Origin of the sequence: Aquihabitans sp. G128, from assembly GCF_019048865.1 — a bacterium.
In the GTDB taxonomy this organism is placed as follows: domain Bacteria; phylum Actinomycetota; class Acidimicrobiia; order Acidimicrobiales; family Iamiaceae; genus Aquihabitans.
In genome coordinates, this window is record NZ_CP077604.1 from 2,449,775 (window position 1) to 2,565,117 (window position 115,343).

The 115,343-nt window shown below is 73.9% G+C and carries 99 protein-coding genes, 5 pseudogenes and 1 riboswitch (1 of these 105 cut by a window edge); of the genes and pseudogenes, 56 read left to right on the forward strand and 48 right to left on the reverse strand.

From position 1 onward, the window contains the following. Positions 1-89: 89 nt before the first annotated feature. Positions 90-875 (forward strand): glycosyltransferase family 2 protein, encoded by a 786-nt coding sequence (locus KSP35_RS11665; RefSeq protein WP_217001991.1) that lies wholly within the window; start codon positions 90-92, stop codon positions 873-875. Between the two features lie 598 nt (positions 876-1,473). Here KSP35_RS11665 and KSP35_RS11670 read toward each other — a convergent pair. The 4 genes and pseudogenes from KSP35_RS11670 to KSP35_RS11685 all read right to left on the reverse strand — a co-directional run bounded on the left by KSP35_RS11670 (position 1,474) and on the right by KSP35_RS11685 (position 5,410). Then, positions 1,474-2,172, reverse strand: a complete 699-nt coding sequence (locus tag KSP35_RS11670; RefSeq protein WP_217001993.1) for an FAD-dependent oxidoreductase — start codon at positions 2,170-2,172, stop codon at positions 1,474-1,476. A gap of 103 nt (positions 2,173-2,275) precedes the next feature. After that, a pseudogene (locus KSP35_RS25870) lies at positions 2,276-2,935 on the reverse strand (FAD-dependent oxidoreductase); the annotation flags it as partial. Further along, positions 2,932-5,043, reverse strand: a complete 2,112-nt coding sequence (locus KSP35_RS11680; protein ID WP_217001995.1) for a UvrD-helicase domain-containing protein — start codon at positions 5,041-5,043, stop codon at positions 2,932-2,934. The pseudogene KSP35_RS25870 and the gene KSP35_RS11680, both read right to left, overlap by 4 nt. 106 nt (positions 5,044-5,149) lie before the next feature. Next, positions 5,150-5,410: a hypothetical protein gene (locus tag KSP35_RS11685; protein ID WP_217001997.1), complete on the reverse strand. Its 261-nt coding sequence runs from the start codon at positions 5,408-5,410 to the stop codon at positions 5,150-5,152. 76 nt (positions 5,411-5,486) lie between these two features. Between KSP35_RS11685 and hemE the strand changes: the two genes are divergently transcribed. From hemE to lnt, 4 genes are read left to right on the forward strand one after another with little or no spacing between them, the layout of a single operon-like run. Beyond that, positions 5,487-6,524 carry a uroporphyrinogen decarboxylase gene (hemE, locus tag KSP35_RS11690; RefSeq protein ID WP_217001999.1) on the forward strand — a complete coding sequence of 346 codons (1,038 nt, stop codon included), beginning with the start codon at positions 5,487-5,489 and terminating at the stop codon, positions 6,522-6,524. Then, on the forward strand, positions 6,521-7,453 hold the full coding sequence (gene hemH / locus KSP35_RS11695; protein WP_217002001.1) for a ferrochelatase: 933 nt from the start codon (positions 6,521-6,523) through the stop codon (positions 7,451-7,453). The genes hemE and hemH overlap by 4 nt, the downstream gene beginning before the upstream one ends. Then, on the forward strand, positions 7,450-8,961 hold the full coding sequence (gene hemG, locus KSP35_RS11700) for a protoporphyrinogen oxidase (protein ID WP_217002003.1): 1,512 nt from the start codon (positions 7,450-7,452) through the stop codon (positions 8,959-8,961). The genes hemH and hemG overlap by 4 nt, the downstream gene beginning before the upstream one ends. After that, positions 8,961-10,547: an apolipoprotein N-acyltransferase gene (gene lnt / locus KSP35_RS11705; protein ID WP_217002005.1), complete on the forward strand. Its 1,587-nt coding sequence runs from the start codon at positions 8,961-8,963 to the stop codon at positions 10,545-10,547. The genes hemG and lnt overlap by 1 nt, the downstream gene beginning before the upstream one ends. On the opposite strand, the gene dtd is transcribed toward lnt, so the two are convergent. After that, positions 10,548-11,000, reverse strand: coding sequence for a D-aminoacyl-tRNA deacylase (dtd, locus tag KSP35_RS11710; RefSeq protein ID WP_217002007.1), 453 nt, complete (start codon positions 10,998-11,000; stop codon positions 10,548-10,550). A gap of 124 nt (positions 11,001-11,124) precedes the next feature. Between dtd and efeO the strand changes: the two genes are divergently transcribed. The 5 genes from efeO (at position 11,125) to KSP35_RS11735 (ending at position 16,726) form a co-directional block, all read left to right on the forward strand. Beyond that, positions 11,125-12,093: an iron uptake system protein EfeO gene (gene efeO / locus KSP35_RS11715; protein WP_217002009.1), complete on the forward strand. Its 969-nt coding sequence runs from the start codon at positions 11,125-11,127 to the stop codon at positions 12,091-12,093. A gap of 128 nt (positions 12,094-12,221) precedes the next feature. Beyond that, positions 12,222-13,475 carry an iron uptake transporter deferrochelatase/peroxidase subunit gene (gene efeB / locus KSP35_RS11720; RefSeq protein WP_217002010.1) on the forward strand — a complete coding sequence of 418 codons (1,254 nt, stop codon included), beginning with the start codon at positions 12,222-12,224 and terminating at the stop codon, positions 13,473-13,475. 151 nt (positions 13,476-13,626) lie between these two features. Next, a complete protein-coding gene (locus KSP35_RS11725; protein ID WP_217002012.1) occupies positions 13,627-14,880 on the forward strand; it encodes a glycosyltransferase family 4 protein in 1,254 nt (417 codons plus the stop codon). Between the two features lie 9 nt (positions 14,881-14,889). Further along, the gene (locus tag KSP35_RS11730) at positions 14,890-15,654 is read left to right on the forward strand and encodes a class I SAM-dependent methyltransferase (protein ID WP_217002014.1); all 765 of its coding nucleotides are present in this window, start codon (positions 14,890-14,892) and stop codon (positions 15,652-15,654) included. Next, a complete protein-coding gene (locus KSP35_RS11735; RefSeq protein ID WP_217002016.1) occupies positions 15,647-16,726 on the forward strand; it encodes a prenyltransferase/squalene oxidase repeat-containing protein in 1,080 nt (359 codons plus the stop codon). The genes KSP35_RS11730 and KSP35_RS11735 overlap by 8 nt, the downstream gene beginning before the upstream one ends. A 557-nt stretch (positions 16,727-17,283) precedes the next feature. On the opposite strand, the pseudogene KSP35_RS11740 reads toward KSP35_RS11735, so the two are convergent. Both KSP35_RS11740 and KSP35_RS11745 read right to left on the reverse strand, forming a co-directional pair. Then, positions 17,284-17,685 (reverse strand): annotated as a pseudogene (locus KSP35_RS11740) (class I SAM-dependent methyltransferase); the annotation flags it as partial. Positions 17,686-17,814: 129 nt separating this feature from the next. Continuing rightward, positions 17,815-18,345, reverse strand: coding sequence for a GtrA family protein (locus KSP35_RS11745; RefSeq protein WP_217002018.1), 531 nt, complete (start codon positions 18,343-18,345; stop codon positions 17,815-17,817). Between the two features lie 95 nt (positions 18,346-18,440). Between KSP35_RS11745 and KSP35_RS11750 the strand changes: the two genes are divergently transcribed. From KSP35_RS11750 to KSP35_RS11760, 3 genes are all read left to right on the forward strand, one after another. Next, a complete protein-coding gene (locus KSP35_RS11750; RefSeq protein ID WP_217002020.1) occupies positions 18,441-19,316 on the forward strand; it encodes an acyl-CoA thioesterase II in 876 nt (291 codons plus the stop codon). Next, the gene (locus KSP35_RS11755; protein ID WP_217002022.1) at positions 19,313-20,521 is read left to right on the forward strand and encodes a sorbosone dehydrogenase family protein; all 1,209 of its coding nucleotides are present in this window, start codon (positions 19,313-19,315) and stop codon (positions 20,519-20,521) included. The genes KSP35_RS11750 and KSP35_RS11755 overlap by 4 nt, the downstream gene beginning before the upstream one ends. Before the next feature lie 76 nt (positions 20,522-20,597). Beyond that, complete coding sequence (locus KSP35_RS11760) at positions 20,598-21,731, forward strand: hypothetical protein (protein ID WP_216995576.1); 1,134 nt, start codon at positions 20,598-20,600, stop codon at positions 21,729-21,731. Between the two features lie 94 nt (positions 21,732-21,825). On the opposite strand, the gene KSP35_RS11765 is transcribed toward KSP35_RS11760, so the two are convergent. After that, the gene (locus KSP35_RS11765) at positions 21,826-22,026 is read right to left on the reverse strand and encodes a cold-shock protein (RefSeq protein ID WP_216995583.1); all 201 of its coding nucleotides are present in this window, start codon (positions 22,024-22,026) and stop codon (positions 21,826-21,828) included. Positions 22,027-22,155: 129 nt separating this feature from the next. Between KSP35_RS11765 and KSP35_RS11770 the strand changes: the two genes are divergently transcribed. Further along, a complete protein-coding gene (locus KSP35_RS11770) occupies positions 22,156-23,175 on the forward strand; it encodes a sigma-70 family RNA polymerase sigma factor (protein WP_254126733.1) in 1,020 nt (339 codons plus the stop codon). A gap of 93 nt (positions 23,176-23,268) precedes the next feature. After that, the gene (locus KSP35_RS11775) at positions 23,269-23,667 is read left to right on the forward strand and encodes a VOC family protein (protein WP_216995585.1); all 399 of its coding nucleotides are present in this window, start codon (positions 23,269-23,271) and stop codon (positions 23,665-23,667) included. Positions 23,668-23,671: 4 nt separating this feature from the next. On the opposite strand, the gene KSP35_RS11780 is transcribed toward KSP35_RS11775, so the two are convergent. Continuing rightward, complete coding sequence (locus tag KSP35_RS11780; protein WP_216995587.1) at positions 23,672-24,787, reverse strand: hypothetical protein; 1,116 nt, start codon at positions 24,785-24,787, stop codon at positions 23,672-23,674. Positions 24,788-25,068: 281 nt separating this feature from the next. On the opposite strand from KSP35_RS11780, the gene KSP35_RS11785 reads away from it, so the two are divergent. The 3 genes from KSP35_RS11785 to KSP35_RS11795 all read left to right on the forward strand — a co-directional run bounded on the left by KSP35_RS11785 (position 25,069) and on the right by KSP35_RS11795 (position 27,624). Further along, entirely contained in the window at positions 25,069-26,118 is a 1,050-nt protein-coding gene (locus KSP35_RS11785) for a metallophosphoesterase (protein ID WP_216995589.1), read from the forward strand. Between the two features lie 62 nt (positions 26,119-26,180). After that, the gene (locus tag KSP35_RS11790) at positions 26,181-26,627 is read left to right on the forward strand and encodes an ester cyclase (protein WP_216995591.1); all 447 of its coding nucleotides are present in this window, start codon (positions 26,181-26,183) and stop codon (positions 26,625-26,627) included. 106 nt (positions 26,628-26,733) lie between these two features. After that, positions 26,734-27,624: an intradiol ring-cleavage dioxygenase gene (locus tag KSP35_RS11795; RefSeq protein WP_216995593.1), complete on the forward strand. Its 891-nt coding sequence runs from the start codon at positions 26,734-26,736 to the stop codon at positions 27,622-27,624. A 25-nt stretch (positions 27,625-27,649) separates the two neighbouring features. On the opposite strand, the gene ilvD is transcribed toward KSP35_RS11795, so the two are convergent. Further along, on the reverse strand, positions 27,650-29,485 hold the full coding sequence (gene ilvD / locus KSP35_RS11800; RefSeq protein ID WP_216995595.1) for a dihydroxy-acid dehydratase: 1,836 nt from the start codon (positions 29,483-29,485) through the stop codon (positions 27,650-27,652). Positions 29,486-29,585: 100 nt separating this feature from the next. Here ilvD and KSP35_RS11805 point away from each other — a divergent pair, with 100 nt between their 5' ends. Next, complete coding sequence (locus KSP35_RS11805) at positions 29,586-30,392, forward strand: helix-turn-helix transcriptional regulator (RefSeq protein WP_216995597.1); 807 nt, start codon at positions 29,586-29,588, stop codon at positions 30,390-30,392. 13 nt (positions 30,393-30,405) lie between these two features. Here the strand turns inward: KSP35_RS11805 and KSP35_RS11810 are convergent, their stop codons facing one another. Next, complete coding sequence (locus KSP35_RS11810) at positions 30,406-30,690, reverse strand: putative quinol monooxygenase (RefSeq protein WP_216995599.1); 285 nt, start codon at positions 30,688-30,690, stop codon at positions 30,406-30,408. Positions 30,691-30,885: 195 nt separating this feature from the next. On the opposite strand from KSP35_RS11810, the gene KSP35_RS11815 reads away from it, so the two are divergent. The 5 genes from KSP35_RS11815 (at position 30,886) to KSP35_RS11835 (ending at position 35,860) form a co-directional block, all read left to right on the forward strand. Then, complete coding sequence (locus tag KSP35_RS11815; protein WP_216995601.1) at positions 30,886-32,670, forward strand: NAD(P)/FAD-dependent oxidoreductase; 1,785 nt, start codon at positions 30,886-30,888, stop codon at positions 32,668-32,670. 27 nt (positions 32,671-32,697) lie between these two features. Further along, on the forward strand, positions 32,698-33,360 hold the full coding sequence (locus KSP35_RS11820) for a histidine phosphatase family protein (RefSeq protein WP_216995603.1): 663 nt from the start codon (positions 32,698-32,700) through the stop codon (positions 33,358-33,360). A 29-nt stretch (positions 33,361-33,389) separates the two neighbouring features. Continuing rightward, a complete protein-coding gene (locus tag KSP35_RS11825; RefSeq protein ID WP_216995605.1) occupies positions 33,390-33,863 on the forward strand; it encodes a ParB/Srx family N-terminal domain-containing protein in 474 nt (157 codons plus the stop codon). Positions 33,864-33,956: 93 nt separating this feature from the next. After that, a complete protein-coding gene (locus KSP35_RS11830) occupies positions 33,957-34,547 on the forward strand; it encodes a helix-turn-helix domain-containing protein (RefSeq protein ID WP_216995607.1) in 591 nt (196 codons plus the stop codon). Then, a complete protein-coding gene (locus tag KSP35_RS11835; protein ID WP_216995609.1) occupies positions 34,544-35,860 on the forward strand; it encodes a hypothetical protein in 1,317 nt (438 codons plus the stop codon). Before KSP35_RS11830 ends, KSP35_RS11835 begins: the two co-directional genes overlap by 4 nt. Before the next feature lie 30 nt (positions 35,861-35,890). Here the strand turns inward: KSP35_RS11835 and KSP35_RS11840 are convergent, their stop codons facing one another. After that, complete coding sequence (locus KSP35_RS11840) at positions 35,891-36,928, reverse strand: hypothetical protein (RefSeq protein WP_216995611.1); 1,038 nt, start codon at positions 36,926-36,928, stop codon at positions 35,891-35,893. Between the two features lie 67 nt (positions 36,929-36,995). Further along, entirely contained in the window at positions 36,996-37,688 is a 693-nt protein-coding gene (locus KSP35_RS11845) for a hypothetical protein (protein ID WP_216995613.1), read from the reverse strand. 55 nt (positions 37,689-37,743) lie between these two features. Between KSP35_RS11845 and KSP35_RS11850 the strand changes: the two genes are divergently transcribed. Further along, a complete protein-coding gene (locus KSP35_RS11850) occupies positions 37,744-38,721 on the forward strand; it encodes a LuxR C-terminal-related transcriptional regulator (RefSeq protein ID WP_216995622.1) in 978 nt (325 codons plus the stop codon). Between the two features lie 28 nt (positions 38,722-38,749). Here KSP35_RS11850 and KSP35_RS11855 read toward each other — a convergent pair whose 3' ends face one another. Together KSP35_RS11855 and KSP35_RS11860 are read right to left on the reverse strand one after the other, a co-directional pair. After that, positions 38,750-39,115 carry a hypothetical protein gene (locus KSP35_RS11855; protein WP_216995624.1) on the reverse strand — a complete coding sequence of 122 codons (366 nt, stop codon included), beginning with the start codon at positions 39,113-39,115 and terminating at the stop codon, positions 38,750-38,752. 25 nt (positions 39,116-39,140) lie between these two features. Beyond that, positions 39,141-40,076, reverse strand: coding sequence for a hypothetical protein (locus KSP35_RS11860; protein ID WP_216995626.1), 936 nt, complete (start codon positions 40,074-40,076; stop codon positions 39,141-39,143). Positions 40,077-40,346: 270 nt separating this feature from the next. Between KSP35_RS11860 and KSP35_RS11865 the strand changes: the two genes are divergently transcribed. From KSP35_RS11865 to KSP35_RS11885, 5 genes are all read left to right on the forward strand, one after another. Beyond that, positions 40,347-41,429, forward strand: coding sequence for an HNH endonuclease signature motif containing protein (locus KSP35_RS11865; protein ID WP_216995633.1), 1,083 nt, complete (start codon positions 40,347-40,349; stop codon positions 41,427-41,429). 33 nt (positions 41,430-41,462) lie between these two features. After that, on the forward strand, positions 41,463-42,593 hold the full coding sequence (locus KSP35_RS11870) for a hypothetical protein (protein ID WP_216995635.1): 1,131 nt from the start codon (positions 41,463-41,465) through the stop codon (positions 42,591-42,593). 20 nt (positions 42,594-42,613) lie between these two features. After that, positions 42,614-43,252 carry a hypothetical protein gene (locus KSP35_RS11875; RefSeq protein ID WP_216995637.1) on the forward strand — a complete coding sequence of 213 codons (639 nt, stop codon included), beginning with the start codon at positions 42,614-42,616 and terminating at the stop codon, positions 43,250-43,252. A 174-nt stretch (positions 43,253-43,426) separates the two neighbouring features. Further along, the gene (locus KSP35_RS11880; RefSeq protein WP_216995639.1) at positions 43,427-43,708 is read left to right on the forward strand and encodes a hypothetical protein; all 282 of its coding nucleotides are present in this window, start codon (positions 43,427-43,429) and stop codon (positions 43,706-43,708) included. A 135-nt stretch (positions 43,709-43,843) separates the two neighbouring features. Beyond that, positions 43,844-44,491 carry a hypothetical protein gene (locus KSP35_RS11885; RefSeq protein WP_216995641.1) on the forward strand — a complete coding sequence of 216 codons (648 nt, stop codon included), beginning with the start codon at positions 43,844-43,846 and terminating at the stop codon, positions 44,489-44,491. A gap of 158 nt (positions 44,492-44,649) precedes the next feature. Here KSP35_RS11885 and KSP35_RS11890 read toward each other — a convergent pair whose 3' ends face one another. Continuing rightward, positions 44,650-46,041 carry a recombinase family protein gene (locus KSP35_RS11890; RefSeq protein ID WP_371748618.1) on the reverse strand — a complete coding sequence of 464 codons (1,392 nt, stop codon included), beginning with the start codon at positions 46,039-46,041 and terminating at the stop codon, positions 44,650-44,652. 19 nt (positions 46,042-46,060) lie between these two features. Between KSP35_RS11890 and KSP35_RS11895 the strand changes: the two genes are divergently transcribed. Continuing rightward, positions 46,061-46,537 (forward strand): hypothetical protein, encoded by a 477-nt coding sequence (locus tag KSP35_RS11895; protein WP_216995645.1) that lies wholly within the window; start codon positions 46,061-46,063, stop codon positions 46,535-46,537. A gap of 264 nt (positions 46,538-46,801) precedes the next feature. On the opposite strand, the gene KSP35_RS11900 is transcribed toward KSP35_RS11895, so the two are convergent. Further along, a complete protein-coding gene (locus tag KSP35_RS11900; RefSeq protein ID WP_216995647.1) occupies positions 46,802-47,236 on the reverse strand; it encodes a GNAT family N-acetyltransferase in 435 nt (144 codons plus the stop codon). A gap of 111 nt (positions 47,237-47,347) precedes the next feature. Here KSP35_RS11900 and KSP35_RS11905 point away from each other — a divergent pair, with 111 nt between their 5' ends. The 3 genes from KSP35_RS11905 to KSP35_RS11915 all read left to right on the forward strand — a co-directional run bounded on the left by KSP35_RS11905 (position 47,348) and on the right by KSP35_RS11915 (position 49,238). Beyond that, a complete protein-coding gene (locus tag KSP35_RS11905; protein ID WP_216995649.1) occupies positions 47,348-47,533 on the forward strand; it encodes a hypothetical protein in 186 nt (61 codons plus the stop codon). 88 nt (positions 47,534-47,621) lie between these two features. Then, positions 47,622-48,485 carry a PAC2 family protein gene (locus KSP35_RS11910; RefSeq protein WP_216995651.1) on the forward strand — a complete coding sequence of 288 codons (864 nt, stop codon included), beginning with the start codon at positions 47,622-47,624 and terminating at the stop codon, positions 48,483-48,485. Positions 48,486-48,518: 33 nt separating this feature from the next. Further along, on the forward strand, positions 48,519-49,238 hold the full coding sequence (locus tag KSP35_RS11915) for a methyltransferase domain-containing protein (protein WP_216995653.1): 720 nt from the start codon (positions 48,519-48,521) through the stop codon (positions 49,236-49,238). Positions 49,239-49,248: 10 nt separating this feature from the next. On the opposite strand, the gene KSP35_RS11920 is transcribed toward KSP35_RS11915, so the two are convergent. The 4 genes from KSP35_RS11920 to KSP35_RS11935 form a co-directional block, all read right to left on the reverse strand. Continuing rightward, positions 49,249-49,926: an NUDIX hydrolase N-terminal domain-containing protein gene (locus KSP35_RS11920; RefSeq protein ID WP_216995655.1), complete on the reverse strand. Its 678-nt coding sequence runs from the start codon at positions 49,924-49,926 to the stop codon at positions 49,249-49,251. Between the two features lie 23 nt (positions 49,927-49,949). Further along, a complete protein-coding gene (locus KSP35_RS11925) occupies positions 49,950-52,241 on the reverse strand; it encodes a [protein-PII] uridylyltransferase (protein WP_216995657.1) in 2,292 nt (763 codons plus the stop codon). Positions 52,242-52,251: 10 nt separating this feature from the next. Next, on the reverse strand, positions 52,252-52,590 hold the full coding sequence (locus tag KSP35_RS11930) for a P-II family nitrogen regulator (RefSeq protein ID WP_216995659.1): 339 nt from the start codon (positions 52,588-52,590) through the stop codon (positions 52,252-52,254). Between the two features lie 90 nt (positions 52,591-52,680). Beyond that, positions 52,681-54,036 carry an FAD-dependent oxidoreductase gene (locus KSP35_RS11935; RefSeq protein WP_216995660.1) on the reverse strand — a complete coding sequence of 452 codons (1,356 nt, stop codon included), beginning with the start codon at positions 54,034-54,036 and terminating at the stop codon, positions 52,681-52,683. A gap of 67 nt (positions 54,037-54,103) precedes the next feature. On the opposite strand from KSP35_RS11935, the gene KSP35_RS11940 reads away from it, so the two are divergent. Continuing rightward, positions 54,104-54,283, forward strand: coding sequence for a hypothetical protein (locus KSP35_RS11940; protein ID WP_216995662.1), 180 nt, complete (start codon positions 54,104-54,106; stop codon positions 54,281-54,283). 15 nt (positions 54,284-54,298) lie between these two features. Beyond that, positions 54,299-54,772 (forward strand): Rrf2 family transcriptional regulator, encoded by a 474-nt coding sequence (locus KSP35_RS11945; RefSeq protein ID WP_216995664.1) that lies wholly within the window; start codon positions 54,299-54,301, stop codon positions 54,770-54,772. Here KSP35_RS11945 and KSP35_RS11950 read toward each other — a convergent pair whose 3' ends face one another. Next, on the reverse strand, positions 54,773-55,093 hold the full coding sequence (locus KSP35_RS11950; RefSeq protein ID WP_216995665.1) for a hypothetical protein: 321 nt from the start codon (positions 55,091-55,093) through the stop codon (positions 54,773-54,775). Further along, the gene (locus tag KSP35_RS11955; RefSeq protein ID WP_216995667.1) at positions 55,090-55,590 is read right to left on the reverse strand and encodes a hypothetical protein; all 501 of its coding nucleotides are present in this window, start codon (positions 55,588-55,590) and stop codon (positions 55,090-55,092) included. Before KSP35_RS11955 ends, KSP35_RS11950 begins: the two co-directional genes overlap by 4 nt. A 19-nt stretch (positions 55,591-55,609) precedes the next feature. Here KSP35_RS11955 and KSP35_RS11960 point away from each other — a divergent pair, with 19 nt between their 5' ends. From KSP35_RS11960 to KSP35_RS11985, 6 genes are all read left to right on the forward strand, one after another. After that, positions 55,610-55,909, forward strand: a complete 300-nt coding sequence (locus KSP35_RS11960) for a hypothetical protein (protein ID WP_216995669.1) — start codon at positions 55,610-55,612, stop codon at positions 55,907-55,909. A gap of 237 nt (positions 55,910-56,146) precedes the next feature. Further along, entirely contained in the window at positions 56,147-57,484 is a 1,338-nt protein-coding gene (locus KSP35_RS11965; protein WP_254127216.1) for a trypsin-like serine protease, read from the forward strand. Positions 57,485-57,590: 106 nt separating this feature from the next. Continuing rightward, entirely contained in the window at positions 57,591-58,526 is a 936-nt protein-coding gene (locus KSP35_RS11970; protein WP_216995671.1) for a glycosyltransferase family 2 protein, read from the forward strand. A 2-nt stretch (positions 58,527-58,528) separates the two neighbouring features. Continuing rightward, positions 58,529-60,109: an oligosaccharide flippase family protein gene (locus KSP35_RS11975; protein WP_216995673.1), complete on the forward strand. Its 1,581-nt coding sequence runs from the start codon at positions 58,529-58,531 to the stop codon at positions 60,107-60,109. Then, positions 60,109-61,581, forward strand: a complete 1,473-nt coding sequence (locus KSP35_RS11980) for a hypothetical protein (protein ID WP_216995675.1) — start codon at positions 60,109-60,111, stop codon at positions 61,579-61,581. The genes KSP35_RS11975 and KSP35_RS11980 overlap by 1 nt, the downstream gene beginning before the upstream one ends. Further along, entirely contained in the window at positions 61,578-62,891 is a 1,314-nt protein-coding gene (locus KSP35_RS11985) for an O-antigen ligase (protein WP_216995677.1), read from the forward strand. Before KSP35_RS11980 ends, KSP35_RS11985 begins: the two co-directional genes overlap by 4 nt. On the opposite strand, the gene KSP35_RS11990 is transcribed toward KSP35_RS11985, so the two are convergent. After that, the gene (locus KSP35_RS11990; protein ID WP_216995679.1) at positions 62,888-63,337 is read right to left on the reverse strand and encodes an adenylyltransferase/cytidyltransferase family protein; all 450 of its coding nucleotides are present in this window, start codon (positions 63,335-63,337) and stop codon (positions 62,888-62,890) included. The two genes, KSP35_RS11985 and KSP35_RS11990, sit on opposite strands and share 4 nt — an antisense overlap. A 51-nt stretch (positions 63,338-63,388) precedes the next feature. On the opposite strand from KSP35_RS11990, the gene KSP35_RS11995 reads away from it, so the two are divergent. From KSP35_RS11995 to KSP35_RS12005, 3 genes are all read left to right on the forward strand, one after another. Continuing rightward, positions 63,389-64,144 carry a CDP-alcohol phosphatidyltransferase family protein gene (locus tag KSP35_RS11995; RefSeq protein WP_216995681.1) on the forward strand — a complete coding sequence of 252 codons (756 nt, stop codon included), beginning with the start codon at positions 63,389-63,391 and terminating at the stop codon, positions 64,142-64,144. Positions 64,145-64,394: 250 nt separating this feature from the next. Beyond that, a complete protein-coding gene (locus KSP35_RS25045; RefSeq protein WP_216995683.1) occupies positions 64,395-67,400 on the forward strand; it encodes a fibrinogen-like YCDxxxxGGGW domain-containing protein in 3,006 nt (1,001 codons plus the stop codon). 854 nt (positions 67,401-68,254) lie between these two features. After that, complete coding sequence (locus KSP35_RS12005; RefSeq protein WP_216995685.1) at positions 68,255-71,923, forward strand: fibrinogen-like YCDxxxxGGGW domain-containing protein; 3,669 nt, start codon at positions 68,255-68,257, stop codon at positions 71,921-71,923. Between the two features lie 16 nt (positions 71,924-71,939). Here the strand turns inward: KSP35_RS12005 and KSP35_RS12010 are convergent, their stop codons facing one another. The 4 genes from KSP35_RS12010 to KSP35_RS12025 form a co-directional block, all read right to left on the reverse strand. Then, entirely contained in the window at positions 71,940-73,046 is a 1,107-nt protein-coding gene (locus tag KSP35_RS12010) for a family 16 glycosylhydrolase (protein ID WP_216995687.1), read from the reverse strand. Between the two features lie 260 nt (positions 73,047-73,306). Then, on the reverse strand, positions 73,307-74,113 hold the full coding sequence (gene larE / locus KSP35_RS12015; protein WP_216995689.1) for an ATP-dependent sacrificial sulfur transferase LarE: 807 nt from the start codon (positions 74,111-74,113) through the stop codon (positions 73,307-73,309). Next, complete coding sequence (locus tag KSP35_RS12020) at positions 74,107-75,831, reverse strand: DUF2207 domain-containing protein (protein ID WP_216995691.1); 1,725 nt, start codon at positions 75,829-75,831, stop codon at positions 74,107-74,109. Before KSP35_RS12020 ends, larE begins: the two co-directional genes overlap by 7 nt. Then, the gene (locus KSP35_RS12025; protein WP_254126734.1) at positions 75,828-76,514 is read right to left on the reverse strand and encodes a chlorite dismutase family protein; all 687 of its coding nucleotides are present in this window, start codon (positions 76,512-76,514) and stop codon (positions 75,828-75,830) included. The genes KSP35_RS12020 and KSP35_RS12025 overlap by 4 nt, the downstream gene beginning before the upstream one ends. Positions 76,515-76,667: 153 nt before the next feature. Here KSP35_RS12025 and KSP35_RS12030 point away from each other — a divergent pair, with 153 nt between their 5' ends. From KSP35_RS12030 to KSP35_RS12040, 3 genes and pseudogenes are all read left to right on the forward strand, one after another. Then, positions 76,668-81,239: an FtsK/SpoIIIE domain-containing protein gene (locus tag KSP35_RS12030; RefSeq protein ID WP_216995694.1), complete on the forward strand. Its 4,572-nt coding sequence runs from the start codon at positions 76,668-76,670 to the stop codon at positions 81,237-81,239. A gap of 185 nt (positions 81,240-81,424) precedes the next feature. After that, a pseudogene (locus KSP35_RS25875) lies at positions 81,425-82,015 on the forward strand (acyltransferase family protein); the annotation flags it as partial. A gap of 106 nt (positions 82,016-82,121) precedes the next feature. Continuing rightward, positions 82,122-83,330, forward strand: coding sequence for an acyltransferase (locus tag KSP35_RS12040; RefSeq protein WP_216995696.1), 1,209 nt, complete (start codon positions 82,122-82,124; stop codon positions 83,328-83,330). Here the strand turns inward: KSP35_RS12040 and KSP35_RS12045 are convergent. Then, a complete protein-coding gene (locus KSP35_RS12045; protein WP_216995698.1) occupies positions 83,317-84,330 on the reverse strand; it encodes an alpha/beta fold hydrolase in 1,014 nt (337 codons plus the stop codon). The two genes, KSP35_RS12040 and KSP35_RS12045, sit on opposite strands and share 14 nt — an antisense overlap. 145 nt (positions 84,331-84,475) lie before the next feature. Here KSP35_RS12045 and KSP35_RS12050 point away from each other — a divergent pair, with 145 nt between their 5' ends. Then, positions 84,476-86,212, forward strand: coding sequence for an MFS transporter (locus KSP35_RS12050; protein ID WP_216995700.1), 1,737 nt, complete (start codon positions 84,476-84,478; stop codon positions 86,210-86,212). A gap of 347 nt (positions 86,213-86,559) precedes the next feature. On the opposite strand, the gene groL is transcribed toward KSP35_RS12050, so the two are convergent. The 9 genes and pseudogenes from groL to KSP35_RS12095 form a co-directional block, all read right to left on the reverse strand. Further along, positions 86,560-88,182: a chaperonin GroEL gene (gene groL, locus KSP35_RS12055; protein WP_216995702.1), complete on the reverse strand. Its 1,623-nt coding sequence runs from the start codon at positions 88,180-88,182 to the stop codon at positions 86,560-86,562. 347 nt (positions 88,183-88,529) lie between these two features. Beyond that, positions 88,530-88,811: a ubiquitin-like small modifier protein 1 gene (locus tag KSP35_RS12060; RefSeq protein ID WP_216995704.1), complete on the reverse strand. Its 282-nt coding sequence runs from the start codon at positions 88,809-88,811 to the stop codon at positions 88,530-88,532. Between the two features lie 123 nt (positions 88,812-88,934). Then, entirely contained in the window at positions 88,935-89,702 is a 768-nt protein-coding gene (locus KSP35_RS12065; RefSeq protein ID WP_216995706.1) for a hypothetical protein, read from the reverse strand. 52 nt (positions 89,703-89,754) lie between these two features. Continuing rightward, positions 89,755-90,162, reverse strand: a pseudogene (locus KSP35_RS25880) (glycosyltransferase); the annotation flags it as partial. Positions 90,163-90,265: 103 nt separating this feature from the next. Then, positions 90,266-90,550 (reverse strand): DUF427 domain-containing protein, encoded by a 285-nt coding sequence (locus KSP35_RS12075; protein ID WP_216995707.1) that lies wholly within the window; start codon positions 90,548-90,550, stop codon positions 90,266-90,268. 320 nt (positions 90,551-90,870) lie between these two features. After that, a complete protein-coding gene (locus KSP35_RS12080; protein WP_217002222.1) occupies positions 90,871-92,244 on the reverse strand; it encodes a glutamate decarboxylase in 1,374 nt (457 codons plus the stop codon). Positions 92,245-92,332: 88 nt separating this feature from the next. After that, positions 92,333-92,716 carry an SIP domain-containing protein gene (locus tag KSP35_RS12085; RefSeq protein ID WP_216995708.1) on the reverse strand — a complete coding sequence of 128 codons (384 nt, stop codon included), beginning with the start codon at positions 92,714-92,716 and terminating at the stop codon, positions 92,333-92,335. A gap of 8 nt (positions 92,717-92,724) precedes the next feature. After that, entirely contained in the window at positions 92,725-93,177 is a 453-nt protein-coding gene (locus tag KSP35_RS12090; RefSeq protein WP_216995709.1) for a GatB/YqeY domain-containing protein, read from the reverse strand. Between the two features lie 64 nt (positions 93,178-93,241). Continuing rightward, a complete protein-coding gene (locus KSP35_RS12095; RefSeq protein ID WP_216995710.1) occupies positions 93,242-94,219 on the reverse strand; it encodes a DUF2332 domain-containing protein in 978 nt (325 codons plus the stop codon). Between the two features lie 727 nt (positions 94,220-94,946). On the opposite strand from KSP35_RS12095, the gene KSP35_RS12100 reads away from it, so the two are divergent. The 3 genes from KSP35_RS12100 (at position 94,947) to KSP35_RS12110 (ending at position 101,605) form a co-directional block, all read left to right on the forward strand. Then, positions 94,947-97,382, forward strand: a complete 2,436-nt coding sequence (locus KSP35_RS12100) for a DEAD/DEAH box helicase (RefSeq protein WP_216995711.1) — start codon at positions 94,947-94,949, stop codon at positions 97,380-97,382. Continuing rightward, positions 97,382-98,611, forward strand: a complete 1,230-nt coding sequence (locus tag KSP35_RS12105) for an SWIM zinc finger family protein (RefSeq protein ID WP_216995712.1) — start codon at positions 97,382-97,384, stop codon at positions 98,609-98,611. The genes KSP35_RS12100 and KSP35_RS12105 overlap by 1 nt, the downstream gene beginning before the upstream one ends. A 2,070-nt stretch (positions 98,612-100,681) precedes the next feature. Next, positions 100,682-101,605 carry a hypothetical protein gene (locus KSP35_RS12110; RefSeq protein ID WP_216995713.1) on the forward strand — a complete coding sequence of 308 codons (924 nt, stop codon included), beginning with the start codon at positions 100,682-100,684 and terminating at the stop codon, positions 101,603-101,605. On the opposite strand, the gene KSP35_RS12115 is transcribed toward KSP35_RS12110, so the two are convergent. From KSP35_RS12115 to KSP35_RS12135, 4 genes and pseudogenes are all read right to left on the reverse strand, one after another. Further along, positions 101,602-102,624 (reverse strand): ABC transporter ATP-binding protein, encoded by a 1,023-nt coding sequence (locus KSP35_RS12115; protein WP_254126737.1) that lies wholly within the window; start codon positions 102,622-102,624, stop codon positions 101,602-101,604. The two genes, KSP35_RS12110 and KSP35_RS12115, sit on opposite strands and share 4 nt — an antisense overlap. Continuing rightward, positions 102,618-104,253 (reverse strand): annotated as a pseudogene (locus KSP35_RS12125) (ABC transporter permease). The gene KSP35_RS12115 and the pseudogene KSP35_RS12125 overlap by 7 nt, the downstream one beginning before the upstream one ends. After that, on the reverse strand, positions 104,229-105,413 hold the full coding sequence (locus tag KSP35_RS12130; protein WP_216995716.1) for a thiamine ABC transporter substrate binding subunit: 1,185 nt from the start codon (positions 105,411-105,413) through the stop codon (positions 104,229-104,231). The pseudogene KSP35_RS12125 and the gene KSP35_RS12130 overlap by 25 nt, the downstream one beginning before the upstream one ends. Next, positions 105,401-105,523: riboswitch (TPP riboswitch) on the reverse strand. (Overlaps the previous gene by 13 nt.) A gap of 30 nt (positions 105,524-105,553) precedes the next feature. Next, positions 105,554-106,231 carry a hypothetical protein gene (locus tag KSP35_RS12135; RefSeq protein WP_216995717.1) on the reverse strand — a complete coding sequence of 226 codons (678 nt, stop codon included), beginning with the start codon at positions 106,229-106,231 and terminating at the stop codon, positions 105,554-105,556. 180 nt (positions 106,232-106,411) lie between these two features. Between KSP35_RS12135 and KSP35_RS12140 the strand changes: the two genes are divergently transcribed. Continuing rightward, the gene (locus KSP35_RS12140) at positions 106,412-107,551 is read left to right on the forward strand and encodes an LLM class flavin-dependent oxidoreductase (protein ID WP_216995718.1); all 1,140 of its coding nucleotides are present in this window, start codon (positions 106,412-106,414) and stop codon (positions 107,549-107,551) included. 8 nt (positions 107,552-107,559) lie between these two features. Here the strand turns inward: KSP35_RS12140 and KSP35_RS12145 are convergent, their stop codons facing one another. Then, complete coding sequence (locus KSP35_RS12145) at positions 107,560-109,020, reverse strand: amidase (protein WP_216995719.1); 1,461 nt, start codon at positions 109,018-109,020, stop codon at positions 107,560-107,562. Between the two features lie 41 nt (positions 109,021-109,061). After that, complete coding sequence (locus KSP35_RS12150; RefSeq protein ID WP_216995721.1) at positions 109,062-110,042, reverse strand: glycerate kinase; 981 nt, start codon at positions 110,040-110,042, stop codon at positions 109,062-109,064. 83 nt (positions 110,043-110,125) lie between these two features. On the opposite strand from KSP35_RS12150, the gene KSP35_RS12155 reads away from it, so the two are divergent. Then, positions 110,126-110,392, forward strand: a complete 267-nt coding sequence (locus KSP35_RS12155) for a Rho termination factor N-terminal domain-containing protein (protein WP_216995723.1) — start codon at positions 110,126-110,128, stop codon at positions 110,390-110,392. 13 nt (positions 110,393-110,405) lie between these two features. On the opposite strand, the gene KSP35_RS12160 is transcribed toward KSP35_RS12155, so the two are convergent. The 4 genes from KSP35_RS12160 to KSP35_RS12175 are packed head-to-tail and all read right to left on the reverse strand — an operon-like array spanning position 110,406 to position 113,478. After that, positions 110,406-111,785, reverse strand: coding sequence for a trehalose-6-phosphate synthase (locus tag KSP35_RS12160; RefSeq protein WP_216995725.1), 1,380 nt, complete (start codon positions 111,783-111,785; stop codon positions 110,406-110,408). A 51-nt stretch (positions 111,786-111,836) separates the two neighbouring features. Then, positions 111,837-112,601: a trehalose-phosphatase gene (gene otsB, locus KSP35_RS12165; protein WP_217002224.1), complete on the reverse strand. Its 765-nt coding sequence runs from the start codon at positions 112,599-112,601 to the stop codon at positions 111,837-111,839. Continuing rightward, entirely contained in the window at positions 112,598-113,221 is a 624-nt protein-coding gene (locus tag KSP35_RS25050) for a LytR C-terminal domain-containing protein (RefSeq protein WP_216995727.1), read from the reverse strand. Before KSP35_RS25050 ends, otsB begins: the two co-directional genes overlap by 4 nt. Then, positions 113,218-113,478 (reverse strand): DUF3263 domain-containing protein, encoded by a 261-nt coding sequence (locus KSP35_RS12175; protein ID WP_216995729.1) that lies wholly within the window; start codon positions 113,476-113,478, stop codon positions 113,218-113,220. Before KSP35_RS12175 ends, KSP35_RS25050 begins: the two co-directional genes overlap by 4 nt. Before the next feature lie 115 nt (positions 113,479-113,593). Here KSP35_RS12175 and KSP35_RS12180 point away from each other — a divergent pair, with 115 nt between their 5' ends. Then, on the forward strand, positions 113,594-113,944 hold the full coding sequence (locus tag KSP35_RS12180) for a hypothetical protein (protein WP_216995731.1): 351 nt from the start codon (positions 113,594-113,596) through the stop codon (positions 113,942-113,944). 190 nt (positions 113,945-114,134) lie between these two features. Further along, positions 114,135-115,343, forward strand: partial view of a hydrogen gas-evolving membrane-bound hydrogenase subunit E gene (gene mbhE / locus KSP35_RS12185; RefSeq protein ID WP_216995733.1) — the start only. 1,737 nt of this gene lie beyond the right edge of the window; 1,209 of the gene's 2,946 nt are visible here — the first part of the coding sequence; its start codon is at positions 114,135-114,137; the stop codon falls past the right edge of the window.

Genomic DNA, 115,343 nt, shown 5'->3' on the forward strand with positions numbered 1-115,343 from the left:
CGCTGCGGTCACGGGTCGACCACCGCCGCGCCGGCGTCGTCCGGTCGGCGCGTTCGACGCTGGTGCTTAGGCATGCCTAACGTGCGCCCGTGCCCGCGCCCGTCCTGCTCTTCCTCCCGGCCCACGACGAGGCCGAAGCGGTGGGCGACGTGGTGGCCCGGGTGCCGGCCGAGGTCTGCGGCCACCCCGTGCGCTGCCTGGTGATCGACGACGGCTCGTCCGACGGCACCGGTTCGGTGGCCGCGGCGGCGGGCGCCGAGGTGCTCCGCTTCGACCAGAACCGGGGCCTGGGCGCCGGGGTGCGCGCCGGGCTGGCCGCCGGCCACGCCATGGGCGCGGCCGCCGTGGCGTTCTGCGACGCCGACGGCGAGTACGCCCCCGAGGAGCTCGAGCGCCTGGTGGCGCCGATCCTCTCGGGCGAGGCCGACTACGTCGTGGGCTCGCGCTTCGCCGAGGGCCGGCCCCGCCACATGCGCCTCCACCGCATGGTGGGCAACCGCACGCTGACCCTGTGGGTCCGCCGCCTGACCCGCCTGCCCGTCACCGACGGCCAGAGCGGTTACCGCGCCTTCTCGCCCGCCGCCACCGCCGCCGCCGAGGTCATCCACGACTTCAACTACGCCCAGGTCCTCACCCTCGACCTGGTGGCCAAGGGCTTCCGCTACGCCGAGGTCCCGATCTCGTACCGGTTCCGCAGCACGGGCACCTCGTTCGTCAAGCTGGGCCCGTACCTGCGCAAGGTGGTGCCGGCGGTCCGCCGCGAGCTCCGCTCGACCTCCACGGTCACCGCCCACGGCCCGATGCTCGACCTGCGCGACCCCGAGGTCGGCCTCGACGACCTCGCCGCCCCGGCCCTGCCCACCGCCGTCGACTAGCGCACCGTCGGACGCCCGGACGCCCGGACGGGCGGACCGGGTCCAGGCCGGGCCGGGCCGTCGCCCCGCCGACCTCAATCGCGACCAAAGCCGGCACCCGCTGCTCTGGGCGCGGGCGTGGTCCCCCGCCAGCACCGAACGCGACCAGAGCACCGCCAAACCGTTCTGGTCGCAACCCCGTCGCCCGCCGACCCCAACCGCGACCAAAGCCGGCGCCCACCACTCCGGTCGCGGACGCAGCTCCACACCAGCGCCAAGCGCGACCAGAGCACCGCCAAACCGTTCTGGTCGCAACCCCGTCGCCCGCCGACCCCAACCGCGACCAAAGCCGGCGCCCACCACTCCGGTCGCGGACGCAGCTCCACACCAACGCCAAGCGCGACCAGAACGGGGCCGACACGTTCTGGTCGCCGAACAGGCCTCCGAGCCAGCGGACAACCCCGACCGCGACCAAAGCCGGCGCCCACCACTTCGGTCGCGGACGCAGCTCCCCACCAACGCCGAGCGCAACCAGAACGGGGCCGACAGGTTCTGGTCGCAGAGAAGACCCGGTTCCGGTCGCGACGCCCGGGCGAGCGGGCGGGCGGGCGGGCCGGCTTCAGTCCTCGACGACGTGGGTGCGGAAGTGGTCGCGGCTGACGGACCAGGCCCGGTGGTCGAAGGTGCCGTCGGGGCCGACGGCGCTCGCCGCGGCGTCGGCCATGGCGAGGGCGTGGTGGGTGTTGTCGGGGACGAAGAGGCCCTGGCGGCCGAAGCTCACCAGGCGGGGGTGGTCGGCGAGCCACCACTCGAGGGCGGTGAGGTCCCAGGCGAAGCCCGGTCGGTAGACGGGGTACACGCGCGGCAGCCGCACGGTGCGCACCGCAGCCGGCCGCACGGGCGGGAGGCCGAGGCGGGCCAGGTCCTCGACGAGGCGGGCGGCCAGGTCGGCGTCCGACGACGTCCAGACCGCATCGCCGACGGTGGCCGGCACCTCGGCGCACAGCACGGTCACGCCACCGGGGTCGTCGGCCGAGTCGCGGTAGTTCCGGGGCTCCGACAGGCGGGCGGCGAGCTGGTCCGGGCCGGGCAGGTAGTGGGCGTCGAACGTGGTCCACTGCGGCTGGTCGAGCACCAGGTACACGAGCACGAGGCCACGGTGCTCGAGCCGATCGGCGGCCGCCAGCGCCTCGGGTGGCGGAGCCGGGGTGGACCGGCGGGCCAGCTCGGGCAGCGGGGCGGTCGACCACACCAGGTCGGCCTCCTCGGTGCGCCCGACGCCGTCGCGGCCGGTGCCCCCCGGACACCGGCAGCTCACTGCCGTCGTCGTCGACCCGGGTGAAGCCGAGGCGGGCGGGGTGGGTGCCGTCGCCGGGGTCGAGCGATCGGACCTCGGTGTCGAGCCGCAGCTCGGCCCCGGCGGCCACCGCGGCCTCGGCGAGCGCCTCGGACAGCTGGCCGAACCCCTTGCGGGGGTACAGGAAGACCCGACCCTCGGGCCGGCTGCCGCGGACCAGGCGGCGGACGATGTCGGCGGGCGACGAGGCGCTGACCCGGCGACGGGCCAGCTCGCCGGACAGCTCGGCGGGGTCGACGCCCCAGATCTTGCGGATGTAGGGGCCGTAGAACTCCTCTGCGACCGTGGGCCCGAGGCCGGCCCGCACCACCTCGGCGAAGGTGTCGGCCCGAGGGTGGCGGAAGGCGCCGGTGGCGGCGTCCCGTGCGGCGCCGAGGGCGAAGCGGCGGGGCGTGTTGCGCAGCAGGTCGCCGGTGCGCAGCGGGAAGCCCAGCCAGCTCCCGGCCAGGTGGATGCGACCGTCGCGGGGCCGGGTCTGCAGGTCGTCGCCCAGCAGGCCGCGCAGCTTGGCCAGCAGCTCCGGCGGGGTGGACGGGTGCAGCCGGTGGCTGCCCAGGTCGACCCGCAGGCCGGCGACGTCGAGGCTGGCCGCCATGCCGCCCACCTGCGGCGCCCGCTCGACGATGGTGACCTGGTGGCCGGCCTCGGCCGCCTGCCAGCCGGCCCACAGCCCGGCGGGGCCGGCCCCGACCACCACGACGCGGGCGCCCCCGCCCGTGGTCATCCGACGGGTTGGGGCTGGGTGGCGTCGGTGGGCTCGAGGACCTCGGGCAGCTCGCCGGGGTACACGATGGTCAGCAGCTTGGTGGCCCGGGTGAGGGCGACGTAGAGCGCCCGCATGCCCTGGGCCTCCTCGTCGAGGATGCCGGCGGGGTCGACCACGACGGTGGCGTCGAGCTCGAGGCCCTTGACGATGCCGACCGGCACCACGGTCACCTGGTGGTTCAGCCCCTGCTCGATGGCGACGCCGTGCTCGATGCCCAACGCGCTGAGCGCCGCGGACGACTCCTCCACCCGCGACGCCGGGCAGATCACGGCGACGTTGCCGTTGCCGATCTCGCGGATCTCGTCCTGCACCGCCAGGGCCACGGCGCGACCGAGGTCCTCGCCGTCGGCGACGGGCTCGAGCTTCGGTGGCCGGCCGTCCTGGCGGACCGAGCGGGGCGGGGTGAGGTCGGGGGCGGTGCGGGCCAGCACCCGGGCGGCGAGGTCCATGTTCGGGCCCGGGATCCGGTAGCCGACGGTGAGCTCCTCCCGGCGGGCCGGGCGCTTGTCGGGCAGCAGCGAGAGGATCTCGTCCCAGCTGGCGTGGGCCCAGGCACCGGTGGACTGGGCGATGTCGCCCACCACGGTCATGGAGCCGTTGAGCGACCGGCGGGTGAGCATGCGCAGCTGCATGGGCGACAGGTCCTGGGCCTCGTCGATGACGATGTGGCCGTAGGTGCGGACCTCGTCGTCCTCCGGGACCTTGCGCCGCTTGGGCCGCGACCCGAGCAGGGCCTTGGCCTCGTCCAGCAGGGGCACGTCGTCGTGGGTCCAGACGACGTCCTTGACCGATGCGGAGCGCTTGCGGTGCAGCAGCTCGAGCCACGTGGGCGAGAGGGCCCGGCCGCCGGCGAGGTTGAGCAGCGCCTTGGAGCCGTACAGGTCGTGGAGCAGCTCGGCCGGCGACAGGACCGGCCACATCTCCTCCAGCGCCGCCACCACGAGGGGGTGCTTGCGGATCTGGCGCCACAGCTCGTCGGGCTCGATGGGGGTCCGCGACGACTCCGACAGGTGGTACGCCACCTCGCGCTCGACGAACCGGCGGCCGGCGTTGTGCAGCCGGTAGCGGCGACGGGCGTCGCGCACGATGGCCTCCGAGGTGGCCGTCGACAGCGACAGCGTCTGCAGGCCGAACGGCAGCCGCAGGGGCGATCGCAAGCTGCGCTTGCGGTCGCGGACCGCCTTGGCCAGCAGGGGCCGCATGGCCTCGTGGCCCTTGACCCGGGCGACGGCCGGCTCGTCCCGGCCCTTGATGTCGACGCCGTCGACCAGGTCGGCCAGCACGGCCAGCTCCACCCCGGCCTCGCCGAGCGAGGGCAGCACCTGCTCGATGTAGGCGAGGAAGAGCCGGTTGGGCCCGATGACCAGGACGCCCTGGTCCTCCAGCGGGAAGCGGTGCGTGTAGAGCAGGTAGGCGGCGCGGTGCAGGGCCACCACCGTCTTGCCGGTGCCGGGGCCGCCCTGGACCACCAGGACGCCAGCCAGCGGTGAGCGGATGATCTCGTCCTGCTCGCCCTGGATGGTGGCCACGATGTCGCCGAGCCGGCCCGAGCGGGCGGTCTCCAGGGCGGCGATGAGCGTGCCCTGGCCCTGCAGCCCGGCGCCCTCGCCCAGGTCGAGCGCATGCTCCCCGAAGAGCTCGTCCTCGATCCCCAGGAGCTGGCGGCCGCGGGCGGCGAAGTGCCGACGGCGGGCCAGGCCCATGGTCTGGCGGCCGGTGGCCCGGTAGAACGGCTCGGCCACCGGGGCCCGCCAGTCGACCACCACGACCTCGGCCGCTTGGTCCGACACCGCCAGGCGACCGATGTAGAAGGTCTCGCCGCCCTCGTCGGGCTCGCGGTCGATCCGGCCGAAGAGCAGCGACGCGTTGCCCAGGTGGAGCTGGCTCAGCCGGTTCGTGACGGTGTCGTAGATGACCTCGCGCTCGAACCGGGCCTGCTCGGTGCCGCCTTGGCCGACCTCCACCATGCCCTTGAGCCGGTTCGCCGAGGAGCGCGCTGCTTCGAGGCACTCGTAGGCGTGGTCGATGTACGCCTGCTCGGCTTCCAGATCGGGGTGGATCGACATGGCAGCGTGGGTGGTCCTCCGGATGGCGAACCCCGATTCGGGGATTCGCCAGCCTAGCTCCGCGTCACATCAGCGCCATGTCCAGGCCACCTCGGCGGGCCGGCGATCAGTCCTCGGCCTCGCCCACCTCGCGGAGGGCGTCGCGGATGGCCATGCGGATGCGACGGGCCTCGGCCGGCAGCAGGTGGGCGATGAGGCCCTCCCCCGGCTTGCCGATCTCATCGACGGTGAGCACCACGCGGGGCTCGGCGTCGTCGTAGTCGTCCGAGATGGCGATCGCCCACGACACCGGCGTGAGGTCGGGGTCCTCGGCCACCACCGGGTCGAGCGAGGGGTCGAAGGGGTGGTCGTCGATCGAGCGGCGCATGGCCGCATCCAACCACCTCACCGGCTCACCCGGTCGGGATCGGGGCGACGGGGAGCGCGCCGGTAGCGTCCAGGCCATGGTCAGCGCCGACGCCCCCTTCCTCCGAGCCTGTCGCCGGGAGCCCCACGACCGGGTGCCGGTGTGGTTCATGCGCCAGGCCGGGCGGGCGCTGCCGGAGTACCGGGCCATCCGGGGGCCGGGCTCGATCATCACCGCCATCCGCAACCCCGACCTCGCCACCGAGATCACCCTCCAGCCCATCCGCCGCTACGGCACCGACGCCGCCGTCCTCTACTCCGACATCGTCACGCCCGTCGAGGCCATCGGCTTCGGGGTCGACATCGCCCCCGGCGTGGGACCGGTCGTGGAGCGCCCCTTCGAGTCGGCCGCCGACCTCGACCGCATCCGCCCCCTGGACCCGGAGGCCGACACCCCCTTCGTGCTGGAGACGGTGCGCAACCTGGTGCGGGAGCTCGGGGACGTGCCGTTGATCGGCTTCGCCGGTGCCCCCTTCACGGTGGCGTCGTACCTGGTCGAGGGCCGGCCCAGCCGGACCTACGAGAAGACCAAGCGCCTCATGTACGGCGACCCGGACCTGTGGTTCGCCCTGCTCGACCGGCTGGCCGACCTCGCCCTCGCCTCGCTGCACAGCCAGGTGGGCGCCGGGGCCTCGGCCGTGCAGCTCTTCGACTCCTGGGCGGGCGCCCTGTCCCCCAGCGACTACCGGCGCTACGTCATGCCGGCGTCGAAGAAGGTGCTCGACGGCATCGGCACCACCGGCGTGCCCCGCGTGCACTTCGGCGTGTCCACCGGTGAGCTGCTGCCGCTCATGCACGAGGCCGGTGCCGACGTGGTCGGCGTCGACTGGCGGGTCGACCTCGACGACGCCCGGGCCCGCCTCGGCGACGACGTCGCCCTGCAGGGCAACCTCGACCCGGTGGCGGTGCTGGCCGGCACCGAGGTCGCCCTCGACCGGGCTCGCGACGTGCTGCGCCGGGCCGACGGCCACCGCGGCCACATCTTCAACCTGGGCCACGGCGTGCTGCCCGACAGCGACCCGGACGTCCTGACGCGCATCGTCGAGCTGGTCCACGAGGAGGGCAGGGTCCGATGAGCGACACCCCCATCGGCGTGGTGGTCATGGCCTACGGCACGCCGGCCTCGCCGGAGGACGTCGAGCCGTACTACACCCACATCCGCCGCGGCCGGCCGCCCACGCCGGAGCAGCTCGCCAACCTCCAGATGCGCTACGACGCCCTGGGCGGCACGTCCACCCTGGCGGCACGCACCCGGGACCAGATCCAGCGGCTCACCGATGCCCTGGAGGCGAAGGCTCCGGGCCGGTTCGTGGTCACCATCGGCCAGAAGCACGCCGCCCCGTTCATCGAGGACGGCGTCGCCACCCTGGCCGACGCCGGGGCGTCGCACGTGGTGGGCCTGGTGCTGGCGCCGCACTACTCCGGCTTCAGCGTGGGGCAGTACCACGAGCGCGCCGCCGAGGCGGCCACCGAGCGGGGCATCGGCTTCACCGGCATCGAGCGCTGGCACGACGAGCCCGCCTACCGGGCCTTCCTCGGCACCGCCGTGCGCGATGCGCTCGGCACCCTGCCCGAGAAGACCAAGGTCGTCTTCACCGCCCACAGCCTCCCGGAGCGGGTGCTGGCCGGCGACCCCTACCCGGACGAGCTCTGGGCGTCGGCCGAGGCGGTGGCCATCGCCGGCGGCCTCAACCGGTGGGCAGGCTGGTCCATGGCCTGGCAGAGCGCAGGCGCCACCCCCGAGCCGTGGCGGGGCCCCGACATCCTCGAGGTCATCCGCGACCTCGCCGCCACCGGGCGGGCCGACGGCATCCTCGTGTGCCCGCAGGGCTTCGTGGCCGACCACCTCGAGGTGGCCTACGACCTCGACATCGAGGCCCAGAAGGTGGCCGACGAGGCGGGCATCGCCTTCGCCCGCACGCGGGTGCTGAACGACGACGCGACGGTCCTCGCCGCCCTGGCCGACAAGGTCGTCGCCACCGCCGCTGCCGCCACCGGCTCGTGACCCGGCCCGACCACGTGGTCGTCGTCGGTGGCGGCATCGCCGGGCTGACCGCGGCCTTCCGCCTCTCGCAGTCCGGCGCCGACGTCACCGTCGTCGAACCGGGCCCGCTCGGCGGCAAGCTCCAGACCTCGGTGTTCGCCGGCCGCCCGGTGGACGAGTCGGCCGACGCCTTTCTCCTGCGGGTGCCGTGGGCGCTCGCCCTGTGCCACGACCTCGAGCTCGACGGCGAGCTGATCTCGCCCGCCGCCCGGTCGGCCCAGGTCTTCGTCGACGGGCAGCGCCGGGCCCTGCCCGAGGGCCACGTGCTCGGCGTGCCCACCGACCTCGACGCCCTGGCCCGCACCGGCCTCGTCTCGGCCGCCGGCCTCGCCCGCGCCGCCGAGGACCTGGAGCGGCCCGCCCTGCCGAGCGACCCCGGCGCCGACGGCCCGGACGTCGCCATCGGCCCCTACCTCCGCGGCCGCCTCGGCGACGAGGTGGTCGACCACCTGATCGACCCGCTGGTCGGCGGGATCAACGCCGGCGACACCGCCACGCTCAGCCTCGCCGCGGTGGTGCCGCAGCTCGACGCCGCCGCCCGCTCCGGCGACCCCAGCCTCCTGCGCTCGTGCCTCGCCCAGCGCGAGCGGGCCCTGGCGGCGGCCGCCGCCCAGCCCGGCAACCCGCCGATCTTCGCCACGCCGATCGGGGGGATGGCCCGCCTGGTCGACGCCCTCCTGGCGTTCATGCCCGGCGTCGAGGTCCGCCAGGGCCGACGGGCCACCGCCGTCGAGCTCCCCGGCGGGCCCGGCCCGGCTGCACGGGTGGTCCTCGACGACGGCACCGTGCTCGGCACCGACGCGGTGGTGGTCGCCTGCCCCGCCCACGCCGCCGCCCCCCTCCTCGCCGCCGCGGCGCCGGAGGCGAGCGCGGCCCTCGCCGCCATCGAGCACTCGTCGATCTCCATGGTCACCCTCGCCTTCGCGCACGGCGCGGTGGCGCCCGAGCCCGGCGTGAGCGGCTGTCTGGTGCCTCGGGACCAGGGCGCGCTGGTCACCGCCATCTCCAACGCCACCACCAAGTGGGCCCAGCTCCAGGACCCCGAGCGCGACGACGTCCTGCTGCGGGTCTCCGCCGGCCGCTTCGGCGACGACCGCCACCTCGACCTCGACGACGACGCCCTCACCGAACGGGTCCTCGTCGACCTCGACCGCATCCTCGGCGTGCGCGAGGCCCCCACCGAGGTGCGCGTCGGGCGCTGGCCCCGCTCGTTCCCCCCAGTACGCGCCCGGCCACCTCGACCGCATCGCCGCCGTCGAGGCCGACCTCGCCGGCGGCCCGATCGCCCTGGCCGGTGCCGCCCTGCGCGGCGTGGGCGTCCCCGCCTGCATCCGCACCGGCGAAGAGGCCGCCGCCGCCCTCGGCGCCACCTGGCCCAGCCGCCGCTCCCTCACGCCCTGACCCAGCCCGCCGCGCCCGGGTCCCCGACTGCGGAGCGGCGAAGCGGGTGGGCCAGACTCTCGGGCTGATGACCGGGACCTCCACCACCGACGCGGCCGACGAGGTCGCCGGCCAGGCTACGCCCACCGCGGCGCGCTCCGGCCCGGTCGCCGCCGTGCTGGCCTTCGTGCGCCGGCCCCTGGTGCGAGGCCTCGCCGTGGGCATCCTGCTGGCCGGGTCGCTGCCGCCCTGGGGGTTCTGGCCGCTCGCCTTCGTGGCCCTCGCCCTGCTCGACCGGCTGCTGGCCGACGCCCCGTGGCGGTCCCGCCTCGCCCGGGGCACCGTGGTGGGCCTCGCCCTGTTCGCCCCCACCATCGTCTGGATCACCCAGCTGACCGCGCCGGGCTACGTGGTGGCGGTGGCGGTCTTCTCCGCCATCACCGGCCTGTTCTGCTCGCTGGTCCCGCCCGGCGCCGGTCGGCGCCCGGGGCTGATCGGCGCCTGGGCGCTGTGCGAGTCGCTGCGCATGGCGTGGCCGTTCGGCGGCGCCCCGCTCTCGCTGCTCGCCGTCGGCCAGGTGGCGGGCCCCCTCGCGGGCATCGCCCGGATCGGCGGGGTCCTGGGCATCGCCATCGCCACCGTCGCCATCGGCGTCGCCGTCTCGGCGGCCGCGTCGCGCCAGCTGCTGCCGTCGGTCGGCGCGGTCGTCGGCGCCGCCGCCCTCCTCGTGGTGGCGGTCCTCGCGCCGCACGGCCACGAGACGGGCAAGCAGCTCGACATCGCCTTCGTGCAGGGCGGCGGCGCCCAGGGCACCCGGGCCATCAACTCCGACTCCCACGTGGTGTTCGAGCGCCACCTCCACGCCAGCGCCAAGGTGCCGGCGGGCATGGACCTGGTGCTGTGGCCGGAGAACGTGGTCGACACCGAGTTCGACGTGCAGGACTCCGAGGAGGGCCGGGAGCTGCAGACGCTGGCCCGCCGCCTCCAGGCCCCGCTGCTGGTGGGGACCGTCGAGGGCGTGAGCGACACCCGCTTCCGAAACTCCCAGCAGGTGCTCGACTCGAACGGGATCTGGGGCGACCGCTACGTGAAGGTGCAGCGCGTGCCCTTCGGCGAGTGGGTGCCGTTCCGGTCGTTCATCGAGCACTTCGCGCCCAACACCCTCGCCCGACGCGACGCCACGATCTCGCACCAGTCGGGCCTGCTCCACACCCAGGCCGGGCCCGTGGCCACGGTGATCTCGTGGGAGGTCTTCTTCGGCCACCGCGCCCGCTCGGCGGTGGCCGCCGGCGGCCAGCTGCTCTACAACCCCACCAACGGCTCCACCTACACCGGCACGTTCGTGCAGACCCAGCAGGTGGCGTCGTCGCGGCTCCGGGCCATCGAGACCGGGCGGTGGGAGGTGCAGGTGGCCCCCACCGGCTTCAGCGCCTTCGTCAGCCCCGAGGGCAGGGTCCACCAGCGCACGGGCACCTCCGAGCAGGCCGTGCGGGTCCGCCGCGGCGTGCCGCTGCGCACCGGCACCACCTGGTACGTCCGCTGGGGCGACCTGCCCGCCCGCATCCTCGCCGCCGTGCTGCTCGCCACCGGCTGGGCCCTCGACCGCCTCCGCCGCCGGCCCGCCCGGTCGACCCACGCCGAGCCCGCCACCGCCACGGTCCCCGAGCCCGCCTGATCACGCCGACGGCGCGTCGACCTCCACCAGGAGGGTGACGGGGCCGTCGTTGACCAGCTCGACGGCCATGTCGGCCCGGAAGCGCCCGGTGGCCACCGTGGCACCGAGCGCCCGCAGCTCGGCCACCACCGCCTCGATGAGCGGCTCCGCCTGCTCGGGCGGCGCGGCAGCCACCCACGACGGCCGACGGCCCTTGCGGGTGTCGCCGTAGAGCGTGAACTGGGACACCACCAGGACCTCCCCGCCCACCGCGGCCACCGGCCGGTCCATCCGGCCGTCGGCGCCCTCGAACACCCGGAGGTGCCAGAGCTTGGCGGCCAGCGCCCGGGCCTCGACCGGCCCGTCGGTGGGCGTCACGCCCACCAGGGCGCACAGGCCGGCGCCGATGGCGCCCACCAGCTCGCCGTCGACGGTGACCGAGGCCCGGGTGACCCGTTGGATGAGCGCACGCACCGCTGCATCCTGCCGCACGCCCTCGTCCGGAAGCCGCCCCGCACCCGTCCCTCTCGGGAAAGGTTGACGCCGCCCACCCGAAAGCGTTAGGCAGTCCGAATACTGACCGGTCCCGGAGGACTCCATGCCCAGCACCACCACCCGCCGCCTCGCCGCGGTGGCCATCGCCGCCGGCCTGCTCATGGCGGGTTGCGCCAAGGACGACGGCTCCGCCACCCGCACCGACTGCAGCAGCGGCTCCTCGGCCGCCGGCGGCTCGTCGGCCGCAGGTGGCTCGTCGGCAGCGGGCGGCGCCAGCGCCGACTGCGGCACGGGCATCTCCAAGGACGACGTCGCCGGCAGCACCGATGACCCGCTGGTCCAGAAGGCCGTCGACGGCTACCAGACCTACGTCGAGGAGCAGGTCAACGGCCTCGTCACCGACACCAAGGTCTTCACCGACGCCGTCCGCGCCGGCGACGTCGAGGCCGCCAAGGCCGCCTACCCGACCTCCCGCCAGCGCTGGGAGCGCATCGAGCCCATCGCCGCCCTGATCGGCGACACCGACGGCGCGGTCGACTCCCGGGCCGAGGACGGCGTCAAGGACACCGAGAGCCCCGAGGTCACCGGCTGGCACCAGCTCGAGTACGACCTCTGGGTCAAGGGCGACATCGCCGACTCCAAGGACCTGGCCGACGGCCTCGACGACGAGCTCCAGAAGCTGCAGGCCGGCCTGCCGGACCTGAAGATCACGCCGCTGGCCGTGGCCAAGGGCGCCTCGGAGCTCATCGAAGAGGTGTCCGAGGGCAAGATCACCGGCGAAGAGGACCGGTACTCCCACACCGACCTCTGGGACCTCAACGCCAACGTCGAGGGCGCCAAGGAGGCCACCACCCTCCTGCAGCCGGCCATCAAGAAGGCCGACCCGGACCTGGCGAAGAAGCTCGACACCGCGTTCGTCGAGGCCGACGAGGCCCTCGCCCCCTACAAGGACGGCAACGGCTGGAAGTCCTACGAGGACGTCAGCGACAGCGACCGCGATGCGCTGAAGGCCAAGTTCTCGGCCCTCGCCGAGATGCTGGGCGACGTGCCCGGCGCCCTGAAGCTCAGCTGAGCGCCGCCGGGCCCACACCGGTCCCGGCACCCGCAACCGAAGCGACACCCGCGTGAGGGGCACCTGCTTGGCAGGTGCCCCTCACACGCGATGTAGACGACCCTTCACCGACTGCGTACGCTCGGGGCGTGTCCGAGCAGCCCCGCATCTCCCGCCGGAAGTTCGTCGTCGGCGGCGGCGCCGGCGTGGCCGGCCTCGCCGGAGCGGCGGCGCTCGGCTGGAACGCCGGCAAGGACGAGGCGCCGGCCAGCGCCGACGGGCTCCCGGCCCCGGTGCGGCTGCCCTTCCACGGCACGCACCAGACCGGCATCACGTCCCACGCGCCGGCCGCCGCGCTCATGGCCTCGTTCAACCTGGTGGCCGACAACCGGGACGAGGTCCGGGCCGTGTTCAAGGCGCTCACCGAGGAGTTCGACACCCTCATGAGCGGCACGCCGGTGCCGGACCGCGGCGAGCACTACCCGCCGCTCGACACCGGCTCGCTGGGCACCAACCCGCCGCCGGCCGACCTGACCCTCACCCTCGCCATCGGCGCCTCGATGTTCGACGACCGCTTCGGCCTGGCCGCTCGCAAGCCCCGCGAGCTGTTCACCATGACCAAGCTGGCCAACGACCGGCTCGACCAGACCCGCTGCCACGGCGACCTCCTCGTCAACATCTCCGGCGACTCGCCCGACGTCTGCCTCTTCGCCCTGCGCCAGGTCATGCGCCGCACCCGGGCCAACCTGGTGCTCAAGTGGATGGTCGAGGGCTTCAACCGCCGCGAGGCGCCCAAGCCCGGCAAGGCCCAGGTCCGGAACCTGCTCGGCTTCAAGGACGGCACCGCCAACCTCGACCCGTCGAGCGACGCCCTCATGGGCGAGCACGTCTGGGTGGCCCAGGGCGACGGCGAGCCGGCCTGGGCGGTGGGCGGCAGCTACCAGGCGGTGCGCATCATCCGCATGCTGGTGGAGCAGTGGGACCGGGCCCAGCTGGGCGAGCAGGAGCGCATCATCGGCCGCGTGAAGGCCTCCGGCGCACCGCTCGGCGAGCAGGACGAGACCGACGACCCGGACTACGAGGACGATCCTCGTGGCGACCGCATCCCGCTCGACGCCCACATCCGCCTGGCCAACCCCCGCACCAAGGCCACCGAGAAGAACAAGATCCTGCGCCGCGGCTTCTCCTACTCGCGGGGCTTCGACCCCGCCGGCCGGCTCGACCAGGGGCTGGCGTTCGTGTCCTTCCAGCGCAGCCTCGACGACGGCTTCCTGGCCGTGCAGGACCGCCTCAGCGGCGAGCCGCTCGAGGAGTACATCCGGGCCGAGGGCGGCGGCTACTTCTTCGCCTTCCCCGGCGTCCAGCGCAAGGGCGCCTACCTCGGCCAGGCCCTCCTCGCCTGACCCCGCCCTCCGACCTGACGGATCGTCAGGGTTTTCCGGTGACGCCTGTCACTCGGCGGAGGGAATCCCACCGAAAACCAACGGGTTGCTGCGAAGCTGAGCGTTCGCTCGCTTGACCCGATGGTCAATGACCCGAAAGTCTGGTGCGCTCATGGCTACTGACGACCGTCCCCTCCGCATCGCGCTGCTCGCCTACCGGGGCAAGCCCCACTGCGGGGGACAGGGCGTGTACGTCCGCCACCTCGCCAAGGCCCTGGTCGACCTCGGCCACCACGTCGAGGTGTTCGGCGGCCAGCCCTACCCCGAGCTCGACGAGCGGGTGGTGCTGCACAAGCTCCCCAGCCTCGACATCTACAACGAGCACTTCCCGCTGCGGATGCCCGGCCTGTGGGAGCTCAAGAACTGGACCGACTTCCTCGAGGTCGCGTCGTTCAGCATGGGCACCTTCCCCGAGCCCATGGCCTTCACCATGCGGGCGTGGGACCAGCTCAAGTCCCGCAAGGGCGACTTCGACCTGGTGCACGACAACCAGTCGCTGGGCTACGGCCTGCTCGCCATCAAGCAGCTCGGCCTCCCGGTGATCGCCACCATCCACCACCCCATCACCGTCGACCGCCGGCTGGAGATGGAGCACGCCGAGTCGCTCTACAAGAAGCTGACGCTGCGCCGCTGGTACGCCTTCACCGACATGCAGACCCGGGTGGCCAGCCGCCTCGACCGCGTGATCACGGTGTCGGAGAACTCCTTCAAGGACATCAGCCACGACCACAAGGTCAAGCCCGACCGCATGCACATCGTGCCGGTGGGCGTCGACCCGGACCTGTTCAAGCCGGTGGCCGGCATCACCCGCACCCCGGGGATGCTCATCACCACCGCCAGCGCCGATGTCGCCATGAAGGGCCTGCGCTACCTGCTCGAGGCCGTGGCCAAGCTGCGCACCGAGCGCCCCGAGGTCACCCTCACGGTCATCGGCAAGCCGAAGGAGGGCGGCGAGTCCGCCCGCACCATCAGCGAGCTCGGCCTGGAGGACGCCATCACCTTCGTCTCCGGCGTCACCGACGAGCGCATCGTCGAGCTGTACTCCGAGGCCGAGGCCGCCGTCGTCCCGTCGCTCTACGAGGGCTTCTCGCTGCCGGCCATCGAGGCCATGAGCTGCGCCGTGCCGCTGGTGGCCACCACCGGCGGGGCCATCCCCGAGGTCGTCGGTCCCGACGGCGTCACCGCCTTCTCCGTGCCGCCGGGCGACAGCGGCGCCCTCGCCGCCAAGATCGGCTGGGTGCTCGACCACCCCAAGGAGGCCGCCAAGGTCGGCGAGGCCGGACGCCAGCGGGTCGTGGACCACTGGAGCTGGCGCCACACCGCCGAGAAGACCGTCGAGCAGTACCGCGCCCTCCTGGCGAAGTAGGGGAACCCGATGCTGACCGTCGACTTCCACCGCCTCGGGCTCGAGCCCGGTGACCTGATCCTCGACATGGGCGCCGGCGCCGGCCGCCACGCCTTCGAGGTCTACCGCCGAGGTGCGCACATCATCGCCCTCGACTACTCCCTCGCCGACCTCAAGGACGTGTCCGGGCTGTTCGCCGCCATGGGCACCGCCGGCGAGGCCCCCGAGGGCACCGTGGCCGCCACCGTGAACGGCGACGGCACCCGCCTGCCGTTCCCGGACGACACCTTCGACCACATCATCTGCTCCGAGGTCATGGAGCACATCCCCGACGACAGCGCCGCCGCCGCGGAGCTGGCCCGGGTGCTCAAGCCCGGCGGCTCGCTGGCCGTCACGGTGCCCACCTGGCTGCCCGAGAAGGTGTGCTGGGCGCTCAACGACGAGTACCACGCCCCCTTCGTCGAGGGCGGCCACGTCCGCATCTTCACCGAGGCCACGCTGCGCAAGCGCTTCCGCGACGCCGGCCTGAAGCCCGGCCAGGTGCACCACGCCCACGCCCTGCACTCGCCGTACTGGTGGCTCAAGTGCGCCGTGGGCCCCACCAACGACGCCAACCCGCTGGTGCAGGCGTACCACCGGCTCCTGGTGTGGGACATCACCAAGGCCCCCAAGCTCACCCGCTGGACCGAGAAGGTGCTCAACCCCGTCCTGGGCAAGAGCCTGGTCCTGTACGCCACCAAGCCCCTGGCAACGTCGCCGTCGAAGCAAGCCCGCAGGGAGCCCGCCCGTGCCTGAGATCGTCGTGCCGTCCGTCGACGGGATCATCACCGCCGCCGAGGTCCAGGCCACGGTCGACGCCATCGCCGAGTGGCAGCTGCCCTCGGGCATGGTGCCGTGGGTCCCGGGCGGCCACGCCGACCCGTGGAACCACGTCGAGGCGGCCATGGCGCTCGCCATCGGCGGCCGCGTGGCCGAGGCCGAGCGGGCCTACGACTGGCTCTCGGGCCTCCAGCGCCCCGACGGCGCCTGGCACCAGTACTACGTCGAGAACGGCATCGAGCAGGACAAGCTCGACGCCAACGTGGTGGCCTACGTCGCCGCCGGCGTCTGGCACCACTGGCTCCTCACCGAGGACCGCGGGTTCGTCGACACCATGTGGCCGGTGGTCGAGAAGGCCGTCGACTTCGTGCTCGACCTGCAGGAGCCCCGGGGCGAGATCCTCTGGGCCCGCCACGCCGACGGCACCCCGTGGCCGTTCGCGCTGCTGACCGGTTCCTCGAGCATCTGCCACAGCCTGCGCTGCGCCATCGCCCTGGCCGAGCTGCTCGGCCACGAGCGCCCCGACTGGGAGCTCTCCGCCGCCCGGCTCACCGACACCATCGCCCACCACGAGGCCGACGCCTTCGCCCCCAAGCACCGGTGGGCCATGGACTGGTACTACCCCGTGCTCAGCGGCGCGGTGGTCGGCGACGCCGGCCGCGCCCGCCTGGCCGACCGCTTCGACACGTTCATCGACGACGGCCGCGGCGTCCGCTGCGTGAAGGACCGGCCGTGGATCACCGTGGCCGAGACGTGCGAGTGCATGCTCGCCCACCTCGCCGTCGGCGAGACCGAGACGGCCACCAAGCTCTTCACCTGGGCCCAGCAGTACCGGACCGACTCGGGCCGCTACTGGACCGGCACCGTCTACCCCGACCTGTCGCGCTTCCCGGCCGACGAGCAGTCCACCTACACCGCGGCCGCCGTCGTCCTCGGCGCCGACGCCCTCGACGGCCGCGGCCCCGCCGCCAAGCTCTTCACCGACCACGACGCCGTCCTCCCCCGCCTCATCGACGTCACCGACGACGACCCCGCCCTCCGCGACTGAGCCGCCCCGCGCCACGTGCGACGCATTCCCGTCGCCCCGGGTCGCATACCTACCCCCAGCGACAGGAAACCCCGCTCCCGACGAATTCCCGTCGCCCCGGGTCGCCCACCGACCCCCAGCGACAGGAATCTCCCTCCCTGCCTCACCCCGCCGGACGGCGACCCGCCCAGGCCGGCACCTGCACCCGGGAAAAAGTTCGGGAGGGTGGCAGGAGCGGCGGGCGGGGGTGGCGAACCTGGTGAGCGGGCTGCTACCCGGCGGCCCACGACGGTGGCCCCAACCACCGTCCCCCAATCCCCCCCAAAATCCCTGACCGACCGTCGGGGCCGAGCCACTCCCCCTCTCCGGTTCGGCCTCGGCGGTCGGCTCCGTTCTCGACTCAGGTGCGGGTGAGGACGCGGAGGGAGCCGACGGCGCGGCGCTCGGTGAAGCCGTCGTCGAGGGCGCGGAGGTAGATCTCGTACGGGGGGGCGGCCGCCGTCGGCGGGGTCGGGAAAGACGTCGTGGATGCAGAGCGTGCCGCCGGCGACGACGTGCGGGGTCCACATCTCGTAGTCGCGGTGGGCCGGCTCGCTGCCGTGGCCGCCGTCGATGAAGAGGAACGCCAGCGGCGTGGTCCAGAAGCGGCCGACGGTGGGCGAGTCGCCCACCAGCGCCACCACCGACGGCTCGAGGCCGGCGTCGAAGAGGGTGCGGCGGAAGAAGGGCAGGGTGTCCATGCGGCCGACGGCGGGGTCGACGAGGTCGGCCTCGTGGTGCTCCCAGCCGGCCTGGTTCTCCTCCGAGCCCCGGTGGTGGTCGAGGGCGAAGAGCACCGTGTCGTGGGCCTGGGCGGCCGCCCCGAGCCACACCGAGGACTTGCCGCAGTAGGAGCCGACCTCCAGGAACGGCCCGCCGGGGACGGCGTCGGCGGCCTCGTTGGCGGCCACCCAGAGGGCGTTGCCCTCGTCGGTGGGCATGAAGCCGCGAGCGGCGACGGCCGCGTCGAGCAGCGGGGCGGACAGGGCGGGCACGGCGTCGGTCACGGCCGGGAACCGTACGGCACCAGGCGCCGGACCCCGAAAGGCCGGCGGCGACCGGCGAGGCGCTCAGGCCTCGGCGGTGGGGTGCTCCAGCGCGGCCTCTTCGAGCTCGATGTCCTCGTCGTAGGGCGTGTGGTGCTCGGGCCCGAACATGATCTTGTCGAGGAACACGTACTTGAGCACCCAGAGGATGCCGAAGCCGGCCACGTTGGCGGCTTGGACGGCGTACTTGTTGCCGTTCTTCAGGCTCTCGACGTCGGGGTTCTTGGTGGCGTTGGCCACCAGCACGACGGCGACGGTGGAGAGGATCCAGCCGGCAACGGTGAAGATCCAGAAGGGCAGGACCTCGCGGCGCATGTGGGCCTTGCCGCGCTTGCCCCACACCCAGTACTTGTTGAGCAGGAAGGCCGGGACGGCCACCAGGCTCACCGCAACGAAGTTCGACGGCACCGGCTTCCACTTGAGCAGGTGCAGGAACCCGAAGAGCAGGATCTGGGTGGTGACCACGCCGAAGCCCGAGGTGCAGACGTAGCGGATGGCCCGCCGACCGGCCTCGGTGCGGCTGTGTGCGTAGAGAGCGGACGGCGACAGGTTCACGGAGATCCGATGGTAAACGGCCGTCGCACCCGCCACGAAGTCACGGTGGCCCGGGCCCCCGCCGTGGACGCCGGGATCGCCTGCGAAGATGGGGCATGGAACAGGCTGCCGTCGACGAGCTGGTCGAGCTGCTCGACCTCGAGGACATCGAGGTGAACGTCTTCCGGGGCGTCAGCCCGGACATCGACGTGCAGCGCGTGTTCGGCGGCCAGGTGGCCGGCCAGGCCCTGGTCGCCGCGGCCCGGACGGTGGAGCCGGACCGCACCATCCACTCGCTGCACGCGTACTTCCTGCGCCCCGGCGACCCTCGGGTGCCGATCCTCTACGAGGTCGACCGCCAGCGCGACGGCCGCTCGTTCACCACCCGGCGGGTGGTGGCCATCCAGCACGGCCGACCCATCTTCAACCTCTCCGCCTCGTTCCACGTGCTGGAGGAGGGCTTCACCCACCAGTTCCCCGCCCCCACCGGCGTCACGCCGCCCGAGGAGCTGGAGGACTTCGCCACCCGCTGGGCGCCCTACAAGGAGCAGGTGGGCCCCTGGTACGACCGGCCCCGCCCCATCGACGTGCGCTACGCCGACTGGTCGCCCCGGGACCGGCGGGAGGCGCTGCCGCCCCGGCACCGCGTGTGGGCCAAGGCGAACGGCAAGCTCCCGGACGACCCCGTCCTGCACGCCTGCGTGCTGACGTACCTGTCGGACATGACCCTGCTCGACACCACGCTCCTGCCGCACGCCGGCACGTTCATGAACACCGGCGTGCAGATGGCCAGCCTCGACCACGCCATGTGGTTCCACCAGCCGTTCCGGGCCGACGAGTGGCTGCTCTACGACCAGGACACCCCCGTGGCCGCCCACGGCCGCGGCACCGCCCGCGGCTTCTTCTTCACCCCCGACGGCACCCTCGCCGTCTCCGTCGTGCAGGAGGGCCTCATCCGCCCCAGCACCCCCCACCCCGGAGCGCTCTCGTGACCCACCTCGGCCCCCGCCCCCGCCGCCTCCTCGCCGGCACCGCCCTCGTGGCCGCCCTGGCCCTGGCCGGGGCGGCCTGCGGCTCGGGCGAGTCCACCAGCGGGGCACCGTCGAGCACCCAGGCGGGCAAGACCAGCTCGACCACCTCGACCGATGGCGGCAGCGGCACCGGGACATCGACGGGCGACCCCAAGGTCGAGAGCACCACCGCCCTGGCCGCCGACGCACCCATCGACCTGGTGGTGCGGCCCGGCGACGACGACCTGTGGCTGGCCGAACGGGGCGGCAAGGTGCGGCGCGTCCGCCCCTCGGACGACGGCGCCAAGCTGGCCACCGAGGGCGAGCCGGTCCTCGACCTCTCCGACCAGACCACCACCGACAGCGAGCGCGGCCTGCTGGGCCTGGCGTTCTCGGCGAAGGGCGACGTGCTCTACGTCAGCTACACCGACCTCGAGGGCGACACCCGCCTCGTCTCCTACGCGGTCGACGGCGACGCGGTCGACGAGGGCAGCCGCAAGGTGCTGCTCGCCGTCGACCAGCCGTTCTCCAACCACAACGGCGGCCACGTGGTGCTCGGCCCCGACGGCAAGCTGTGGTTCGGCCTCGGTGACGGCGGCGACGGCGACGACCCCGGCAACCGGGCCCAGGACCCCGACACCTTCCTCGGCAAGATGCTGCGCATCGACCCTGCCGGCGGCGATCCCGAGGTCGTCATCAGCGGCCTCCGCAACCCGTGGCGCTTCTCCTTCGACGCCGACGGCAGCCTGTGGATCGGCGACGTCGGCCAGAACCAGTGGGAGGAGATCGACCACCTCGCCGCCGACGACATCGAGGGCACCAACCTCGGCTGGAGCGGGCGGGAGGGCACCCACGAGAACGCCAACGTCGACCCCGAGGGCCGCACCGGCACCGATCCCGTCGACCCGGTCTTCGACTACTCCCACGACGGCGGCAACTGCTCGATCACCGGCGGCTTCGCCTACCACGGCAAGGCCATCCCGGAGCTGGTGGGCGCCTACGTCTACGCCGACTACTGCAAGGGCGACGTGCGGGCCATCCGGCTCGGCGACGACGGCACGCTGGCCGCGGAGTACGACCTCGGCCTCCACGTCGACTCGCCGGTCTCGTTCGCGGTCGACGCCGACGGCGAGCCCTACGTGCTCTCCGGCGGCGGCAACGTCGAGCGCATCATCCCCGCCGGCTGAGCCGGCCGCCCCCTCGTCCGGCCGCGGCGCGTCCGGGCGCCACATGGGCTCGGCGCCAGCGGGCAGGCTGTAGCCCGTGTCCAGCACCCCTCCGCCCGACCCGCCCCGACGCCCCGAGGGCTCGCCCCGGCCCTCCGCCGACGGCGCACCCCCCGTCCGCTCGGGCCCGCCCGGCGACGGCTGGGACGACGGGCGGGGCGGGAGCAGCCCCCGCACGCCCCGACGGCGAGGCGCCAGCAGCGCGGCCCGCCGGTCCGGCCCCGGCGGCGCAGCAGCGGGCCGGGCCACCGGCGGCGGCGGGGGCGGCGAGGGCCGCAAGCACCTCCCGCGCTGGCTGGTGCCCGCCATGGGCGGGGCCCTGGTGCTCATCATCCTCCTGGTGGTCGTGTTCGGCGGCGGCAAGGGCGGCAGCAAGGACGCCGGCCCGTGCCTCACCGACCTCATGGCCCACCTGCCGTCGGACAGCCGCGTGGCCTACGGCACCGACCTCGTCCAGGCGCGCGACGCCGGCTACACCGACGACGGCGCCCTCGAGGAGCTGGGCTCCAGCCAGCAGGCCACCGGTGCGCTCCCCGACGCGCTCACCGCGCAGTACCGCTTCGCGCAGCTGCTCACCACCGAGGCGTTCACGGCCCGCACCGGCGTGAAGCCCGACCAGATCGAGTGCTCGCTCAGCGACGTGCAGCGCTCGGTGCTGAGCGGGTCCTTCGACGTCGCCGAGGTCGAGGGGTCCTCGGTCGCCGAGTCCGGCAACCTGGCCGCCACCGAGGACCTGGTGGCCCAGACCCACGGCGACAGCGACCCCAAGAAGGTCCTGGAGGAGCGCGACGGCGGCGGCCTGGCCGGCAACGACGACGCCAAGGCCGCCCTCGAGTCGCTGCGCGACCAGGGCGCCTACAGCGTGCTGGTGGAGGTGGGGAACCCCAACGCCGAGAAGCGGCCCCGTGCCGCCGGGCTGGGCGTGGCCGAGGGGGAGGACGACGACCGGGCGCTGGTGGTGGCGTGGTCCTTCGCCGACGAGGACGCCGCCAAGGCGGGCCGCGCCGATGTGGCCGACCGCATCAACGCCGCCCTGCAGGGCACCACCTCGATCTCCACCGAGGACCTCACCGTCGACGGTTCGCTGGTCACCGCCAAGCTCGACACCCGCAAGGCCCCCAACCTGCAGGCCATCCTCAGCCGCGCCGTCGCCCTCATCCCGCCCGACTGAGCGCCGGCCCCACCCGGTGCGGGGCCGACCGTGAAAAAGCGAAGGGCCGCCGGTCCGGAGACCGGCGGCCCTTGGCCAGATCAGACCGGGAAGGTCAGATCACGCGAACGTTCTGGGCCTCTTCGCCCTTGCGCCCGGGAGCGACGTCGAACTCGACGTTCTGCCCCTCGTCGAGGGACTTGTAGCCCTCGCCCTGGATGTTGGAGAAGTGGACGAACACGTCGTCACCCTGCTCCCGGGAGATGAAGCCGAAGCCCTTCTCAGCGTTGAAGAACTTGACGGTACCAGTAGCCATTATTTTGATCTCTTTCACAGTGGGACGGCCCCTTCTTGGGACATCCTCACCGGCCACCCTAGGTGCAAACCGGCGCGGATCACCTCATTCCGCCGCGAGGGGCCTCCGCCGTTCCCTACGATCGGGCCCGTGACCGTGCTCCCGACCAACGAAGAGCTCGACGGCGGACGCCCCGCGAAGGAGGACCTGGACCGGGTCCTCGAGAGCCACCGGCGCGAGCTCACGGGCTACTGCTACCGCATGCTGGGCTCGGGCGCCGAGGCCGAGGACGCCGTGCAGGAGACCATGATCCGGGCCTGGCGGAAGATCGACTCGTTCGAGGGCCGCTCCGCCCTGCGGTCCTGGCTCTACCGCATCGCCCACAACGTCTGCCTCGACCAGCTCCGCGGCCGCAACCGCCGGGCCCGCCCCATGGACCTGGGTCCGTCGGCGCCGGCCGACACCGTCCTCGGCTCCGTCCTGCCGGAGCACGCGTGGGTCCAGCCCATCGCCGACGAGCGCATCCTCCCGGTGGAGGCCGACCCCGCCGAGCTGTCGGCGGCCCGCGAGTCCATCCGCCTGGCCTTCGTGGCCGCCCTGCAGCACCTGCCCCCGCAGCAGCGAGCCGTGCTGATCCTGCGCGAGGTGCTGCGCTGGCAGGCCACCGAGGTCGCCGACCTGCTGTCCACCACGGTGCCGGCGGTGAACAGCGCGCTGCAGCGGGCCCGGGCCACCCTGGCCGCCAAGGACATCCCGTCCCTCGACGAGGGCGGGGCCACCGCCGCCGGCGACCTGGACGAGGAGCACGACGCGCTGCTGGCCCGCTACCTCGAGGCCTTCGAGAAGTACGACATCGGCGAGCTGGTCTCGCTGATCGCCGAGGACGCCACCTTCTCCATGCCGCCGTTCGCCCTGTGGCTCGAGGGCACCACCGACATCGCCGCCTGGTACGTCGGCCAGGGCATCGGCTGCAAGGATGCCCGGCTGCTGCCCGTGAAGGTCAACGGCACCGGCGGCTTCGGCGCCTACAAGAAGGTGCACGAGGGCCTCTGGGAGCCGTTCTGCATCCAGCTCCTCGAGATCACCGACGGCCGCTTCACCGGCCTGCACCACTTCCTCGACCCCACCCTCTTCGCCGACTTCGGCTTGCCGCCGCGCATCGAGGCCTGAGCCAGCCGACCGCCCCGGTCGGCGCCGATGAGTTCGGCGCGCCCGCGGCGTCTCCCCGTGCACACCCACCAACGCCCCTCTGGAGGCCCCCCCGTGTCCCGCATGCTCTTCGTCAACCTCGCCGTCGCCGACCGTGGTGCGTCGGCCGCCTTCTACGAGGGCCTGGGCTTCGAGCTCAACGCGCAGTTCAGCAGCGACACCACGGCGTGCATCGTGGTCAGCGACCAGGCCTCGATCCTGATCCACGAGCCCTCCCGCTTCACCGACTTCACCAAGAAGCCGATCGCCGACTCCGCGGCGTCCACCGAGGCGATCCTCGCCTTCTCCGCCGAGAGCCGCGAGGAGGTCGACACCATCGCCGACCAGGCCCTGGCCAGCGGGGGCAGCGCCGCCAACGACGCCCAGGACCACGGCTTCATGTACGGCCGCTCCTTCCAGGACCCCGACGGCCACCTGGTCGAGATCATCTGGATGGACCCCACCCAGATGTAGCCGGCTACCCCGGCTCGACGGTGAGGTGGAACGGCGTCGCCGCGGTGGCGATACCGTTCACCTGCAGGGCGATGGCGTGCTCGCCGGGGTGGTACCGGCGGGTGCTGATGGGCTTGAAGGGGTGGCGGCGCGAGACCGTCACGGACTCGCCCGGCGCCAGCACCCTGGTGGCCAGCTTGAACACCTTGGGCGTGCGGCCGCCGTTGGCCTTCACGTGGTGGACCACGTAGTCGACGGCCAGCCGGGCGGGCGCGTCGCCGGTGTTCACGAGGGTGGCCTCGAAGGGCAGCTCGCCGCCCACCGCCACCGTGGCGGCGCCGAGGACCGGTGCGGTGACGGTGACCGCATCGGCGGGCGGGAAGCCGAGCAGGGCGAGCGCTCCGGGGTGGCCCTGCTTCACCAGCGTCCGCAGGCCGTGGCGCACCAGCCGCTGGGTCTCGACGCCGGCCTCGGGCGCCGCCAGCCAGCGCTCGGCCAGCTCGACGGCCAGGTCGGGCTGCTGCCGGTTGAGGTCGTTCAGGTGGTTGGCCACCGAGCGGCGGACGTACTCGCTCTCGTCGCGGTGCAGGGCATCCAGGATGGGCACCGTCGTCGAGGGCCTCGCCAGGATCGCCGGCACCCGCTTCGACCACGGCAGGAAGGGCCGGGTGCCCTCGGTGGCCAGGCGGCGCACGTGCTCGTCCGGGCTTTCGGTCCAGCCGACGATGGTGGCGACGGCACGATCGAGGTCGGCCGCAAGGAGGCCGCGGATGGCGAACTCGCCGCTGAGCCGCGGCGTGAGCTCGGCCAGCAGGGCGAGGGCGTCGTCGAAGGCTGCGGTGCCGCCGTCGGCGAGGGCCAGGGCCACCGCCGCCTCGGTCACCGGCCAGGTCATCCACCCGGTGAAGCCGGGGTCGGCCAGCGCTGCTCGGGCGGCCGCCGCCAGCGGGGCGTAGCCGCCGGGCACGTCCTGCACGAGGGCGTCGGCCAGCAGCACGGCCCGCTGGCGCAGGGCCAGCGGGGCGATGCGCCGGCGGGCGGCGCGGACGGCGGTGCACGCCGTGCCCGGCAGTGCTCGCTCCACGGCGACCGCCAGCGCGGTGACGACCTCGGGACCGATCAGCTCGTCAGCGGTGGGCACCGGCGGAGCGTACCGACGAGGTCCGCCCACCGGGTTCGCCGGGGTGGGGCCGGTGACCGAGACTGGAGCATGCAGATCATCGGGCTCCTGCTGGCGGCGGTGCTGGGGCTGGGCGCGCTCGGGGCGGTGCTGCACTACCTGCGGCGGCGGCTGGTGCGGGACCCGTTCGCACCGGGGCGCCAGCGACGGGTGGCCGGCGCGGTGCTCGGCGGCCTCTTCCTGCTGGTGGTGGTGTGCCTGGTGCTGGCGAACGTGGGGCCCGACCTCGTGTCCCGCTGGCGGTGCCGGGCTACGTCGGCCTGGCCGTGCTCTTCTACCTGCTGCTCGCCCTCCTGGTGCTGGAGGTCCCCCGCTTCGCCTTGGCTCGATGGGACCGCCGCCCCGCCGCCGCGCCCGGCACGGCCCACGACCACGACCACGACCACGACCACGACCACGACCACGATCACGACGGGCACACGCACCCGCATCCACACCCGCACGAGCTCGCTGACCCGGGGCGGCGGCACTCCATCGCCCGGGTGCTGGCCGGCACCGCCGGCGCGGTGGCGTTGGGGACGACGGGCTACGGCTTCGTGCAGGCCCGTCGGATCAAGGCCAAGCCGGTGACCATCCCCCTCGCCCGCCTGGACCCGGCGCTCGACGGGCTGCGCATCGCCCTGCTGTCCGACGTGCACCTCACCCGCGGCCTGCGCGAGCGCTCGTGGATGGCCGAGACCGTCGCCAAGGTGAACCGGGAACGGGTGGACCTGGTGGCGGTGGTGGGCGACCTGGTCGACGGCGACGTCGGCGAGCTCGGCGGGTTCGCCGCCCCGCTCCAGGACCTGCGGGCGCCGCTGGGCACGTTCTTCGTGACCGGCAACCACGAGTACATCTCCGGCGCCGAGCAGTGGATCGACTTCCTCCCGACGCTCGGCGTGCGGGTGCTGCAGAACGAGCGGGTGGAGCTGCGCCACAAGGGGGCGGTGCTCGACCTGGCCGGCATCGACGACGTGGCCGGCGGCCGCGAAGGGCGGGGACCCGACGTCGCCAAGGCGCTCGACGGCCGCGACCGGGACCGCACCGTCGTGCTCCTGGCCCACCAGCCGATCCTGGTCGACCAGGTCCGCGACGCCGGCGTCGACCTGCAGCTCTCGGGCCACACCCACGGCGGCCAGCTCTGGCCGGTGCACTACCTGGCCCGCCTGCAGCAGGGGCACCTCGCCGGGCTGGAGCAGGTGGGCGACACGGTGCTCTACACGTCGCGCGGCGTCGGGTCCTGGGGTCCGCCGGTGCGGGTGGGGGCACCGCCGGAGATCACGATCATCACCCTGCGCTCCGAGCGGCGCTGAGCGCCCTGCGGTAGACCGAGGAGCGGTGCGGACCGGCTGCACCGGACAGATCGGGGCACCACGTGGACGACGACCTCCGGGCACGACGGCTGGCGGTGGTGGAGGAGCACTTCGCCTCTGAGGTCGAGCAGGCCTTCGACCGCACGCTGGCCACCTTCGACGGCCACCCCCGCTACGAGATCATGGCCACCGGCCAGGTCTTCGACGGGGCCGAGGAGGTCATGGGCTACTACCTGAGCACTCGCACCGCCTTCCCCGACCAGCGCCACGACAACGTGCGCACCCACGTCGCCGACGACGCGGTGATCACCGAGTTCGACCTCCTGGGCACCAACCTCGGGGAGTTCTTCGGGCTGCCGCCGACGGGGCGCTCGTTCCGGGTGCCGGTGATCGCGGTGTTCTCCTTCGTGGGCGACGAGATCGTCAACGAGCGGATCTACTTCGACTCCGCCAGCCTGGTGAACCAGATCGGCCACGGCGCCCTGCTGGCCGCCCTCGCCGACACCTGAGGGTCCCAGCCTCCTCTGAGGGTCCTCTGCCGGGAGCGGGAGGCTGCTCGCGCAGCATGGCCGTCGTCCCACCACCTCGGGCGGGACCGGAACCCCGGAGCGCAGCATGGACCCCTTCGAGCACCACCCCGACGAGCACGACGACGAGCACGACCTCGGCCTGCAGCACGACCTGGCCACCATGGAGCGCCTCGGTGCCCTGGCCCCGGTGGGCGCTCCCGCCGCCACCGGCCTCGCCGGGCTCGCCGACGGCCTCGACGTCGCCAAGGCCAAGCGCATGGACCGGCGCCGGGCGCTGACGATGATCGGCGGTGGCGGTGCCGCAGCCCTCGTGCTGGCGGCGTGCAAGATCCCGGTGACGGGCGGTGGCTACGCCGTCACGCCCACCGAGACCGCCGGCCCGTACCCCGGCGACGGATCGAACGGGCCCGACGTGCTCAGCACCTCCGGCGTGGTGCGCCGCGACATCCGCTCCAGCTTCGGTTCCCTCTCGGGCACCGCGGCCGGCGTGCCGCTGACCATCGAGCTGAAGGTCACCGACGTGAGCAGGGGCAACGTGGTCAAGCCGGGCGCGGCGGTCTACCTGTGGCACTGCAACCGGGACGGCAAGTACTCCCTCTACAGCTCCGGGGTGACCAACCAGAACTACCTGCGGGGCGTGCAGGCCGCCGACGCCGATGGGAACGTGACCTTCACGAGCATCTTCCCCGCCGCCTACGACGGCCGCTGGCCCCACATCCACTTCGAGGTCTACGAGAGCCTGGCCACGGCCAAGAGCGTCTCGAACAAGGTGCTGACGTCGCAGATGGCGCTGCCCAAGGCCGCCTGCGACACGGTCTACGCCACCTCCGGCTACGGCGCCTCGAAGGCCAACCTGGCCAAGACCTCGCTGGCCACCGACATGGTCTTCCGCGACGGCTACAGCCACGAGCTGGCCACCGTCACCGGCAGCACCAGCGCCGGCTACACCGCCAAGCTCACCATCGCCGTCCCCTGATCGCCTGGTGCCGGCCGGTCTCGGCTCAGACGTCGCGGACCGCACCCCGCGAGGCCGAGGTGGTGGTGCGGGCGTAGGCCCGCAGCGAGGCCGGGACCCGACGGTCGCGGCCCCTCGCGGTCCACGGTGCCGGCGACGCCTCCTCGTCGGCGCGGCGGCGAGCCAGCTCGTCATCCGGCACGTCCAGGTGGATGGTGCGGGCCGGGATGTCGATCTCGACGAGGTCGCCGTCACGGACCAGCGCGATGGCCCCGCCCGCGGCGGCCTCGGGCGAGACGTGGCCGATGCTCAGGCCCGACGAGCCGCCCGAGAAGCGGCCGTCGGTGACCAGGGCGCAGGCGCCCGCCAGGCCCATGCTGCGCAGGTAGGTGGTCGGGTACAGCATCTCCTGCATGCCGGGGCCGCCCCTGGGGCCCTCGTAGCGGACGACGACGACGTCGCCAGCGGCCACCACCCCGCCGAGGATGGCGTCGACGGCCTGGTCCTGGCTCTCGAAGACCCGCGCCGGGCCCCGGAACGCCAGCAGGTCGTCGGCGATGGCCGCCGCCTTGACGATGCAGCCGTCGGGGGCGAGGTTGCCGCGCAGCACCGCGAGGCCGCCGTCGGGCCGGTAGGCGTGGGCGGCGTCGCGGATGCAGCCGTCGACGGGATCGAGGTCCAGGCTCGGCCACCGCCGCGACTGGCTGAACGCCTGGGTGGTGCGCACGCCGCCCGGCGCGGCGCGATACCAGCTCTGCACCGCTGCGGTCGCGCCCCCGCCCCGGACGTCCCAGCGGGCCAGGACCTCGGCCAGGGTGTCGCCGCTGACGGTGGGGACCGTGGTGTCGAGCAGGCCGGCCCGGTCGAGCTCGCCGAGGATGGCGTGCACGCCGCCGGCCCGGTGCACGTCCTCGATGTGGAAGCGGTCGGTGGCCGGCGCCACCTTGCACAGGCTCGGGACGCGGCGGCTGAGCCGGTCGACGTCGTCCATGCTCAGCTCGACGTCCCCCTCGAACGCTGCGGCCAGCAGGTGCAGGACGCTGTTGGTGCTGCCGCCCATGGCCAGGTCGAGGGCGAAGGCGTTCAGGAACGACCGCCGATCCGCGATGCGGCGGGGCCGGGCGGTGTCGTCGCCCTCGGCGTAGCAGCGTCGGGCCAGGTCCACGATCGTGCGCCCGGCCCGGCGGAAGAGCGCCTCGCGGTCGGCGTGGGTGGCCAGCACGGTCCCGTTGCCCGGCATCGCCAGGCCCAGCGCCTCGGTGAGGCAGTTCATCGAGTTGGCGGTGAACATCCCCGAGCACGATCCGCAGGTGGGGCAGGCCGCCTCCTCCACCGCTGCGACCTCCTCGTCGGTGCTGCCCGGGCGGGCGGCGACCTCCATCGCCGAGATGAGGTCGACCCGGACCTCCTGACCGTCGACGGTGACCCGGCCCGATTCCATGGGCCCGCCCGACACGAACACGGTGGGGATGTCGAGGCGCATCGCGGCCATGAGCATCCCGGGCGTGATCTTGTCGCAGTTCGAGATGCAGACCAGGGCGTCGGCCCGGTGCGCCTCGACGACGTACTCGATCGAGTCGGCGATGAGGTCCCGGCTCGGGAGGCTGTAGAGCATCCCGGCGTGGCCCATGGCGATGCCGTCGTCCACTGCGATGGTGTTGAACTCGCGGCCCACGCCACCGGCCGCCGCGACCTCGTCGGCCACCAGCCGACCGAGGTCGCGCAGGTGCACGTGGCCGGGCACGAACTGGGTGAACGAGTTGGCGATGGCCACGATGGGCTTGTCGAAGTCGCCGTCGGTCATGCCGGTCGCCCGCCACAGGGCGCGGGCGCCCGCCATGTTGCGGCCGGCGGTGGTGGTCTTGGAGCGGAGCTCGGGCACTGGTCGTCCTCGTGGTCGGTGTGCCCGGCACGGTCGCGCCGGCGCCCGGGGCGGAGAAGCCCCTGCTGGTGGTGGCACTGCCAGGACTACCGTCGGCGCCGTGCGCCAGGCCGAGCTCGGGACCTTCCTCCGCTCCCGTCGCGAGCGCCTCGACCCCGCTGCCGTCGGCTTCCCGGCCTCGACCCGTCGTCGGGCCCCCGGCCTGCGCCGGGAGGAGCTGGCCTCGCTGGCCGGCGTGGCCGTGTCGTGGCTGGCCAAGCTCGAGCAGGGCCGGGCGCCCGGCGTCTCGGCCGAGGTGCTGGGCGCGCTCGCCGGGGCGCTGCGCCTCGACGACGCCGAGCGGGCCCACCTGTTCGCCCTCGCCGGCCTGCGACCTCCCGACGGGACCGCGCCGAGCGCACCGCTGGTCACCCCGGCGCTGCGGGCCCTGCTCGCCGGGCTCGACCCGTCGCCCGCCTACGTGCTCGACCGCACCTGGCGGATCGTGGCCCACAACGCCGGCGAGGCCGCCCTCTTCCCGCCCGTCGCCGCCGCCCCGGAGCCGCCGAACCTGCTCGAGCTGACCTTCGGCGACGCCGGCCTGGCGTCGCTGATGGCCGACCACGATGCGGAGCTGGTCCGCTTGGTGGCCCAGTTCCGCATCCACGCCACCGAGTGGCCCAGCCCCGACCTGGACACCCTCGTGGCCCGGCTGTCGGCGCGTGCGCCGCGCTTCGCCGAGCTGTGGTCGGGCCAGGACGTGGCCCCGTTCGAGACCACGCGCCGCCTCTTCGACCACCCCACCGCCGGCCGCCTGGCCTTCGACCACCACCGCTTCGCCGTGCTGGACCAGCCCGGCGCGCAACTGGTGGTCTACACGTCGGCCGACGGCACCGACAGCGCCCGACGGCTGCTCGCCGCGAGCTGATCGGCGGCGTCGGTCAGGCGTCGCCCACCGACGAGATCTCGTAGCGCCGCACGTCGGCATCCAGGATGGCGGCCTGCTGGTCACCGCTGGGGCCCGAGCCCCGGAACGCGAGCAGCGGCTCCTCGGCCTCCCAGCGCTCGAAGATGCGGATGCGGCCGGGATCGACGGTGTCGGCGGTGATCGAGAAGTCGAAGCACCCCTCGGTGGCCCGGGCGGCCTCGACCACCGCCACGCAGCCGGCGACGTAGGCGTCGCGCTCGGAGGGATCGACGACGAGGTGCCCAGCGATGACCAACATGCCGGTTCCGACGCCCGGCCCGGCCGGAACTCATCGGTGGAGCGTGCGAAGACCCTCACACCCGCACGGAGGCGGAAGAGGACCCTGCGGCCGCGCCCCTGACGGTGTGTCAGGACCGATGTGCCACGACGGTGCGCTGGCGGCCAGACTCGGGTGCGAAAATGGAACACGTTCCAGTACGAGACCGGGGACCCCATGTCTGAAGCCGATCGCATCGAGGAAGCCAAGGCCAAGTACCGGGCCGAGCGGGACAAGCGGTTGCGGGCCGACGCCCAGGCCCAGTACTCGCAGCTCACCGAGGACTACGAGGAGTTCGACCACGATCCGTGGGCCGAGCCCGGCTTCACCCGCGAGCCCGTGGTGGAGCGGACCGAGGTGGTGATCGTGGGCGGCGGCTTCGCCGGCATGCTCACCGCCGTCGGCCTCCTCAGCAGGGGCATCACCGACTTCCGCATCGTCGACAAGGCCGGTGACTTCGGCGGCACCTGGTACTGGAACCGCTACCCCGGTTGCATGTGCGACGTCGAGTCGCTGATCTACCTGCCCCTGCTGGAGGAGACCGGCTACTGCCCGACCATGCGCTACGCCCCGGCGCAGGAGATCTTCGAGCACTGCCAGCGCATCGGCCACCACTTCGACCTGTACCCCCACGCCCTTTTCCAGACCGAGATGGACACCGCGGTGTGGGACGAGCCCGACGCCCGCTGGAACATCACCACGTCGCGCGGCGACCAGCTCTCGGCCAAGTTCCTGATCACCGCCGGCGGCATCCTGCACAAGGCCAAGCTCCCGGCCATCGAGGGCATCACCGACTTCGCCGGTCGCGCCTTCCACACCGCGCGCTGGGACTACGGCTACACCGGCGGCAGCCCCACCGAGCCCATGGACCAGCTGGCCGACAAGCGGGTCGGCATCATCGGCACCGGCGCCACCTCGATCCAGGTCGTCCCCCAGCTGGCGAAGGCGGCCAAGGAGGTCTACGTCTTCCAGCGGACCCCCTCCGCCGTCGGCGTGCGGGCCAACGAGCCCGTGGACCGGGCCTGGTTCGACGCCCAGGAGCCCGGCTGGCAGGCCGAGCGCATGGCCAACTTCACCTCGGCGGTCTCCGGCGAGCAGCCTGAGCAGAACCTGGTCGGCGACGGCGCCACCCAGCTGCTGTGGCAGGACACCCAGCAGCAGGCCGACACGCCCGAGCGCGCCGCCGAGCTGGAGCGATCCGACTTCGAGACCATGGAGTCCCTGCGGGCCCGCATCGACGAGGTGGTCGACGACCCGGCCACCGCCGAGAAGCTCAAGCCCTGGTACGGCAAGCACTGCAAGCGCCTCTGCTTCCACGACGAGTACCTGGCCGCCTTCAACCAGCCCAACGTCCACCTGGTCGACACCAACGGCCAGGGCGTGCACCAGGTCACCAGCAAGGGCCCCGTGGTCGACGGCGTCGAGTACGAGCTCGACCTGCTCGTCTACGCCTCGGGCTTCGAGGTCACCACCGGCCTCGTGAGCCGGCTGGGCTTCGACCCGGTCGGCCGGGACGGCGTCCGCCTGAGCGAGCGCTGGCACGACGGCGCCCACACGCTCCACGGCGTGCTCACCAACGGCTTCCCGAACCTGCTCGTCTGCCACTTCATCCAGGCCGGCTACGGGTTGAACTTTCACCACTACCTGCGCGAGCTCACCGCCCACCTGGCCGCGATCGTGGCCCAGGCCTCCGAGGAGGGCATCACCTCGATCGAGGCCACCGTCGAGGCCGAGGACGCCTGGCTGGCTCTGCTCTGGGAGGCCGGCAAGGGCTTCGGCCGCTACTCCGCGGCCTGCACGCCGAGCTACCACAACAGCGAGGGCGCTCGCACCATGGCGGCGGCCCGCAACGTCGTGATCCCCGGCAACCTCATGAACTACATCGGCCACCTGCAGCGCTGGCGAGACGAGGGCGACCTCCCCGGCACGGTCGTCGTCCGCGCCGAGGCCACCAGGGTCTGACGGCGGCGGGTCGGGTAGGCGTCGGCCATGCCCGACCCGACCGGCCCGATGCACCTCGTCCTCGTCCGCCACGGCGACGCCCACGCCGGGTTCCACGGGCCCATCGCCGGGCCGAAGGGGTGCCAGGGCCTGACGCCGCTGGGCCGGCGGCAAGCCGAGGCCCTGCGCGAGCACCTGGCCACCACCGGCCGGGTGCAGGCCGACGTGCTCATCGCCAGCGTCCTCCCCCGCGCCATCGAGACGGCCGAGATCATCGCGCCGGGCCTCGGCCTCGAGCTGTCCGAACGGGACTGCGACCTGTGCGAGGTGCACACCGGCGAGGCCGACGGGGTCGACTGGTCGCTCTACAACGAGCGCTTCGGCTCCTTCGACATGGAGGCCGAGCCCGACCGGCCCTTCGCCCCCGGCGGCGACAGCTGGAACGGCTTCCACGACCGGGTCTCGCGCACGTTCGAGCGCCTGGCCCGGGAGCACGCCGGCCAGACGGTGGTGGTGGCGTGCCACGCCGGGGTGATCATGGCGTCGATGCGCCTGCTGCTGGGCATCGGCGACCCCGCCACCAGCGCCCACCTCCGCCCCACCAACACCGGGCTGACCGAGTGGGAGCACGATCCGGTGGCCGGTCGCTGGCTCCTGCGCTCCTACAACGAGGCCGACCACCTCATCGGGCTCGACGTCGTCGACGGCTGAGCGGGCTCGCCCGGGGGAAGGGGGCCGGGATGGACGACCCCCAGCCGTACTCCACCGCCGCCGCCCGGGAGGCCGCCGCCCACGACCAGCTCGCCGAGTGGGTCGGGCGGTTCCTGAGCAGCCCCGGCAGCGACAACGCCCCGCTGGCGAAGCTGCTCTCGGACCCACCGCTCGCCTGGCTCGGACCGGTGCTGCTGCCGCTCGACCAGCTCAACCGCTTGGCCGGGCCGCCCGGGCACCCCGTGGTGGAGGAGGTCGACGACGACTACTGGCGCGACGACGTGGAGGAGCTGGCCCAGGCGGTCGACGGCGGCCACGAGCCGGCCCCGGTGGTCGTGACCCACCAGGGCGACCACCTCAAGCTCGAGGACGGGAACCACCGCGTGGAGGCCCTCCGGCGAGCGGGCGAGACCGAGGCCTGGGCCGTCATCGGCTTCGAGGGCCCCGAGGAGCGCGACGCCTTCATCGCCCGCAGCGAGGCGACGGCGGCACCGGAGGGCTGAGCGCCCGGACGGTCGGCCGGTCCGCAGCCGGCGTCCTCGACAGATCGCAAAGAATGTTTGCAAAGGAAGTGTGCGATCCGTACGGTGGTCGCCGTGACCCGACCCGCGCACGATCCCGAGTCCGTCGTCCACCTCGACGCCACGCAGCTGCGGGCGCTCGCCCACCCGCTGCGCATGCGCCTCCTCGCCCGCCTGCGCCGGGAGGGCCCCGCCACCGCCTCGGCGCTGGCCCGCCGGTTCGGCACCAACAGCGGCCAGACCAGCTACCACCTCCGCCAGCTGGCCGAGGCGGGGCTGGTGGAGGACGACCCCGAGCACGGCGACGGGCGGGACCGCTGGTGGCGGGCCGCGCACGAGAGCACCTCGTGGTCGAGCACCGAGTTCGTCGACGACCCCGACGCCAAGGCCGCCGACGCCTGGCTCCTCGGCCACCTCATCCGCCGCCACGGCGAGTCGCTCGGCGCCTGGCTCGACGAGCGCGAGCACCTGCCCGCCGCGTGGATGAGCGCCAGCGACCTGTCGGACCTGTGGCTGGTGATGACCCCCGAGCGCCTGAAGGCCATGAGCGCCGAGCTGCACGCCGTCATCGCCCGCTACCGCGCCGAGCCACCCGACACCGCGCCGGATGCCCGCGAGGTGACCGTGCACCTCCACGCGTTCCCGACGGCGGAGTCGGACCGGTGATCTCCGCCGCCACCGCTCGGCGCCGCTACCTCGGGCTGCTCGCCCTGCGGTGGCTGCCCGTGGGCCTCACCATCCCGGTGTCGGTGCTGATCCTCACCCACCGCGGCCTCTCGCTCGGCCAGGTCGGCCTGGCCACCGCCGCCCAGGGGTTCGTGGTCTTCCTGCTCGAGCTGCCCACCGGCGGCCTCGCCGACGCCCTCGGCCGGCGGCCGGTCCTCATGGCCGCCACGGCCATCGACGCCGCCGCCCTCGCCGTGTTCCTGGTGGCCCGCAACCCGGCGCTGCTGGTGGGCGTCTACGCCGCCAAGGGCATCTCCCGAGCGCTCGACAGCGGCCCCCTCGACGCCTGGTACGTCGACGCCGTCGTGGCCGCCGAGCCCGATGCGGCGGCCGCGCCCGCCGACGGGCGACCGGCCGGACGGCGGCCCGCCGGGCGGCGGCCCGGCTACGAGACGACGCTCGCCCACGGGGCTGCCGTGCTCAGCGCGGCGATCGCCGTCGGCGCGCTGGCGTCGGGCGCGCTGGTGGCGCTGGGCGGGGTCGGGCCGGTGCACGGGCTCTCCACCCCGATCGTCGCCGCCGTGCTGCTCGACCTGGTGGCCATCGCTGCTCTGCGCACCCTCATGGTCGAGCCCCAGGCGGCGCACGGGCGAGGCACCCTGGGGGCCGGGCTCCGCGAGGCGCCCGACCACGTCCGCACCGCGCTCCGGGCGGTGCGGACCTCCCGGGTGCTGGTGGCCCTCGTGGCGGTCGAGGTGCTGTGGTGCTTCGGGATGGCCGCCTTCGAGCTGCTGGTGTCGCCCCGCATGGCCGAGCTGCTCCACAGTCGCGACCGGGCGGCGTCGGTGTTCGGCCCGGTCACGTCGGGCGCCTGGGTGGCCTCGGCGCTCGCCGCCGCCCTGGTGCCCCGGCTCGTCCGGCGGGTGGGGACGCCGCGGGCCGGCGCCGTCCTGCGGGTCGCCCACGGGCTGGCCGTGGGCGCCATGGCGCTGGCGGCCGGCCCGGTGGGCCTGGTGGTCGCCTACGCCGCCACCTACGCAGTGCACGGCGCCGCCAACCCGGTGCACCAGAGCCTCCTGCACCGGGAGGTGCAGGGCCCGTCCCGGGTCACGATCCTGTCGGTGAACTCCATGGTGGGCATGCCCGCCGCCGCCATCGGCGGCATCGTGCTGGGCGCCCTGGCGGACGCAGCCGGCATCCCGGCGGCCATGGCGCTGGGTGCGGTGGTCCTCGCAACCGCCACCCCGCTCTACCTGGTGGGCCGGGCGCGGCCGGGCGCCGAGGCCACCGCCCGCTCGTTGACCGCCGCCTGACCGGCCCGCGCGACGGGCCGGCGGCTCGGCTCAGCCGGTGTAGGTGGGCGAGCCCGCCACCGGCGTGGCGCCGGTGCTCTCGGTCACCACCGGGGTCGTGGTGGGCACGACCGTGGTGGTGGAGGTGGTGGTGCTGGTCGTCGTCGAGGTCGTGGTGGTCGTCTCGGGGAGCGAGAGCACGATCGGCTCGGCGTAGGTGGTGGTGGCCACCAGCGACTCGAGGAACGAGACGTCGGCGTTGAGCCGGCCGACGTCGAAGCAGCCCATGTCGGCCGGATCCTCGGCGTCGAAGCCGCGGTAGGCGTTCAGGGCGTTGATCGCGGCGGCCAGGGCGGTGTCGAAGTCCGGTGCCTCGCCGTCATCGCAGCTGGTGAGGGCGGCCTCGAAGGCGGCTCGGGCGTCGGCGCCGGCACCGGCCGTGACGACGGCGAGGACCTGCGGGTCCGAGCGGTAGCTGAGGTCGGTGTAGCGCCCGTTGAGGAAGTGCTGGACGAGCGCCTTCACGTCGGTGGGCGACACGAGGGTGTGGCCGTCGGGGACCGAGGTGACCTTGAAGCCGACGTCGACCACCTCGCCGAAGCCGTCGATGGACGGGCCGTAGGCGAGGGTCGGGTAGGCGTAGTGGCCGGGCCCGGGCCAGGCCGGGAAGCTCTGGCCGTCGGGCAGGTAGATCTCGAGCTTGCCCATGGCCTCGTCCCACTCGGCCTGGGTGACCTCGGGCGGCGCGCACTCGAGCACGTCGCCGTCGTCGTTGGTGAGCTCGTAGACCACCTGGGTGTCGGCGGGCACGGCGTGGGTCACGCCGTCGGCGCCGTTCTGGTCGGCCACGTCGAACGACACCACGTCGAGGACGCCGAAGTCCTGCTTGCCGAAGCCGAAGTAGGCGCCGCAGCTCTCGTAGGTGCCGTCGGCGGGGTCGGCAGCCGGGGCGCGGACGCCGGTGTCGCGGGTGCCGGCGGCCGGCGAGGACTGGGCGACCGGCGCCCAGCCGGAGACGGCGGTGGCCACCGCGGCGACCACGCCGGCGGCGGGCAGCAGCGCCCGGTTCTTCACCCGTACCGAAGTCATGTGCGCCCCTTGCCCATTCCCGTCGTCCGCTCCGCCACCACGACGGAGAACCCGGACGAATCGGACATTAGTCGCTCCGGGTGACGCTCCCGTCAGGGTCCATGGGCGGCATGAGGCGGTCGAGCGCGGCGATGCGGTCCGGGTGCCGCAGGCCCGCCACCAGGTGCTCGCCCATCGACGTGCGCCGCCCGTCGCTGTGCAGGCGGCCGGGCCAGCCGTGGAGCTGGTGGTACGCCGACGCGGCGTAGATCAGGGCGGTGGCCACGTGGCGGCGGCGGAAGCCCTCGCCCACGTAGACCTGGTCGACCACGGCCTCGTCGCGCCACCACCGGATGGCACCCACCTGGTCGCGGCTCCGCGTCGGCAGGTGGAAGAAGGTGGCGTCGGGGACCACCACGCCGGGCTCCACCACGTCGTGCTCGTAGCCGACGAGCGTCATGGCCGGGCGGGCGTCCTGCAGCTCCGGGAGGGCGACGAACCACATGGTCGGGCTGCCCGGCGCCGCATCGGGGCTCACCCGCAGCCGGGGGCGGCGCTGGTCGTCGAGGTCGGCCCGCCAGATCTCGAAGCGGCCGGGCAGCTCCTCGTCGCCCTCGACGGTGGTCCCGTCGGGGTGGTCGTCGCTGAACAGGCAGCGCACCTGCCACCGGCCGCCGGGCAGCGGCGCCTGGCGCTGGTACCAGGCCGAGGTCCCGGGCGCCGGCACGGCGGCGGCCGCCGGCTGGTCGGGAGCATCGACGTCGTCGGCAGCGGGGGCCATGGCCGCGGATCCTAGGCAGGGCCGCGGCGCGCTTCGCCGCTACTGTCGGCGCCTCGTGTGGCACCGCCGGTACCCAGGCAACCTCGAGGAGTGGCACCGCGACCTGCGGTCGTCCACCGGCGCGTTGGCCGGGACCGACGTCGCCCTGGCGGTGTTCGACCCGTTGACGGGCGCGCTGCTGGCCGCCACGCCCGGCGTGGCGGCGGTCCTGGGCGCCGAGCTGCCGGCGACCGCGCTGGACCTCGTGGAGCGCGGCCTCGTGGCCCGTCCCGACCTGCAGGCGGTGGCCGACCACCTCGCCGCCTGGCGGGCGCTCGACGAGATCGAGGGCGCCGGCCGCGAGTCCAGCCACTCGTGGTCGACGCGGCTGCGGGCGCACCCCGCGACCGGCAGCGTCGAGCTGGCCGTGGACATCCTCCACCACCGCCGTCCGGCCATCCCCGCCGAGGCCGTCGTCGTCACCCTGCACGCCGGCCACCACACCACGTCGACCGACGCGCCCAACGTCGGCGGGATCCTCGATCGGTTCTGGCTGGTCTACGACCACCAGATGCGCATCGTCGCCGCCGACCCGCGCATGGCCCGGTTGGGGCTCGCCCCCGAGCACCAGGTCGGCATGCTCGCCGCCATCACGGTGCACCCGGAGGACCTCCCGGCGGTGGTGCCGCTCGTGGTCGCCGTCATCAACGAGCAGATCGAGGCCGCCCACTACGCGGTCCGGATCCGCGGCGACCAGGGGTGGGTCCGCGTCCAGGTCGAGCTCCGCCGGCTCCTCTCGCCGGACGGGCCGATGCTCGTCGGCGCCGTGCAGCCCCTCCCCGACGCCCGTCGCCCGCTCGCGCCGGACGCCCTGACGCCGCGTGAGGCCGCGGTCGTCCGCGCCCTCTTCGACGGCCTGCGGGTGGCCACCATCGCCGAACGGGACGGCGTGGCGGTGAAGACGGTCCGCAACCAGCTGGCGGCGATCTACCGGAAGCTGGAGGTGGGCGGCCAGGAAGAGCTGCTCGGCACCTACACCCGTCCGGTCGGGTGAGGGCCGGGCGGTTGGAGCGGCCGCCGCCTCAGGGGAAGTCGATCCCCGAGGGCATGACCGCTCCCGGGGGCGCCGCGCTCGTGCACTGGCCACCGGTGCTCTCCATGCTCCGGCACACCGTCGACGTGCCGTAGGGGTCGCCCACCGACGCCCGGAACGGGTCGGCCACGTAGTCGCCGGTGCCGGCGGTCGTGGCGGGTCCGGCGCCGGCCGCGGTCGTGGCGGGTCCGGCGCCGGCCGCGGTCGCCGTCGCCTCGGCGACGGTGGCCGGGCGGCCGGCATCGGCGGTCGCCGGCGTGGTGGGCAGCACGGCCAGCGCGCCACCGAGGGCCAGGGCGGCCACGAGGGCGCCGAGTCGGCGGCGCACGGCGCTGGTGGGAGCGGGGGTGGTCATGGCGGGGTCCTCCTGGAGGGGTCGGTCATCGTCCGGTGGTGACGAAGGTGTCGGTCGAGGTGCTGACCCGGTGCTCGTGGCCGCCGAAGAGCCCGTCGGCGTCGAAGCCGTCGGTCTGGACCCAGTAGAACTCGGCGCCGTCGGGGCTCACGTACTGGTCCAGGGTCACGCCGTTGCCGTAGGTGACGACGGCGTGGCAGTCGTCGTCCACCTCGTAGGTGCCCACGAGCCGCTCCTGCTCGTCGGCCCCGGCCACGCGGAAGGCGTTGGTGACGCCGCCCTTGCCGTCGTAGACCTCGAAGCCGTGCTCGACGTGGGGCTGGCCGTCGAAGGCGCCTCGCGCCCGGTACTGGTAGGTGCCCTGGAGGGTGCTGGTGTCGCACGTCGGCGGCGCCTCGCCGACCATGCGCTCGGCCGCACCGTCGAGGGCGCGCTGGCTGCCCTTGCCCTGTGCGAAGAAGGTGACCTCGTCGCCGCCGGGGCTGAAGGTGGCCCGGTAGGTGGTGCCGGCGTCGGTGGTGATGGTGCCGACGCAGTCCTCGCCGGCCTCGTAGGTGAACGACGCCTTGGCCTCCTCGCGCGTGCTCGACAGGGTGCCGAGCCGGGTGCCCGAGCCCTTGCCGTCGAAGGTCATCAGCCCGACCTCGATGACCGGGGCGAAGCCCTCCTCGAACTGCTGGTCGCCGTGGACCTCGTACAGGTAGTCCCCCGTCACCGCCGCGGTCTCGCAGCGCGACGCGTCGCCGACGGCCGGTGTCGCGGCCTCGTCCGCCGCGGTGGTGGTGGCCTTGCCGGCCGCCGTGGCGGGGGTCTTGGTGGTGGGGCCTGCGGACGACGCGTCGGACCCGCAGCCGGCCAGCGCCACGCTGCCCAGCAGCACGCCGACGGCTGCGAGCCGCCAGGGCCGTCGCGACCGACCCGCTGCGCCCACGCCCGTGCCGTGCTCCTGCAACCCGTCCACGTGCCGTCTCCCCCGGTCGTCGTCGTCCACGGGCCGACTGGTGCGACCCGCCCGAGCACGATCCCCGACCCCGCCCCCGCCGCCCATGGGTCATCTCGACCCACGTCGGAGGTGGTCGGCGCTGCGGTTCCGGCAGGGCGATCACCCTCGACCTTCGATGCTGCGGAAGGGGCGAGAAGTTGCCGAGAAGGGTTGCAGTCGCCCCTCGAGGACGGTACCTTGGTCGAACACCAGTTCGATAGAGCGAGACCCCCGACGGAGGTGATGGCGGTGACCACGACGATGACCACGACGGCTGACGACCGGTTCGAGGAGCGAGTGCGGGACCTCGAGGCCGACATCGCCTCGGTGTGCGGGGTGCTCAACGCCGCCGCCGGGCGGCTGGTCGAGCTCGTGGCCGACGCGCTCGACGGCGAGCTGTGGAACGGGTGGGGCATCCACTCCGCCACGCACTGGCTCGGCTGGCAGGCCGGCATGTCGCGCTCGCGGGCCGCCGGTCTGGTGAAGCTGGCCGAGCGGCGGGCGGAGCTCCCCTCCGCGGTGGCGGCGCTGGTCGCCGGCGAGCTGAGCGCCGACGCTGCGGTGGCCATCGCCCGGCGGGCGCCGGCGGCCTACGAGGCGTCCATCACCGACCAGGCGAAGGTGCTCACCATCGGCCAGCTCGGCAAGGTGCTGGCGGGCTACCACTACGACGACGAGACCGAGGAGGCGCGGCCCAAGCCCCGTGAGGACGAGCGATCCGTGTCGTCCGGCGTCGACGACGTCGGCTGGTGGGGCACCATCCGCCTCCCCGCCGAGGAGGGCCAGGTCGTCGAGCAGGCGTGGAAGGCCGCCCAGGAGGACCTCTACGAGGCCGAGCGGGCCGACACGCCCGAGGGCCAGGCCCCCCGCCCGGTGACCCTCGCCGACGCGGTGGTCGGCGTGGCCGAGTCGTTCCTGCGGTCCGGCGAGGCCGCCCACCCGGGCTCGGACCGCTACCAGGTGCTGCTCCACCTCGAAGCCCCGGCCGGCGACCCCGCCGACGGGCCCGGCATCCTGTCGGGCCACCTCGGACCACCGCTGCCCGATGCCGCTCGCCGCCTGCTGCTCTGCGACTGCACCCTCACGCCGGTCTGGGAGCGCGAGGGCACGCCGATCTCCCTGGGACGCAAGGCACGTGCCCTCTCCCGCCGCCTGCGCCGGGTCGTCGAGCACCGGGACCAGGGCTGTCGGGTGCCGGGCTGCGGCCGGCAGCGGGGCATCCACCTGCACCACATCGTCCACTGGGAGGACGGCGGCGCCACCGACACCGGCAACCCCACAAGTTGCCAAGCCGCCCTCCACTGGTCTTCGGTAGACCTCCGCTTCCACTAGCCTCGCCACCTGGCGGACATCGGTGACGGAAGGGTGGGAATGAACGCCGAACGACTGCACGCGCTGGCTGAGCTGACCCTGGACGACCTGCGATCGACGAATCTTCTCGCGTATCTTGAGAATCTTCACGTCGCTCTCAAGCATCTGGTGGGCAATCCCGCTGAAGGTTCTTACCAACAGTCTGTTGCACAGGCGCTCGCCGACCTACGCACCTCCATCGAAGCTTCACGGATTGACGGTCTTCCCCCCGGTGACAGAGAGACACTCGCCAATCTGAATATCCTCCCGTGCATCGGGTCGGACGTAATGAACGAGATCGACGAGCTTTTCGCAGAGAATCAGATGACGCCGTCCATCGTGAAAGACCATCTGGAGTCGATCGTCGATCGGGTGAGGCAGATTCAAACGAGTCTTGAAGAAATGGCTTCTGCGTTCGCGTACTTTGGTATCGAGTCCGAACACTTGGATCCCGGTGACTGTGAATTGTCCATCGAGATTCCGAGGGATGAAGTTCAAAATTCGCTTGCTCCTTTGGGCGTCGAGCTTCGACGGCTTGACCAGATCTTGGGCCCGTTCCAAGAGCTGGCCACCGGCAGTCGATCAGCTGTGCCGGTGAAGGCCATCTCCACGTCGAACTTTCTGTTCACAGTTGAGCTGGACCCTGACACCGGAGCGCTAATCGCTGAGGCCCTCGCGTGGATCACGTCTCGGTACGACGAGGTTGTCGAACTTCGAGAGATGGTTGAGAGGCTCAGGGGAATGAACCTCCCCGGAGAGGCTGCCGCTATCGAGTCGAAGGGGCGGGCTCGGGTTCTTGACGAGATTCCGCGCTTCGTCGAAGGACTCCTGCAGGATCGGGGGGTCAATCTTCGAGGGCAGGGACGAGACAACGAGATCACCACGGCGTTGATCGGCTCCGTGCGGGCACTTGCGAAGCGAATTGATCACAGTTACCGGGTTCGCGTGCGCGCATTGCCCCCGGAGATTGATCCCGAGGCAGCCGAAAGCGAGACCACGAACGAGGTGGAGAAGTCTGGGGTGTTCGAGAAAATTGCAGAATTTGGCTCACAAACTGACTATCTAGAGCTCCATGGTTCGCCCATCTTGTTTGAGCTTGGCGATGGTGAGATTGAAGATGATGAGAGCCAAAGCGCGTCGGAGTAGCCTCGGGAGAATTTATGTCTGTGCTCGAGTTCATCTCATCCGTAGTCGAGAGTCTGGCTTGGCCGCTCGTCATCGGCTTCGTCATCTTCAGGGGTCGGCATTTTCTAAAATCGATCGTGGACCGTCTCATTGGAAAGGCGGAGGGATCGGTTTCAATGGAGGCCGCTGGTACAAAGCTCCAAGCAAGTTGGGCATCGCCATCGATCGAGGCGCGCCTAGAGCAGGTTGACGAGCAGATCGAGCGACCCCAAGGACCAGCCACGGAGCACCTGCAGAGCGCAGGCTTAACGATGGCTGACTCGACGCAGCTCACCGGGCTACTCGCCGCATTCGAGGAGTGCGTCTCCGGATGGAAAGCCTTCACCGGTGTTTCAACGGAGCGCGTAAGTATCGACCTTGACGACGAACAGCTTGAAGGGCGTTTGGTGCAGCACCTTGGCGGACTTCGAGGGGACCTAGGCGACTACGTGGTGGCCTACGGCGAACGAGTGATTGGCCAAGCCGTGCGGCTCGCACGCACAGTGCGCGAGCCGCACGTGGCGGGTGACCCAGCCCTGTTGAGCGATCTTGGAGTCCTAAGCGGCGATGTCACCGCCATCGGTCTGAGCATCATCGGCATGATCGATCGTGCGATGACGATGGCCACCGTCGCGCTGTGAGCGCGCCCGCTTCACTTGAAATAGCAACGTAACTCGGAGAGCCCTCCTTGACGCTCGCAGACTTGCGAGTAGGCTCCCGGAATGGCTTCCTCGCCCGATTTCCGTTCTGACCCGTCTGAGAGCCCTGAGGGTGCAGGCCGGGCTCGGCGTGCTTGGGACGCGTACGCCCGAACGGTGGCTGGCCCTCTGGACCCGATCGCTCAGATGTGGGCCCGGAAGATGACAGGCGACCTAATCGGGTTCTGGGTGCTCTGGCATGCCTTTGGCGGGTTCGAGGGCCTGGAGAAGAACTACGGCATGCACCGCTCCACGATCTGGCGGAAGGTCGCCAAGTTCCGGATGGTGCTGCATGCGCATCCGGACGAGTACGTCCTGCCGGGCATCACGATTGACACCGAGTCCTTCTGGGCTGCGGCGGTCGAGAACGCCCAGCGGGCCAAGCGCTCTCAGGTTTGATCGTTGCCTCCCCCCTCTCCTGGACCGCCTGCTGACCCGATAGTCGCAGATCCGCAAGTAGCTAGGGGATGGTCCCTCACGCTCTATGAGCAGGCGGGGGAGGCGGGCGGAGCGTGGGGCTCGGGACAGCGGAGCGTGCGGGCCTTCGTCCCTGCGGGCGAGGCGTCGGATCCGGAGAGGGCGGCAGCAGAAGCGGCCCGGCGTGCTCGAGGCAAGATCCGCCGCTACTGCACGACCCACCGGCTCAACCGGCTCGGGACGCTCACCTACGCCGGGGGCGGTAACCACGATCCCCGGCTGCTCCGGCAGCACCTGGGCGTCTTCTTCCGGACGCTGCGGAGCGGACTCGGCGGCGAGGCGTTCCCGTACGTATGGGTGCCGGAGTGGCACAAGACCGGCCACGGCTTGCACGCCCACTTCGCAGTCGGCCGGTACATCAAGCGGTCGGTGATCGAGGCGGCGTGGGGGCACGGCTTCGTCCACATCAAGCTGCTCGGTGATCTACCGGTGGGGACGGGTCCGTTAGGTGAGGCCCGACGGGCGGCGGGGTACCTGGCGAAGTACGTGGGCAAGGGCTTCGAGGACGTATCGCTGCCGGGCCTGCACCGCTACGAGGTCGCCCAGGGCTTCGAGCCCCAGATGGTGAAGCTCCGTGGCCGAACCCTCGATGCGGTGATGGTCCAGGCCGTTGAGGTCATGGGCGCTGAACCGGGTTACGTGTGGCAGTCTCAGATCGCCGAGGGCTGGCAGGGGCCACCGGCGGTGTGGGCGTCATGGGACTGAACCCGCAAGCCCTAGCGGCCTTCGTGGAAGCATCGTGTCGTCGTCAGGGTGTCCCGGTGAAAATGGTCGACGCCTTGGTCGTGTCGAAGGTGGTGGCCCTGTTGAGCGGTGGGGCGCCGGATGGCGGGCGCCAGCCCGACACCGCCGCCCCGACGCTCTCAGAGTCGCCAGATCGGATCGACCCTGGCCGCGTCCAGTTCCCTGGCACCACTGGTGCCCGGAGCGATCACCGCATGATCCAAGACGGCAGCGACGATCGCCGCTTGCCGGGTGAGGTTGAGCCCAGCCCAGGACGCTCGTAGCTCGGCCCCGTTACCGATCAGACCGGTAAGGGCGTGGGAGCCGGTGAGGCGGGACAGGCGCCGTTCGGTGTCGCTGATGCGGGCCTCGATAGGTCGGCGGGCTTCCATCCACTCCCGAACGGTGATCGCCTTCTCGGCGTACACGGCGGCGAGCTCATCGAGCTGGGCACGATCCGCTGCCAGCGTCTCGGAGAGGGCAGCGCTCTGCACGTCGTTGGTGGCCCGGCCAGAGAGGGCGGCGGCGAGTTCGGGCGTGTCTAGCCGGTAGAGCACAGCGTCGGCGATCAGTTCCTCGACCGGTGGCGCCACGATGGTCAGGCGTCCACATCCGCCGTGATCGGGGCTCGATGAGCACACGTAGCGGCGAGAGGTGGCTCGCGATGATGAGTAGAGCTTGTGGCCACACTTGGAGCAGCGCAGCAGCCCGGAGAGCAGGTAGCGGCGCGGGGTCCGTCGTCCGGTGGTAGCGGCGTCGGCCATGCGAGCGAGGACCTTGTCCCGGTCCGCTTCGCTGATGATCGGTTCCCACACCGCCCGAGCGACCACCTCGCCCCGATGCTCTCGAAGGCCGGCGATCCGCCCGTTCCTGAGCAGCGACCTCAGCGTCGAAGTGCGCCACGGTCCGCCGGCGATGGTGACGATCCCCGCTTCGGCGAGCCACGCCGTTAGCGAGGCCAGGCTCTCCCCGGCGATGTAGCGGGCGACCAGGCGCCGGATCACCTCGACCTCATCGGGGCGGTGGGTGATCTTGTCCGGTTCGAACCCGAAGGGCCGGTTTGCTCCACCGTGCGGGCGCCCGGCTGCGGCTACCTCGTCCATCTTGCGGCGCACCCTACGGCTCTTGGTCGCTGACTCGTTCGCCGCTACCGCCCCGAGCATCCGTAGCACCATCAGCCCGTCTCCGTTGCCCACGTCGAAGTCGCCTCCGGCCACGAACTTCACATGCCGGACCTTGGCATCAGTGACCACGTCGACGAACTGCTCCAACTCGATCGGTCGCCGGGTGAGCCGGTCGGCGTGGTACACGATCACCGCATCCCGGTAGCCGTCCCGAATGTCATCGAGCATCCGCCGGTAGCTCGGCCGCTGCTTGCCCGAGTAGGCCGACACGTCGTTGTCCACGTAGTCCTCCGCCACCTCCCACCCGAGACTCTCGGCCAGGCGGTGACAGTCCTCGACCTGGCGGGCGACCCCGAGGGCGGTCCCGTCATCGGATGAGATACGGGCGTACACGGCGGCTCGAACCATGGGGGCAGACTAGCGACGAGTGAACAACCTGCTGTCGCTGTGCGGCTACCACCACCGCCTCCACCACCAAGGCCACCTCGGCATCAGCGGCGACGCCGATCGCCCCGGCGGCATGGCGTTCCGGGACCCGTGGGGCCGGCTCCTCGATCCGTGCGGGACGCCCATCCGGCCCACGCCGGGCGCCAGCCCCACCGAGGCGGCCGAGGCGGCGGGCATCGTGCCCGGCCGCTACGTCCACCCCCTGGGCGAGCGCCTCGACCCCTGGGCGATGACCCTGCACCCCAACCCGGGCCTCGACCTCGACCTGCACAGCGGCTGGGCGGGCGAGCGGGTTGGTGGCGGGCCGCACGGCCGTACCGGCGACCCGAGCGCCGCCCACGTCCCGGTCCACGAGGACGACCCGGCCGACGAGGTCACCACCTACGGCACCCCCGGCTGGACCGAGCCCGAGGTCCCCTGGCCCGCCGGCTTCGACCCACCCCCACCCGACGACTGACGTCGTCCGTCGGCCCGGGGTCCGCCCCTCTCACCTCGATCCCCCGAGATCGAGGTGCGCACCGGCGCGCCCACGGAGCCGGTCGAGCACCGGGTCGGGAGGCTGCGGGCACGGGGCCGGCGCGGCCGGACCGCTGCCCCATCTGCACCTGCGCCACCGACCTTCGCGGCCTTCGACGGGCCGGTTCGAGCATCGACCAGGTGCGCCCTCGAACGCCGCACGCCGGCGCGATCGGCGACCTCCCCCGCGGACGGAACGGGGCGATCAGCCCTGGTAGCGGTAGACGTTGGTCTCGCGGGGCTCGAAGCCGAGGCGCTGGTAGAGGCGGTTGGCGGCTTCGCGGCTGGGGCGGCTGGTGAGGTCGACGGAGCGGGCGCCGCGCTCGGCGGCGACGTCGATGGCGTAGCGGTTGAGGGCCTCGCCGGCGCCCTGGCCGCGGGCGGCGTCGTCGACCACCACGTCCTCGATCCAGGCCCGCAGCCCGGTGGGGATGCGGAACAGGACGAGGGTGAGCGAGCCGAGGACGGTGCCGTCCTCGCCGCGGGCGAGGAGCAGGTGGGTGGCCGGGGAGGCGACGATCTCAGCGAGCACCTCGGCGGTGGGCGCCGGCGACGAGCGCGACAGCTGGGGGATGAGCCGGGCGAACGCGTCGACCAGCTCGTCGGTGACCTCGGTGGCGATCTCGACGGTGACGGGCACGGGCGCAGAGCGTAGGGGCGACGGGTGGGACAGCAAGGGTTCAGGCGATGGTCACCAGCCGTGAACGTGGCCGACGACCGGCCGAAACCCCCGATCCGTACCGTCCCTGCCATGCGACGGTTCACCTTCCTCCTCGGTGGCCTGGGCGCCGCCGGGGCGACGGCGAACGCCAAGGCCGAGCTCGAATCGGCCCACGTCTCCAACCTGCAGGCCACCCTCGTGGCCACGCGGGTTGCCCAGCGCTCCGGCAGCACCGGTGTTCCCCTGACACCCGCCGCCGAGGCCCGGGTCGCCTGACGACCCGCCGTACCGACGCCGGGCCCTGGATGTCCCCCCAGGGCCCGGCGCACGGTGCGCGTCCCCATCTGCTCGGTAGCGTGGAGCCGTGAGCCCCCTCCGCTGGCACCACCGCCCCGAGCTGCGCCGTCCGGTCCTGATCGCCGCCTTCGAAGGCTGGAACGACGCCGGCGACGCCGCCTCCGGGGCCGCCCGCTGGCTGGCCGACCGCTACGGCGCCGAGCTGGTGGCCACCATCGAGGCCGAGGAGTTCTTCGACTTCACCACCACCCGCCCCATCGTCGAGGTGGGCGACGACGGCCGCCGCAAGCTCACCTGGCCCGACACCGAGCTGTGGGCGGCCACCACCGACAGCGGGACCGACCTCGTCATCCTGGTGGGCCACGAGCCGCACCTGCGGTGGCGGACCTACTGCACCGCGGTGCTCGACGCCGCCCGCGAGCTCGACTGCTCGCTGCTGGTCACCCTGGGCGCGCTGCTCTCGGAGGTGCCCCACACCCGCCCGACCGCGGTGTCGGGCACGGCCGACGAGCCGGGCCTCATCGAGCGCCTCGACCTCGCCCGGTCCACCTACGAGGGGCCCACCGGCATCGTCGGGGTGCTGCACGCCTCGTGCAACCTCGTCGAGCAGCCGTCGGCGTCGCTGTGGGCGGCGGTGCCCACCTACGTCTCCGGCGCCCCGTCGCCGAAGGCCACCCTGGCCCTCGTCGAGCGCACCATCGCCCTGGTGGGCCTGGGCGTCCCCACCACCGACCTGCAGATCGCCAGCGCCGCCTACGAGCGCCAGATCGACCAGCTGGTGGCCGACGACGAGGACACCGCGGCGTACGTCGCCAGCCTCGAGGAGGCGGCCGACGACCCCGACGAGGACGACGACGACCTCGAGGCGTTCGCCGCCACCGACCCCAGCGAGCTGGTCGAAGAGGTCGAGCGCTTCCTGCGTGGTGACTGAGGCCCCTCGGGGCGGCCGGTAGGGTTCGCCGCCATGGGAGCCGCACGACGCGTACGAGAGCTGGTCAACGGTTCGCCGTTCCTGGCCCAGACCACCGAGTCCGGTTGGACCCTGGCCCAGCGGGCGCTGCGGCCGGCGAAGCGCAAGCGCTACCTGGCCAGCACGGACACCGTGCGTCTGATGATCGGCTCCGGCCCGTCGAAGCGCGAGGGGTGGCTGGCCACCGACCTCATCCCGTCCCGGCCCGACGTCATGCTGCTCGACGCCTCGGAGCCGTTCCCGTTCGACGACGCGTCGGTGGACCGCATCCACACCGAGCACATGATCGAGCACGTCGACCACGAGATCGGCACCCACATGCTGGCCGAGTGCGCCCGCATCCTGAAGCCCGGCGGCCGCATCCGCCTGGCCACGCCGGACTTCGACCGGGTGGTGGCGCTGGCCACCGGGGTCCCCGACGACGTCGTCGAGCTGATGCGGGCCTCGAACGAGCGCAACCAGATCGACCCCACCCGGCTCGACGACCCCATCTGGGCCGTCAACCGGCTGTTCTCGGGCTACGGCCACAAGTTCCTGTACACCGAGTCGGCGCTGCGCTCGGCCATGGAGGCCGCCGGCCTCGCCGAGGTCACCCGCTACGAGGTGGGCGAGTCGGACGACGCCGAGTTCGCCGAGGCCGACATGCACGGCAACCAGATCGCCGACGGCTGGAACCGCTACCAGACGCTGGTCCTCGAGGCCACCAAGCCCTGAGCCGCCGGGCTCAGCTCCCCAGCCACGGCGGGTCGCGCGGCTCGTCGAACCACACCGGCGCGGCCCGGCCCTCGATGGCGCCGAAGGCCAGGTCGCCCCACTGGGCGTAGCCGGCGAGCGGCTCGGGCAGGGCGTCGCGGGCGAACCAGCCGGCGCCGTCGGTCTCCAGCGGGTGCGGGGCCAGCTCGCCGCCCACCGCCCGGCAGTGGAAGACCAGCGAGTAGAGCGGCACGCGGGTGAAGCCCAGCCGGAAGCCGTCGAGCACGGCGATGAGCCCGACCACCTCGCAGTGGATGCCGGTCTCCTCGGCCACCTCCTTCACCGCCACCTCGGCGGGCGAGTAGCCCACGTCGGCCCACCCGGTGGGGTAGAGCCACACGCCGGAGTCGGACCGCTTGATGAGCAGGATCTCGCCGTCGTCGTTGCCCACCACGGCGCCGACCGCGACCTTGGGGGTGACGTAGCCCGGCACGCCCTTGCCGACGCCCTTGAGCCACTCGTCCACCAGCGACTCGTGGTCGACGTCGGCATCGACGGCGTGGCGGATGTCGGCCGCCACCGCGAGGACCTCCTCGAAGCGCTCCTTCTCGTAGAGGCTCTCGGTGAAGCCGAGGCCGGTGCGGGCGATGCCGGACAGGGCCTCGGCCCAGCGCAGCAGGTCGGTCTCGGTGATGGGCGGTCGCGCCATGGCCGGACCCTACCCGTGGCCCGTCAGCTGACGGCGTGCAGGAGCGCCCGCTCGAGCTCGCCCCGCAGCACCTCGTCGGTGACGAGGGTGCCGTCGGTGTGGGTGACGTAGAACGCGTCGACCACCAGGTCCCCGAGGGTCTGGACCTTGGCCACGCGCACGTCGATGTCGAACTCGGCGAAGGCCCGGGTGACGCGGTAGAGCAGGCCCATGCGATCGGGGGCGTGGACCTCGATCACGGTGGCGGTGAGCGACGCGGCGTCGTCGAACTGCACGACCGGGGGCGGGAGCCGGGGGCCGAGGTTCTTGGACGAGTACGTGCTGATCCGGTCGGCGAGGCGGGCCTCGATGGCCAGGCGCTGGCCCAGCGCGGCCCGCACCTGCAGGGTGACCCGGTCCCACGGGACCGAGGAGCCGAAGCGGGAGGTGACCCGGAACTGCTCGACGGCCATGCCGTCCTCGGCGGCGGCGTCGGCCGAGCGGACCTCGAGGCCGTGCAGGGCCAGGGCGCCGGCCACCCGACTGAACAGGCCCCGCTGGTCCGGCGCCACGACGGTGATGGTGTCGCCGTCGCCGACCACGACGACCTCGCCCGCCGCCATGAGGGCGCGGTGCTCGGCGTCGGGGAACTCGACGGTGGCCAGGGCGGCGAGGTCGCCGCCCTCGAGGTAGTGGTCCACGCGGCGCACCAGCTCGCGCACCAGCTCGGCCTTCCACGAGCCCCAGGCGGCGGGCCCGGTGGCCAGGGAGTCGGCCTCGGTGAGCCCGGCGAGCAGGTGCAGGCGCAACCGGTCCCCCACCGCCTCGGCCACCGCCGAGATGGTGGTCTCGTCGGACAGGTCGCGGCGGGTGGCGACGTCGGGCAGCAGCAGGTGGTGCCGGCACATGTCGACGAGCACCGTGGTGTCGTCGTCGTCGAAGCCCATGCGGGGGCCGATCACCTCGATCAGGTCCATGCCGACCTCGGTGTGGTCGCCGGGGCGGCCCTTGCCGATGTCGTGGAGCAGCGTGCCGACGAGCAGCAGGTCGGGCCGGTCGACCCGGTCGACGAGCGCGGCGGCGTTGGACGTGGCCTCCAGCAGGTGCCGGTCGACGGTGAAGCGGTGGTAGGCGTTGCGCTGCGGGCGGTTGCGCACCGGCCCCCAGTCGGGCATGAAGCGCTCCCAGAGCCCGGTCTGGTCCATGGCCTCGATGACCCGGATGGCGTCGTGGCCGCCGGCGAGCAGCTCCACGAACTGGGCCCGCAGCTCCGGCGGCCACGGGTCGGGCGGGAGCGGGGCCCGGGCCGCGAGGCGGGCGTGGGTGGCCCGCGACATGCGGGCGTGCTTGCGGGTGGCGAGGATGGCCGCCGACAGCACCAGCTCGGGGTGCGAGGCGGGATCGGCGTTCGACTCGAGCTGCACCTGCCCCTCGCGCACCAGCAGCCCGGGGGCGCGGTCGCGGCTGCGCCAGCCGAGCAGGCTCGAGCCGGTGCTCATCGAGGAGCCCACCCGGTCCCACGTCTCGTCCGCGATCCAGGCGACCTTGGCCGCCGCGCTGGACAGCTCCAGCATGAGCTGGTCGGCGGTGGTGCCGAGGGCGGCGGCCACCGGGTCCTGGTCCTGCAGGGTGAGGCGCTCGGTGGGGCGGTTGGCGCTGCGGTGCAGCTCGACGCGGGCCCGGAACAGCACGTCCTCGGCCTCGGCGAGCAGGGCGGCGTCGCCGTCCTCCAGCACCCCGCGGGCCAGCTCGGCCCAGCGCAGGGCGTGGATGTCGCGCAGGCCGCCCCGGCCCTCCTTGAGGTCCGGCTCGAGGAGGAACGCGACCTCACCGAACTGGTCCTGGCGGGCGGCGACCGAGGTCCGCAGCATCCCGAGGTAGCGCTTGGCCTTCTTGCGCCACTGGGCCGTGGCCGCCGCCGTGAGGTCGGCGGTGAGCCCCTCGTCGCCGGCGAGGTGCCGGACGGTGAGCAGCGACGTGGCGGTGTCGAGGTCGGTGGCCGACAGCTCGATGGCCTCCCCCACCGTGCGCACGGCGTGGCCCAGCTTCAGGCCCTCGTCCCAGATGGGGTACCAGAGCTTCTCGGCCACGGCCTGGGGCGGTGCCTTCTTGCGGTGCAGCAGGAGGAGGTCGAGGTCGGAGTTGGGGGCGAGGTCGCCGCGCCCGTAGCCGCCGACGGCCACGAGCGCGAGCCCGTCGGGGCCCTCATCCGCGGTGGCGGTGGCGAACAGCTCGACGAGCCAGGCGTCGATGACCGCCCGCCAGGCGTCGGAGAACGCCATCCCGTGGAGGGAGGCGTCGTTGCGGATGCGGTCGCGGTCGGCGGCGAGGCTCACGAGACGGCGATCAGAGGGCGTCGGCGTCGAGCTCGCCGGTGCGGATGCGGACGAGGCGCTCGACGTTGGTGACCCAGATCTTCCCGTCGCCGATCTTGCCCGTGCGGGCCGCTTCGGCCACGACCTCGAGGATGCGGTCGACGTCGTCGTCCTGCACCACCAGCTCGATGCTCACCTTGGGCACGAAGTCGATCTGGTACTCGGTGCCCCGGTACACCTCGGTGTGGCCCGCCTGCCGGCCGAAGCCCTGCACCTCCGACACCGTGATGCCCGCCACGCCCGCCGCCTTGAGCGAGCTCTTGACCTCGTCGAGCCGGAACGGCTTCACGATCGCGGTGATGAGCTTCATGGGAGAACCTTTCGCCAAGCTGAATCGGCCTGCCGGTCACGCCGCCACGGGCAGCATGGCACCTCGCCGCGGCGATGCCGGACGCTCGCCTCAGCGGGCGTCGGCGGCGGCCAGCGCCGACACCGCCTTGCGGGCCGCCACCTGCACCGGGTCCCACAGCGGCGACACCGAGGGGGCGTAGGCCAGGTCGAGCTCGAGGACGTCGTTGGCCGTCATGCCGGCGGTGATCGCGGTGGCCAGGACGTCGATGCGCTTGCCCACCCGATCGGCGCCGACGATCTGCCCGCCGATGAGGCGCCCGGTCCCCCGCTCGGCCAGGACGCGGGCCGTCACCTCGGCGCTGCCGGGGAAGTAGCCCGCTCGGGTGGTGGCCTCGGCCGTACCGACCACGCACTCGATGCCGGCGGCCGCGGCCTCCTGCTGGTTGAGGCCCGTGCGGGCCACCTCGACCTCGCAGATGCGGGTGACGGCCGTGCCGAGGACGCCGGGGAAGCTGGCGTAGCCGCCGCCGAGGTTGCGCCCGGCCACGCCGCCGGTCTTGTTGGCCACCGTGCCGAGGGCGACGTGGACGCGCTGGCGGCTCACCAGGTGGAACGTGTCGGCGCAGTCGCCGGCGGCGTAGACGCCCTCGGCGCTCGTGCGCTGGCGGTGGTCGACGGCGATGGCGCCCCGGGCGCCGGCGTCGAGGCCGGCGTCGAGGGCGAGCTGCGACGCCGGCAGCACGCCGATGCCCAGGACCACGAGGTCGGCCGGCAGGTCGCCGGCGTCGGTGTGCACCACGTGGTCGCCGAAGCCCTGCACCTTGGTGTCGACCTGGACGGTGACGCCGTAGCCGGCCAGCACCTCGGCCACCTTGGCGCCGAGGTCGGGGTCGACGGTGCGCATCGGCTGCGGTGCGGCGTCGACCAGGGTGACCTGGGCACCGCGGTCGACGAACGCCTCGGCCATCTCCAGCCCGACGTAGCCGCCGCCGATCACGACCACGCGCCGACAGGTCCGGGCGTCGATGGACGCCAGGAGGCCGGCGGCGTCGGTGAGCGTCTGCACGCCGTGGATCCAGTCGGCGTCGATGCCGGGGAGGTCCGGGCGCACCGGGCGGGCGCCGGTGGCCACGTGCAGGAGGTCGAACCCGAGGTGGAACGTGCGGCCCTGGTCGAGGGCCCGCACCTCGAGGCGGCGGGCGGCGAGGTCGATGCCCTTCACCTCGTGGCCGACGCGGACGTCGATGCGGTGCTGGTCGCGGAACTCCTGCGGGGTGCGCACCACGAGGTCGTCGAGCTCGCCCACCGAGCCGCCCACGAGGTACGGGATCCCGCACGCCGAGTACGACGTGTAGCGGCCCTTCTCCAGCGCCACGATCTCGAGGTCCGCCCGGCCCCGGCGGGCGTTGGTGGCCGCCGCCATCCCCGCGGCGTCGCCACCGATCACGACCAGTCGCTCTGCCATGGCGGTGACGTTACCGATGCACCGGGCCCGCGGCCGACCCCGCGCCGGGCGTGCGAAGATGCCGGACATGGGCGTTCGCCAGGATTGCCGCCACTACTCCACCCGCACCACCCCCACCGGTGAACAGGTGCAGCGGTGCCGGGTGGACGCCAACGAGAAGGCCCCGTTCGCCTGCCCCGAGTTCTGCCTGTTCTTCGAGCCGAGGTCGATCACCGACGCCGGCTGGCAGCGCTTCGACGACCGCTAGGAACCCCAGCACCCCATGCGCACCACCGCCAAGGTCGACTACGCCGTCCGCGCTGCCATCGAGCTGGCCCGCGTGTACCCCACCGACGACTCGCGCCCCGTGCCGCTCACCCGCCAGGCCATCGCCGACGCCCAGGAGATCCCCTCGAAGTTCCTGGAGCACATCCTGGCCGACCTCAAGCGCAGCGGCCTGGTGGGCAGCGTCCGCGGCGCCGACGGCGGCTACTGGCTGCAGCGCCCGCCCGAGAAGGTGACCATGGCCGACGTCATCCGCGCCGCCGAGGGCCCGCTGGCCGACGTGCGGGGCGAGCGCCCCGACGCCCTCTCGTACCCCGAGGACCTGGCCGTGCTCCAGCGGGCGTGGATCGCGGTGCGCTCGAACCTGCGGTCGATCCTCGAGGAGGTCACCCTGGCCGACCTCCGTGACGGCGCCCTCAAGCCCGCCATCGAGCAGATCGCCGCCGAGCCCGACGCCTGGGTGGTCCGCTAGCTAGAGGCGCTCGGCGAGGGTGGCGAAGAAGCGCGAGCGGGGCAGGACCTCGCCGCACCCCGCCGCCCGGGCGGCCGCGATGAGGTCGGTGTCGACGTGGCTGGCGAAGCCCACCACCTGGCCGGCGATGGCCCCGAGGGCAGCCACCGCGCCGGGGCGGGAGAGGTCGACCACCACGAGGTCGCCGTCGACGGCGACGGCGGCCAGGTCGTCGGGACGGGCCACGTGGACCACCTCGACCGCACCCAGGCGGGCCAGCTTCGAGCGGTCCATCAGGTCGGGCACGTAGGCCACCACCCGCACCGGGCCGGTCCCGGTCACCGGAGGCCCTCGGCCCGGCGGCGGGCCAGCACCACGTGGGCCTTGGCGGCGCCCCAGACGAGGCCGAGCTCGGCCAGGTCCGGATCGAGGTCGGCGAAGGCGGCGGGCGCGAGGTCGTACACGTCGGCCGGGAAGGCCCGCTCGGCGAACTCGTCCCGCTCGACGCCGGGGAGCCCGGCGCCGGCCAGCACGGCGGTCGGGAACCGCACGGCGCTGCGGAGGAGGGCGAGCGGCCCGGTGCGCTGCTCGTCGACGTCGGTGGCCAGCAGCTCGCGCACCGCGGCGCCCACCTCGGCCGCGGCGTCGGCGCCGGCCGCCGCCGCCGCCGGCCGCAACGACGCTCCGGAGCCTGGGCGCCACTGCTCGGCCCGCTCGGCCACCACCCGCTCGACCCAGGGCCCGAGGGCCGCCACGATGCCGCCGGCGAGGGCCTCGGCGTGGCCTCGGAGGGCCGCCGCGTCGCCCGGTGCGTCGCGGGGGTTGGCATCGGCGACCACGGCGACGAACCTACTGCTCGTGATCATCCGGGCGTTCTCCGTCTTCGAGTCCGTCGTCTACCACTCGGGGCTGATCGACGGATCCCACCCGTGCCGGCCGACGCTCGAGGTCGAGGCGGTCCTGCGCCCCGGCGACGCCGACGAGGGCCCGCTGCTGCTGCCGGTGGCCGACTACATCACCTTCGCGGGCGGCCGGGACCAGGTGGCCGGGTGCCTGCGAGAGCTGCAGGACAAGGGCCGGATCGCCGACCACCTGGGGGTCGCCCACCTGACGTTCCCCTTCTGGACGCCCATCCACGTGGAGGTCCCGGGCCGCTGAGCGGCACAGGGACACGCAGTACCGTGGACGCCGTGGTCGTCCGATTCGTCGCCTTCCTCGCCGCCGGGCTGCTGGCCGTGACGGCTGCCGTGGCGACGCCGGCCGTGGCCCAGGACGCACCGGTCTCGACCAGCACCAGCGCCAGCGCCCCCCCAGCCGCCGCCGACGACGACCACCCCGCCCGCCCAGACCCACATCGTCGGCGGCAGCCAGACCGCGCCCGGCCAGTTCCCCTGGCTGGCGGCGCTCGTCTACCGGGGCGCGTCGCGCTCGCAGGGCTTCCGCTGCGGCGCCACCGTGCTGTCGCGGTCGTGGGTGCTCACCGCCGCCCACTGCGTGGTGGAGCAGATCTCGCTGCAGGTGTCGTCGCCGAGCTCCTTCGACGTGCTCACCGGCACCAACTCGCTGGCCGGCGACGACGGGCAGCGCCTGCCGGTCGTCGGCATCTACCCCGACCCCGGCTACACCGGCGTCGACAACGACGACGACTTCGCCCTCATCCGCCTCGGCCGCCCCACCTGGGCGCCCGAGGTGGCGGTGATCGGCACGTCGGCCGCCGAGCTCGCCCTCGACGACGCCGGGGCCCAGGCCACCACCGTCGGCTGGGGCACCCAGAGCGAGGGCAGCTCCTCGATCCCCGACATCGCCCGCTACGTCAAGGTGCCGGTCCAGTCGGAGGCCACCTGCTCCGGCGCCTACCCGCTGCGCCCGGCGGCCGGGGCCATGCGGGGCTACGAGTACCGCGGGGCGACCATGCTGTGCGCCGGGCCGCTGGCCGGCGGCCGGGACTCCTGCCAGGGCGACTCCGGCGGGCCGCTCGTCGTCCCCGCCTCCGGTGGCTGGCGCCAGGTCGGCGTGGTGTCGTGGGGCCTGGGCTGCGCCGAGGCCGGCAAGCCCGGCGTCTACGCCCGACTGAGCGCGACGTCGACGTGGATCGAGCTCCAGCGGCGCTTCGGGCCGTTCGACCCCGAGAGCTCGGCCTTCATCCGGCGCCAGTTCCTGGACCTCCGCCACCGCCAGCCCTCCGCCGGCGAGCTGGCCGACTGGCGCCAGCGGCTCAAGGCCAACCCGCCGTCGACCCTGATCGTCGAGCAGCTGGCCAGCGACGACTGGCAGCGCCACGGCGCCGCGGTCACCCGCCTCTACGAAGCCGGCCTCGGCCGCCACCCCGGCGCCAGCCTGGGCTCCTGGATCTCGGTGTCGTGGGACCGTCCCGACCTGCGCGGCCTCGCCCCGTTCTTCGCCGCCAACTGGGCGTCGCTGGGCGACGACGCCTACGTCGCCAAGCTGTACTCGATCGCCCTGGGCCAGGCGTCCACGCTGGCCCAGCGCCAGCCGTGGGTCGACCGCCTGCGCCGGGGCACCAGCCGCGGCGACGTGCTGCTGTTCTTCACCGAGTCCTCGGCGGCCAAGTCCCGCACCGCCACCGCCGTCCGGCTCGTGAGCACCTGGTACGGCCTGCTCCGCAAGGCCCCCACCCAGGCCGAGATCACCGCCCACAAGGGCCGCAGCCAGCTCTCCCTGGTCAACCTGCTCCGCACCAGCAGCACCTACGCCGCCCGCTTCACCAGCTGAACCGACCCCCACGAACCAGCCCGTTCGGACCGTCGACCGGTTCAAGATCGGCGCGAGGCCGCCGATAGGGTCTCCGCACGCACGGGCGGGCCAGGGAGGAGACGCGGTGACCACCGGAGAGGTTGAGGGCGACGGCGAGAGCATCGTCCTGACCGTGGTCATCTCCACGCACAGCCGCCCGGTGCAGCTGCGGGAGGCCATCGCCGCCATCCGGGACCAGGACCACCCCGGCGCCATCGAGACCATCGTGGTCTGGGACAAGACCGATCCCGAGCCCGAGCTGGCGTCCGACGACCCGCACCGCCCGGTCCGCATCCTCGCCAACGACCGCACGCCGGGCCTGCCGGGGAGCCGCAACTGCGGCGCCGCCGCCGCCCGCGGCCCGGTGCTGGGCTTCTGCGACGACGACGACCTGTGGCTGCCCGACAAGGCCCGCCGCCAGCTCGACCTGCTCGAGCGCACCGGCGCCGACACCTGCTCGTCGGGCCTCGAGGTCGTGATCGACGGGCAGATCATCCCCCGCCCCGGCGTCGACGGCGTCCTCCGCTACGTCGACCTCCTGCGCACCCGGCGCATGGAGGCCTACATGGGCACCGCCATGGTCCGCCGCGACGCCTTCTGGGGCGAGATCGGGCCCATGGACGAGCACATCCCCGGCGGCTACGCCGAGGACTACGAGTGGATGCTGCGCGCCACCCGCCACGCACCCGTGCCGGTCGAGCCCGAGCCCCTCCTGCAGATGCGCTGGATCGTCCGCTCGCACTTCCGCGACCAGTGGCCCGACTGGGAGGCCGCGCTGGGCCAGGTGCTGCGCGACAACCCCGACTTCAGCCGCGAGCCGCAGGGTCGAGCCCGGGTCGAGGGCCAGATCGCGGTGGCCATCGCCGCCCAGGGCCGGCGCGCCGATGCCCTGCGCCAGGTCGGCACCACCCTGCGCTGGTCCTGGCGCGAGCCGCGGGCTGCCATCGCCCTCGCCGTGGCCGCCGGCCTCCCGGCCGGCAAGGTCTCGGCCTTCCTGAACAAGCGCGGACGGGGCATCTGAGCGTGGCCGAGCCCACCACGAGCAGCGCCGCGCCCGGCCTGGTGGCCGGCGTGGCCCGCGGCGGCGCCGCCAACCTGATCGGCGCCGTGATCTACGGCCTGTCGGGCTTCGTCCTGCTGATCGTGCTCAACCGCGGCATCGGCGTCCGGGCCGCCGGCGTCGTGGTGGTGGCCATCGCCATCTTCAACATCGTCACCGTCATCGCCGGCATCGGCACGTCCACCGGCCTCGTCCGCACCATCAGCACGCTGCGCGCCACCCGCCAGGCCCACGAGATCCCCGCCGCCATCCGCATCGCCCTGGTGCCCGTGGCGGTCCTCAGCCTGGCCGTGACCGCGCTGCTCTGGTTCACGGCGCCGAACCTGGCCGAGATCTTCGCCAACGGCCGCCGGGTCGAGGAGGTCACCGAGGTCCTCCGGGCCATGGTCGTGTTCGTGCCGTTCGCCACCCTGCACGCCGTGGTGGTCCAGGCCACGCGCGGCTTCGACACCATGCTGCCGCAGGTGCTGATCGAGAAGATCGCCCGGTCCCTGTCGCTGCCCATCGTGGCCGGCGGGGCCGCCGCCATCGGCATGGGGCCCCGCGGGGTGGGCGCGGCGTGGGCGGCGAGCAACGTCCCGGCGCTGGCCATCTCGAGCTGGTCGCTCTACCGCCGGGTCCACCGCGCCGTGGCGGCGTCGGGCCAGCCCAAGGCGGCCGCCACCCCGACGATGCGCAAGGAGTTTTGGGGCTACACCGGGCCGCGGGCCATCGCCCAGGCCTCGAACGTCGTCATCAACTGGTTCGACACCATCCTCGTCGGCGCCATCCTCTCCACCACCGCCGCGGGCATCTACGCCTCGGGCACCCGCTACCTGCTGCCCGGCCTCTTCGCCGCCGACGCCCTGGTGCAGGTGATCTCGCCCCGCCTGAGCGGCCTGCTCGCCGTGGCCCGCAAGGCCGAGGCCTCGGCCCTGGTGCAGATCGTGGGCGGCTGGCAGGTGGTGGTGATGTGGCCCGTCTACCTCATCACCCTGATCTTCCCGACCCCGCTCCTCACCGTCTTCGGCGACGAGGTGATCGAGGCCCGGGGCGCGCTGGTGGCCCTGTCGATCGCCATGCTGCTCACCACCCCGACGGGGCCCTCGGGCGCGGTCATCCTCATGGCCGGCCGCAGTCGCCAGGCCATGTTCGACACCCTCGTGGTGCTGGTGGTCAACATCGGCGGCAACCTGATCTTCGTCCCCCGCTACGGCCTCACCGCCGCCGGCGTGGTCTGGGGGGCCAGCATCGTGGTGGCCGAGGTGCTCCACACCTGGCAGACGAACGTCTCCATGGGCCTGCGGACCATCGGCCGCCCCGCCGTGGTGGGCATGGCCCTCTCGGCGGCCACCGTGGGCGGGGTGGGCGTGGTGGCCCGCCTCCTGGGCGGGGATGCCTGGGGCTCCTTGCTGGCCACTTGTAGCATCGGCGGTGGCCTGTACGTGGCCGGACTGTGGACGTTCCGGTCACCTTTGCACCTGGATTCCTGGTGGAACGGCGTTCGCCGCCGATCATCTCCCGGAACGACTGACGCGGCGATCCCCGCACGAGGAACCACCTGATGAGCGATCTCGAATCCGGCTTCCGCCTGACCGACCTGCTGGGCCTGCTCAGGCGGCGCTCCGCGATCGTCCTCGGCGCGGCCGTGCTCGGGCTCCTGGCCGGGTACTTCACGTTCGCCTCGCGGCCGCCCACCTACAGCGCCACGTCCCGCGTCGAGATCACCAGCATCCCCGACGACCCGACGGTGGCCAGCAACCCGGCCAACGACAAGGTCGACCTCGGCACCGAGGCCGACCTCGTGCGCAGCGACGCCGTCGGCAACGCCGTGCGCAAGCAGCTCGACATCCAGGGCGACAACCGCACCCTGTTCGCCGACCTCATCGTCACCACCAAGGAGGACTCGCGGGTCATCGCCCTCACCGTGGCGTCCGACTCCGCCTCCGGCGCCCGCGACCGTGCCAACGCCATCGCCAAGGCCTACATCGCCGAGCGCACCAAGCAGGCCACCGACGGCTACGCCAAGGCCATCGCCCGCATCGACCAGCAGCTCGCCGACGCCCGGGCCGCGCTGAACGAGGCCAACAAGGCCTTCGACGCCACCGAGTCCGGCTCGTCGGCCCGCACCCAGGCCCAGGCCGCCGTGCAGCAGGCGCTGCAGGGGGTCAACTCGCTCAACACGAAGCGCTCGGCCTACACCGACGTTGACACCGCGGCTGCCGGCCGGCTGGTCAAGGAGGCGCCGCTGCCCGACGCCGGCCTGTCCAAGAAGGCGCTCGGCATGGGCGTCGGCGTGTTCGGCCTGATCGTGCTGGCCGGCCTGGGCGTGGCCCTGCTCGTCGACCGCCGCGACAGCCTCGGCGGCGGGCGTCGCAAGGTCGCCCGCCTCGCCCCTGGCGCCAACCTCCGCATCCTGCCCACCGCCACCGGCCGGCGGGCCAGCCCGGCCGAGGTCGACGCCGCCATCGACCGGCTCGCCGTCGAGCTCGCCGGCAGCGGCAGCAAGGGCCGGGCGTCGTCGGTCCTCGTGGTCGGCACCCGCAGCGAGCCGCCGATCGCCCTGGCCGAGGAGCTGGCCTCCAGCCTCACCTACGCCGGCATCCCCGCCCTGTTCGTCCTGGCCGGCACGTCCGAGCGCGACCTCCGCCAGGCCCACGTGGTCACCTCGTTCACCGACCTCATCACCGGGCCGTCGATCACCGGGCCGGCCAGCCTCCCCGACGTCGCCGGGGCCACCATCACCCAGGCCGGCCCCACCGTCACCTGGCTGCGACCCCGCGGGTCGGCGGAGGCCTCGGGCCTCCTGCGCCGCGCCGTGGTCGAGGCCCTCATCACCCGGGCCGGGCGCGAGAGCTTCGAGGTCGTGGTCTTCGTGGCCGCCACCCCCACCCGCAACGCGGCGGCCGCCGCCCTCGGGCAGTGGGTGGCCAAGACCGCCGTCATCGTCGAGGGCGACGACAGCCAGGGCGTCGAGCAGGCCGTCAGCGCCCTGACGGAGGCCGACGTCACCGTCAGCGAAGTCGTCTGGACGTGACCGCCACCCGGCCGCGAGCGATCCCCGCGGCCGACCCCCCGGCGCCACCCGCGACGCCCGTCGCCCCGCGCCGGACGCTGCGCCCCACCCGCGCCACGTGGCCGGTGTGGGCCATCACCGCCGGCATGCCGCTGGCCTTCCTGCTCGGCGTGCACGGGATCGTCTGGCCCATCGTGGCCTTCGCCCTGGCCGGCCGGGTGCTGTTCCACCGCGAGACCCGCTACCCGTGGTCGACCATCCCGCTGATGATCTTCGTCTGCTGGATCCCGCTCAGCTTCTCGATGACCAAGCCGAGCTCGCTGCCGATCTTCACCTACCGGTTCTCGCTGTTCCTGGGCTGCCTGGCCGCCGCGGTGTGGGTGGCCAACGTGAGCGAGGAGCGGGTGCCCACCCAGCGCATCGTCGACTGGCTGGCCGCGCTGTGGATCTGCACCATCGCGTTCGGCTACCTCGCCCAGGTCATGCCCCACCTCGACATGGGCTCGCCGTTCACCACCCTCATGGGCCCGATCGGGCGCATCAACTTCCTGGCCCGCATCAGCGACTGGCACCTGGCCGACAACCAGGACTTCCTCGACCACGCCTTCTCCCGGCCCGCCGCACCGTGGGCCGCGGCCAACAGCTGGGGCGCGGCGGTGGGCATCCTCACCCCCTTCTTCGTGCGGTCGTGGCTCATCGACGTCGACCGCCGGCGCCGCAAGATCGGCCTCGTCCTGCTGGCGGCGAGCATCATCCCGATCCTCACCTCCGCCAACCGCGGCCTCTGGATCGGGCTCATCGTCGGCCTCGTCTACTACGCCGCCCGCAAGGCGCTCCGGGGCCGCTTCGGCGCCCTGGCCGTGCTCTTCGGCGCCATCGGGGTGGTGGGCATCCTGCTGGTGGCCACGCCCGCCGGCTCGCTGGTGCAGAGCCGCCTCGGCGGCTCCGGCGACTCCAACGAGGCCCGCTCCGAGCTCTACGTCGACTCCTGGAAGGGCGCCGTCGACTCGCCGCTGGTGGGCAACGGCGTGCCCCGCGAGACGAACTACTACAAGAACTCGCCCCCGGTGGGCACCCACGGGCTGCTCTGGTACCTCATGTTCATCCACGGGTTCGTGGGCCTCGCCCTGTTCCTCACCTGGCTGGGCATCGAGACGTTCCGATCGGGCCTGGTGCGGACGCCGCTCGGCTGGTGGGCGCACCTGAGCATCGTCATCACCGTGGTGGAGCTGCCGTACTACGGCCTGCTCCCCCACATCATCGTGCTGGGCCTGGCCGTGGGCATCGCCCACCGCGAGTCCCGCCGGGCCGTGCCGGCCGCCGCGGCCTAGGTGAGCGGGCGGCCGTCGAGGACGGCCTGGAGGACCTCGCGCAGGAACGAGCTCGACGTGCGCTGGGTGTAGGGGAGGTAGGCCACCTCGACCCCCACGGCGGCGAAGTCGGCCTCGAGCTTGTCGCCCTTGTCGGTGCCCCGCCAGTCGTCGCCCTTGATGATCACGTCGAACTTGAGGCGCTCCCACATCTCGAGCTTGTGGGGCACGTCCTCCACCACCGCCTCGTCGACGTAGCGGACGGCGCCCACGATCTCGAGCCGCTCCGCCAGCGGGATCACCGGGGTGCCGCCCTTGGTGCGCTGGGCCATCTCGTCGGAGACCACGCCGGCGATCAGGTGGTCGCAGAACTGGCGGGACTCCCGGAAGATGTTCAGGTGGCCGACGTGGAAGAGGTCGTAGACGCCCGGGGCGTAGCCCACGCGTCCGGTCCGAGCAGGAGCCATGGGCCCACAGTACGGCCCGGGGACCCCCCATCCCTGCCGTACGCTGCACCGATGTCCGCCAGCCCCACCCCCCAGGCCACCAGCGGGTTCGGGCTGCGCACCCGGGAGGCGCTCGGGAAGCTCTCCGGGGCGCAGAAGAGCAAGGTCGGCGTGCCGGCGTACCTCCGCTACGTCAACCGCCGCGCCGGCGGTTGGATCGCGGCGGTGGGCTACGGGCTCGGGCTCACCCCCAACCACCTCACGGCGCTCAGCGCCCTGTTCTCCTTCGCCGCCATCGCCGCCCTCGCCGTCGTCGACCCCGGTCCGGCGGCCGCCGCGGCCATCGCCGTGAGCCTGCTGCTGGGGTACGCCTTCGACTCCGCCGACGGCCAGCTGTCCCGCGTCCGGGGCGGCGGCAAGCCGTCGGGCGAGTGGCTGGACCACGTGGTCGACGTGGCCAAGACGTCGTCGCTGCACGCCGGTGTGCTGGTGTCGCTCGCCCGCTTCGCGGACCTGGGCTCGAACCGGTGGCTGGCCCTGCCGCTCGCCTTCGGCATCGTCAACATCACCTTCTTCTTCGGGATGATGCTGCGCGACCAGCTCGGCGGGAAGCCGGCCAAGCCGACGGAGGCGCCGTCCGGCGCGGGGGCGGGCTCGGCGCTGCGCTCGGTGGTCCTGCTCCCGATGGACTACGGCACCCTGTGCCTGGCGTTCTTCCTGCTCGCCGCCCCCACCGCCTTCCTGGTGGCCTACGGCGCCCTGTTCGCCTTCATGGCCCTCTTCACGGCCCAGTCCTTCGTGAAGGCGTACCGCACCCTCGCCGCCTGACCCACCGGCGCCGAGGGCGGCGCGGCCCCGGTGAAATGGTCCGAACGGCCTGGTCCGTCGCGCTCCATCTCGTCCGACCGCGGCCGATGGGAGGCGGCTCGCCGCTCGCGCCGGGTGGGCCGTTCGGCCCACCACCCTCCGTAACCAAAATGGGTGGGTTGCCACGGTGCGTGAGATTCCCTAGGCTGCCCGAAGCTCCCGCGCCCATCCGAACCGTCGGCCCTCGCCGACACCGCACAAAGGCCACCCCATGCGCTCAGCCAACCGCCGATGGACCATCGCCGGCATCGCCTTCCTCGCCCTCGTGGCGGTGGTGCCCGTGACGGCCGCCCTGCGGTCGGACTCCGCCAGCGCCGCCCCCGCCCTCCCGGGCGACGGCACCAGCTCGGCCACCGCCGGCGCCTCGTGCTGGGGCATCAAGCAGCAGTACCCGGCCTCGGCGTCGGGCACCTTCTGGCTGCTCACCAAGTCCATGGACCGCCCGGCGCAGTTCGCCTGCGACATGACCACCGACGGCGGCGGCTGGGTGCTCGTGGCTCGCGGCCGCAACGGCTGGACCTTCAGCCCGAACGGCCAGGGCAGCGCCGCCACCGTGCGCACCACCACCGACGGCACCGGCGCCTTCGCCCCCGCCTCGCTCGACACCGCCACCATCGACGGGCTGCTCGACAAGGGCGCCCCCTCGGCGCTGGCCGACGGCATCCGCCTCGAGCGGGCCACCAACACCGACGGCAGCAACCGCCAGGACTACCGGCTCTACCCCCGGTCGCGCAGCTGGACCTGGAACCTCGGCGCCGGCCAGCTCCTCAACAAGGTCACCGTCAACGGCACCACCTACAACGGCTCGAACACCGCCGACACCGCAGCCGGCGCCACCGGCCAGGCCACCAACGGCCTCTCCGGCGCCCAGGACACCCGGCGGATGTACACCTTCGCCTGGACCGGCCACAACAACCAGATGGGCTTCGGCTTCGGCAACCAGGTCGGCGGCGGCTCCAACGCCAGCACCAACTACCTGTGGACCGCCGCCAGCGAGGGCTCGCCGCTCGCCTTCACCAAGGTCTGGGTCCGCCCCCGCATCGCCAACGACGCCGCCGGCTTCACCCCCATCCCCGCCGCCGGCTACCCGGCCGAGGCCAAGCCGCTCTCCCTGAAGAACCGGTCCGAGGTCGCCCCCTGGGGCGTGTCGGGCTACAACCACGACAACGAGGACACCGTCACGCCCTGGAAGGACAACGTGATGGTGATCAAGGCCTACGGCGACCGGGTCTACGTGGGCGGCCGCTTCACCGGCGTGCAGAACGGCCCCTCCGCCACGCCCATCGCCCAGGGCTCCATCGCCGCCTTCGACCTCGACGGCAACTGGATCAGCACCTTCCGCCCGAACGTGGCCGGCCGGGTGTGGGACATGGTCCTCACCGACGACGGCAAGCTCATCATCGGCGGCGACTTCACCTCGGTCGACGGCCTCGCCGACACCAGCGGCATGGCCGCCCTCGATCCCGCCACCGGCAAGGTCATCACGACCTGGAAGGGCAGCGTCACCCGCACCGGCACCACCGCCCGCGCCATCGTGCGCTCGCTCGCCACCAAGGGCGACTGGGTCTACGCCGGCGGCCGCTTCAACTCGGTCAAGGGCGGCACGTACCCGGTGACCACCACCACCAACGCCATCAACCTCAAGACCTCGAACGGCAACCCCGGCAGCTGGCGCCCCCGCATCTACGCCGCCGCCGTGCGCCTGCTGGTCTCCGCCGCGGGCGACCGGGTCTACATGGCCGGCTACTTCAACGCCGTCAACGACGACACCAACCACGGCTACTACGGCATCACCAACCCGACCAACGGCGCCGTGATCCCGGGCCTCGGCCCGTGGCAGCCCTCCACCACCGGCTCGAAGTACCAGCAGGCCGTGGCCGAGAACGGCGACAACATCCTGGTGGGCGGCTCCGAGCACGACTTCCAGATGTACGACCACAACCGCAACACGCTGATCGACTCGACGATCACCAAGCAGGGCGGCGACACCCAGGCCATCGAGAAGGTCGGCAACTACATCTACTTCTCGTGCCACTGCATGAACTGGGTGTACCAGGGCACCAACAACTGGACGAACCCGACCGGGTTCCGGGCCGTCGACCCCATCCGCATGGTCGGCCGGGTCGACGCCACCACGTTCGACTACGACACCACCTGGTACCCGAACGGCACCAAGGGCATCAACGACGAGGGCATCTGGAGCATCACCTCGGACAAGCGCGACTGCCTCTGGGTGGGTGGCGACCTCGTCCGCGGCGCCTACTCCGGCAACGCCGCCACCGACTACCTCGGCGGCTTCGCCCGGTTCTGCCCCACCGACGCCGTGGTGCCCACCACCCCCACCAACCTGAAGGCCACCGTCGCCTCCGGGTCGGTCGACCTCAGCTGGACCGCCTCCACCGACGCCAGCGGCACCCCGTCCTACGACGTGTACCGAGACGATCGCGTGATCGCCACCGTGTTCGGCACCACCTTCAGCGACACCACCGCCAACGGCTCCTCGGGCGCCCACCAGTACACGGTCCGCGCCGCCGACGCCCGGGGCAACCGCTCCGCCAGCCCGGCCCCGATCGCCGTCAACGGCCCCGCCCCGGAGATCGCCACCCCGATCGCCTACGGCGCCACGTGGAAGTACGTCGACTCCGGCGCCGACCTCGGCACGGCCTGGCGCTCCGGCACCTTCGACGACAGCGTGGGCCTCCGGCCCGGGCCAGCTCGGCTGGGGCGGCACCCAGGCCACCACCCTCGGCGGCGCCACCAAGCCCGTCACCACCTACCTCCGCAGCTCGTTCACCGTCGCCGACCCGTCCCAGGTCAAGGTCCTCGGCCTCGAGGCCAAGCTGGCCCAGGGCGCGGTGGTCTACGTGAACGGCGTCGAGGTCGGCCGGGTGAACATGCCCAGCGGGGCGGTCACCTCCGCCACCCTCGCCTCGGCGTACACGAGCGCCGCCGAGGACGCCACGGTCAAGGCCATCCGGGTCCCCGGCAGCATCCTCAAGGCCGGTGCCAACAGCATCGCCGTGGAGCTGCACGCCTGGAAGGCCAACGCCACCAAGGCGTTCTTCGACCTGCAGGCCACCAGCCGGGGCTCGAGCACCGACACCACGGCGCCCACCAAGCCCACGGTCACGGCCACGGCCGGTGCCGACGGCGTGGCCCTCACCTGGACCCCGTCCACCGACGACCAGAGCCTCGGCGGCTACGTGGTCGCCCGTGACGGCAGCCCCGTCGCCATCGTTGGCCCGCTGGCCACCAGCTACACCGACGCCGTCGACACCGCCACGGCCCACCAGTACGTGGTGACCGCGTTCGACGGCGGCGGCAACACCGCCGCCTCCACGCAGGTGGCCACCACGGTCTCGGCCAACCCGAACCTCCTGGCCTTCGGCAGCACCTACGCCTGGTGGTACCAGGCCACGGACCCGGCCGCCGGGTGGCAGGGCGACACCTACGACACCTCGGGCTGGCAGACCGGCGCCGGCGAACTCGGCTTCGGGGACACCCCGAAGGGCACCGTGATCACCACCGCCGCCTCGCCCCGCCCGCTCACCAGCTACTACCGCACCACCGTCACGGTGACCGACCCCACGGCGTTCAAGACCATCGCCCTGGACCTGATCCGCAACTCGGGTGCCGTCGTCTACGTGAACGGCGTCGAGGTCGGCCGCTCCAACCTGCCCACCGGGCCCATCACGTCGAGCACCTACGCCTCGTCGTACCCGGCCGCGGCCCAGCGCCACGTGCCGGTCCGCCTCGAGGTGCCCGCCAGCGCCTTCCGCGCCGGCAGCAACACCATCGCCGTGGAGCTGCACCTCAACTACAAGAGCCAGCCGACGGCCGGCTTCGACCTGAAGGTGACCGGCCTCCCCTAGCGCGGCGGTCCCACCGACCACGGAGCCCCGGTCCTCGGACCGGGGCTCCGTCGCGTCGGCAGCCCCTCACCCTCCGTAGCATCGCTGTGCCCCTTGCCACGTTGCGTGACCATGGCCTAGGGTCCCCACGCAGCGTGGCAACGACGGACCGACCAGCACCCTGGGTGCGGGCCACGCTCGAGTCCTGGAGGGGATCGACGTGCGCACAACCCAGCTGAACCGACGGTGGACCATCGCCGCCACCGCCTTCCTCGCCCTGGTGGCGGTGGTGCCCGCCACCGCCGCCTTGCGGTCGGGCACCGCCGCCGCCGCCCCGGCGGCCGCCGGCGACGGCACCACCTCCACCACTGCCGGCGCCTCGTGCTGGGGCATCAAGCAGCAGCACCCGACCTCTGCATCGGGCACCTACTGGGTGCTCACCGCTTCCATGGACCGACCGGTGCAGGTGGCCTGCGACATGGCCACCGACGGCGGCGGCTGGGTCCTCGTCGGCCGCGGCCGCAACGGCTGGACCTTCAGCCCCAACGGCCAGGGCAGCCCCGCCACGGTCCGCACCACCACCGACGGCACCGGCGCCTTCGCCCCCGCGTCGCTCGACACCACCCTCATCGACGGGCTCCTCGACCACGGCGCGCCCTCGGCGCTGGCCGACGGCATCCGCCTCGAACGCTCCACCAACGCCGCCGGCACCACCAAGCAGGACTACCGCCTCTACTCCAAGGCCCGGGAGTGGACCTGGAACCTGGCCGCCGGCCAGCTGCTCAACAAGGTCACCGTCAACGGCACCACCTACAACGGCTCGAACACCCGCGACACCGCCGCCTCCGTGCAGGGCCAGGCCACCAACGGCCTGGCCGGCGTCCAGGACACCCGCCGCCTGTTCACCTTCGCCTGGGCCAACCACGCCAACCAGCAGGGCTTCGGCTTCGGCAGCCAGGTCGGCGGCGGCTCCAACGCCGCCACCAACCACCTCTGGACCTCCGCCAACGAGGGCTCGCCCCTCGCCTTCACCAAGGTCTGGCTGCGCCCCCGCATCGCCAACGACGCCGCCGGCTTCACGCCCATCCCCGCCGCCGGCTACCCGGCCCAGGCCAAGGTCCCCAGCCTGAAGAACCGCTCCGAGCTCGCCCGGTGGGGCGTCTCGGGCTACAACCACACCAACGAGGCCACCGTCACGCCGTGGCAGGACAACGTGATGGTCATCAAGGTCTACGGCGACCGGGTCTACGTCGGCGGCCGGTTCACCGGCGTGCAGAACGGGCCGGGCGCCACCCCGATCGCCCAGGGCTCGCTGGCCGCCTTCGACCTCGACGGCAACTGGATCAGCACCTTCCGCCCGAACGTGGCCGGCCGCGTGTGGGACATGACCCTCACCGACGACGGCAAGCTCATCATCGGCGGCGACTTCACCTCCGTCGACGGCGTGGCCGACACCAGCGCCCTCGCCGCCCTCGACCCCGCCACCGGCAAGGTGCTCACCACCTGGAAGGCCAGCGCCACCCGTTCCGGCGGCGGTGCCATCGTGCGCGGCCTCGACAGCAAGGGCGACTGGATCTACGCCAGCGGCCGCTTCACCACGGTGAAGGGCGGCACTGCGGCGCCGACCACCACCACCAACGCCATCAACCTGCGCACCACCAACGGCACGCCGGGCAGCTGGCGGCCCCAGGTGTTCGCCTCGGCCGTGCGCCTCCGGGTCTCCGCCGCCGGCGACCGGGTCTACATGGCCGGCTTCTTCAACGCCGTCAACGGCGACACCAACCACGGCTTCTACGGCATCACCAACCCCACCAACGGCGCGGTCATCCCCGGCATCGGCCCGTACCAGCCGTCGGAGGGCTCCCGGGCCAACAACTGGTACCAGCAGGCCGTGGCCGAGTACGGCAACAAGATCCTGGTGGGCGGCGCCGAGCACACGCTGCAGATGTACGACCACAACCGCACCACCCTGATCGACTCCCACATCACCAAGCAGGGCGGGGACTTCCAGGCCATCGAGGTCTTCGACGGCTACGCCTACGCCAGCTGCCACTGCATGAACTGGACGTACTCGGGCACCAACAGCTGGAGCAACCCCCGCGGCTACCGCGCCGTCGACCCCATCCGCATGGTCGGCCGCTGGAACGCCGAGACCTTCGACTACGACACCACCTGGTGGCCCAACGGCACCAAGGGCACCAACGACGAAGGCATCTGGAGCATCTCCCAGGACAAGCGCAAGTGCCTGTGGGTGGGTGGCGACCTCGTGCGCGGCTCGTACTCCGGCAACGCCGCCACCGACTACCTCGGCGGCTTCGCCCGCTTCTGCCCCACCGACGCCGTCGTCCCGACCACGCCCACCAACCTGAGGGCCACGACGGCCTCCGGCGCGGTGAACCTCAGCTGGACCGGTTCCACCGACGCCAGCGGCACCGTCTCCTACGACGTCTACCGCGACGACCGCGTGATCGCCTCGGTGTTCGGCACCACCTTCAGCGACGCCACCGTGGCCGCCGGCTCCTCGCACCGCTACACGGTGCGGGCGGCCGACACCCGGGGCAACCGCTCCGCCAGCCCGGCGCCCGTCGCCGTCAACGGCCCGGCGCCCACCGTGGGCACCCCGGTGGCGTTCGGCTCCACGTGGCGGTACCGGGCCGACGGCGCCGACCTCGGCACCGCCTGGCGCAGCACCACCTACGACGACAGCGCCTTCGCCACCGGCAAGGCCGTGCTCGGCTGGGGCGGCACCCAGGCCACCACCATCGACGGCGCCGGCCGCCCCACCACCAGCTACTTCCGCACGTCGTTCGACGTGGCCGATCCGGCCGCGGTCAAGGTGCTGGAGCTCCAAGCCCTCTTCACCCAAGGCGCCGTGCTCTACGTGAACGGCGTAGAGGCGGGCCGCACCAACCTGCCGACCGGGGCGATCTCGGCGGCCACGCCGGCCTCGGCCTACGTCGGCGGCGCCGAGGACCTCCGCACCAAGACCTACGAGGTGCCGGGCTCGCTGCTCAAGGCGGGCCGCAACACCATCGCCGTCGAGGTGCACGGCTGGCGGGCGGCATCGGGCAAGGTCTTCCTCGACCTCCAGGCCACCACCCGCGGTGCCACCGCAGACAACACCGCCCCCTCGGCACCGGCCCTCACGGCCGCCGCCGGGAGCGGCACCGTCGACCTGACCTGGACGCCCTCCAGCGACGAGACCGCCCTCGGCGGCTACCTCGTCAGCCGTGACGGCGCCCCCGTCGCTGTCGTCGGCCCGCAGGACGCCCGCTACGTCGACGCCACGTCCACCGCCCAGGCCCACACGTACGTCGTGACCGCGTTCGACACCAGCGGCAACACCGCCGCCTCGGCGCCCCGCCAGACCGCGCCGCCCGTGTCCCGCACCCTGCTGGCGTTCGGGAGCTCGTGGACCTGGTGGTACCAGGCCACCGCCCCGGCCGGCGCCTGGCAGGCACCGGGCTACGCAACCACCGGCTGGCAGGTGGGACCCGGGGAGCTCGGCTTCGGCGACACGCCCAAGGGCACCGTGATCACCTCGGCCCCCTCGCCCCGCCCGCTCACCAGCTACTACCGCACCACGGTCACCGTCGCCGACCCGTCGATCTACCGGACCGTCCTCGTCGACCTCGTCCGCAACGCCGGCGCCGTGGTCTACGTCAACGGCGTCGAGGTCGCCCGGTCCAACCTGCCGACCGGCGCCATCGGTCCGGGCACCTACGCCCTCACCGCTCCGGCCGCCGCCCAGCGCCACGTGCCGGTCCGGCTCGAGGTGCCCGCCAGCGCCTTCCACGCCGGCGCCAACACCATCGCCGTCGAGCTCCACCTCAACTACAAGGCGCAGCCCACCGCCGGCTTCGACCTGCAGCTCACCGGCCAGCCCTGACCGGGCCGGCTGCGGCTCAGCGGGTGTACACCCGCACGTAGTCGATCGAGTAGGTGGTGGCGGCCGGGTCGGCCCACTTGACCCGCTGGATGCCGGTGGTCACGCAGCCGCCGGGCGCCGTGCCGCTGATCGAGCAGCGGTCGGCGCCCCGGAGGTAGCCGAGCGTCCCGTCCGGGTCACCGATCCAGTCGCCGCCGACGGCCTGGTTGATGGCGATGTCCCAGGTGGAGGCGGCGTCGGCCGATGCCGTCCAGTTGTGCTGGGTGTCGACGTAGCTGTGGAACTTCACGTCGTCCATGAAGAAGTCGAACTTCACGCCGTTGGGGTCCGGGCTGATCTCGACGGCCCAGGTGTGCCACGCCGGGGTGGCGTTCGAGGGCTCGAAGCCCACCCGGCCCTTGGACAGGTTCTTGCGGCCGTCGAGGTGGAGGGTGGCGTAGCCCTTGCCCGGGGCGGCGGAGTGGAAGTACTCCATGATGTCGACCTCGGCGGTGGAGGCGCCGTTCTTGTGGCGGAGCCAGAACGCCGGCCACAGGCCCTGGGCGTGGGGCAGCTTGGCCCGCATCTCGAACCGGGCGTAGCGGGGGAAGTACTTGCCGACCTCACGGGAGCCGAGGAAGCCCGAGGTGTAGTTCCGGACGCTGCCGCCGGGGCAGGTGACGGTCTGCCTCTTGGAGGTGATCTTCAACGAGCCGCCGGACTCGGCCACGTTGCTGGGCTGCAGGCAGGCCAGCTCGTGGTTCCCGTCGCCGTAGGTGTTGTTGTACATCTTCCACTTGGAGGTGTCGACGCTCGTGCCGTTGAACTCGTCGCCGCCCACCAGGGTCCAGCCGGCCCGGGTGCCGGGGGCCGGCGGGGTGGTCGTCGTGGTGGTGGGCGCCGCGGTCGTGGTGGTGGTCCGCGGGGTGGTCGTGGTGGTCGGTGCCGCGGTGGTCGTGGTGGGGGCGGCGGTGGTGGTGGTCGGGGCCGCCGTCGTGGTGGTGCTGGGGGCGACGGTGGTGGGGGCGCCCGGCACGGTCGTCTCGGTGCTCGGTGTCTCGACCGTGGGGCCGGTGGGGGCCGGGCCGGTCGGCGTCGCCGGCGGGGTCGGCTGGCACGCCGCGAGGCCGATCAGCCCGCTCATCGCCAGAACCACCATCGAACCCGTGCGTCGCGCCATCTGATCGCCTTCGTCCAGGGGGTGCCTCGCTGGCACCTCGCAGGAGGAGTAACGGCGCGCTGCCGCTGCAGCTGAAGGACAAATGGTGGTCGCGCAGCCACAATTCGTGAGATTTCGGGCTGTGGCGTGAAAGTACCACGCAACGTAGGAATTGCGCCACCCTTTGCGGTCAACTTTCCACGAAGGGTGCGAATTGCACCACTATGCGTGGGGGGCCGTCGCCCTCAGTCGGCGAGGGCGTCGTTGAGGTTGCCGGTGCGGAGGCCCTCGAGGTCGAGCGTCACGTAGCGGTACCCTGCGGCGCGCACCGCGGCCACCACCACCTCACGGGCCTCGACCACCGCGGCCAGGCGGTCGAGCGGCACCTCGATGCGGGCGGTGTCGCGGTAGTGGCGGACCCGCAGCTCGTCGAAGCCGAGGCGGCGCAGGGCGGCCTCGGCGGCCTCGACCTCGGCCAGCACGCCCAGGGTCACCGGCGTGCCGTAGGGGACGCGCGACGCGAGGCAGGCGGCAGCCGGCTTGTCGGCCGTGCGCAGCCCGAGCGAGCGAGAAGCCTCGCGGACCATCGCCTTGGTGAAGCCGGCCTCGACGAGCGGGAACACCGCCCCGTGCTCCTGCGCGGCCCGCTGGCCCGGGCGGTGGTCGCCCAGGTCGTCGAGGTTCACGCCGAGCGCCACGGTGGCGCCGGCATCGGCGGCGATGGGGTCGAGGGCCACCGACAGCGCCTCCTTGCAGTGGTAGCAGCGGTCGGCGTCGTTGGCCCGGTACGCCGGGTCGTCGAGCTCCTCGGTGGCGACGGTGGACCAGGAGAGGCCCCACTCGGCGGCCAGGGCGCGGCAGTCGTCGAGCTCGTCGGCCGGCAACGAGGGCGAGACGGCGGTGACGCAGCGGACGGCGTCGGCGCCGAGCTCGTCGGTGGCCACCCAGCCGAGGAACGCCGAGTCGGCACCGCCGGAGAAGGCGACCACCAGCGAGCCGTGGCGGCGCAGCTCGGCTCGCAGCACGTCGAGCGCGCCGTCGATGCTCACCACGACCCGCCCCCGCCGCCGCCGGCCCCGCCGCCGACGCCACCGCCACCGAAGCCGCCGGAGCCCGACGACGACGGCGCGGTCGAGGTGCTGGCCGTCGAGACGAGCAGCGCCGGGGCCAGGTAGGCCAGGTGGGTGGCGCCCGGGTCGGCCGAGGCCGCGGCGGCCGAGCCGGCCACCGCCTTCTGCCAGTGGTCGATCTCGCCCACGGCCACGGCCCACGCCGTGTACTGGCGCAGGACGCCGTGCTCGACGGCCCAGTCGACGTGCTGCGCCTCGGACTCGCTGAGGAAGCGCCGGAACGACTCGATCCGCAGCCACAGGGCCGAGCCCATCGGCGTGCGGACGAGCAGCTCGTGGGAGCGGATGGCGGCGGTGAAGCCGACGATGGCGACGACTGCCGCCACGCCGACCACCGGCAGCACCTGGGCGTAGGCGCCGATGGCCGCACCGGCCAGGCCGACCAAGGTGGCGATGGTGCCGGCGACGAGGGCGGTGGTGCGGTTGCGGTCGCCGGCCCGGTCCCAGAGGCCGGACTGGTGCCGCCAGCCGTCGAGCGACGAGCCCAGGTGGGTCCACGCCTCGGAGAACGAGCTGTCGTAGGTGCCGAGCGAGAGCGAGGTGCGGCCGGCGAAGGCCTCCTGCAGGATCGGGTCGGTGGGCCGGCCCGGCACGTCGACGCGCGTCAGGGTGCTGGTGCCGGTGGTGTCGTCGAGGGTGGCCGCTCCGGCCGTGACCTGCTCGATGAGCCAGGCGACCTTGTGCTCCGGTCGCACCGCCTCGCGCAGGACGATCCCGCCGTAGGGCGCGCCCATGCCCGGCGGCGGCGCGAACTCGACGGTGGCCATGGACGCGAGCTCGGAGGCATCGACCCGTCGCTCGGTGCCCGGTGGCGGCGGCAGGCCCCCGGCCAGCACGCCGGGAAAGGCGGCGTCGGCCGCGCTGGCGCCCGACACCCGCTCGGCCCCGGCCCGCCGCACCAGCGGGGCGGCCACCAGCGCGGCCACGAGCGCCGCGGCGGCGGCCACCAGGAAGGGCAGGCCGGCCTTCGGGCTGTCGTCGGCGGGCGGCGCGTGGAAGGCCGGCATGGCCGGCGCAGCAGCGAGCGGCTCGGCTCCGGTGGCCCGGACGGTCACGCCCTCGTGGGCGCCGAGGTCGGAGACCTGCACCACGATGCGACCGGGCTCGGGCTGGGTGGCCTCGCAGCCGCCGGTGCGGCCGGTGCTCCCCTGGTCGCAGGTGAGCCCGCTCCAGCGGTAGGGCCCGGTGACGGCGATGGTGGCCTCGGTGATGGGCACGTCCCACCCGGCACCCACGCCGTTGAAGGCCAGCTTCGCCCCGGGGGCGACGTCGGCCAGCGTGTAGCCGATGTCGTAGCGGTGGCGGCCGCTGATGGTCTCGTCGGGGTCGCCGATCTTGATGCGGTCGCCGATCAGCGTGAACTGGTCCGGCGCGTCGCTCGACACCTCGACGTTCGAGTCCGAGCCCAGGCCGGGCACGTCGCGGAAGATGCCGTGGCGGTCGCTGCTGGTGCCGAAGTCGTAGTCGATGGCCTCCGAGACCCGGGCCGAGCCGCCCTGGTCGACCACGACGTGGACCTGGGTGTCGGCGATGCGCTCGGCGTCGCCGAACGCGGCGCCGGCCGCGGCGGCGCCGCCCACCACCAGGACCCCGACGCCGATCAGCAGCCGGTCGAGGTTGCGCCGCCCGGAGAGCTTCACCCGGTGACGCCGACCGCGTCCAGGACCTCGGCGAGGGTGCCGACGGCGCCCGTGGTGAACGCCCCGAACTCGGCATACTCGGTGGACGCCTTGTCGAACCGCATGGTGTAGACGACCTCCTTGAGGTCGTCGGGGTTCTCGGCGAACAGGGTGACGCCCCACTCCCAGTCGTCGACGCCGGTGGAGCCGGTGATGAGCTGCAGGATGCGGCCGGCGAACTTCCGGCCCGGCGCGCCGTGCTCCATCATGAGCTCCTTGCGCTCGTCGAAGGGCAGGGCGTACCAGTTCTGCTCCGGGTCCCGCCGCTTGGACATGGGGTAGAAGCACCACGCCGCCTTCCCCTCCGGCGGGAGCACGGGGTACAGGCGAGCCTGCGCCATCTGCTCGGGCAGGCCCTTCGCGTACTCGGACAACTCGGTGAGCGAGACGTAGGAGTCGACGACGTCGAGCCCGGCGGCCACCACGGCCGACTGGAAGGCCCGGAGCCGCCACAGGTCCTTGCCCAGCACCATGAACGCGACGTCGGCCTTGTGCCCCAGCACCGCGACCGGGACGACCTGGAGGTCGTCGGCCTCGGCGGACTTCACCGCGGCCTCGACCGCAGCGCGATCGGTGAGCGGAGCGACCGCACAGAAGAGGTGCAGCACCCCGAGGCCGGTTGAGGGGACGAGCGGTTCGGGCATGGCCCCGACGCTACCGCCGCGCCCCCCGGCCATCGACAAGGCCGCCCGGCGTTGCTACAACGAGGGCCCGGCGGCGCACCACTCGTCCGAGCGGCCCACGGCACCCGCTCCCCCGCCAGGACGGCCGCTGCTCGAGCCCGCCCGGAGAACCCCGTGCGCTTCCGCCACGTCGTGCCGCCCTACGGGCGCGACCTCGCCGTGCCCGCCACCGGTGAGGGCGCCACCGTCGGCCACCTCGCCACCGCCCTCGACCCCGACCGGCCGGCGGGCCCGCTGCTCGTCGACGGCCGGCTCGTGGCCGCCACCACGGCGCTGGATCGGGCGGGGATCACCGACGGCTGCGTGGTCGCTCGACCTGACGAGGTGGCGCCGCCCAGCCCGCCCGGACCGCCCGGCGGGCTGCTCGCCGCGGGGCCCGTGGTGGCGGTGGCGGTCACCGCCGGCCTCGATGCCGGGCACCGCACCGCCCTCGCGCCGGGCCGCCACCTGGTGGGCCGGGCGGGCAGCGCCGGCCCGCCGCGAGCGCTCTCGATCGACGATCCCACGGTCTCGGCCGTCCACGCCCGGCTCGACGTGGCGGCCGACGGCACCGTCGTGGTCGAGGACCTCGGGTCGGGCCGAGGCACCCGGGTCGACGGCCGCACCGTCGCCGGGCCCATCGCAGTCGGCCTCGGCACCACCGTCGCCTTCGGCCTGGCCCAGGCGGTCCTGGTGCCCGTCCGTGCCGGGGCCAGGCGCCCGCACCGGTCGCCCGCCGGGGCGCCGTCGGGTGGCGCCACCGAGCCCCACCACCGCCCGCCTCGGCCCGCGCCCGGCCCGCCGGCCCCATCGCTGGCCGCCCCACCCGTGGCCGAGGCACCGGCCAAGGGGGCGCCGGTCGGGTTGATCGGCGTGCTCGCGTCGGTGGCGGTCGGTGCGGTGATGGTGGTGGTGCTGCGATCGCCGATCTACGCCCTGTTCGCGCTGCTCGGGCCGGTGCTGCTGCTCGCCGGAGCGCTCGACGGCCGCCACCGCCGTCGCCGCACGGCCCGCCGGGACCGCAGGCGCCGCCGGGCGGAGCTGGATCGGCTGGAGGCAGCGATCATCGAGCGGTCGCACCACGAGATCGAGCGGAGGCGCCAGCGCTACCGCGGCCCCGCCGGCGCCGCGTCCCGGGCGGAACGCTCCTCGCCGCGCCTGTGGGAGCGGCGGACCGGCGACGACGACCTCGGTGCGGTCCGGGTCGGCGTCGGTGCGGTGCCCTGGGACCCGCCCGTCGAGGGCACACCCGCCACCTGGCCCGCGGACCTGCGCTCGCTGGTCGCCCGGCTCGGCGCCCTCAAGCACGCACCGGTGGGGATCGAGCTCGTCGCGGGGGTGGCCGTCGCCGTGGTCGGCCCGTCTGCCGGGCGCCGTGCGCTGGCCCGCTCCATCGTGCTGCAGCTGGCCGCCGACCAGGGCCCCGTCGACGTGGAGCTGGGCCTGTTGGCCGCCGAGGCGGCGGCGTCGCACTGGGACTGGGCCTGCTGGCTGCCCCACGCCACCAGCCGCGACGGCACGCCCCTGCTGGCGACCGGCGAGGCCGCGAGCGAGGCGGCGGCGCGCCACCTCGTGGACGGTGCCCGCGCGGGCGGACCGCTCCGGGTCGTGGTCATCGACGACGACCCGGGCCTCGCCGCCCGGCGCGGCCCCGTGCGGACCCTGCTGCGTGCCGCCCAGGACCCCGAGGCCCGCCTGGCCGTGCTGGTGCTCGCCGGCGCGACGGCCCCCGTCCCGTCGAGCTGCGCCACGGTGCTGGAGGTCGGAGCGGACGGCACGCTCCACGCACCGGGCCACCTGGCCGCCGGCGCGGCCACCGTGGTCGGCACGTCGATCGCCACCGCGGCCTCCGCGGCACGGGCGCTGGGCCGGATGGACGATCCGGAGGTCGACGATCCCGGGCGGTCGCTGCCCCCTGCGGTGTCGCTCGACGACCTCGTGCCCTCCGGCGGCTCGACCCCGGCGGGGCTCGTCGCCGGCTGGCGCGCCGGCGGCGCCGACCCCGCCCCCACCGCCGCGCTGGGGACGGCGGCGGACGGGCCGCTGGTGCTCGACCTCGCCGCCGACGGGCCCCACGCCCTGGTCGCCGGCACCACCGGCTCCGGCAAGAGCGAGCTGCTCCGCACGTTGGTGGCCAGCCTGGCCGTCGGATCGAGCCCGGACCACCTCTCGTTCGTGCTGATCGACTTCAAGGGCGGCAGCGCGTTCGACGCCTGCGCCCGCTTCCCCCACACCACCGGGGTGGTGACCGACCTGGACGACCAGCTCGCCGGCCGGGCCCTCCGCTGCCTCGAGGCCGAGCTCCGCCACCGGGAGGCACGGCTGCGAGACGTCGGCGCGGTGGACCTGTCCGACCTGCGGGCCCGGTGCCCCGAGGGGCCGCCGCTGCCCCGGCTGGTGGTGGTGGTCGACGAGTTCGCCACCCTGGCGGCCGAGCTCCCGTCCTTCGTCGACTCGCTGGTGGGCATCGCCCAACGGGGCCGCAGCCTCGGCGTCCACCTCGTGCTCGCCACCCAGCGACCGGCCGGCGCGGTGAGCGACCACATCCGGGCCAACACCGGCCTCCGCATCGCCCTCCGGGTCCACGACGCGGCCGACAGCGTCGACGTCATCGGGGTCGCCGATGCCGCCGCCCTCCCCCGCCAGCGGCCCGGCCGCGCCCTCGTGCGCCTCGGTCCCGGCGAGCTGGTGGCCGTCCAGGTCGCGCGGGCCACCGGGCCGGCCGGCGCCGGCTGCCGCTCCGGACCGGCCGCCTCCGTGAGGCCGCTGGCGGTCGCCCGCACCGCGGACGATGCGCCGACCCCGGGTCCGGGGTCGGGCTCGCGGTCGCCGGTCGGCTCGCTCCGGACCCCGCTCGACGACCTGGCCGATGCCATGGCCACGGCGTGGGAGGAGCTGGGCGGTCGGCCGCCCCGACGACCCTGGCCGGACCCGCTGCCGGAGGAGGTGCCCTGGCCCCTGCCCGGTCACGAGGCCGCACCGGAGCAACCGACCGCCGTCACCCTCGGCCTGGCCGACGAGCCCGACGAGCAGCGCCACCGGCCCTTCGCCTGGGACCTCGCGGGTGGCCCGCTGCTCGCGGTCGGGCTCCCCGGCTCGGGCACCACCACCCTGGCGGCCACCGCCGTGCTGGCCGCCGCCCTGCGGTGGGGGCCCGACGAGCTGCACGTCCACGTCGTCGACCTCGGGGCCGGCGAGCTGGAGGCGCTGGCGGGCCTCCCCCACGTCGGGGCCGTCGTCCGCGCCGGCGACGCCGAGCGCCAGCGCCGGCTCCTCGCCGACCTGGGCCAGGACCTCGCTGCCCGGCGCGCCGGCGGCGACGGTCCGCGTCGGCTGCTCGTGGTCGACGGGGTGGGAGCCCTGCGGGCCGCATGGGACGACCTCGAGCCGTCCGGCACGTGGTCGGCCTTCCTCGAGGTGGTGCGGCGGGGCAGCGAGGTGGGCATCCACGTCCTCGCCACCGCGGAGGGCGCCGGCTCGGTCCCCCACCAGCTGGCGTCCGCGTGCCGCCAACGCATCGTGCTCCGGCTGGGCGACGCCACCGAGCAGGCCGCCCTGGCCGGCACGGCGATCGACCCGACCACGCTGCCCCCGGGGGCGCGGCACCCTGCCGGAGGGGCCCACCCTGGTGCAGGTGGCGCACCCCGCCGCCGGGCTGGCGAGCGCCGTCGCCCGCCTGGCCGGCCAGCACGCTGCTGCGCTGTCGGCGGACCACGAACCACGCCCGGTCGGCCAGCTGCCCACCCGCCTCCACCTCGACGACCTGCTCGACGCCGAGCCCCGCTCGTCGACGGATCCTGCCGCCGGCGTCGTCGACCTGCCCCTCGGGCGTGCCGACCGCGGCCTCCAGGTCGCCCGCCTCGTGCTGGAGCCCGGTGCCCACGCCCTCGTGGCCGGCCCGCCCCGGTCGGGACGCACCGCCTGCCTCCGCACCATCGGCGCAGCCGCCCAGCACGTCGGCTGCCAGGTGGTGGCCGTGGTGCGCCGGCCGTCGGAGTGGCCGACCGGCGCCCACCACGTGCTCGCACCGGACGACGCCGGCCTCGCCGCCGCCGTCGACGCGGCGGGCCCGCTCCTGGTGCTCGTCGACGACGCCGACCTGACGATCGACGACCACCCGGTGCTGGGCCCGCTCGTCCGGGACCGCACCGCCGAGCGCCACGTGGTGGTGGCCGGGCGGAGCGACCGGCTGCGCACGCTCTACGCCCACTGGACCCGCGAGGTGCGCGCCGACCGCGCCGGGATCCTGCTGCACCCGGACACCGACCTCGACGGGGACCTGACCGGCACCCGGCTGCCCCGGCACCTGCCGGTCGGCCCGGCGCCCGGCCGCGGCTGGCTCAGCGGCGGGGCGCTGGAGGGCGTCGTCCAGGTCGCCCTCCCACCCGCGGCGGCAGGCGACGGCCCTTGACCTGGCGGACCAGGCGTGTACGGTTCTCCTGCCTTCCCACCACCTTTCGATCCTTCCAGGAGGCACCATGCCCCGAGTCCTGTCCACCGACGCCGCCAAGGCCGCCATCTCCTCGATGGCCTCGATCATCAACGGCGGGCTGGCCGACCAGCTCGCCCAGCTCGACCAGCAGGGCCGCCAGCTCTCCCAGCCCGAGGTCTGGGACGGCAGCCTCGCCGTCCAGTTCCGCAGCGCGTGGCCCCAGACCTCGAAGTCCCTGCAGACCGTGCGCGGCGAGCTGGACGAGCTGCGGGTGAAGATCGAGTCGATCAACACCAACATCATGGCGGCGGGCGGCAACTGAGCGCCGGGGCGAGCGCGGTAGCGTTGCCGCCCGTTGTCCACGCTCGCCCCCACCGCCCCGGCGGCGCCCACCTCGCGGGTGCGGATCGCCCACCTCCCTGCCCTCGACGGGCTCCGGGGCGCCGCCGTCGCCGCCGTGGTGGCCTTCCACCTCGGCCTCACCACCGGCGGCTACCTCGGCGTGGACCTGTTCTTCACGCTCTCGGGGTTCCTCATCACCAGCCTCCTCGTGGCCGAGTGGCGGGCCCGGGGCCGGATCGACCTCAAGGTCTTCTGGGTGCGGCGGGCCCGCCGGCTGCTCCCCGCCCTGCTCCTCGTCCTGGTGGCGGTGGCCTGGGCCACGCAGCGGTGGGCCTCGAACACCACCTTCACCCAGGTCCACCACGACGGCCTGGCCACGCTGGCCTACGTCGCCAACTGGCGCTCGGTGGCCGCCGGCACCGACTACTGGGACCTCTTCGCCCGGCCCTCCCCGTTGGAGCACACCTGGAGCCTGGCCATCGAGGAGCAGTTCTACGTGCTCTGGCCGCTCGTCTCGGTGGGCCTCCTGCTGTGGTGGGGCGCCCGCCGCCGCCCGGCTGCGGGTGCGGGCGGCGCCGCCGTCGAACCGGGGCCGCTGAGCGACGCCGAGGTGAAGGCCGGCCTCGACCGCTACCTGGCGGTGACGCTCGGCCTGGCCGCCCTCTCCGCGGGCACCGCCCTCTGGCGCTACCACGGGCCGGCCGACGCCAACCGGGTCTACTTCGGCACCGACACCCGGGCCGCCGCCATCCTGTTCGGCGCCGCCTTCGCCATCGCCACCGCCCGCTTCGGCACGGTCACCGGCCGCCGGGCGCGTGGGGCTGGAGGTCGCCGCCCTCGCCGTCGCCGTGCCCCTCGGCTGGGCGTGGCTCCACCTCCCGGGCACCGACCCCCGGCTCTACCACGGTGGCCTCCTGCTCTGCGGGCTGGCCACCACCGTGGTCCTGGCCGCCGCCAGCCACCCCCAGCCCGGGCCCGTGGCCCGGATCCTGTCGTTCCCGCCGCTGCGGTGGCTGGGGCTCATCTCCTACGGCCTCTACCTGTGGCACTGGCCGGTGATCATCTTCTTCACCCCCGGCCGCACCGGCTGGTACGACGGCGGCCTGCTGGCCGCCCGGCTGGGCATCAGCCTGGCGCTGGCGATCACGTCCTACTGGGTGCTCGAGCGGCCGATCCGCCACGGCCTGGGCCGCGGGTGGCCCATCCGCCTGGCCACGCCGATCGCCATCGCCGTGGTCATCGCCGTGCTCGGGTGGGCGGCGCAGGGCGCGGTGGCCCCGGTGGGCACCGGGGCCCGGGTGCGCGGCACCATGCGCATCGCGACCGACCCCATCCCCCCGGTCGCCGCGGGCAAGCCCCGGCTCCTCACCGTCGGCGACTCCGGGGCCTGGACCATCCAGTACGCCATGGACGTGGTGGCGCCGGCCCGGGGCATCGACGAGGTCAACCGCGGCACGCCGGCCTGCGGGATCCTCCCCGGCGACGGCCGATCCAAGCGGGCCAACGGCGAGACCATCAAGGACCCCGACGGCTGCGGCGACTGGCCGCGGCGTTGGGCCTGGTACGTGAACCAGGTCCAGCCCACCGATGCCTTGATCTTCTCGGTGGCCCCGGGCGGCACCGCCCGTTGGGTCGACGGCGGGTGGCACAAGGACTGCGACCCCGTCTACGACCGCGCCGCCCGGGCCACCTACGAGCGCGCCATCCGCATCCTGTCGGCCAAGGGTGCCCACGTCGGGATCACCACCATCGGCTACCTGGAGAGCGAGTCCGACGCCGACGGCCGCTTCCCCGAGGTCGATTGCCGCAACGACTCCATCCGCGCCGCCGCTCGCGCCACCGGCGCCACCGTGGTGGACCTGGCCCGCTACACCTGCGGGGACAAGGGCCGGTGCCGCCAGACGGTCCGCACGCTCGACGGCGACGACGTCGAGCTGCGCCCGGACGGGCTGCACTACACCGGCCCGGCCGGCGTGGTGGTGGCCCGCTGGGCGCTCGACCGCTTGGGCCTCAGACGGCCGTAGCGGGCGCGGGGTCGGGCACGACCTCGAGGTGGCGCGGGGCCAGGCCCTCGTCACCGGCCGAGGCCGAGGGCCGGGGTCGGCCCTCCCGGAGCAGACGACGCCAGCGGTTCCGGTCGAAGCGGACCGGGTCGGTGCCGGCGATGAACGCGCCGAGCAGGTCGATGAACCGGTCGGGGTCGTGGTGGTGCGGGAAGTGGCCGGCCTCGTCGAACACCACCAGCTCGCTGCCGGGCATGGCGGCGTGGGCGATGTGGCCGTGGCCGACGGGGATGACCGCGTCGTGCGCGCCCCACACCAGCAGCACCGGCATGGCCTCGGTGAGGTAGCTGCGGTCGAGCATGGTCACCACCTGGCCGCGCCAGTCGACCACCGACCGGAGGGTGCGGCTGAAGGCGCCCCGGGTGGCCACGTCGGGCAGGGCGTCGAGCACCCGACCGAGCTCCTCGGCGTCACGGCCGATGTCGGTGCCGCTGCGGCGCAGGACCTCGATGCCCGCCATGGCGGCCAGCCGGGCCGGGGGCAGCCGGAGCAGGGGCAGGAACACGTCGGCGAGCGGCGTGGACGCCAGGCGCAGGAACGGGCTGACCTCCTTGGCCACGCCGCCGCTGGCCACCAAGGCCAGCCGCTCGACCCGGGTGGGGTGCTGGTAGGCGAGCTGGGCCGCCACGCCGCCGCCGAGCGAGTGGCCCACCACGGTCGCCTTGTCGATGCCGAGGACGTCGAGCAGGTCGCGCATGCCGTTGGCGTAGGCGGCGACGGAGTAGTCGGCCCGCGGCTTCGCCGACTCGCCGTGGCCGAGCAGGTCGGGGGCGATGACGGTGAAGTGCTCGGCCAGCGGCCGCATGAGCGGCACCCAGCTCGCCGAGCTGTCACCGATGCCGTGCAGCAGCAGGAGCGCCGGCCCGCGCCCGGCGATCCGGTAGGCCCGTTGGTGGCCGTGGATCTCGACGAAGCGGGTGGACGTGTCGATCGACAGCTCGTTGCGACGGCGCCGGGCCATGTGTGCTCCTGTCGGTTCCCCTGAACGTGGCCGAAACGCTATGCCACCGCCGTGTCCGGCCCTTCACCCGTCCGTGAACGCTGCGTCAACTGGCCGCCGGCGGCCGTAGCGTGCCGGAGACCCTCCTCGCCCACGAGAGCCCCGCATGGACGTCAGCGCACCGACCGATGACCGCACCGCCCCGGCGGCGTGGGACGCCGCCTCGGGCGAGCCCGACCCGCAGCGCTGGATCACCCTCGGCATCGTGATCATCGCCGTGGTGCTGATCGCCGTGGACATCTCGGTGCTCAACGTCTCGATCCCCACGATCCTGCGCGACCTCGACACCACCGTGCCGGCCCTGCAGTGGGTCATCACCGGGTACTCGCTCACCTTCGCCAGCCTGCTCATCATCGGCGGCCAGCTCGGTGACGTGTACGGCCACCGCCGCCTGTTCCTGATCGGCGTGACGCTGTTCGGCATCGGCTCGCTCATCGCCTCGCTGGCCCAGTCGGTGGGCGTGCTGATCCTGGGCGAGGCGGTGATCGAGGGCATGGGCGCGTCGCTGATGCTGCCGTCGACGCTGGCCATCCTCTCCACCACCTTCCAGGGCCGGGAGCGGGCGACGGCGTTCGCGGCGTGGGGCGCAACCACCGGCGCCGCGGTGGCGTTCGGCCCGGTGCTCGGCGGGTTCCTCACCACCAACTACTCGTGGCGGTGGTCGTTCCGCATCAACGTCGTGGTGGCCCCCGTCGCCGTGCTCGGCGCGCTGCTCTTCATGCGCAAGGGCGCCAAGGCCACGCGCCGCCCGGACCTCGACCTGCCCGGCGCCGCCATGATCGCCAGCGGCATGTTCCTGCTGGTGTTCTCGCTCAGCCAGGGCAGCGTCTACGGGTGGTTCGAGCCCATCAAGGCGTTCCACCTCGGCCCGTGGCTGCTCTGGCCCACCACCCGGCCACTGTCGATCACCGTGCTGACGCTGGTGGCGGCGGGGGTGATCCTCGCCTCGTTCGTCGTGGTCGAGCGGGCCATGGAGCGGCGCGGCACCCACCCGCTCTTCGAGTTCGGGCTGCTCCAGCACCGGTCGTTCCGCTACGGCCTGCTCACCGTGGTGATCCTGGCCATGGGCCAGCTCACCGTGCTGTTCGCCCTGCCGCTCTTCCTCCAGGAGTCCGAGCACCTCTCGGCGCAGGAGAACGGGCTGTGGCTGCTGCCGCTCGGGCTGGCGGTGATCGTCGGCGCCCAGATCGGCGGCCGCCTGACCCGGCGCATCAGCCCCACGGCGGTGGCCCGCCTGGGCCTGCTGTGCGAGAGCGCCGGCTCGATCCTGGTGGTCCTGTCGATCCGGCCAGGGCTCTCCTTCGCCAGCCTGCTCCCCGGCCTGGTGGTGTTCGGCGTGGGCATCGGCCTCGCCAGCTCGCAGCTCACCAACGTGATCCTCTCGGAGATCCCGGTGGCGAAGTCCGGCGTGGCCAGCGGCGCCAACTCCACCGCCCGCCAGATCGGCTCGGCGCTGGGCGGCGCGGTGATCGGCTCGCTGATCGCCGTGCGCACCACCAGCCACGCGGTCGCCGCCCTCAGGGCCGACCGCATCCTCTCGCCGGCCGTCCGGGACCGAGCCATCGGCGGCGTCCGCGCCGACGGCCCCAGCTTCTCCCCCGCCGAGGGCACCTCGAAGCTCGACGTCGCCCGCCTCGACTCGATCCTCAGCCACGCCCTCAGCGACGCCACCCGCACCGCCCTGCTCATGGGCACCGCCGTCGTCTTCGTCGGCGCCCTCCTCAGCTTCCTCATGCCGCGGGGCGAGCCGCTCCGAGCCAGCGAGTCCCAAGCCGAGACCCAAGCCGAGGCCTTCGAGTCCATCGACCCCATCGACAACGTTCCCGGAGCCGTCCTGGACTGAGTCGCCTCCGAGAAGGTGCCGAGCGATGGCGGGCCCCGATCGGAGCCGCCTCCCGCCAAGGTCGCACCCAGCGACCGAGCGGCGAGCAGCGGCGTTCGCCGAAGGCGAGAGGGCCCGAGCGGCCCGGGCGAAGCGCAGCGAGCCCGAGAGCGGAAAGGACAGCGAACGATCGCCGACCCTCCAGCGACGAAGGAGCCGCACGACGAGGCAGCCGAGCCCCAGCGAGGCCCGCCGGAGGCCGGTGCGCGGCGACCAGACCACACGCGACGAACCGCCACGGCCGGACCCAACCCGCGACGAAGGCCGGCCCCCAGGGCCGGCCTTCGTCATCTACGAGGGGTCAGACCTCAGTAGTCCTCCATGCCTCCGCCCATGCCGGCACCGGCGGCCGAGTCTTCCGGCTTGTCGGCGATGACGGCTTCGGTGGTGAGGAAGAGCGCCGCGATGCTGGCGGCGTTCTGGAGGGCGGAGCGGGTGACCTTGGCGGCGTCGGGGACCGACGGCAGGAGCTCGCCGTACTCGCCCGTGGCGGCGTTGTAGCCCTGGTTGCCGGTGAGCTCCTTGACCTTGGAGACCACCACGCCGCCTTCGACGCCGGCGTTGATGGCGATCTGCTTCAGGGGCTCCTCGACGGCGCGGGCCACGATGAGCGCACCGAGGGCGACGTCGCCCTCGAGGCCCTTGGCGGCCTCGAGCACGGCGGCCTGGGCCCGGATGAGGGCGGTGCCGCCGCCGGGGACGACGCCCTCTTCGATGGCGGCCTTGGCCGTGGAGACGGCGTCCTCGATGCGGTGCTTCTTCTCCTTGAGCTCCGTCTCGGTGGCGGCGCCGACCTTGAGGACGGCCACGCCGCCGGACAGCTTGGCGAGGCGCTCCTGGAGCTTCTCGCGGTCGTAGTCGGAGTCGGTGTTGTCGATCTCGGCCTTGATCTGGCTGACGCGACCCTTCACGTCGTCGGCGTTGCCGCCGCCCTCGACGATGGTGGTCTCGTCCTTGGTGATGATGATCTTCTTGGCCGTGCCGAGGAGGTCGAGCGTGGTGTTGTCGAGCTTGAGGCCGACGTCCTCGCTGATGACCTGGGCGCCGGTGAGGATGGCGATGTCCTGGAGCATGGCCTTGCGGCGCTCGCCGAAGCCGGGGGCCTTGACGGCCACCGAGCGGAACGTGCCGCGGATCTTGTTGACCACGAGGGTGGAGAGGGCCTCGCCGTCGATGTCCTCGGCCACGATCACGAGGGGCTTGCCGCCCTGCATGACCTTCTCGAGCACCGGCACGAGGTCGCGCACGGCGCTGATCTTCGAGGAGACGAGCAGCACGTAGGCGTCGTCGAGGACGGCCTCCATGCGCTCGGGGTCGGTGACGAAGTACGGCGAGATGTAGCCCTTGTCGAAGCGCATGCCCTCGACGAAGTCGGTCTCGATGCCGAAGGTGTTCGACTCCTCGACGGTGATGACGCCGTCCTTGCCGACCTTGTCCATCGCCTCGGCGATCTGCTCGCCGATCTCGTAGTCGTTGTTGGCGGAGATCGAGGCGACCTTGGCGATCTGGTCCTTGTCGTCGACGTCGACGGCCAAGGCCTTGATCGACGCCACGGCAGCCTCGACGCCGGCCTCGATGCCGCGCTTGAGGTCCATGGGGTTGGCGCCGGCGGCCACGTTCTTGAGGCCCTCGCGCACCAGGGCACGGGCCAGGACGGTGGCAGTGGTGGTGCCGTCACCGGCGACGTCGTCGGTCTTCTTGGCCACCTCCTTGACGAGCTCGGCGCCGATGCGCTCGTAGGGGTCCTCGAGCTCGATGTCCTTGGCGACGGAGACGCCGTCCTTGGTGATCGTGGGCGCTCCCCACTTCTTCTCGAGGACCACGTTGCGGCCCTTCGGGCCGAGGGTCACGGCGACAGCGTCGGCGAGCTGGTTCATGCCGGACTCGAGGGCTCGACGAGCCTGCTCGTCAAAGGCGATGATCTTGGGCATCCTTGGGTTCTCCCTGGAGACGGATGACGGGTGCGGTTAGCACTCTCACGAAGAGAGTGCTAACAGCAAACCACCTCAGCCGTTCGTTAGCAACCGCGGCCCGCGACTGCTAACCCGCCACGCCGCTGCGTGGCACGACGACCACGCTGCGCGCACGTAGGGCCGTTCGGCCCATCAACAGGCCGGCGGGCCGGGCCGATGGAGGGGGACCGTCGGATCGGCAACGACCGGCACGGCGCCACGGGTGCCGGTGGATCCGGGAGGGAGGCCACCGGCGCCCGGCGCCGCTCTGGGGGGAGCGCACCCGCCCGGCCCTGCAAGGGGCCGGGCGACCGTGCGCCCCAGGCTCAGCTGGCGCCGCCGGCGACGGCCGGGATGATCGAGACGGTGTCGCCGTCGGCCACCGGGGTGGCGAGGCCGTCGCGGAAGCGCACGTCGTCGTCGGCCACGTAGAGGTTCACGAACCGGCGCAGGCCGCCGTCGCCGTCGAGCAGGCGCTCCTTGAACCCGGGGTGGGCGCCCTCGAGCTGGTCCAGGACCTCGGAGACCGTGGTGCCGTCGACGGCGATCTCGGAGGCGCCGGCGGTGAGGGTGCGGAGGGTGGTGGGCACTCGGACGGTGACGCTCATGGGACTCGGACCTCGGGGAAACGACGACCCCCGGCGACCACCGGGGCACGGGGCAGCGTAGTGACGAGACCACCGCCCTCCACACCTCGGGCGACACGCCGCCCCGCACCCCGGACGGCGGCGCTAGCCAGATGCCGACCGGCCGGTTCGCACCCCGCGACCGAGCATCGAGGCGCGGCGTTCGCCGGAGGCGAGCGGGCCCGAGCGGCCCGGGACGACGCGAAGCGAGTCCCGAGAGCGGGAGGGAAGAGCGAACGATCGCCGACCCTCGAGCGACGAAGGAGCCGCACGACGAGGCAACCGAGCCCCAGGCGAGGTCCGCCGGAGGCCGGCGAGCAGCGGAGGGGTCGAGCGCGACCGAACGCTCAGGCAGGCCGGAGCGACGCGAGCGGGGGGGCGCTCGTGCATGGCGAGGGGCAGGGGGTCCTTGCCGGGTCGGCGGAGGGTGGCGGGGCCCGGGGGGCGGAGGCCGGCGCGGTCGAGGATGGCCTGGCTGACGGCGAGGGCCTGGGGGCCGAGCTCGTCGAGCGTGCGGTTGCGGTGGTGGCGGACGCCGAGGTCGACTTGGGCGAGGCCGCCGATGCCGACCGTCCGGAAGGCGTCGATCAGCAGGGCGACGTCGACGCCGTAGCCGACCACGAAGGGCAGCCGCTCGAGCAGGTCGCGCCGGCCGGCGTACTCGCCGCCGAGCGGCTGGGCGACGTCGGAGAGCTCGGGGAAGAACTGCGAGAGCAGCGGGCGGGCCAGCAGCTCGGTGACCCGGCCGCCGCCCACGCCGTCGGCCTCGGGGCGGTGGTAGTGGCCCTTCACGAACGACGTGCCGGGGTCGGTCAGCAGGGGGCCGAGGAGGCCGAGGATGAAGCCGGGGTCGAACTTCGAGAATGTCGGCATCGACCCAGACCACGAGGTCGCCGGTGGACTCGTGGACCGACTTCCAGAGCGCTTCGCCCTTGCCATGGCCCTCGCCGAAGTCGGCGAGCACGGCGCTGGCGTCGACCACGCGGGCGCCGGCGGCGGTGGCCACCGCCGCGGTGGCGTCGGTGGAGTGGTCGTCGACGACCACCACCTCGTCGACCAGCGGTGCGCCGTCGACCAGCGCCGCCCGGATGGCGGCCACCACCGAGCCGACGGTGGCCTCCTCGTTGCGGGCCGGCAGGCAGACCGAGATGGTCAGGCCCGTGCGGGCCTTGGCCGCCAGCAGGCTGGCCACCGTGAAGGCGCCGGCGGGGTACGACGCCAACCCCCGTCCGCTCATGGCCGCCATCGTCACGGGTTCGTCGAACGGGAGCAAGACGGCCACCTCCTCCGCGTCGGTCAGGGGGGCGGACCGTTCATCGAGGTGCAGGCTCATGCTGGGACGGTACGGAAGCGACGTGACGACGCGATTTCGCCGCCGTGAAGCGGTTCCAACGCCTACCTGTCGTCTCGCCGGCTGGCCGGTTGCCCGGGCCGGGTCAGGCGGTGACCTCGACGCCCTTCCAGAAGGCCACGCGGTCCTTGATCTCCGCGGCCGCCTCCTTCGGGGCCGGGTAGTACCAGGCGGCGCCACTGTTGACCTCGCCGTCGACCACGACGTCGTAGTAGCTGGCGGTGCCCTTCCAGGGGCACACCGTCGTGGTGTCGTTCGGGGCCAGCAGCTCCGCCTTCACCGAGTCGAGGGGGAAGTACTGGTTGCCCTCGACCACCACCGTGTCTTCGCTCTCCGCCACCACGGTCCCGTTCCACGTCGCTCGCGCCATCGTTTCGCTCCTCGATCGGTTGGTTTGCCTCGCTGGCTCCAACCCCTGGGCCGCGCAGGGTGTTCCCGCACAGAGGGCAGGGGCGGGGTGGCTCGCACCCAGCGCCAGAGCGGCGAGCCAGCGGCGTTCGCCGGAGGCGAAACGGGCCCGAGCGGCCCGGGCGAAGCGAAGCGAGCCCGAGAGCGGGAGGAAGAGCGAGCGATCGCCGACCCTCGCGCGACGAAGGAGCCGCACGACGAGGCAGCGGAGGCGCCAGCCGGAGCCCGCCGGAGGCCGGTGACCGGCAAGACGGTCGAACGCGACGCTCCAGGGAGCCAGCCCTAGTGGTGGAACCCCTCGTCGGCCGGCGTGGTGGACAGGACGGCGCTCGGGAGGACGCGGACCAGGTCCTCCACCAGGAGGTCGGCGAGGTCGTGGCCGAAGCCGTTGCGGACGACGATGCGCAGGACGGCGAGGTCTTCTCGGTCGGCGGGGAAGGTGTAGGCGGGGACCTGCCAGCCGCGCTGGCGGAGGGCGGCGGAGACGTCGAAGACCGTCAGGTCGTCGACGCCGTCGGCGATGCGGAAGGCGAAGACGGGGAGCTCGCTGCCGTCGGTCAGGAGGGTGAAGGGGCCCAGCTCGGCGATCCGCGACGCCAGCCGCACGGCGACGTCGCGGGCGTACTGCTGGACGCGGCGGTAGCCGTCGAAGCCCAGGCGGACGAACTGGTAGTACTGCGCCACCACCTGGGCGCCGGGGCGGGAGAAGTTGAGGGCGAAGGTGGGCATCTCGCCGCCGAGGTAGTTGACCTTGAACACCAGCTCCTCGGGGAGCGAGGCGGCGTCGCGCCAGACGATCCAGCCCACCCCGGGGTACACCAGGCCGTACTTGTGGCCCGAGGTGTTGATGGAGGCCACCCGGGGCAGCTGGAAGTCCCACGCCAGGTCGGGGTCGACGAAGGGGGCGATCATGGCGCCGGACGCGCCGTCGACGTGCACGGGCACGTCGACGCCCGACCGGTCGTGCAGATCGTCGAGGGCGGCGCAGATCTCGGCGACCGGTTCGTAGCTGCCGTCGAAGGTCGAGCCGAGGATGGCCACCACGCCGATCGTGTTCTCGTCGCACCGGGCGACCGCGCCCTCGGCGGTGAGGTGGAAGGTGTCGCCGTCCATGGGCACGAGGCGGGGCTCGACGTCCCAGTAGCGGGCGAACTTCTCCCAGCAGACCTGCACGTTGACGCCCATGACGATGTTGGGGCGGTCGGTGGGGAGGCCGGCGGCGCGGCGACGGGCCCGCCACCGGCGCAGCAGGGCGAGGCCGGCGAGCATGGCGGCCTCGCTCGACCCGGTGGTGGAGCAGCCGGTGGCCGCTTCGGCGTCGTCCGGATCGGCGCCCGGCGCGTGCCACAGGCGGGCCAGGATGTTGACGCAGCGAGCCTCGAGCGCCGCGGTCTGCGGGTACTCGTCCTTGTCGATCATGTTCTTGTCGGCGCACTCGGCCATGAGCCGCTGGGCCGCCGGCTCCATCCACGTGGTCACGAACGTGGCCAGGTTCAGGCGGGCGTTGCCGTCGAGCATGAGCTCGTCGTGCACCAGCTGGTAGGCGACCTCGGGGTCGAGGCCGCCGTCGGCGAGCTGGTTGCGGGGCACGCTCCCCCGCTGGTCCTCGCCGACGAACACCGGGTTGATCCCGATGCGGTCGGCGTCATCGCCCATGGGGGTCAGCGGCACGGTGGAACCTCCCGGCGACGGGCGGGCGCCCGCCGGCTCGGCGACCGTACCGGTGCGTCGGCTCCGGGGTCGGTCAGGCGGGGGCGGCGCCGTGGGCCGCCACGGCCACCTGGTGGGCGCCGAGGCCCCGTTCGCCCACGAGGTGCTCCCGGATGCGCTCGGCGACGGCGGGCGCCGCGGCCACCCAGATGCGACCGTCGCCGTGGGGCAGGTGCAGGCGCCGGACCTCGGCCTCCAGGGCGGCGCCCGCCGGGCCGGCCCCGCCCTCCAACCAGGTGGTGATGAGCCGGGCCGGCGACGTGAGGTCGACGCGCTCGGCGTCGGTGGCCACCTCGGCCACGACGTGGACCGTGCGCCCCGCCGGCAGCGTGGCCAGCACCGCCTCGACGGCCGCCAGCGCGGCGCCGTCGCCCACCACGACGAACCAGGGGGCATCGGGGTCGGGCTGGTAGGCCACGGTGGGGCTCAGCCGCCGGTCAGGCGGGCCTTGACCAAGGCCGAGACGGCCTTGCCGTCGGCCTGGCCGCCGACCTTGGCCATGGCGGCCTTCATGGCCAGGCCCATCTGCGACGGCTCGGAGAAGCCGCCCTCGGCGAGGGCGGCGTCGACCAGCGCGGCCAGGTCCTCGTCGGTGATCTTCGCCGGCAGGTAGCGGGCCAGGATGTCCCGCTCGGCGAGCTCCTTGGCGGCGCTCTCGGCCCGGCCGCCGTCGGCGAAGGCCTGGGCCGCCTCGTCGCGGCGCTTGGCCTCCTTGGCGATGATGGCGAGCACGTCGTCGTCGCTGAGCTCGCGGGACTCGTCGCCCGAGACCCGGGCCTCCTTGATGCCGGCGAGGGCCATGCGCAGCACCGAGGTGGCGAGCTGGTCGCGGGACTTCATGGCGGCGGTCAGGTCGGACTGGATCTGCTCGGCGAGCATCGGTGTTCTCCCACGTTCGTGTCGGACCACTGTGGCCCATGGCGGCGGCGCCCGACGCCTCGGTTCAGCGCCAGTGCAGCCACCGGCCGTGGGGGTCGGCCTGGGCCACGACCTCGGTGCCGCCCCGCACCACCTGGAAGTGGGTGCCCGTGCGCCCGGTCGGGGGCGGGGTGGCGGGGTCGGCGTCCGGCAGCACGCCGGGGGCCTCGCCCGCCAGCCAGACCACCTCGGGGCGGGCGGCCAGGACGTCGGCGAAGCGGCGGCGAGGCTCGGCCGGGAGGTAGTTGAGCACCGCGGTGTGGATCACCACCGGCGTGGCGCCTGCCGGCACCTCGTCGAGCAGCGGGCCCACCTCGTCGACGAGGTCCCCGGCCACGAGGCGGGGCGGATCGGCGGCGGCGATCGCCGCCGCGGCGAGCAGGCGCGCCCGACGGTCCTCGTGCTCGGGCCACACGCAGGCCTCAAGCCAGGCCAGGTGGTCCGGGTCGGTGACGTCGAGGGGGTTGAGGTCGATCCCGGCCCGCCACGCCACCTCCGGCACCCGCTCCGGGAACGGGACCGGGCCGGACGCCTCGACCTCCAGGCGCACCGTCGACGCCGGGCCGGCGGGCTCGTGCACCGTGGTGCCGCCGGGGCCGGAGCGGTAGGCGTAGGCGTAGCGATCCGGCTGCAGGCAGAGTCCCGCGGAGGCCCCGACCTCGACCAGCGCCAGCGGCTGGGGCAGCGCCGAGAGGAGCGGCAGCAGGGTGGCGCACCGGGCGACCTCGTTGGTCTGGGTGGATCGCTCGGCCATGGTGGCCGCCACCTGGTCCCACCCGTCGAGCACGAAGGCGCGGAACGCCGGCCAGGTGCCGACGGGGCCGCCGAGGAAGCGGACCGCGGCGAAGAGGAGGTTGGGCTGGCGCTTGGCGCCGGGCAGGGCGTCGAGCCGGCCGACCACCTCGGGGTCGTCGGCGACCGCCAGGGCGAGTCGCTCGTAGGTGGGCGAGGACCCCGCCGCCTCGTGCTCGCCGAACCACCGGTACCACTGCGCCGTGTCCACCTCCGGATGGTGCCACCCCGGGCCGGCGACGGCGACCGGATCGTGCGAGCCAGCAGGTCAGAACGTCGGAGGGGGTCGGTACCCTCGACACGATGTCCGACGTGCTGCGCCTCCTCTCCCAGCCGGGGGTGGAGACCACGTTCGTGCCGGGGACGCTGGCCCGCGACGGCCGCTTGGCGGTGTGGCGGGCCGTGGACGCGATCCGGGGCGACGGCGGTGGCCGGGCCGAGGACGGCGAGCTCGAGCGGGCCGCCCTGCTGCCGCCCGGCGACGCGGTGGCCGCCGCTCGGCTGGCCCGCCACCTCGAGGCGGCCGGCCGCCCGACCACCGACCTCGGCGCGGACCGGCCGGAGCGGTTGGAGGTGGTCGTGCCGGTGGGCGAGGCGCTGCGACGGCGCGCCGTCGATGCCACGTGGGTGCCGGTCGCCGAGGCCGTCGACGCCCTCGTCGACCTGCACGCCGCCGCACCGTCGGCCCGCTCCACCCATGCGTGGGCCCACGCCGCTCGGGCGGCGCTCCAGCTGGTGGCCCGAGGGCGGATCCTGCCGACGGCCGACGCCGACGGCACCGACGTCTGGCGGGTGGGCCCGCTCGACGCCGCCGACGTGGCGCACTGGCGGGCGCTGGCCGAGGCCCTCCCGCCCCACGCCCACGCCACCGAGGTCCCCGGCTCGGCGCCGCGCCGCGTGGCCTCGCCCCCTGGCTGCTGGCCCGCTTCCGCGACGCGGTGGCCGACGCCTACGTGCGCACGGCGGCGGCCCCGGACGCCGCCGGCCACGCCGCCTTCGCCTCCCGCGAGCGGGTGGCCGTCGCCGGGTCGGCCACCTGGCTCACCGCGGCGGCCACGGCCACCACGACCGAGGTCGCCATCGCCCTCCGCGTCGACGTGGGCGCCGACGCCGGCACCGACGAGGGCGCGGGCGAGGTCGAGCCGCACGCCGCCGACGAGCCGGCAGGCACCGACGAGCTGGCGGCCGCCCTCGCCGAGACCGAGCCGGCGACGGTGCCCCGCTCGCTGGTCGCCGCCACCGACGAGCAGGCCGCCGACGCGACCGGGGGCGGCGACTTCCGCGCCGTGCTGCAGATCAGCAGCCGGCGGGACCCCAGCCTCGTGCTGGACGCCGCCGAGCTCTGGGCCGCGCCCGAGGCGGTGGCCGCCCGGTTCGGGCCGGCGGTCGAGGACGAGGTCCTGCTCGCGCTGCGCCGGGGCGCCCGCGTGTGGGCGCCCATCGGCCGGCTGCTGGCCGAGGCCCGACCCGATGCCCTCGCCCTCGGCGCGGCCGAGATCGACGAGCTCCTCGGCCCGCTGGCCGACGACCTGGCCGGCAGCGGCATCGACGTGCTCTGGCCCGCCGGGCTACTGGCGCCGGTGAAGGTCTCCCCCACCGTCACCAGCACCGCGCCCACCGCCGACCGCGCCGCCGGGCTGGGCTTCGACGGGCTCTGCGAGCTGCGCTGGACCGCCACCGTCGACGGCGAGCAGCTCACCGACGACGAGCTGCACGAGCTGGCCACGGCCAAGCGGGCGGTCATCCGCCTGCGGGGCCGATGGGTCCGGGCCGATCCGGAGCGCCTGGCCCGACTGCAGACGCGGCGCAAGGTGTCCGCCGGCAGCGCCCTCGCCGCCGCCCTGGGCGGGGACCTGCAGGTCGACGGCGAGACCATCGAGGCCGCCGTCGAGGGCCCCATCGCCGATCTCGCCCGCCGCCTGCGCGAGGCCGAGGAGCAGCGCGACGTCGAGCCGCCGGCGGACCTGCACGCCGAGCTGCGGCCCTACCAGCGCCAGGGCGTGTCGTGGCTGGCCAACATGGCCGAGATCGGCTTCGGCGGGGTGCTGGCCGACGACATGGGCCTGGGCAAGACCGTCCAGCTGCTCGCCCTGCACCTGCTCCGGCGCCCCACCGGCAAGCCCACGCTGGTGGTCTGCCCGGTGTCGGTGGTGGCCAACTGGTCCCGGGAGGCCGCCCGCTTCGCCCCGTCGGTCCCCGTCCTGCGCTTCCACGGCACCACCCGCAACCTCGACGACGTCCCGCCGGACGCCATCGTGGTCACCACCTACGGCGTGGTCCGCCGCCAGGCCGAGCAGCTGGCCCAGGTGTCGTGGGGGCTGGTCGCCGCCGACGAGGCCCAGAACATCAAGAACCCCATGTCCCGCACGGCTCGGTCCATCCGGCTGATCCCGGCCGACGCCCGCTTCGCCCTCACCGGCACGCCGGTCGAGAACCGCCTGGTCGACCTGTGGGCGCTGCTCGACTGGACCACGCCCGGCCTGCTCGGGCCGCTGGAGCGCTTCCGCCACGAGGTCGCCATCCCGGTCGAGCGCGACCAGGACCCGGAGGCGGCGGCCTCGCTGGCCCGCCTCGTGCGGCCCTTCGTGCTGCGCCGCCGCAAGATCGACCCGGGCATCGCGCCGGAGCTGCCGCCGAAGACCGAGACCGACCGGGTGGTGGCGCTCACCGCCGAGCAGGCCACGCTCTACGCCGCCATGGTCGAGGAGGTCATGGACCAGGTCGAGAACGCCGAGGGCATGGCCCGCCGCGGCCTGGTGCTGAAGCTGCTCAGCGGGCTCAAGCAGATCTGCAACCACCCGGCCCAGTTCCTGCACCAGCCCGGTCCGCTGGCGGGCCGCTCCGGCAAGCTCGACGCGGTGACCGAGCTGATCGACACCATCGTCACCGAGGGCGAGTCGGTCCTCGTCTTCACCCAGTTCGTGACGATGGGCCACCTGCTGCAGCGCCACCTCTCGGCCGACGATCGGCCGGTCGAGTTCCTGCACGGCTCGGTGCCGCTGGGCAAGCGCCAGGAGATGGTCGACCGGCTGCAGTCCGGCGAGACGCCCGTGCTGGTGATCTCGGTGAAGGCCGGCGGCACCGGCCTCAACCTCACCCGGGCCACCCACGTCGTCCACTTCGACCGCTGGTGGAACCCCGCCGTCGAGGACCAGGCCAGCGACCGGGCGTGGCGCATCGGCCAGGACCGGCCGGTGCAGGTCCACCGGATGATCTGCGAGGGCACCGTCGAGGACCGCATCGCCCAGATGCTCACCGCCAAGCGGCACCTGGCCGACTCCGTGGTCACCACCGGCGAGGGCTGGGTCGGCGAGCTGGGCGACGACGACCTCCGGGCCCTCGTGGCCCTCGGCGCGGACGACGGGTGGTCGTGATGGCCGAGCAGTTCGGGCACACGTGGTGGGGCCGGGCGTGGGTCGACGCCCTGGAGAAGGGCGCATCGCTCGACCCCAACCGGCTGCCCCGCGGCCGCACCTACGCCCGCCAGGACCGCGTCACCAGCCTGAGCCTGGAGCCTGGGATGGTGACCGCCTCGGTCCACGGCAGCCGGCGGCTCAACTACCGCACCCACATCGCGGTGCGGACCTACGGCGACGACGAGTGGGCCAAGGTCGTGGCCACCATCGCCAGCCGCGCCGCCCACACCGCCGCGCTGCTCGAAGGCGACCTCGAGCCGGGGGTGGTCGACGACGCCCGGGAGGCCGGCGTCGAGCTGCTCCCCGCTCGGCGCGACCTCAAGCCCCGCTGCTCGTGCCCGGACGACGCCGCCACCTGCAAGCACGCCGCGGCGGTGGCCTACCTGGTGGCCGAGGTCCTCGACGACGACCCGTTCCAGCTCTTCGCCCTGCGGGGCCGCAGCAAGGAGGCGCTGCTCGCCGAGCTGCGCGCCTTCCGCCGGCGCCCGGGCGCCGACGGCCGTCCGGCCCGAGACGACGGGCTCGACCCCGATGCCGAGGCGCTCGCCGCCCTGGTGGCGTCGGGCCCACAGGGCGCCGGCGCCGACACGGGCGAGCTGGCCCGCGAGGCGTGGGGCCGCGAGCGGCCCCCGATGCCGCCGCTGCCCGACCTCGCCGCCCGCCCGGGCAGCCCGGCCGCCTGGCCGTCGGACCCGCCCGCCGGCGCCCCCTTCGACACCCCGGGCCTCCTGGTGCTGGCCACCGACGCCGCCCAACGGGCCTGGGCCCAGCTGCGGGGCGACGGGGCCAGCGGCCTCGCCCTCCCCCGCGACGCCGACCAGGCCCGCCGGGGCGCCCAACGCCTCGACGGCGCGCCCGCAGGAGCCGACGGCTCGCGGCCCCGCGGCGACCTCACGCACCGAGCGCTGGCGTGGCGCCACGGCGGCGAGGCCGGCCTGGCCATGCTCGACGAGGCCGCCTGGCGCCCGCCGCTCGCCACCATGGCGGCCGCCCGCGCCGCGGTCGAGGAGGCCGGCGTGTCGTCGTCGGTGGTCACCGTCAACAACAACCGCATCACCGGGCCGGGGTTCCAGCTCCGCCTGTCCCGGGCCGGGGCGTGGTGGCGCTTCGAGAAGCACAAGGGTCGGTGGGAGGTGGCGGCCCCGCCCGCCGAGTCGCCCGACGACCTGCTGGCGCCGGCCTCCTGATCGCGCTCGGGCTCGGCCTCAGCCGCAGGCGGCGGTGGCGAACCAGCGGGTCAGCACGGCGCGTCTTCTCGTCGAGCATCACCGGGGTGAGCATCGGCTCGACGAGGTGGCGCCGCCAGGTCACCGACGTGCCGTCGAGCGTGAAGGGCCGGTCCACCCAGCCGGGCTGGACGGTGCCGAAGCAGAGCACGCTGCGCGCCTCGAGCTCCGCGAACGGCGAGTCGACGAGCGCCCCGGCCACCACGGCGGTCTGGCGCTGCGCCTCGGCCAGCAGGTCCGAGCGGTCGTCGCCGCCCACGTAGAGGCGCTGGTCGGCGTTGAACCAGTCGCCGAGGTCGCGACGCTCCAGCGCGCCGGGGAGCACCTCGACGGCGTGGACCACCCACACCCCGTTGGCCGAGATCACGAGGTGGTCGACCAGGGTCGCCTCGGGGCCGAACCGGTGGCCGTGGAGGACCTCGACGCCGTGGACGCGCGCCCCTTCGAGCGTCTGGCCGATGCGCCCCTCGCCCATGTCGCCGCGGTCGAGCACCTCGGCGGCGTCGGCGTCGTCGTCGATCGTCAGCAGCAGGCCCGAGTGCACCGGGGCCGGGGCGACGGGCTCGACCGCCGGTCCCACCGCGCCCACCGCGCCGAGCAGCTCGTGGTGGTGCTGGGGCAGCACGGTCTCCGGCGGCACGTACCGACGCATGGCCGGCAGGACGTGGGTCCCCCGACCGGCGGGCGAGGTGTCCCAGAACACCGGGGTGGCCGCGCCCACCGACACGACCTCGTCGTCGAGGCCGAGCACCGGCGAGACCACGCGGGGGGTGAGCTTGGCCTTGGCCCGGGCCCCGGACGGCACCGGGGCGATCGGCGCCGAAGGCGCCACGGGCGACGCGGTGGCCGGCGCAGGAGCGGGCGTGGCGTCGGCGGGGGCCGCCTCGGGACCGGGCGCGGCGTCCTCCCACGGGACGATGGTCGGCGTCGGCGGTGCGGTGGGGACGTCGTCGTCGTGGGGCTCGGGCGGGTCACCCCACTCGGGCTCCTCGTCGATCGGGTCCGATTCGACCGCCTCGATCTCGGGCGCCTGCGCGTCGGGTGCTTCGGGCTCGGGCTCGGGCTCGGGCTCGGGCTCGGGAGCGGCGGCCCCGGCGGCCCGGGACGCGGCCAGCAGCATGGCCGGGATGGACTGCGGCTCCTCCGACCCGCCGCCGAAGACGGCCGAGAGGTGCGCGGGCGCCGACGGGTCGACCTCGGACGGGCCGGTCGTCCGCACGACCGGGGGTGCGGCCGGCGCCGGGGGTGCCGCGGGCTCGGGCGCCGTCGGCGCCGGGATCGGGGCCGGTGCGGCGGCGGCGGGCGCGGGGGTCGGTGCCTTGGCCGATCCGAAGCGGGCCCGTCGCCGCGCCGGCGCCGGGGGTGCCGCCTCGGGCTCGGCCTCGGTCTCGGCCACGGCCACGGCGGCGACGACCCCGGGCTGCGCGGGGCCGCCGCGCTTCTTGCGCGAGCGGCCGGCTCGCCGCCCGGCCGGCTCGGCCTCGGCAGGCACCCCGGGCGCAGCAGCGGCCGGGGCGGCGGGAGCGGCCTCAGGGACGGGCGCGGCCTCGGGGGCCGGGGTCGGTGCCGGGGCCGCGACGGTCCGCCGCTGGGCGGCGGGCGGCGGGGTGCGCTCGGCCCGGGGCGCGGGCGGCGCAGGGGCGGGAGGCGGCCGGGTGTCGAGCCTTGGGCCCGGCGGGGGCGACGGCGGGGCCGGGGCCGGGGGCGGTGGCGGTGTGGAGGCGGCCGCCCCGGTCGGGGTCGGCGCCGGGGGCTGCTCGAAGCGGTGGCAGGTCAGGCAGGTGGCTTCGCCGGTCTCGTCGTCCAGCCACGCCTCGGTCCGGGGCGGCAGCTTGCTCCCGCAGCTGCGGCACGAGGCCCGAGCGCGGAGGACGGTGGATGGCACCCTCCCCCTATCGGTCGCTGCGGGCCGGTTCTCAACCGGACTGGGCCGATCGGCCCATGCGCGCCGCTGCCGGCCGGTCCGAGCGGGCTCGGGCCGGTGGTAGAACCTCCGCGTGGTCGCCCCGGCCACCAGCCCAGGAGGCACCGATGAGCGACGCACCGCGCACCGAGGACGGCAAGCCGATCGGCGGGTGGGTCCTGCGGGCCGACCCGGCCGTGTTCGACGTGGCCTCCATGCTGCAGGAGTACGGCCAGGTGTTCCGGCACCCGGTGACCCCCGGCCCCCGGGCCGACCTCATGGATGCCGGCCAGCCCTGCTTCCTCTTCCAGTCCGACACGTCGAAGGTCGTGGGCATCTGGGCCGTGGGCGAGGTCGTGGCCCCGTGCTTCGCGGCGCCCGTCGACCCCGAGGACTCCGACGCCGGCGAACAGCTCTTCGCCGAGCTCGAGCTCCTCCCCCTCGAGAAGGCCATCGCCTTCGGCAAGATCAAGGACCACAAGGTCCTGGCCCAGGGCGAGCTGGTCGGTTCGCCCGACCAGGCCAACCCCGTGGTGCTGCGCCCCGAGGAGGTGCGGGCCCTCGAGGAGTTCGACTTCGCGTTCGTGCCGCCCACCCTCGAGCAGATCGAGGCCCTCCAGGAGGCCCTGGGCGAGGAGGAGACCGGCCTGATCTTCCAGCTCGTCGGCGCCGACGCCAGCTTCGGCATCCTCGACGACGGCAGCGACGACGAGCTGCTCTCGGTGGTGACCGTCACCGACGAGGGCGCCTTCGAGCTGGGTCGCTTCCAGGAGTTCGCCGATGCCATGAGCCTGGTCCTGCTCCAGGTCGAGGGCCTCGCCCTCGAGGACCCCATCGAGGCCATCCCCGACGAGCTGCCCGACGGTGACCCGGTCGCCGTGCTCCAGGCCGAGGACGGCCTGCTCGGCCTCTACCGCGTGGGCCCGGACGCCTTCGACCTCTACGACCCCACCGAGGACGGCGGCTTCGAGGTCATCGGCCGGTTCGAGACCCTGGCCGCCGCCCTGGCCGGCCTCATGGACGCCATCGAAGAGGTCGACGAGGACGCCTAGGCCAGGGGCGACACCTCGCCGGGGTCGATCACGAGGGTGCCCGTGGCGCCCACGGCCGGCGGGGCGGCGGTGTGCAGCGCCAGCTCCACGGACGGCCGCCCCTCGGCCGGCGCCACGCGCAGGGTGACCTGCGACGTGGCGCCGCGGAACCGCACGTCCACCACCGTCGCCAGCCAGGTCCGCCCGTTGCCGGCCGTCTGCGCCGGCGACGAGAACGCCAGGGCGGCTTCGCGGACCACGACGCCGGCCAGGCCGCCGGCCAGGCCCAGCGCACCGGCCGCGGCGGGGTCGAGCACGTTGGCGTGGCCGAGGAAGCGGGCCACGAACGGCGAGCCGGGATCGCGCCACACCTCGGCGGCGGGGCCGTCGCGCTGGACGCGCCCGGCGCGCAGGACCACCAGCCGGTCGGCCACCGCGTAGGCCTCCTCCTGGTCGTGGGTGACGTGGATGGCGGCCACGCCGGACGCGGCGAGCACGGCCCGGAGGTCGTGGGCGAGCCGGTCGCGCAGGGTGCGGTCGAGCGAGCCGAGCGGCTCGTCGAGCATCAGCAGGCGGGGCGAGGGCGCCAGAGATCGGGCCAGGGCGACCCGCTGGGACTCGCCGCCCGAGAGGGTGTCGATGCCGCGGTCGTCGAAGCCGCCCAGCCCGACGAGCTCGAGCACCTCGGCCACCCGGGCCTGGCGCGCCGGTCGGCGGTCGCCCCGCATGCGGAGGCCGAAGGCCACGTTCTCGCCGACGGTGCGGTGCGGGAACAGGGCGTGGTCCTGGAACATCAGGCCGAAGGGCCGCTGGTCGGGCGGGCGCCGGGTGAGGTCGTCGCCCGCCCAGGAGACCGCGCCCGACGCCGGGGCCTCCAGGCCGGCCAGCACCCGCAGCAGCGTGCTCTTGCCGCAGCCGCTCGGCCCGACGAGGGCCACGACCTCGCCGGGCGCCACGTCCAGCGAGACGTCGTCGACCACGGTCGCCGCACCGAAGCGCACCGTCAGGTCCCGGGCCTGCAGCCCGTCGGCCGTCACCACCCGAGCGCGTCCTTCGGGCGCAGCCGCTCGATCACCAGGACGCTGGCGGCGGTGAGCGCCGCCAGCAGGGTGCCGAGCGCCATGGCCTGGCCCCGCAGGGCGGCACCGGGCTGGCCGAGCAGGCGGAACATGGCCACCGGCACGGTGGGGGCGTCGGGCCGGGCCAGGAACGAGGTGGCGCCGAACTCGCCCAGCGAGATGGCGAAGGCGAAGGCCGCTCCGACCAGCAAGGTGCGCAACACCACCGGCAGGTCGACCTCTCGGCGGGCCCGCCAGGGCGACGCGCCCAGCACGGACGCGGCCTCACGCTGGCGGGCGTCGACGGCGCGCAGGGCGGGCACCAGCGAGCGGACGACGAACGGGATGCCGACGAGGGCCTGGGCGACGGGCACGATCAGCCGGGACGACCGGAGGTCGAGCGGCGGCTCGTCGAGGGCGAGGAGGATGCCGAAGCCGAGCGTCACCGCCGAGGTGCCGAGCGGGACCATGAGGGCCAGGTCGAGCGCGCCCCGAGCGCCGGCCGGCGTGGACCACCACGGCCGAGGCCAGGCCGCCCACCGCCACCGCCAGCACCGTGGCGGCCGCGGCGTAGGCCAGCGAGTTCCCGACTGCGGTGAGCGGGCTCACGAACAGGCCGCTGCCGGTGCTGCGGCCGAGGGCGCGGTAGTTGCCCCAGCCGTGGCCGCCGCCCACGGCGAGCGAGCGCTCGACCAGGACGCCCAGCGGGACCACCACGAGCAGGAGGGCGGGGGCCAGGGAGGCGGCGACGGCCGCGGCCTGGCGGCTCGACCGCACGGGGCGGGCCGGGACCGGACGGCGGGCCACGACGGCCCCCGCCGCCCGCTCGAGGCGGTGCACCACCAGCACCAGCGCCACCACCGTCACCAGCTGCAGCAGGGCCAGCGCCGCGGCGGTGGTGAAGTCGGTGCGCTGGGTGGCGTAGCGCCAGATCTCGGTCTCCACGGTCGGGTGGCCGGCCCCGCCCACGGTGAGGATCACCCCGAACGAGGTGAAGCAGAACAGGAAGACGATCCCCGCCGCGCTCCAGAGCGCCGGCGCCAGCCGGGGCAGCACCACCTCTCGCAGCACCCGGGCCCGACCGGCGCCCAGGACCCGGGCCGCCTCCTCCACCCGAGGGTCGAGCAGGGCCCAGTAGCCGCCGACGATGCGGACGACGACCGCCACGTTGAAGACCACGTGGGCCAGCAGGATCGCCCACACCGTCCCCTGGAGGCGCAGGCCCCCGCCGCTGCCGTCGACGCCGAAGCGCTCGAACGTGGCCTGCAGGGCGGCGCCCACCACCAAGGTGGGCAGCACGAACGGCACGATCAGCACGGCCCGCAGCACCCGGCGACCGGGCAGGTCCACCCGGGCCACCGCCCAGGCCGCTGGCAGGCCGGCCAGGATCGTCAGCACGGTGGAGGCGGCCGCCTGCCACACGGTGAACCACAGGAGGTGACCGATCGAGCGCCGCCGCACCACGTCGAGCACCGAACCGTCGCCGAGGCCGCGCGCCAGGATCGACCCGACCGGGTACGCGAAGAACACGGCGAGGAAGGCCACCGGCACGGCGGCGACCGCGGCCCACGCCCACCCGCGCCGCGTCACCGCAGGACGATCCGGGTCCAGGCCTCGGTCCACCCGTCCCGTCCGGCCTCGATCTCGGCCGGCGTGAGGGTCAGCGGGTGGTCGATGGGGGTGCGGTTGGCGGCGAACGCCTCGGGCACCTTCGCCGTGCGGTTCACCGGCTCCACGAACATGTTGAGCGGGATGTCCTCCTGGAACCGGCGCGACAGGAGGTAGTCGACGAGCTTGGCGGCGGCCTCGGGGTGGTCGGTGCCGCGGAGGACCCCGGCGAACTCCACCTGGCGGAAGCAGGCGTCGGCCACCACGCCGATGGCCGGCGTGGTGCGGGGCGGGTCCGAGTAGACGACGTCGGCCACCGGGCTGGTGGCGTAGGAGGTCACGATCGAGCGCTTGCCGGTGCCCGACCCGAACGAGCCCTCGTAGGCCTCCTCCCAGCCGGGATCGACCTTGACGCCGTTGGCGCGGAGGTCCTTCCAGTACTGCTGCCACCCGTCCTCGCCGTACGTGGAGATGGTGGCGAGGAGGAAGGCGAACCCCGGCGACGAGGTCTCCGGGTTCTCGGTCACGAAGTCGTCGGCGAAGGCGGGCTTCGTGAGGTCGTCGAGGCCCGTCGGCGCCGCGCCGGCCTTCGGGAAGGCCTGCTTCGAGTAGTTCAGGCAGACGTCGCCGACGTCGATGGGCGTGGCGAGGTGGTCCGGGGCGAGCTGGTTCGCCCGGTCCACCTGGGCCAGGGCCTTCGGTGCGTAGGGCGTGAAGAGCCCGGCCTTGGTCCCACGGCACAGGAACGTGGTGTCGATCCCGAAGAGGACGTCGGCCACCGGCTTGCCCGCGGTGAGCACCGACTGGCTCACCAGGGTGCCGGCGTCGCCGCTGGTGAGCAGCTTCACCGTGATGCCCGTGGCCTTCGTGAACGGCTCGAAGATGCCCTTGGAGGTGGCGAAGGAGTCGTGGGTGACCAGGGTGATGGTGGTGCCCGACGTGTCGGCGTCGGCCACCGACCTCGCGCTGATGGCGGCCGGGACGTCGTCGGGCCGGCACGCGGCGGCGCCCGTCGCCCCGCTCTTCGACCCGCCGACGGGAGCCGACGACGGGTCGCTGGTGCAGCCGGCGAAGGCGGCGGCCAGGGCGACCACCGCCACGAAGGTCGGCACGGCGCGCCGCCGACGGCGCGACGACGAGGTGGATGGCACGGACACGGTCATGAGCTACCTCCGCTGGCATTACCCAGATCAGGTTCTCGGGTCGACGGCGAGGGCCTTGCAGCCAGCCGTCCTCTCAGCCCGATCGCTCTCGAGCTCCCCGGATTCGGTTGTCGCCGCCGACCCTACCCGCAGCCCGGCCGTCAGCCGAGGGCGTCGAGGGCCGGGTCGTGGACCGTGCGGAGGGTGGCCTCCAGGTGGGTGGCCTGGGTGGTGGTCGCGGTGCGGATCCAGGCCACCGCGCAGCCGTCGATCCAGGCATCGAGGCGAGCCACGTCGTCCGGGTCCAGGTGGGCCAGGCCGCCCTCGGCGTCGAGGCCGAACCCGAGGTGCTCGGCGACCGCGGCGCGGAACGGGCTGCGGGTCAGGTCGGCGTCGCCGCGCAGCGCATCGCCGCCGACGCGGGCCCGGAGGCCCCGCTTGCCGACCGCCCGACCGAGGTGGATCGGCACCCCTCCACGGAACCAGGCGTAGGCACCGGGACCGGTCGGCAACGTGGCTCGGGCCAGCTGGTCGGCCTGGACCCGATCGGCCGCCACGAGGGTGGCCCAGGGCGAACCGGTCGGCAGCTCGGGGAGCGGTTCGGCACCGGCGCCCGCTGCGGCGGGCCCGGCCGCCAACCCGGTGTCGGCGCCCGCCGCCTGCAGGAGCACGGCGGCCAGCCCGGCCACCGCATCGATCGGCACCAGCAGGGGCGGCAGCACGTCGCCCTCGATGCCCAGCTCCAGCACCACCACGGCGTCGCCCGCCACCTCGGCCCGCCAGGCCTCGACCGTGGTCACGGGCACCGCAGCCCGGGTCAGCGCCTCGTCGTCAGCCATGCCGGCACCGTAGGCGCCGCCCGGGCCCGGGCCGGCTGGCGGCTGGTCGAGGTCTTCCCCACCGACCCGGTCGCCGCTGCGCTCGCGCTCGGTGCCCGAGCGGCCCGACCGGCCGCTGGCTAGGGTCCGCTCGAGACCTGACGGGTCGTCAGGTCCACGCGCCGGCCAAGGGGACAGGGCATGGAGTTCGGGATCTTCAACGGGGCGTACGTGCCCGCATCGATGACCGAGGCCGAGGGGCCCGCCGCCGAGGTGCGCCGGTTCAAAGAGGAGCTCGAGTGGGTGAAGGCGGCCGACCGGTCGGGCTTCAAGTACCTCTGGGCCACCGAGCACCACTTCCTCGAGGAGTACTCGCACCTCTCGGCCAACGAGAGCTTCCTCGGCTACTGCGCCGCCATCACCGGGCGCATCCACCTCGGCTCGGGGATCATGAACGTCACGCCCCCGGTGAACCACCCGGCCCGGGTCGCCGAGCGGGCGGCCATGCTCGACATCCTCAGCGACGGCCGCTTCGAGCTGGGCATGGGCCGGGGCTCCTCCACCACCGAGCAGGCCGGCTTCGGCATCACCGACCCCGAGCTGACCAAGGCCATGTTCGACGAGACGGTCCCCGAGATCGTCAAGATGTGGCGGCCCGGCACCTACCCCGGCTTCGACGGGCAGTTCTTCACCATGCCGGCCCGCAACGTGCTCCCCAAGCCGGCGCACCTCCCGCACCCGCCGCTCTGGGTGGCGGCCGGCAGCCCGTCGACGTTCGAGAAGGCGGCCCGCATGGGCGTCGGCGTCCTGTGCTTCACCACCGGCCTGGCCGAGGACCTGGCCCCGCTGGTGGCCACCTACAAGCGGCTCATCGGCGACGCCGAGCCGGTGGGCGCCTACGTCAACGACAACGTGATGGTGACCTCCAGCATGCTCTGCCTGGAGGACGGGGCGCGGGCCCGGCGGATCATGGGCGACGCCCGCGGCCACTACCACAAGAGCCTCCTGTTCCGGTACCTCGACACGTTCCCGAAGCCCGCGGGCACGCCCACCTGGCCCGAGCTGTGCCCGCCCTACACCTCCGAGGAGATGGACCTCGCAGTCGAGCTGGGCGAGTGGGCCATCGGTGACCCCGACGAGTGCCGGCGGGTGGTCCAGAAGTTCGCCGACATCGGGGCCGACCAGCTCAGCTTCGGCATGCTGTCGTCGGAGGTGCCGATCGACGTGGTCATCGAGGCCACCGAGCTGTTCGGGCGCGAGGTCATCCCCCAGTTCGACACCGATCCCCAGCACCGCAGCGACCGCCTCCGCCAGCAGGCGCTGGCCACCGCCGCCGACTGACCCTCCCGCTACCGGGCGCCCGTCCAGACCTGGGGGCGGCGGTCGGCCCAGGGCGCGGCCTGCTCCAGCTGGGCGGCGATGCGGATGAGCACGTCCTCGCGCGCCGGGGCCGACACCAGCTGCACGCCGATGGGCAGGCCCTCGGCGCTCTGGTGCAGCGGCAGCGAGATGCCGGGCTGGCCGGTGATGTTGAACGGGGCGGTGAAGGTGACGATCGGCGTCGACCGGAACACGCCGGCCAGCGGGTTGTCGGGGGTGGCGCCGAACTGGCCGAGGGTGGGCGGCAGCTCGGGGATGGTGGGCGTGAGCAGCAGGTCGAAGCCGTCGACCTCCCACCAGGCCACCGTCGCCCGGGTCATGGCGTGGAGGCCGTCGAGGGCGGCGAGGTAGGCGCTGGCGGTCACGGCGCGGCCGCCCTCGGCGATGGCCCAGGTGCCGGGCTCGAAGCCGTCCTCGGTGAGCGGGGCGCCCACCAGCTCGGCCAGGTGGTCGAGCTCACGGGCCACCCAGGCGCTGTAGGTGACGAGGAAGTTGGCCACGTGGCCCGGGTCGTCGAACGACGACGGGTAGGCCTGCTCCACGCGGTGGCCGAGGGACTCGAGCAGCGTCGCGGTGGCCTCGGTGGCCGCCTCGACCTGGGGGTCGGTCACGAACGAGCCGTCGGGCGGCTGGGCCACCCAGCCGATGCGCAGGCTGCCGGGGTCGGCGCCCACCTCGGCGGCGTACGGCCGAGCCGGGGGCGGCGCCCAGTACGGGTCGCCCACGCCGGGGCCGGCCACCGCGTCGAGGATGGCGGCGGTGTCGCGCACGGTGTGGGTGACGGCCAGCCGGGTGACGAGGCCGGCCCAGGCCTCACCGAGCTCGGGGCCCAGGGAGCTGCGGCCCCGGGTGGGCTTGAGGCCGACGAGGCCGCACTCGGCGGCCGGGATGCGGATCGACCCGCCGCCGTCGCCGGCGTGGGCCATGGGCACGATGCCGGCGGCGGTGGCGGCAGCCGAGCCGCCGCTGGACCCGCCGGTGGAGCGGGTGGGGTCCCACGGGTTGCGGCTCGGCCCGTGGGACAGCGGCTCGGTGGTGGTCACCAGCCCGAGCTCCGGCGTGTTGGTGCGACCGATGACGATCAGCCCCGCGTCGCGGAACCGGGTGGTGAGCTCGGAGTCGGTGGTGGCCACGTAGCCGTGGTCCTTGAGGAACCGGGTCCCGGCGTGCAGCGGCTCGCCGGCTGCGGTCCCGTCGAGGTCCTTGAGCACGAAGGGCACGCCGGCGAAGGGGGCATCGCCCGACACCGCAGCGGCCTCCTCCAGGGCCCGCTCGTAGCGGGGGTGGATGATGGCGTTCAGCTCGCCGTTGACCGCCTCGGCCCGGTCGATCGCGGCCTGGACCAGTTCGGTGGCGGTGACCTCGCCGGCGCGGACCAGGGCGGCCTGGTCGGTGGCGTCGAGGGCGGCAACGTCGGACAGATCGGTCATGGCGGGGACCGTAGCCCTGTCCGGTTCGCCGGGGACGGCCGTCAGGTGAGGCGGGCGGCGACGGCTTCGGTGATGCAGGCGAGGGTGTCGGCCATGGCCCGCTCCCGGCCGAACTCGGCCACCAGGCTCACGGCATCGCAGCGGTCGCCGACACCGTCGAACACCTCGCCGGCCACCACCAGCACCGGCACCCCGAACTCGGCGGCCAGGTCGACCATGCCGCCCACCACCTTGCCGTGGAACGACGCCTCGTCGACGAAGCCCTCGCCGGTGACCACCAGGTCGGACTCCTCGATGGCGCTGGCCAGGTCGAGCTCGTCGGCGATCAGCTCGAAGCCCGACTCGATGGTGGCGCCGACGGCCGCGAGGCCGCCGGCCAGCCCGCCCGCCGCGCCGGCGCCGGGCAGGGTCGTGACGTCGACGCCGTGGTCCTCCAGGTACACCTGGGCCAAGCGCTCGAGACGGCGCCGGAGCAGCTCGACCTGGCTGGCGGTGGCGCCCTTCTGGGCGCCGAACACGTCGGCCGCCTCCAGGAACGCGGTGTGCACGTCGACCGCCGCCACCAGCTCGACGCCCTTGAGCCGGGCGGCGGGGAACAGGGCCCGGAGCGCGGCCAGGCCGCCGTCGGTGGTGGCCGACCCGCCGTGGCCCACGAAGATGCGCTTCGCCCCGGCGTCGAGGGCGGCGACGATCAGCTCGCCGGTGCCGGCGGTCGACGCGGCGATGGGGTCGTTGCCCTCGGCGCCGCCCACCAGCGCCAGCCCCGACGCCTGGGCCATCTCGATGACCGCCAGGCGACCGGCGTGGCGCCAGCCGGCCTCCACCGCGCCGCCCAGCGGGCCGGTGACGGTGGTGGTGCGGTTGGCGCCGCCGAAGACCTCGAGGAAGCCCTCGCCGCCGTCGCTCATGGGCACCGAGCGGGTGGTGGCACCCACGGTCCGACCGGCGGCGTCGACCGCGCCGGCCACCTCGGCGGCGGTGGCGGTGCCACGGAACTTGTCGGGGGCGGCCAGGATGCGCACCCGACCATGGTGCCCGACGCCGGGCATGGTGCGGTCACGGCGGGGGCAGGTCCGGTGCGTTCCCCCACCCCGAGGAGGCCGCCATGGCCAAGGACCACGGACCCACCGTCAAGGACGACGACCAGTACGAGGCGCTGCGCAAGGGGGGCGCCAGCAAGGAGAAGGCCGCCCGCATCGCCAACGCCTCGGCGGCCCAGGGGCGCTCCACGGTGGCCCGCCGGGGCGGCGAGCACGGCGACTACGACGACTGGACCAAGGACGAGCTGCTCGCCCGGGCCCGCGAGCTCGAGGTCGACGGCCGGTCGAAGATGGACAAGGCCGAGCTCATCGACGCCCTCCGCGACCGCTGACGGACGAGCGCGGCTAGCCGGCCGCCGCGAGCTGGTCGGCGAGCCACGTCGCCGGGGTCCGCGCCAGCGACGCCGCCCGCAGGGCACCAGCCCGGCGCCGCCGCTCGTCGGGCGGCGCATCGAGCGCATCGGCCAGCGCCTGGGCCGTGGCGCCCACGTCGAACGGGTCGGCCCGCCACGCGGCGACGCCCAGCTCGTCCCACGCCCCGGCCTCGGGTGACAGCACCAGCTGGCCGTCGCGCTGGTTCACGAGCATCGCCTCCTTCGCCACCAGGTTCAGCCCGTCGCGGATGGGGTTGACCAGCACCACGTCGGCCCGGGCGAGCGCCGCCATGGAACGGGGGTAGTCGTCGTGGGGGTCGTACGCGATGGGCTCCCAGGTGTCGGTGCCGAACCGGGCGTTGATCTGCGCCACCCGGCGAGACACGGCCTCGCGGTAGCGGTCGTAGGCCGTCACGCCCGCCCGGGACGGGTACACGTAGGCCCCGAACACCACCCGACCGTGGCGCTCGGGCTCCGCCTCCAGGAGGGCGGCGTAGGCGTCGAAGCCCCGCAGCACGTTCTTCGAGAGCTCGATGCGGTCGACCCGCACGATGAAGGAGCGGTCGCCCACCAGCTCGTCGAGCTCGGCCGCCGCGGCCTGCGACGCCGGCGCGGCGATGGTGCCGGCCAGGTCGTCGGCGTCGGGGCCCAGCGGGGTGACGAAGCAGGCCGGCGCCCCGATCCCGGCGTCGGTGCAGCAGGCCCGGAAGTCGTCGGCCCAGCGAGCGGTGTGGAACCCGCAGGCGTGGTGCGCCGCCAGGCCGGCCACCAGCTCGCGCCGGGCGGCGTCGGGGAGGGTGCGCAGCCACAGCGGCGTGGCGAAGGGCGTGTGGGAGAAGTGGACCAGGCGGAGGTCAGGGCGACGGCGGCGCAGCCTGGGCGCCATCAGGCACAGGTGGTAGTCCTGCACCAGCACGACGGCGCCGTGCGGCGCGTCGTCGGCCACCGCGTCGGCGAACGCCTCGTTCACCTGCCGGTGGGCGGCCCACGGCCCATCCACCCAGCCCGGCTCCCACGCCGGCTCGTACACCGGGTCGAACAGGCCGTGGTGGGCGAACCACAGGGCCTCGTTGCACACCGTGTCGTAGTGGGCCTTGAACGTGGGCGGGTCGAAGGCGAGCAGACGGATGCGGAAGCCCTCGGCCGTGGTGGGGCCCTGGGCGGCCACCACGGCGTCGCCGTCGGACATGGCGGCCGCCACCCACAGCGTGCTGGTGCCCCGCACCAGGGGACCGAGGCCCGAGACCAGGCCGCCGGCCCCGCGCTTGGCCACCGGCGAGCCGGCGTCGTCGAGGCCGAACGACACGGGGCCGCGGTTCGAGACGATCACGATCGGTCGCTCACTGGCCATGCGCGCCACCCTAGGAGGCGGCCCCCACCAGCCCCCAGGGCCGTGGCGAGGTCAGGGCAGGAGCGTGCGCAGCAGCTCGACCACCCCGGCCGGACCGGGGACCACCAGATCCGCCACCGCCCGCACCTCGGGCGGCAGCTCCGGCGTCTCGACGGCCACCGAGACCGTGGCCACGCCCTCGGCGCGCAGGTCGGTCAGGGCGGCGAAGGCCGGAAGGTCGCCCAGGTCGTCGCCGGCGTAGAGCACGCCGCGTGCGCCCTCGGCCAGCTCCCGCACGGCCAGGCCCTTGTCGGACTCGACGGGCGGGTGGAGCTCGATCGACATCTTCGCCGGCCGGGCCACGAGGCCGGTGGCGTCGGCCAGCTCGGCGGCGAGCCGGGTCACCGCGGCGGCCGCCTTCGGCCGGGCCCGGAAGTGCAGGGTGACCGAGAACCCCTTCGGCTCCACCAGGACGCCCTCGATGTCGGCGGCCTGGGCCCGGGCGACGGCGTCGGCCACGACCGGGCGCCAGGGCTCGGTGCCGACCCGGGCCCGCGCCACGCCGTCGACCTGGGACTCGAGGCCGTAGAGGCCCGAGAGCACCACCGGGCCCGGGAGCTGCGAAGCGAGGAAGGCCACCGGGCGACCCGAGACGGCGCCGACGGTCCGGTACCGCCCGGCCAGCGCGGTGAGCACGTCGACCGCGCCCTCGACCGGGCGGGCGTCGTCGGGGCGTTCGACGATCGGCGACAGCGTGCCGTCGAAGTCGAACAGCAGGACCGTGCCGCCGGGGTCGGCGACCAGCGGGGCCAGCAGCGACGCTCGGTGCGAGGTCAGTTCGCTGCGGTGGTGGAGGTGGTGGTGCTGGACCCGGTGGACCCGGTGCCGGAGGCGACGGTGTCCTTGCCCAGGACGACCACCACGTTGGCCGTGGCCGAGCCGGGGCCGGGGGCGGTGGCCGGCATGGCTGCGACGACCGAGGCGGTCTTGCCGAGCAGGGCAGCCACCCCGTTGGCCTCGGCCTGGTAGCCGTTGGCGTAGAACACCGAGGTGGTGGCGGCGCCGCTGGTGGCGGCGTTGGCCGCCGCCCCGGTCTTGTAGCCGGCGGCCTTGATGGTCTGCGTGGTCGACGCGGCCGAGCCGGCGGGGCCGCCGGAGTTCAGGACCAGCACCGTCACCTCGCTGGGCTGGCGGGCCTCGGCGCCGGCCGCGGTGGTGGAGGTGGTGTCGCCGGTGGCGGCGGTGGACGTGGTGGTGGTGTCCTCGCCGAGGCCGGACGTGTCGACCGTGGTGGAGGTGACGTTGCCGGCGTCCACCTGCGCCCCGGTGTCGGCGCCGCCGGGACCGCCCGCCTTGAGCAGGAGGAGGAAGCCGATCAGGACCGCTGCGAGGAGCACGGCGATGCCCCGGGCGTTGGCGTCGAGCGCGCTGGATCGGGGTTGCTGGGGAGAGGTCATCGGCTGCGCCATTCGGTCGCGGGGCGGGGTTCGAACCGTTCACGGCGGCGGCGGTCTCGGTCTCGCTTGAGCCGGCGCGCCAGGAGCGGGTCGTACTGGAAGGACTCGGGATCGGCCAGGATCTCGGTGAGGAGCTCGTAGTAGCGGGTGCTCGAGAGCTCGAAGCGCTCACGTATGGCCTCGGCCTTGGGACCAGGTTGCGCCCACCACGATCGCTCGAAATCGAGGATCGCCTCGTCGCGCTCGGTCAGGGCCATCCGGACCAGCGTGGTCGGCCGGCCCAGCTGATGCAAGCACCCTCCCCTTCGTGCGGCCCCGGACGGGGCTCGACAAGGGTCCGATCCGGCCCGTTCGCCGGTAGGCTGGCGCGCCATGCCGGGACCTCGCCGCCGCCGACGCGCCGCGGCGGTCGTGGGCCTGGCGTTCGTCCTGGCCCTGGCGCTCGGGCTGCTCAGCCTCGGCGGGGCCCGCACCGACCGCCAGACGCAGGTCCCCGCCAGCGCCGACCGTGGTCGCTCGGCCGCGCCCGCGACGATCGTCGGCGCCCGGGACGCCGCCGTGCGGATCGGTGCCCACCTCCCCCCGCTCGACGCCGTGCTCCCCGCGGCGAGCGGCCTCGTGGTGGTGCTGCTGGCCCTCGGCGCGCTGGCCGCCGCGCCGCAGCCCGGCCTGGCGGCCCGGCCCCTGCCGGTGCGCTCCGGCCGCGGCCCGCCCGCGCGCTGACCCGGCCCTGAGCCGCCTGCCGACGCCGCCCCGGCGCTCGGCCCAGCACGAGCCGTCGCACCGCGCGACGGTTCCCGGTGCGCCCGCCCGCACCCGCCCCGACGACCGGCGTCGCGGCCCCGACCCTCGAGGACCTCCCCTTGCCCGCACCTGCTGCTGCACCGCTGCACCCGAGCCCGGGTGGTGGCGCGTGATCGCGCTGCTCGCCCTGCACGGCGTGGTCGGCGTCGTGCTGGTGGCCCTGGGGGGGCGCCTCGGGCGACGGGGCGCGTGGCTCGCCGCCCTCGTGCCGGCGGCCACGGTGGCCTGGCTGGCGGGGCAGCTCGGTCCGGTGCTCGACGGCCGAGCGGTCACCAGCCACGTACGCTGGCTGCCGGGCCTGGGCGTCGACCTCGACCTGCGCCTCGACGGGCTGGCCGCCCTCCTGCTGGTCCTCGTCTCCGGCATCGGCGTGGCCGTCTTCGCCTACGCCGCCCGCTACCTGCCGGCCGAGGGTCCGGGGGTCGGCCGCCTGGTCGGGCTCCTGCTGCTGTTCAGCGGCGCCATGGTCGGGCTGGTCCTGGCCGACGACCTCCTGGTGCTCTACGGCTTCTGGGAGCTCACGTCGGTCACGTCGTTCCTGCTGATCGGCAACGACCACCGCAAGGCCGAGGCCCGGGCCGCGGCGCTGCACGCCCTCCTCGTCACCGGGGCCGGCGCGCTGGCCATGCTCGGCGGCTTCCTCTTGCTCGGCCACGAGGCCGGCACCTACCGCATCAGCGCCATCGTGGCGTCGCCGCCCACCGGACCGGTGGTCGGCGTGGCGCTGGCCCTGATCCTGCTCGGCGCCTTCACCAAGTCGGCCCAGTACCCGTTCCACTCCTGGCTGCCGGGAGCCATGGTGGCGCCCACCCCGGTGAGCGCCTACCTGCACTCGGCCACCATGGTGAAGGCCGGCGTCTACCTGATCGCCCGACTCTCGCCCGCCTTCGCCGCCGACGTGAGCTGGTGGCGGCCGGTGGTGGTCTCGGTCGGGCTGGTGACCATGCTCGGCGGCGGGCTGCGGGCCCTGCGCCAGCACGACCTGAAGGTGCTGCTCGCCCACTCGACGGTGAGCCAGCTGGGCTTCCTCGTGGCCGTCTTCGGCATCGGCACGCCGGCGGCGGTGGCCGCCGGGTCCACCCTCCTGCTCGCCCACGGGGCGTTCAAGGCCACCGGCTTCCTGGTGGTCGGCATCGTCGACCACCAGACCGGCACCCGGGACCTGCGCTGCATCCCCCGCCTCGACCGGACGTGGGCGCCCACGCTGGTGGCCGGGACCGTGGCCGCGGCGTCCATGGCCGGCATCCCGCTCACGCTCGGCTTCGTGGCCAAGGAGTCGGTGCTGGAGGCGTTCCTGCACGCCGGGCCCGGGCCGTGG

Excerpts from the sequence above, each read along its gene's own strand:
- KSP35_RS11750 (WP_217002020.1), top strand. The coding sequence starts at position 18,441 with ATGGAACAGGCTGCCGTCGACGAGCTGGTCGAGCTGCTCGACCTCGAG.
- KSP35_RS11905 (WP_216995649.1), top strand. The coding sequence starts at position 47,348 with ATGCGACGGTTCACCTTCCTCCTCGGTGGCCTGGGCGCCGCCGGGGCG.
- KSP35_RS11685 (WP_217001997.1), bottom strand. The coding sequence starts at position 5,410 with ATGCGCCGCTCGATCGACGACCACCCCTTCGACCCCTCGCTCGACCCG.
- KSP35_RS12110 (WP_216995713.1), top strand. The coding sequence starts at position 100,682 with ATGAGCGACGCACCGCGCACCGAGGACGGCAAGCCGATCGGCGGGTGG.
- hemH (WP_217002001.1), top strand. The coding sequence starts at position 6,521 with ATGAGCGACACCCCCATCGGCGTGGTGGTCATGGCCTACGGCACGCCG.
- KSP35_RS11680 (WP_217001995.1), bottom strand. The coding sequence starts at position 5,043 with ATGTCGATCCACCCCGATCTGGAAGCCGAGCAGGCGTACATCGACCAC.
- KSP35_RS11930 (WP_216995659.1), bottom strand. The coding sequence starts at position 52,590 with ATGAAGCTCATCACCGCGATCGTGAAGCCGTTCCGGCTCGACGAGGTC.
- KSP35_RS11795 (WP_216995593.1), top strand. The coding sequence starts at position 26,734 with ATGGACCCCTTCGAGCACCACCCCGACGAGCACGACGACGAGCACGAC.
- lnt (WP_217002005.1), top strand. The coding sequence starts at position 8,961 with ATGACCGGGACCTCCACCACCGACGCGGCCGACGAGGTCGCCGGCCAG.
- KSP35_RS12140 (WP_216995718.1), top strand. The coding sequence starts at position 106,412 with ATGGAGTTCGGGATCTTCAACGGGGCGTACGTGCCCGCATCGATGACC.
- KSP35_RS12065 (WP_216995706.1), bottom strand. The coding sequence starts at position 89,702 with ATGCCGACATTCTCGAAGTTCGACCCCGGCTTCATCCTCGGCCTCCTC.
- KSP35_RS12080 (WP_217002222.1), bottom strand. The coding sequence starts at position 92,244 with ATGGGCGATGACGCCGACCGCATCGGGATCAACCCGGTGTTCGTCGGC.
- KSP35_RS12045 (WP_216995698.1), bottom strand. The coding sequence starts at position 84,330 with ATGGCCCGGCGCCGTCGCAACGAGCTGTCGATCGACACGTCCACCCGC.
- KSP35_RS11810 (WP_216995599.1), bottom strand. The coding sequence starts at position 30,690 with ATGTTGGTCATCGCTGGGCACCTCGTCGTCGATCCCTCCGAGCGCGAC.
- KSP35_RS11840 (WP_216995611.1), bottom strand. The coding sequence starts at position 36,928 with ATGACTTCGGTACGGGTGAAGAACCGGGCGCTGCTGCCCGCCGCCGGC.
- KSP35_RS12090 (WP_216995709.1), bottom strand. The coding sequence starts at position 93,177 with ATGCTCGCCGAGCAGATCCAGTCCGACCTGACCGCCGCCATGAAGTCC.
- KSP35_RS11945 (WP_216995664.1), top strand. The coding sequence starts at position 54,299 with ATGCGCACCACCGCCAAGGTCGACTACGCCGTCCGCGCTGCCATCGAG.
- KSP35_RS12050 (WP_216995700.1), top strand. The coding sequence starts at position 84,476 with ATGGACGTCAGCGCACCGACCGATGACCGCACCGCCCCGGCGGCGTGG.
- KSP35_RS11820 (WP_216995603.1), top strand. The coding sequence starts at position 32,698 with ATGCCCGACCCGACCGGCCCGATGCACCTCGTCCTCGTCCGCCACGGC.
- hemE (WP_217001999.1), top strand. The coding sequence starts at position 5,487 with ATGGTCAGCGCCGACGCCCCCTTCCTCCGAGCCTGTCGCCGGGAGCCC.
- KSP35_RS11995 (WP_216995681.1), top strand. The coding sequence starts at position 63,389 with ATGTCCGCCAGCCCCACCCCCCAGGCCACCAGCGGGTTCGGGCTGCGC.
- KSP35_RS12010 (WP_216995687.1), bottom strand. The coding sequence starts at position 73,046 with ATGAGCGGGCTGATCGGCCTCGCGGCGTGCCAGCCGACCCCGCCGGCG.
- KSP35_RS12025 (WP_254126734.1), bottom strand. The coding sequence starts at position 76,514 with ATGCCCGAACCGCTCGTCCCCTCAACCGGCCTCGGGGTGCTGCACCTC.
- groL (WP_216995702.1), bottom strand. The coding sequence starts at position 88,182 with ATGCCCAAGATCATCGCCTTTGACGAGCAGGCTCGTCGAGCCCTCGAG.
- KSP35_RS11855 (WP_216995624.1), bottom strand. The coding sequence starts at position 39,115 with ATGACCACCCCCGCTCCCACCAGCGCCGTGCGCCGCCGACTCGGCGCC.
- KSP35_RS11725 (WP_217002012.1), top strand. The coding sequence starts at position 13,627 with ATGGCTACTGACGACCGTCCCCTCCGCATCGCGCTGCTCGCCTACCGG.
- KSP35_RS12105 (WP_216995712.1), top strand. The coding sequence starts at position 97,382 with ATGGCCGAGCAGTTCGGGCACACGTGGTGGGGCCGGGCGTGGGTCGAC.
- KSP35_RS11825 (WP_216995605.1), top strand. The coding sequence starts at position 33,390 with ATGGACGACCCCCAGCCGTACTCCACCGCCGCCGCCCGGGAGGCCGCC.
- KSP35_RS12075 (WP_216995707.1), bottom strand. The coding sequence starts at position 90,550 with ATGGCGCGAGCGACGTGGAACGGGACCGTGGTGGCGGAGAGCGAAGAC.
- KSP35_RS11765 (WP_216995583.1), bottom strand. The coding sequence starts at position 22,026 with ATGGCTACTGGTACCGTCAAGTTCTTCAACGCTGAGAAGGGCTTCGGC.
- efeO (WP_217002009.1), top strand. The coding sequence starts at position 11,125 with ATGCCCAGCACCACCACCCGCCGCCTCGCCGCGGTGGCCATCGCCGCC.
- KSP35_RS12175 (WP_216995729.1), bottom strand. The coding sequence starts at position 113,478 with ATGGCCCTGACCGAGCGCGACGAGGCGATCCTCGATTTCGAGCGATCG.
- KSP35_RS11730 (WP_217002014.1), top strand. The coding sequence starts at position 14,890 with ATGCTGACCGTCGACTTCCACCGCCTCGGGCTCGAGCCCGGTGACCTG.
- KSP35_RS12160 (WP_216995725.1), bottom strand. The coding sequence starts at position 111,785 with ATGGCCAGTGAGCGACCGATCGTGATCGTCTCGAACCGCGGCCCCGTG.
- KSP35_RS11815 (WP_216995601.1), top strand. The coding sequence starts at position 30,886 with ATGTCTGAAGCCGATCGCATCGAGGAAGCCAAGGCCAAGTACCGGGCC.
- KSP35_RS11920 (WP_216995655.1), bottom strand. The coding sequence starts at position 49,926 with ATGGCGCGACCGCCCATCACCGAGACCGACCTGCTGCGCTGGGCCGAG.
- KSP35_RS25045 (WP_216995683.1), top strand. The coding sequence starts at position 64,395 with ATGCGCTCAGCCAACCGCCGATGGACCATCGCCGGCATCGCCTTCCTC.
- KSP35_RS25050 (WP_216995727.1), bottom strand. The coding sequence starts at position 113,221 with ATGACCTCTCCCCAGCAACCCCGATCCAGCGCGCTCGACGCCAACGCC.
- KSP35_RS12060 (WP_216995704.1), bottom strand. The coding sequence starts at position 88,811 with ATGAGCGTCACCGTCCGAGTGCCCACCACCCTCCGCACCCTCACCGCC.
- KSP35_RS12155 (WP_216995723.1), top strand. The coding sequence starts at position 110,126 with ATGGCCAAGGACCACGGACCCACCGTCAAGGACGACGACCAGTACGAG.
- KSP35_RS11940 (WP_216995662.1), top strand. The coding sequence starts at position 54,104 with ATGGGCGTTCGCCAGGATTGCCGCCACTACTCCACCCGCACCACCCCC.
- KSP35_RS11890 (WP_371748618.1), bottom strand. The coding sequence starts at position 46,041 with ATGGTTCGAGCCGCCGTGTACGCCCGTATCTCATCCGATGACGGGACC.
- KSP35_RS12135 (WP_216995717.1), bottom strand. The coding sequence starts at position 106,231 with ATGGCTGACGACGAGGCGCTGACCCGGGCTGCGGTGCCCGTGACCACG.
- KSP35_RS11980 (WP_216995675.1), top strand. The coding sequence starts at position 60,109 with ATGAGCGATCTCGAATCCGGCTTCCGCCTGACCGACCTGCTGGGCCTG.
- KSP35_RS11935 (WP_216995660.1), bottom strand. The coding sequence starts at position 54,036 with ATGGCAGAGCGACTGGTCGTGATCGGTGGCGACGCCGCGGGGATGGCG.
- KSP35_RS11990 (WP_216995679.1), bottom strand. The coding sequence starts at position 63,337 with ATGGCTCCTGCTCGGACCGGACGCGTGGGCTACGCCCCGGGCGTCTAC.
- KSP35_RS11845 (WP_216995613.1), bottom strand. The coding sequence starts at position 37,688 with ATGGCCCCCGCTGCCGACGACGTCGATGCTCCCGACCAGCCGGCGGCC.
- KSP35_RS12180 (WP_216995731.1), top strand. The coding sequence starts at position 113,594 with ATGCCGGGACCTCGCCGCCGCCGACGCGCCGCGGCGGTCGTGGGCCTG.
- KSP35_RS12130 (WP_216995716.1), bottom strand. The coding sequence starts at position 105,413 with ATGACCGTGTCCGTGCCATCCACCTCGTCGTCGCGCCGTCGGCGGCGC.
- KSP35_RS11915 (WP_216995653.1), top strand. The coding sequence starts at position 48,519 with ATGGGAGCCGCACGACGCGTACGAGAGCTGGTCAACGGTTCGCCGTTC.
- KSP35_RS12145 (WP_216995719.1), bottom strand. The coding sequence starts at position 109,020 with ATGACCGATCTGTCCGACGTTGCCGCCCTCGACGCCACCGACCAGGCC.